103 protein-coding genes, 1 tRNA gene and 1 pseudogene (2 of these 105 cut by a window edge) are annotated in these 113,348 nt (G+C 69.5%); 40 read left to right on the forward strand and 65 right to left on the reverse strand.

What is annotated here, in order from left to right:
* The 6 genes from AC1P0E_RS11155 to AC1P0E_RS11180 form a co-directional block, all read right to left on the reverse strand.
* Positions 1-25, reverse strand: the start of a protein-coding gene (locus tag AC1P0E_RS11155; protein ID WP_482742013.1) for an acyl-CoA thioesterase. The gene continues 452 nt to the left of window position 1, outside the view; the window shows 25 of its 477 coding nt (coding positions 1-25); it begins with the start codon at positions 23-25; the stop codon falls past the left edge of the window.
* A gap of 2 nt (positions 26-27) precedes the next feature.
* Positions 28-1,692, reverse strand: a complete 1,665-nt coding sequence (gene ettA / locus AC1P0E_RS11160) for an energy-dependent translational throttle protein EttA (RefSeq protein WP_482742014.1) — start codon at positions 1,690-1,692, stop codon at positions 28-30.
* Between the two features lie 147 nt (positions 1,693-1,839).
* Positions 1,840-3,282 carry a Cys-Gln thioester bond-forming surface protein gene (locus AC1P0E_RS11165; RefSeq protein ID WP_482742015.1) on the reverse strand — a complete coding sequence of 481 codons (1,443 nt, stop codon included), beginning with the start codon at positions 3,280-3,282 and terminating at the stop codon, positions 1,840-1,842.
* Positions 3,283-3,439: 157 nt separating this feature from the next.
* Positions 3,440-3,901, reverse strand: coding sequence for a single-stranded DNA-binding protein (locus tag AC1P0E_RS11170; RefSeq protein ID WP_482742016.1), 462 nt, complete (start codon positions 3,899-3,901; stop codon positions 3,440-3,442).
* A gap of 66 nt (positions 3,902-3,967) precedes the next feature.
* Positions 3,968-5,809: a GTPase gene (locus tag AC1P0E_RS11175; RefSeq protein ID WP_482742017.1), complete on the reverse strand. Its 1,842-nt coding sequence runs from the start codon at positions 5,807-5,809 to the stop codon at positions 3,968-3,970.
* Positions 5,810-5,816: 7 nt separating this feature from the next.
* Positions 5,817-7,427: a dynamin family protein gene (locus AC1P0E_RS11180; RefSeq protein ID WP_482742018.1), complete on the reverse strand. Its 1,611-nt coding sequence runs from the start codon at positions 7,425-7,427 to the stop codon at positions 5,817-5,819.
* A 329-nt stretch (positions 7,428-7,756) separates the two neighbouring features.
* Between AC1P0E_RS11180 and AC1P0E_RS11185 the strand changes: the two genes are divergently transcribed.
* Positions 7,757-7,829 (forward strand) — tRNA-Arg (locus AC1P0E_RS11185).
* Between the two features lie 192 nt (positions 7,830-8,021).
* Here AC1P0E_RS11185 and AC1P0E_RS11190 read toward each other — a convergent pair.
* The 14 genes from AC1P0E_RS11190 to AC1P0E_RS11255 form a co-directional block, all read right to left on the reverse strand.
* Entirely contained in the window at positions 8,022-9,410 is a 1,389-nt protein-coding gene (locus tag AC1P0E_RS11190; RefSeq protein ID WP_482742019.1) for a tyrosine-type recombinase/integrase, read from the reverse strand.
* Positions 9,410-9,580: a helix-turn-helix transcriptional regulator gene (locus tag AC1P0E_RS11195; RefSeq protein WP_482745723.1), complete on the reverse strand. Its 171-nt coding sequence runs from the start codon at positions 9,578-9,580 to the stop codon at positions 9,410-9,412. The genes AC1P0E_RS11190 and AC1P0E_RS11195 overlap by 1 nt, the downstream gene beginning before the upstream one ends.
* Positions 9,581-9,606: 26 nt before the next feature.
* Positions 9,607-11,460 carry an ATP-binding protein gene (locus AC1P0E_RS11200; protein ID WP_482742020.1) on the reverse strand — a complete coding sequence of 618 codons (1,854 nt, stop codon included), beginning with the start codon at positions 11,458-11,460 and terminating at the stop codon, positions 9,607-9,609.
* On the reverse strand, positions 11,457-12,293 hold the full coding sequence (locus AC1P0E_RS11205; RefSeq protein WP_482742021.1) for a bifunctional DNA primase/polymerase: 837 nt from the start codon (positions 12,291-12,293) through the stop codon (positions 11,457-11,459). The genes AC1P0E_RS11200 and AC1P0E_RS11205 overlap by 4 nt, the downstream gene beginning before the upstream one ends.
* Positions 12,294-12,381: 88 nt before the next feature.
* The gene (locus AC1P0E_RS11210) at positions 12,382-12,906 is read right to left on the reverse strand and encodes a hypothetical protein (RefSeq protein WP_482742022.1); all 525 of its coding nucleotides are present in this window, start codon (positions 12,904-12,906) and stop codon (positions 12,382-12,384) included.
* A gap of 19 nt (positions 12,907-12,925) precedes the next feature.
* A complete protein-coding gene (locus tag AC1P0E_RS11215) occupies positions 12,926-13,057 on the reverse strand; it encodes a hypothetical protein (protein ID WP_482742023.1) in 132 nt (43 codons plus the stop codon).
* Between the two features lie 3 nt (positions 13,058-13,060).
* On the reverse strand, positions 13,061-13,669 hold the full coding sequence (locus tag AC1P0E_RS11220; protein ID WP_482742024.1) for a hypothetical protein: 609 nt from the start codon (positions 13,667-13,669) through the stop codon (positions 13,061-13,063).
* 12 nt (positions 13,670-13,681) lie between these two features.
* On the reverse strand, positions 13,682-13,870 hold the full coding sequence (locus AC1P0E_RS11225) for a hypothetical protein (protein WP_482742025.1): 189 nt from the start codon (positions 13,868-13,870) through the stop codon (positions 13,682-13,684).
* A gap of 38 nt (positions 13,871-13,908) precedes the next feature.
* Positions 13,909-14,160: a hypothetical protein gene (locus AC1P0E_RS11230; RefSeq protein WP_482742026.1), complete on the reverse strand. Its 252-nt coding sequence runs from the start codon at positions 14,158-14,160 to the stop codon at positions 13,909-13,911.
* A 142-nt stretch (positions 14,161-14,302) separates the two neighbouring features.
* Complete coding sequence (locus AC1P0E_RS11235; protein ID WP_482742027.1) at positions 14,303-16,543, reverse strand: cell division protein FtsK; 2,241 nt, start codon at positions 16,541-16,543, stop codon at positions 14,303-14,305.
* 93 nt (positions 16,544-16,636) lie between these two features.
* Positions 16,637-17,023: an RRQRL motif-containing zinc-binding protein gene (locus AC1P0E_RS11240; RefSeq protein ID WP_482742028.1), complete on the reverse strand. Its 387-nt coding sequence runs from the start codon at positions 17,021-17,023 to the stop codon at positions 16,637-16,639.
* The gene (locus AC1P0E_RS11245; RefSeq protein ID WP_482742029.1) at positions 17,023-18,117 is read right to left on the reverse strand and encodes a DUF2637 domain-containing protein; all 1,095 of its coding nucleotides are present in this window, start codon (positions 18,115-18,117) and stop codon (positions 17,023-17,025) included. Before AC1P0E_RS11245 ends, AC1P0E_RS11240 begins: the two co-directional genes overlap by 1 nt.
* Positions 18,114-18,659: a WhiB family transcriptional regulator gene (locus AC1P0E_RS11250; protein WP_482742030.1), complete on the reverse strand. Its 546-nt coding sequence runs from the start codon at positions 18,657-18,659 to the stop codon at positions 18,114-18,116. The genes AC1P0E_RS11245 and AC1P0E_RS11250 overlap by 4 nt, the downstream gene beginning before the upstream one ends.
* Positions 18,656-18,913 carry a hypothetical protein gene (locus tag AC1P0E_RS11255; protein WP_482742031.1) on the reverse strand — a complete coding sequence of 86 codons (258 nt, stop codon included), beginning with the start codon at positions 18,911-18,913 and terminating at the stop codon, positions 18,656-18,658. Before AC1P0E_RS11255 ends, AC1P0E_RS11250 begins: the two co-directional genes overlap by 4 nt.
* A gap of 162 nt (positions 18,914-19,075) precedes the next feature.
* Here AC1P0E_RS11255 and AC1P0E_RS11260 point away from each other — a divergent pair, with 162 nt between their 5' ends.
* The 3 genes from AC1P0E_RS11260 to AC1P0E_RS11270 all read left to right on the forward strand — a co-directional run bounded on the left by AC1P0E_RS11260 (position 19,076) and on the right by AC1P0E_RS11270 (position 21,571).
* Positions 19,076-19,438, forward strand: a complete 363-nt coding sequence (locus AC1P0E_RS11260; RefSeq protein WP_482742032.1) for a GntR family transcriptional regulator — start codon at positions 19,076-19,078, stop codon at positions 19,436-19,438.
* A gap of 259 nt (positions 19,439-19,697) precedes the next feature.
* A complete protein-coding gene (locus tag AC1P0E_RS11265) occupies positions 19,698-20,990 on the forward strand; it encodes an NsdA family TPR-like regulatory protein (protein ID WP_482742033.1) in 1,293 nt (430 codons plus the stop codon).
* Between the two features lie 11 nt (positions 20,991-21,001).
* Positions 21,002-21,571, forward strand: a complete 570-nt coding sequence (locus AC1P0E_RS11270) for a GNAT family N-acetyltransferase (protein ID WP_482742034.1) — start codon at positions 21,002-21,004, stop codon at positions 21,569-21,571.
* A gap of 585 nt (positions 21,572-22,156) precedes the next feature.
* On the opposite strand, the gene AC1P0E_RS11275 is transcribed toward AC1P0E_RS11270, so the two are convergent.
* Entirely contained in the window at positions 22,157-22,744 is a 588-nt protein-coding gene (locus tag AC1P0E_RS11275; RefSeq protein WP_482742035.1) for a hypothetical protein, read from the reverse strand.
* Between the two features lie 4 nt (positions 22,745-22,748).
* Complete coding sequence (locus AC1P0E_RS11280; protein ID WP_482742036.1) at positions 22,749-23,357, reverse strand: hypothetical protein; 609 nt, start codon at positions 23,355-23,357, stop codon at positions 22,749-22,751.
* A gap of 618 nt (positions 23,358-23,975) precedes the next feature.
* Here AC1P0E_RS11280 and AC1P0E_RS11285 point away from each other — a divergent pair.
* Positions 23,976-24,422: a hypothetical protein gene (locus AC1P0E_RS11285; RefSeq protein ID WP_482742037.1), complete on the forward strand. Its 447-nt coding sequence runs from the start codon at positions 23,976-23,978 to the stop codon at positions 24,420-24,422.
* 735 nt (positions 24,423-25,157) lie between these two features.
* On the opposite strand, the gene AC1P0E_RS11290 is transcribed toward AC1P0E_RS11285, so the two are convergent.
* The 5 genes from AC1P0E_RS11290 to AC1P0E_RS11310 form a co-directional block, all read right to left on the reverse strand.
* Positions 25,158-25,424, reverse strand: coding sequence for a hypothetical protein (locus tag AC1P0E_RS11290; protein ID WP_482742038.1), 267 nt, complete (start codon positions 25,422-25,424; stop codon positions 25,158-25,160).
* Positions 25,425-25,655: 231 nt separating this feature from the next.
* Complete coding sequence (locus tag AC1P0E_RS11295) at positions 25,656-26,354, reverse strand: hypothetical protein (RefSeq protein ID WP_482742039.1); 699 nt, start codon at positions 26,352-26,354, stop codon at positions 25,656-25,658.
* A gap of 765 nt (positions 26,355-27,119) precedes the next feature.
* Positions 27,120-27,533: a DUF6281 family protein gene (locus tag AC1P0E_RS11300; RefSeq protein WP_482742040.1), complete on the reverse strand. Its 414-nt coding sequence runs from the start codon at positions 27,531-27,533 to the stop codon at positions 27,120-27,122.
* A 70-nt stretch (positions 27,534-27,603) separates the two neighbouring features.
* The gene (locus AC1P0E_RS11305) at positions 27,604-27,843 is read right to left on the reverse strand and encodes a hypothetical protein (RefSeq protein ID WP_482742041.1); all 240 of its coding nucleotides are present in this window, start codon (positions 27,841-27,843) and stop codon (positions 27,604-27,606) included.
* A gap of 54 nt (positions 27,844-27,897) precedes the next feature.
* Positions 27,898-29,112 (reverse strand): MFS transporter, encoded by a 1,215-nt coding sequence (locus tag AC1P0E_RS11310; RefSeq protein WP_482742042.1) that lies wholly within the window; start codon positions 29,110-29,112, stop codon positions 27,898-27,900.
* 124 nt (positions 29,113-29,236) lie between these two features.
* Here AC1P0E_RS11310 and AC1P0E_RS11315 point away from each other — a divergent pair, with 124 nt between their 5' ends.
* Positions 29,237-29,578 carry an ArsR/SmtB family transcription factor gene (locus tag AC1P0E_RS11315; RefSeq protein ID WP_482742043.1) on the forward strand — a complete coding sequence of 114 codons (342 nt, stop codon included), beginning with the start codon at positions 29,237-29,239 and terminating at the stop codon, positions 29,576-29,578.
* 64 nt (positions 29,579-29,642) lie between these two features.
* On the opposite strand, the gene asnB is transcribed toward AC1P0E_RS11315, so the two are convergent.
* From asnB to AC1P0E_RS11330, 3 genes are all read right to left on the reverse strand, one after another.
* The gene (asnB, locus tag AC1P0E_RS11320) at positions 29,643-31,493 is read right to left on the reverse strand and encodes an asparagine synthase (glutamine-hydrolyzing) (protein WP_482742044.1); all 1,851 of its coding nucleotides are present in this window, start codon (positions 31,491-31,493) and stop codon (positions 29,643-29,645) included.
* 102 nt (positions 31,494-31,595) lie between these two features.
* Entirely contained in the window at positions 31,596-32,651 is a 1,056-nt protein-coding gene (locus AC1P0E_RS11325; protein WP_482742045.1) for a Gfo/Idh/MocA family protein, read from the reverse strand.
* Between the two features lie 2 nt (positions 32,652-32,653).
* A complete protein-coding gene (locus tag AC1P0E_RS11330) occupies positions 32,654-33,157 on the reverse strand; it encodes a GNAT family N-acetyltransferase (protein WP_482742046.1) in 504 nt (167 codons plus the stop codon).
* Positions 33,158-33,376: 219 nt separating this feature from the next.
* Here AC1P0E_RS11330 and hemA point away from each other — a divergent pair, with 219 nt between their 5' ends.
* The gene (hemA, locus tag AC1P0E_RS11335; RefSeq protein ID WP_482742047.1) at positions 33,377-34,606 is read left to right on the forward strand and encodes a 5-aminolevulinate synthase; all 1,230 of its coding nucleotides are present in this window, start codon (positions 33,377-33,379) and stop codon (positions 34,604-34,606) included.
* Between the two features lie 105 nt (positions 34,607-34,711).
* Positions 34,712-35,698 (forward strand): hydroxyacid dehydrogenase, encoded by a 987-nt coding sequence (locus AC1P0E_RS11340; protein WP_482742048.1) that lies wholly within the window; start codon positions 34,712-34,714, stop codon positions 35,696-35,698.
* A 72-nt stretch (positions 35,699-35,770) separates the two neighbouring features.
* Here the strand turns inward: AC1P0E_RS11340 and AC1P0E_RS11345 are convergent, their stop codons facing one another.
* Complete coding sequence (locus tag AC1P0E_RS11345) at positions 35,771-36,736, reverse strand: LysR family transcriptional regulator (protein WP_482742049.1); 966 nt, start codon at positions 36,734-36,736, stop codon at positions 35,771-35,773.
* Positions 36,733-37,722 (reverse strand): ScbA/BarX family gamma-butyrolactone biosynthesis protein, encoded by a 990-nt coding sequence (locus AC1P0E_RS11350; protein WP_482742050.1) that lies wholly within the window; start codon positions 37,720-37,722, stop codon positions 36,733-36,735. Before AC1P0E_RS11350 ends, AC1P0E_RS11345 begins: the two co-directional genes overlap by 4 nt.
* Positions 37,723-37,835: 113 nt before the next feature.
* On the opposite strand from AC1P0E_RS11350, the gene AC1P0E_RS11355 reads away from it, so the two are divergent.
* Together AC1P0E_RS11355 and AC1P0E_RS11360 are read left to right on the forward strand one after the other, a co-directional pair.
* Positions 37,836-38,465, forward strand: coding sequence for a ScbR family autoregulator-binding transcription factor (locus AC1P0E_RS11355; RefSeq protein WP_482742051.1), 630 nt, complete (start codon positions 37,836-37,838; stop codon positions 38,463-38,465).
* Complete coding sequence (locus AC1P0E_RS11360; RefSeq protein ID WP_482742052.1) at positions 38,462-39,430, forward strand: NAD-dependent epimerase/dehydratase family protein; 969 nt, start codon at positions 38,462-38,464, stop codon at positions 39,428-39,430. Before AC1P0E_RS11355 ends, AC1P0E_RS11360 begins: the two co-directional genes overlap by 4 nt.
* A 142-nt stretch (positions 39,431-39,572) precedes the next feature.
* Here the strand turns inward: AC1P0E_RS11360 and AC1P0E_RS11365 are convergent, their stop codons facing one another.
* The 4 genes from AC1P0E_RS11365 to AC1P0E_RS11380 form a co-directional block, all read right to left on the reverse strand.
* The gene (locus tag AC1P0E_RS11365; protein WP_482742053.1) at positions 39,573-39,734 is read right to left on the reverse strand and encodes a hypothetical protein; all 162 of its coding nucleotides are present in this window, start codon (positions 39,732-39,734) and stop codon (positions 39,573-39,575) included.
* Between the two features lie 152 nt (positions 39,735-39,886).
* Positions 39,887-40,354, reverse strand: a complete 468-nt coding sequence (locus tag AC1P0E_RS11370) for an anthrone oxygenase family protein (RefSeq protein WP_482742054.1) — start codon at positions 40,352-40,354, stop codon at positions 39,887-39,889.
* A 25-nt stretch (positions 40,355-40,379) separates the two neighbouring features.
* Positions 40,380-41,297: an ABC transporter permease gene (locus tag AC1P0E_RS11375; protein WP_482742055.1), complete on the reverse strand. Its 918-nt coding sequence runs from the start codon at positions 41,295-41,297 to the stop codon at positions 40,380-40,382.
* On the reverse strand, positions 41,294-43,945 hold the full coding sequence (locus tag AC1P0E_RS11380; RefSeq protein WP_482742056.1) for an alpha/beta fold hydrolase: 2,652 nt from the start codon (positions 43,943-43,945) through the stop codon (positions 41,294-41,296). The genes AC1P0E_RS11375 and AC1P0E_RS11380 overlap by 4 nt, the downstream gene beginning before the upstream one ends.
* 120 nt (positions 43,946-44,065) lie before the next feature.
* Here AC1P0E_RS11380 and AC1P0E_RS11385 point away from each other — a divergent pair, with 120 nt between their 5' ends.
* From AC1P0E_RS11385 to AC1P0E_RS11400, 4 genes are all read left to right on the forward strand, one after another.
* The gene (locus tag AC1P0E_RS11385; RefSeq protein WP_482742057.1) at positions 44,066-44,488 is read left to right on the forward strand and encodes a GNAT family N-acetyltransferase; all 423 of its coding nucleotides are present in this window, start codon (positions 44,066-44,068) and stop codon (positions 44,486-44,488) included.
* Entirely contained in the window at positions 44,473-45,714 is a 1,242-nt protein-coding gene (locus AC1P0E_RS11390) for a threonine synthase (RefSeq protein WP_482742058.1), read from the forward strand. Before AC1P0E_RS11385 ends, AC1P0E_RS11390 begins: the two co-directional genes overlap by 16 nt.
* 131 nt (positions 45,715-45,845) lie before the next feature.
* Entirely contained in the window at positions 45,846-47,024 is a 1,179-nt protein-coding gene (locus AC1P0E_RS11395) for a S8 family peptidase (RefSeq protein WP_482742059.1), read from the forward strand.
* Positions 47,025-47,190: 166 nt separating this feature from the next.
* The gene (locus AC1P0E_RS11400) at positions 47,191-47,964 is read left to right on the forward strand and encodes a hypothetical protein (RefSeq protein ID WP_482742060.1); all 774 of its coding nucleotides are present in this window, start codon (positions 47,191-47,193) and stop codon (positions 47,962-47,964) included.
* Between the two features lie 40 nt (positions 47,965-48,004).
* Here AC1P0E_RS11400 and AC1P0E_RS11405 read toward each other — a convergent pair whose 3' ends face one another.
* The 7 genes from AC1P0E_RS11405 to iolC all read right to left on the reverse strand — a co-directional run bounded on the left by AC1P0E_RS11405 (position 48,005) and on the right by iolC (position 55,443).
* Positions 48,005-48,610, reverse strand: a complete 606-nt coding sequence (locus AC1P0E_RS11405) for a DUF4291 domain-containing protein (protein ID WP_482742061.1) — start codon at positions 48,608-48,610, stop codon at positions 48,005-48,007.
* Positions 48,610-49,098 (reverse strand): GNAT family N-acetyltransferase, encoded by a 489-nt coding sequence (locus AC1P0E_RS11410; protein WP_482742062.1) that lies wholly within the window; start codon positions 49,096-49,098, stop codon positions 48,610-48,612. Before AC1P0E_RS11410 ends, AC1P0E_RS11405 begins: the two co-directional genes overlap by 1 nt.
* Before the next feature lie 134 nt (positions 49,099-49,232).
* Positions 49,233-50,732 carry a CoA-acylating methylmalonate-semialdehyde dehydrogenase gene (locus AC1P0E_RS11415; protein ID WP_482742063.1) on the reverse strand — a complete coding sequence of 500 codons (1,500 nt, stop codon included), beginning with the start codon at positions 50,730-50,732 and terminating at the stop codon, positions 49,233-49,235.
* 31 nt (positions 50,733-50,763) lie between these two features.
* Positions 50,764-52,644 carry a 3D-(3,5/4)-trihydroxycyclohexane-1,2-dione acylhydrolase (decyclizing) gene (gene iolD / locus AC1P0E_RS11420; protein WP_482742064.1) on the reverse strand — a complete coding sequence of 627 codons (1,881 nt, stop codon included), beginning with the start codon at positions 52,642-52,644 and terminating at the stop codon, positions 50,764-50,766.
* Positions 52,641-53,522 carry a 5-deoxy-glucuronate isomerase gene (iolB, locus tag AC1P0E_RS11425; protein ID WP_482742065.1) on the reverse strand — a complete coding sequence of 294 codons (882 nt, stop codon included), beginning with the start codon at positions 53,520-53,522 and terminating at the stop codon, positions 52,641-52,643. Before iolB ends, iolD begins: the two co-directional genes overlap by 4 nt.
* Positions 53,523-53,560: 38 nt before the next feature.
* The gene (locus tag AC1P0E_RS11430; RefSeq protein ID WP_482745724.1) at positions 53,561-54,427 is read right to left on the reverse strand and encodes a Cgl0159 family (beta/alpha)8-fold protein; all 867 of its coding nucleotides are present in this window, start codon (positions 54,425-54,427) and stop codon (positions 53,561-53,563) included.
* Between the two features lie 14 nt (positions 54,428-54,441).
* Positions 54,442-55,443, reverse strand: a complete 1,002-nt coding sequence (iolC, locus tag AC1P0E_RS11435; protein ID WP_482742066.1) for a 5-dehydro-2-deoxygluconokinase — start codon at positions 55,441-55,443, stop codon at positions 54,442-54,444.
* 139 nt (positions 55,444-55,582) lie between these two features.
* Between iolC and AC1P0E_RS11440 the strand changes: the two genes are divergently transcribed.
* From AC1P0E_RS11440 to AC1P0E_RS11460, 5 genes are all read left to right on the forward strand, one after another.
* Positions 55,583-56,494, forward strand: coding sequence for a sugar phosphate isomerase/epimerase family protein (locus tag AC1P0E_RS11440; RefSeq protein WP_482742067.1), 912 nt, complete (start codon positions 55,583-55,585; stop codon positions 56,492-56,494).
* A gap of 234 nt (positions 56,495-56,728) precedes the next feature.
* Positions 56,729-56,926: a helix-turn-helix transcriptional regulator gene (locus AC1P0E_RS11445; protein ID WP_355259687.1), complete on the forward strand. Its 198-nt coding sequence runs from the start codon at positions 56,729-56,731 to the stop codon at positions 56,924-56,926.
* A gap of 311 nt (positions 56,927-57,237) precedes the next feature.
* Positions 57,238-57,456 carry a hypothetical protein gene (locus AC1P0E_RS11450; protein WP_482742068.1) on the forward strand — a complete coding sequence of 73 codons (219 nt, stop codon included), beginning with the start codon at positions 57,238-57,240 and terminating at the stop codon, positions 57,454-57,456.
* Between the two features lie 244 nt (positions 57,457-57,700).
* Entirely contained in the window at positions 57,701-58,015 is a 315-nt protein-coding gene (locus AC1P0E_RS11455; protein ID WP_482742069.1) for a heavy-metal-associated domain-containing protein, read from the forward strand.
* Between the two features lie 94 nt (positions 58,016-58,109).
* Complete coding sequence (locus tag AC1P0E_RS11460; RefSeq protein WP_482742070.1) at positions 58,110-60,428, forward strand: heavy metal translocating P-type ATPase; 2,319 nt, start codon at positions 58,110-58,112, stop codon at positions 60,426-60,428.
* 332 nt (positions 60,429-60,760) lie between these two features.
* Here the strand turns inward: AC1P0E_RS11460 and AC1P0E_RS11465 are convergent, their stop codons facing one another.
* The 5 genes from AC1P0E_RS11465 to AC1P0E_RS11485 form a co-directional block, all read right to left on the reverse strand.
* Positions 60,761-62,050: a citrate synthase gene (locus AC1P0E_RS11465; RefSeq protein ID WP_482742071.1), complete on the reverse strand. Its 1,290-nt coding sequence runs from the start codon at positions 62,048-62,050 to the stop codon at positions 60,761-60,763.
* A gap of 196 nt (positions 62,051-62,246) precedes the next feature.
* Positions 62,247-64,520, reverse strand: coding sequence for an SF1B family DNA helicase RecD2 (gene recD2, locus AC1P0E_RS11470; RefSeq protein WP_482742072.1), 2,274 nt, complete (start codon positions 64,518-64,520; stop codon positions 62,247-62,249).
* A gap of 259 nt (positions 64,521-64,779) precedes the next feature.
* The gene (locus AC1P0E_RS11475) at positions 64,780-65,610 is read right to left on the reverse strand and encodes a sugar phosphate isomerase/epimerase family protein (RefSeq protein ID WP_482742073.1); all 831 of its coding nucleotides are present in this window, start codon (positions 65,608-65,610) and stop codon (positions 64,780-64,782) included.
* Complete coding sequence (locus AC1P0E_RS11480; RefSeq protein WP_482742074.1) at positions 65,607-66,767, reverse strand: dihydrodipicolinate synthase family protein; 1,161 nt, start codon at positions 66,765-66,767, stop codon at positions 65,607-65,609. The genes AC1P0E_RS11475 and AC1P0E_RS11480 overlap by 4 nt, the downstream gene beginning before the upstream one ends.
* Positions 66,764-67,921 (reverse strand): Gfo/Idh/MocA family protein, encoded by a 1,158-nt coding sequence (locus AC1P0E_RS11485; RefSeq protein WP_482742075.1) that lies wholly within the window; start codon positions 67,919-67,921, stop codon positions 66,764-66,766. Before AC1P0E_RS11485 ends, AC1P0E_RS11480 begins: the two co-directional genes overlap by 4 nt.
* Before the next feature lie 95 nt (positions 67,922-68,016).
* On the opposite strand from AC1P0E_RS11485, the gene AC1P0E_RS11490 reads away from it, so the two are divergent.
* On the forward strand, positions 68,017-69,102 hold the full coding sequence (locus AC1P0E_RS11490) for a LacI family DNA-binding transcriptional regulator (RefSeq protein WP_482742076.1): 1,086 nt from the start codon (positions 68,017-68,019) through the stop codon (positions 69,100-69,102).
* A gap of 214 nt (positions 69,103-69,316) precedes the next feature.
* Here the strand turns inward: AC1P0E_RS11490 and AC1P0E_RS11495 are convergent, their stop codons facing one another.
* Positions 69,317-70,156: a substrate-binding domain-containing protein gene (locus AC1P0E_RS11495; RefSeq protein WP_482742077.1), complete on the reverse strand. Its 840-nt coding sequence runs from the start codon at positions 70,154-70,156 to the stop codon at positions 69,317-69,319.
* A 34-nt stretch (positions 70,157-70,190) separates the two neighbouring features.
* Between AC1P0E_RS11495 and AC1P0E_RS11500 the strand changes: the two are divergent.
* The 4 genes and pseudogenes from AC1P0E_RS11500 to AC1P0E_RS11515 all read left to right on the forward strand — a co-directional run.
* A pseudogene (locus tag AC1P0E_RS11500) lies at positions 70,191-70,365 on the forward strand (N-acetyltransferase); the annotation flags it as partial.
* A gap of 16 nt (positions 70,366-70,381) precedes the next feature.
* Entirely contained in the window at positions 70,382-71,164 is a 783-nt protein-coding gene (locus AC1P0E_RS11505; protein WP_482742078.1) for a sugar phosphate isomerase/epimerase family protein, read from the forward strand.
* Positions 71,165-71,558: 394 nt separating this feature from the next.
* Complete coding sequence (locus AC1P0E_RS11510; protein WP_482742079.1) at positions 71,559-73,391, forward strand: glycoside hydrolase family 3 protein; 1,833 nt, start codon at positions 71,559-71,561, stop codon at positions 73,389-73,391.
* Between the two features lie 133 nt (positions 73,392-73,524).
* Positions 73,525-74,157, forward strand: coding sequence for a hypothetical protein (locus AC1P0E_RS11515; protein ID WP_482742080.1), 633 nt, complete (start codon positions 73,525-73,527; stop codon positions 74,155-74,157).
* 28 nt (positions 74,158-74,185) lie between these two features.
* On the opposite strand, the gene AC1P0E_RS11520 is transcribed toward AC1P0E_RS11515, so the two are convergent.
* From AC1P0E_RS11520 to AC1P0E_RS11535, 4 genes are all read right to left on the reverse strand, one after another.
* Positions 74,186-75,610: a S28 family serine protease gene (locus tag AC1P0E_RS11520; RefSeq protein WP_482742081.1), complete on the reverse strand. Its 1,425-nt coding sequence runs from the start codon at positions 75,608-75,610 to the stop codon at positions 74,186-74,188.
* 65 nt (positions 75,611-75,675) lie between these two features.
* On the reverse strand, positions 75,676-76,038 hold the full coding sequence (locus AC1P0E_RS11525; RefSeq protein WP_482742082.1) for a hypothetical protein: 363 nt from the start codon (positions 76,036-76,038) through the stop codon (positions 75,676-75,678).
* 157 nt (positions 76,039-76,195) lie between these two features.
* Positions 76,196-79,921, reverse strand: a complete 3,726-nt coding sequence (locus AC1P0E_RS11530; RefSeq protein WP_482742083.1) for an ABC transporter ATP-binding protein — start codon at positions 79,919-79,921, stop codon at positions 76,196-76,198.
* Between the two features lie 209 nt (positions 79,922-80,130).
* A complete protein-coding gene (locus AC1P0E_RS11535) occupies positions 80,131-81,048 on the reverse strand; it encodes a serine hydrolase (protein ID WP_482742084.1) in 918 nt (305 codons plus the stop codon).
* 327 nt (positions 81,049-81,375) lie between these two features.
* On the opposite strand from AC1P0E_RS11535, the gene AC1P0E_RS11540 reads away from it, so the two are divergent.
* A complete protein-coding gene (locus tag AC1P0E_RS11540) occupies positions 81,376-81,741 on the forward strand; it encodes a hypothetical protein (protein ID WP_482742085.1) in 366 nt (121 codons plus the stop codon).
* 206 nt (positions 81,742-81,947) lie between these two features.
* On the opposite strand, the gene AC1P0E_RS11545 is transcribed toward AC1P0E_RS11540, so the two are convergent.
* The 3 genes from AC1P0E_RS11545 to AC1P0E_RS11555 form a co-directional block, all read right to left on the reverse strand.
* The gene (locus AC1P0E_RS11545) at positions 81,948-83,630 is read right to left on the reverse strand and encodes a thiamine pyrophosphate-binding protein (RefSeq protein ID WP_482742086.1); all 1,683 of its coding nucleotides are present in this window, start codon (positions 83,628-83,630) and stop codon (positions 81,948-81,950) included.
* A gap of 114 nt (positions 83,631-83,744) precedes the next feature.
* Entirely contained in the window at positions 83,745-84,725 is a 981-nt protein-coding gene (gene speB, locus AC1P0E_RS11550) for an agmatinase (protein WP_482742087.1), read from the reverse strand.
* A gap of 42 nt (positions 84,726-84,767) precedes the next feature.
* Positions 84,768-86,276, reverse strand: coding sequence for a sodium:solute symporter family protein (locus AC1P0E_RS11555; RefSeq protein WP_482742088.1), 1,509 nt, complete (start codon positions 86,274-86,276; stop codon positions 84,768-84,770).
* Between the two features lie 171 nt (positions 86,277-86,447).
* On the opposite strand from AC1P0E_RS11555, the gene AC1P0E_RS11560 reads away from it, so the two are divergent.
* The 3 genes from AC1P0E_RS11560 to tesB all read left to right on the forward strand — a co-directional run bounded on the left by AC1P0E_RS11560 (position 86,448) and on the right by tesB (position 90,256).
* Positions 86,448-88,094 carry a PucR family transcriptional regulator ligand-binding domain-containing protein gene (locus AC1P0E_RS11560; protein WP_482742089.1) on the forward strand — a complete coding sequence of 549 codons (1,647 nt, stop codon included), beginning with the start codon at positions 86,448-86,450 and terminating at the stop codon, positions 88,092-88,094.
* A gap of 107 nt (positions 88,095-88,201) precedes the next feature.
* Positions 88,202-89,359 carry an acyl-CoA dehydrogenase family protein gene (locus AC1P0E_RS11565; RefSeq protein ID WP_482742090.1) on the forward strand — a complete coding sequence of 386 codons (1,158 nt, stop codon included), beginning with the start codon at positions 88,202-88,204 and terminating at the stop codon, positions 89,357-89,359.
* 24 nt (positions 89,360-89,383) lie between these two features.
* The gene (gene tesB, locus AC1P0E_RS11570; protein ID WP_482742091.1) at positions 89,384-90,256 is read left to right on the forward strand and encodes an acyl-CoA thioesterase II; all 873 of its coding nucleotides are present in this window, start codon (positions 89,384-89,386) and stop codon (positions 90,254-90,256) included.
* 51 nt (positions 90,257-90,307) lie between these two features.
* Here the strand turns inward: tesB and AC1P0E_RS11575 are convergent, their stop codons facing one another.
* The 5 genes from AC1P0E_RS11575 to AC1P0E_RS11595 all read right to left on the reverse strand — a co-directional run bounded on the left by AC1P0E_RS11575 (position 90,308) and on the right by AC1P0E_RS11595 (position 93,730).
* Positions 90,308-90,730: a PIN domain-containing protein gene (locus AC1P0E_RS11575; RefSeq protein WP_482742092.1), complete on the reverse strand. Its 423-nt coding sequence runs from the start codon at positions 90,728-90,730 to the stop codon at positions 90,308-90,310.
* The gene (locus tag AC1P0E_RS11580) at positions 90,727-90,936 is read right to left on the reverse strand and encodes a type II toxin-antitoxin system VapB family antitoxin (RefSeq protein WP_482742093.1); all 210 of its coding nucleotides are present in this window, start codon (positions 90,934-90,936) and stop codon (positions 90,727-90,729) included. Before AC1P0E_RS11580 ends, AC1P0E_RS11575 begins: the two co-directional genes overlap by 4 nt.
* A 50-nt stretch (positions 90,937-90,986) precedes the next feature.
* Positions 90,987-91,775, reverse strand: coding sequence for a phosphatase (locus tag AC1P0E_RS11585; protein WP_482742094.1), 789 nt, complete (start codon positions 91,773-91,775; stop codon positions 90,987-90,989).
* 100 nt (positions 91,776-91,875) lie between these two features.
* The gene (locus AC1P0E_RS11590; RefSeq protein ID WP_482742095.1) at positions 91,876-92,493 is read right to left on the reverse strand and encodes an SACE_7040 family transcriptional regulator; all 618 of its coding nucleotides are present in this window, start codon (positions 92,491-92,493) and stop codon (positions 91,876-91,878) included.
* A 22-nt stretch (positions 92,494-92,515) separates the two neighbouring features.
* On the reverse strand, positions 92,516-93,730 hold the full coding sequence (locus AC1P0E_RS11595) for a DUF418 domain-containing protein (protein WP_482742096.1): 1,215 nt from the start codon (positions 93,728-93,730) through the stop codon (positions 92,516-92,518).
* 170 nt (positions 93,731-93,900) lie between these two features.
* Between AC1P0E_RS11595 and AC1P0E_RS11600 the strand changes: the two genes are divergently transcribed.
* Genes AC1P0E_RS11600 through AC1P0E_RS11615 form a run of 4 tightly spaced genes read left to right on the forward strand, consistent with a single transcriptional unit; the run spans position 93,901 to position 99,833 of the window.
* Complete coding sequence (locus AC1P0E_RS11600; RefSeq protein WP_482742097.1) at positions 93,901-95,517, forward strand: carboxyl transferase domain-containing protein; 1,617 nt, start codon at positions 93,901-93,903, stop codon at positions 95,515-95,517.
* 13 nt (positions 95,518-95,530) lie between these two features.
* A complete protein-coding gene (locus tag AC1P0E_RS11605) occupies positions 95,531-97,729 on the forward strand; it encodes an acetyl/propionyl/methylcrotonyl-CoA carboxylase subunit alpha (protein ID WP_482745725.1) in 2,199 nt (732 codons plus the stop codon).
* Positions 97,726-98,670: a hydroxymethylglutaryl-CoA lyase gene (locus tag AC1P0E_RS11610; protein WP_482742098.1), complete on the forward strand. Its 945-nt coding sequence runs from the start codon at positions 97,726-97,728 to the stop codon at positions 98,668-98,670. Before AC1P0E_RS11605 ends, AC1P0E_RS11610 begins: the two co-directional genes overlap by 4 nt.
* 2 nt (positions 98,671-98,672) lie before the next feature.
* On the forward strand, positions 98,673-99,833 hold the full coding sequence (locus AC1P0E_RS11615) for an acyl-CoA dehydrogenase family protein (protein ID WP_482742099.1): 1,161 nt from the start codon (positions 98,673-98,675) through the stop codon (positions 99,831-99,833).
* Between the two features lie 68 nt (positions 99,834-99,901).
* Here the strand turns inward: AC1P0E_RS11615 and AC1P0E_RS11620 are convergent, their stop codons facing one another.
* From AC1P0E_RS11620 to AC1P0E_RS11630, 3 genes are all read right to left on the reverse strand, one after another.
* Entirely contained in the window at positions 99,902-101,290 is a 1,389-nt protein-coding gene (locus AC1P0E_RS11620) for a vanadium-dependent haloperoxidase (RefSeq protein WP_482742100.1), read from the reverse strand.
* A gap of 199 nt (positions 101,291-101,489) precedes the next feature.
* Positions 101,490-102,173, reverse strand: coding sequence for a response regulator (locus tag AC1P0E_RS11625; protein WP_482742101.1), 684 nt, complete (start codon positions 102,171-102,173; stop codon positions 101,490-101,492).
* A gap of 43 nt (positions 102,174-102,216) precedes the next feature.
* Positions 102,217-103,437, reverse strand: a complete 1,221-nt coding sequence (locus AC1P0E_RS11630) for a sensor histidine kinase (protein WP_482742102.1) — start codon at positions 103,435-103,437, stop codon at positions 102,217-102,219.
* Positions 103,438-103,651: 214 nt separating this feature from the next.
* Here AC1P0E_RS11630 and AC1P0E_RS11635 point away from each other — a divergent pair, with 214 nt between their 5' ends.
* The 6 genes from AC1P0E_RS11635 (at position 103,652) to AC1P0E_RS11660 (ending at position 110,790) form a co-directional block, all read left to right on the forward strand.
* Positions 103,652-104,674 carry an ABC transporter substrate-binding protein gene (locus AC1P0E_RS11635; protein ID WP_482742103.1) on the forward strand — a complete coding sequence of 341 codons (1,023 nt, stop codon included), beginning with the start codon at positions 103,652-103,654 and terminating at the stop codon, positions 104,672-104,674.
* Between the two features lie 2 nt (positions 104,675-104,676).
* Positions 104,677-105,552, forward strand: a complete 876-nt coding sequence (locus tag AC1P0E_RS11640; protein WP_482742104.1) for a siderophore-interacting protein — start codon at positions 104,677-104,679, stop codon at positions 105,550-105,552.
* A gap of 163 nt (positions 105,553-105,715) precedes the next feature.
* Positions 105,716-107,170, forward strand: a complete 1,455-nt coding sequence (locus AC1P0E_RS11645) for a pyridoxal phosphate-dependent decarboxylase family protein (protein WP_482742105.1) — start codon at positions 105,716-105,718, stop codon at positions 107,168-107,170.
* Positions 107,154-108,437: a lysine N(6)-hydroxylase/L-ornithine N(5)-oxygenase family protein gene (locus AC1P0E_RS11650; RefSeq protein WP_482742106.1), complete on the forward strand. Its 1,284-nt coding sequence runs from the start codon at positions 107,154-107,156 to the stop codon at positions 108,435-108,437. The genes AC1P0E_RS11645 and AC1P0E_RS11650 overlap by 17 nt, the downstream gene beginning before the upstream one ends.
* Positions 108,434-108,982, forward strand: coding sequence for a GNAT family N-acetyltransferase (locus tag AC1P0E_RS11655; RefSeq protein ID WP_482742107.1), 549 nt, complete (start codon positions 108,434-108,436; stop codon positions 108,980-108,982). Before AC1P0E_RS11650 ends, AC1P0E_RS11655 begins: the two co-directional genes overlap by 4 nt.
* Positions 108,983-109,008: 26 nt before the next feature.
* Entirely contained in the window at positions 109,009-110,790 is a 1,782-nt protein-coding gene (locus tag AC1P0E_RS11660) for an IucA/IucC family protein (RefSeq protein ID WP_482745726.1), read from the forward strand.
* Between the two features lie 73 nt (positions 110,791-110,863).
* On the opposite strand, the gene AC1P0E_RS11665 is transcribed toward AC1P0E_RS11660, so the two are convergent.
* Positions 110,864-112,471 (reverse strand): beta-N-acetylhexosaminidase, encoded by a 1,608-nt coding sequence (locus tag AC1P0E_RS11665; RefSeq protein WP_482742108.1) that lies wholly within the window; start codon positions 112,469-112,471, stop codon positions 110,864-110,866.
* A 228-nt stretch (positions 112,472-112,699) separates the two neighbouring features.
* On the opposite strand from AC1P0E_RS11665, the gene AC1P0E_RS11670 reads away from it, so the two are divergent.
* Both AC1P0E_RS11670 and glmS read left to right on the forward strand, forming a co-directional pair.
* On the forward strand, positions 112,700-112,981 hold the full coding sequence (locus tag AC1P0E_RS11670) for a hypothetical protein (protein WP_482742109.1): 282 nt from the start codon (positions 112,700-112,702) through the stop codon (positions 112,979-112,981).
* Positions 112,982-113,015: 34 nt separating this feature from the next.
* Positions 113,016-113,348, forward strand: partial view of a glutamine--fructose-6-phosphate transaminase (isomerizing) gene (gene glmS, locus AC1P0E_RS11675; protein WP_482742110.1) — the 5' end (the start) only. The gene runs 1,485 nt beyond the window's last position; the window shows 333 of its 1,818 coding nt (coding positions 1-333); its start codon is at positions 113,016-113,018; its stop codon lies beyond the right edge, outside the window.

Below are 113,348 nucleotides of genomic sequence, written 5' to 3' on the forward strand. Positions count from 1 at the left end.
GGCAGCGGTAAATGTGACGCGACAAGATCAGCCCCGCGTCAGCTTCTTGTACGTCGCACGGTGCGGGCGCGTCGCGTCCGCACCCAGACGCTCGACCTTGTTCTTCTCGTACGACTCGAAGTTGCCCTCGAACCAGTACCACTTCGACTCGCCCTCGTACGCGAGGATGTGCGTCGCGACCCGGTCCAGGAACCAACGGTCGTGAGAGATGACCACGGCCGCGCCCGGGAACTCGAGAAGCGCGTTCTCCAGCGACGACAGGGTCTCGACGTCCAGGTCGTTCGTCGGCTCGTCGAGGAGCAGCAGGTTGCCGCCCTCCTTGAGCGTCAGCGCCAGGTTGAGGCGGTTGCGCTCACCGCCGGACAGGACGCCGGCAGCCTTCTGCTGGTCCGGCCCCTTGAAGCCGAAGGCGGAGACGTACGCCCGCGAAGGCATCTCGACCTGGCCCACGTTGATGTAGTCCAGCTCGTCCGACACGACCGCCCAGAGCGACTTCTTGGGGTCGATGTTGGAGCGGTTCTGGTCGACGTACGAGATCTTGACGGTGTCGCCGACCTTGATCGCACCGGAGTCCGGGGTCTCGAGGCCCTGGATCATCTTGAACAGCGTGGTCTTACCGGCACCGTTCGGGCCGATGATGCCCACGATGCCGTTGCGCGGCAGAGTGAACGAGAGGTCGTCGATCAGGACCTTCTCGCCGAAGGCCTTGGACAGGTTGTTGACCTCGACCACGATCGAGCCGAGACGCGGGCCCGGCGGAATCTGGATCTCCTCGAAGTCCAGCTTCCGCATCTTGTCCGCCTCGGCGGCCATTTCCTCGTACCGGGCGAGACGCGCCTTCGACTTGGTCTGGCGGCCCTTGGCGTTGGAGCGCACCCATTCGAGCTCTTCCTTGAGCCGCTTCTGGCGCTTCTCGTCCTTGCGGCCCTCGACCTTGAGGCGGGCCTGCTTCTTCTCCAGGTACGTGGAGTAGTTGCCCTCGTACGGGTGCGCGCGGCCGCGGTCGAGCTCGAGGATCCACTCGGCGACGTTGTTCAGGAAGTACCGGTCGTGGGTCACGGCGACAACGGCGCCGGAGTACTTCGACAGGTGCTGCTCCAGCCAGTTCACCGACTCGGCGTCGAGGTGGTTGGTGGGCTCGTCGAGGAGCAGCAGGTCGGGCGCCTCGATCAGCAGCTTGCAGAGCGCGACACGGCGCTTCTCGCCACCGGAAAGGTTTGTGACGGGCCAGTCGCCGGGCGGGCAGCCCAGCGCGTCCATGGCCTGCTCCAGCTGGGCGTCGAGGTCCCAGGCGTTGGCGTGGTCCAGGTCCTCCTGGAGCTTGCCCATCTCGTCCAGCAGCGCGTCGGAGTAGTCGGTCGCCATGAGCTCGGCGACCTCGTTGAAGCGCTTGAGCTTGACCATGATCTCGGCCGCGCCGTCCTGGACGTTCTCCAGAACGGTCTTGGACTCGTCGAGCTTCGGCTCCTGCATGAGGATGCCGACGCTGAACCCGGGCGAGATGTACGCCTCACCGTTGGACGGCTGCTCAAGGCCGGCCATGATCTTCAGAACGGTGGACTTACCGGCACCGTTCGGGCCGACCACACCGATCTTCGCGCCGGGCAGGAAGTTCAGGGTGACGTCATCAAGAATCACCTTGTCGCCGTGCGCCTTGCGCGTCTTGCGCATGGTGTAGATGAACTCAGCCAAGAGAAACCGTCCGGCAATCGATGTGTGGGCAGATACACCCCATCTTGCCTGACGTCCACCCCGCGATGGAAACGGGTATGGCAACGGCCCCGGTGCTGCGAGCGCGCCGGGGCCGTGTGATCGCCCGACGGCGGGGCGTGGCCGTTTCTACTCCTCGTCGGAGGCGGGCTTCTTCGTGCGTACGAAGAGGACGGCGGCGATGCCGAGTACGACGAAGGCGATCGCGACGCCGAGGATCATCGGCGTGGCGTCGGAGCTGCCGGTCTCGGCGAGGTCCAGGCCGTCGGTGGCGGTGGGGGCATCACCGGCCGTGGCGGGGCTGGGCTGGTTCTGGGGCTGGTCCATGGTGCCGGTTCCGGCGGTGCCCGCGCCGGTGCCCGTGGCGCCGGAGGTCTTGCAGTCGAGGACGCCCTTGAAGTTCTTCTTCAGGCCGCCGGGGCCCTCGATCGTGAAGTCGTACGCCTGGTCCTCCTGGACCGGGACGGTCACGGTCCGCGACTGGCCGGCCGCGACGGTGTGCTTGAAGTCCATGAGCGCGAAGCTGAATGGCTCGTCGCCCTTGTTGGTGGCCGTGATGTCCACACCACCCTTTGCGCAGTTCTTCTTGGCGGAGAGCGCCGGAATGGCACCCTTCTTGGCCCATGTGGCGCCGGCATCGGCGGAGACGGTGGACTCGCTGGAGCCGGCCAGGATCTGGGTCTGGCTCTGCGTGACCCCGGCGAAGGCCCGGCCGACCGGCACCGACGTGGTGGCCTGCACGGTCAGCGCGGACGAGCCGTCGGCCGCGTCCTCGGAGACGTCGAAGAACAGCTCGCTGCCGTTCACGGCGGCGGTGACGGGCTTGCCGTCCTTGCCGACGACCTTGACGCCGCTGGCGGCGGCGTCGGCGGGCGGGACCACGGTGACGCGGTCCGCGTTGGTGCGGACGGTGACCGGGCCGAGCTTCTCGCCGGCCTTGCCGGAGACCGCGTTCGGCTCCAGCGTCAGAGACGCCCTGGGCTCGGCGGCGTCGCGCGCGTTCTTCTCGAGGAAGTCGGCGAGCTTCTCGGCCTCGGGGTCGAGCGCGTCGACCGTGACCTGGTCGGAGTACCGCCAGATCGCGACCTGGGTGCCCGCCGCGGCCGTCTGCTCGGTGAGCGAGTCCACCCCGGCCTGCTTGGCCAGCGCGCTCAGGTCGTCGACCTGCGGGTACGAGTGCTCCAGGATCCAGCGGATCTTGCCTGCGTCACGGTTCGCGGCGAGCGACGTCTGGTCCCAGGAGGTCTCCAGGTACTTCGCCTGCTCCTGCGTCGGGCGGTGGACGTCGATGCAGTACGTCTTGAGGGTGCCGCCACCGTCGACGCTCATCTCGAACAGGCCGGCAGGGATCTGCTGCTCACCGCCGTCCGTGCGCAGGACGGCCTTGTCGTAGGTCTTCAGTCCGTCGAGCGTGGCGGCCGCGCCGCCCTGGTGCTGCGGCGCCTCCTCCGCGGCGGCGGGCCCCGCGGCGGCCAGCGCCCCCGCGGTGAGGAGACCCGAAACCACGGCCGTGGCGGCGAGACGGACGGCGCCCCGCCCACGTACAGAGAACGCAGAGAAAGCAGAAAACACAGAATTCCCTTCGGGCGAGGCCCTTTCGCTCGGTGCGACTGTGGGGGAGCGCCTCGCCGGCAGACTCAAGTGCCCCGTGAGTATCCGGAAATCCTAGAGAGGCGCGGAACGACAGCCCCCTGTCATACCGTCAGATAGCCATTCCGAATCGGAATCGTTATCGCTCATCGCCGCTTCGAGCCGGTGCTGTCGACAAATCACCGTGCGAATCAGCCGAGTTGTGCCCTTCCGTCACCGAACGCCGTGTCAGCGCCGGATCGCCCTTCACCACGCGCCTGAAGGCGGATGTGCCACGCGTCATGTCGTGCCCGACCGCCAGCGCCTCGATGTCCGCCGAGAACCTGCGCTGCCCGTCCTTCTCCTCGTCGCGGATTCTCAACCGGCCGTGCACGAGCAGTGGTTCGCCGATGGAGACCGAGCCGGCCACATTGCTCGCGAGGGACCGCCGCGCCCACACGGTGTAGAAACTGGAGTGCCCGTCCGCCCAGCTCTCCTGCTGCCGGTCCCAGTACCGCGCCGTCACCGCGAGACGGAACCTCGCCACACCGCCCGTCGCCGTATCGCGGTAGTCCACTCCCGTAGCGGCATTGCCCACCAGCGTCACCCAGGTGTCACTCATCACGACTCCCCTCCTCGACTGGTCCCATGCTGGACCGGACGCGGCGGGCCCGCCGGAGCCTGTGGACTAGCGGCCGGTTGTGGACAAACCCGTCACCGCCACGTACTGCTCCCGCACCTCCCAGTACCGCATCAGCTCCGCCGACACCGGGTCCAGCACCCGCGCCCGGCCGCACCCGGCCGCCGCCTCCCGCAGCCGCCGCTCGGCGTCCTGCCCGTACCGCCGCGCCGGCCCCTTGGCCGCGACCGAGCACGCCCACTCCACCAGCGGGCCGCCGACGATCCCCGCGAGCATCACCAGTACCGGCGGCAGCAGCTGCGGCTCCAGTACGCCCACGATCTGGCCCACCAGCCACAGCCCGCCGAAGATCTGGAGCAGCGTCATCGAGGCTTGGGTCAGCACCGCCGCCGGCCACCACGCGGGCCTCGGCGGCCTGCCGCGGGGCACTCCGGCCCGTACCGCCAGTACGTCCAGCTCCTGCGGCAGCCCGGCCGCGCCGCGCACCGCCGACTCCCGTACCGCCTGCGCCCAGGGGGCGGGCAGCCCGGCGGCGGCCTCGTCGGCGACCGTACGCACGGCCTGCTCCACGCGCTGGCGGGCGGTGATCTCCTCCTCCTCGCCCTCGGCCGGGGTCTGCCCGGAAAGCGGGTCGATCCCGGACCCCAGCGCGCGGTGCGCCTCGTACCAGCGCCACAGCCTCAGCCAGGGCGTACCGCACGACTTCCCCGCGTTCCGGCGCCATTCGCGTTCCGCCGCCTCGCCCACGGCCGCAGCGCCCACCGCGGCCGCCAGCCGGTCGGTGAAGTCGGCCCGGGCCCGCTCGCCGAGCTCCGGCGGCCGCCGCCCGTCAGCCACGTAGACGGGACGCAGCCGGGCCGCGGCGGCGTCCACGTCGGCGGACAGCCGGCGTGCGGCGGCTCCGCGCTCCTGCACGAACTGGCCGAGCATCTCGCGAAGCTCGACGACGCCCTCGCCCGTCAGCGCGGACAGGGACAGGACCGTGGCGCCCGGTTCGCCGTGCTCGCCGAGCGCCATGCCGTCCTCGTCGAGCAGCCTGCGCAGATCGTCGAGGACCAGGTCGGCGGCGTCGCCGGGCAGCCGGTCCACCTGGTTGAGCACCACGAAGGTGATCTCCGCGTGTCCGGCGAGCGGCCGCAGATAGCGCTCGTGCAGTACGGCGTCGGCGTACTTCTCCGGATCGACGACCCAGATCACCGCGTCGACGAGCGTGAGGACCCGGTCCACCTGGTCCCGGTGGGCGGTAGCGGCCGAGTCGTGGTCGGGCAGGTCGACGAGTACGAGCCCGTTCAGCGCCTCGTCGCGGAATCCGGGCGGCGCCGGCCTGCGGCGCAGCCGCCCGGGGATGCCGAGCCGGTCCAGCAGCCCGGCGGCGCCGTCGGTCCAGCTGCAGGCGATCGGCGCGGACGTGGTCGGCCTGCGCAGTCCCGTGTCGGAGATCTGGACGCCCGCGAGCGCGTTGAAGAGCGTCGATTTGCCGCTGCCGGAGGCGCCCGCGACGGCGACGACGGTGTGCCGCGCGGAGAGCCGCTGGCGGGCGGCGGCCTCGTCGAGCACGCGGCCGGCCTCGGCCAGCGTGGTGCCGTCGAGGCGGGTACGGGAGAGGCCGACCAGCTCGCGCAGCGCGTCGAGGCGTCCACGCAGCCTGCCGCCGTAGGCGCCGCTGGGGAACAGGCCGTCGTACGCGTCGTCGTACTCCTCGTCGGCCTCCCGCGGCCCGTCCGACGGCGACCGCACGGACCGCAGGGCCCGAGCCGCCTGCTCGCCCCGCGCCACCGCACGCTCGGCGCCGCGCCGGGCGATCAGCCCGTCGTCCCACCGCCCCTCGGCCGTACCCTCGGCACCATTCGCACCATCCACGCCGTCCGTGTCGCCAGTCACAGCAGTCACGTTGCGATCACTTCTCCTTCTGCAGCACGGAGAGCGCGGCGATCAGCGCTGCCTGCGGCTCCGGGGTCACTCCGAGGGCGTCGAGCGGCGCGAGCCGCCGGTCCCTTTCGGTATTCAGTACGCGGTCGATGTACGTCGTGAGCAGGTCCCCGCCCTTGTCGCGCAGCCGGGTCGCGGCGACGGCGCCGATCCGCTCGGCGAGCCGTTCCCCGGCGGTGCGCGCGCGGCGGCCGCCCAGCAGCGCGGCGGCGAGCAGGGCGGCGACGGTCTCCGCGTCGGGCGCGGGCGGCCGTTCCAGGTCCCGCACCTCTTCCTCGGCGAGTTCCTCGAGCACCCGGCGCCAGCGTCGCGCGGCCATGCCGATCCGCTCGCCCGCCTCCCGGTCGGGCAGGCCGAACGCCACCGCGCCGGCGGCGGGCTCCTGCCGCCATGCCTCGTGGACGTGTTCGTCGGCGGCGGCGACGGCGCACTGGAGCAGGGTTGTGAGGCCCCCGACGAGGGAGTCCAGAAGCTCACCCGCCGAACTGTCCAGCGGATACCCGCGCCAGCGCGTGAGGGCGTCACCGGACAGGACCGCGCCGCGCTGAAGCCGGCGGCGTACCCGCGTGCCCTCTTTCTCGTACGCCTCCTCCACGTCCGATGTCAGCCGTACGGACGCGGCGTACTGCGCGGCGACAGCCCCGGCGAGCTCCGGCATCCGGGCGTTGAGCGACTCGATGACACCGGTCGCGGTACGGCCCACGGCCTGCTGACGGGCCGCCGGGTCGTGCACCCGGTGCGCCAGCCAGGCGCGCAGCGGCTCCACGGCGGTGGAGGGCAGCAGTCCGGTGCCGCCGCCCGCGGATTCGGGCAGCTCGGGGATGGTGAACCGGGGTACGTCGCCGAGCCCGGCCTTGGTGAGCAGCGCGGCGTACTGCTGCGAGACCTCGCCGATGACCTGGTGGGGGACCCGGTCGAGGACGGTGACGAGGGTGGCGTCGTACTCCTTCGCGGTACGCAGGAGGTGCCAGGGCACGGCATCGGCGTACCGGGAAGCGGTGGTCACCATCACCCACACATCGGCGGCGCAGATGAGTTCGGCGGCGAGTACCCGGTTCCTGGCGACGAGCGAATCGATGTCAGGGGCGTCGAGGAGGGCGAGTCCGCGCGGCAGCGTCCCCACGGTCTCGACCCGCAGCGTGTCGCCGCCGTCGGCGCCCTTTTCCGGCCCCAGCGGTACTTCCGCCCCCTCGTCCTCGCCCTCCTGCCGCGGCAGCCATACGCGGGTGAGCTGCGGCAGTACGCGCAGGTTCGCGAACCAGTGGTGATCGTCCGGGTGGCACACGAGCACCGGCGTGCGTGTCGTGGGCCGGAGCACGCCGGCCTCGCTGACCCGCCTGCCCACAAGGGAGTTGACGAGGGTGGACTTGCCGGACCCGGTGGAGCCGCCGATGACGGCGAGCAGCGGTGCTTCGGGCTGTTTCAGCCGGGGCAGCAGATAGTCGTCGAGCTGCGCCAGCAACTCGATCCGTGCCTGCCGCGCGCGCGGGGCCCCCGGTAGGGGGAGCGGGAGGCGCACAGAGGCGACACGGTCGCGCAGGGCGGAGAGTGCGTCGATCAGCTGAGGCCGTGCGTCCAAGGTCACCACATGCGAAGAATGCCCAATTTTGGAGTCTTTTAGAAGCCTAAAGGCCTCTCTGCGCGCATCTGAGCGCCGATTGGCGGTGAGGGACGCACGGTACGAGTGGGGCGCAGGCATAACGAGTGCACAACACCCGGGGCGCGAGACGCCAAAAGCGATGCGCGATTCGCACTCGCCTGCGATTATCAAGTTCGCTTCACTGAACCTACACATCGTGCCACGCAGGTGAAGCAACCGGCCCCAGGCGATCGGAGCCCTATCCTTGTCCCCGGCAAGGTCCAGGACCCCTCCCGGTCAGGGACCCAGGCCACCGAGGCCATGATCCGGCCCCCGTAGCTCAGTGGATAGAGCAGGCGCCTTCTAAGCGCTTGGCCGCAGGTTCGAGTCCTGCCGGGGGCGCTTCACCCGTTCGGCCTTCAGCCCTCCCTCCGGGAGGGCTTTTTTGCAGGTCAGGCGCCTCACAGAGGTGCTGAGCAGAGGGCCGGACCACCTCCTGAGTTCAGGATGCGCGATCCGGCCGTGTCCGGCTGTCACCGGGTTTCTGCGGGTGGCCACGGAGAATGCACGGTGACGTTCTCCGTGGCCACTGGATCAGCCTTCGCGGTGCAGCTCCTCAAGGTCAGGCGTGGCCTCGATGCGCTTCTGGTGGTCCTTGAGCTGCCCAGAGATGCAGCGGGCGTACGTGGCGAGCAGCACGGGCACGCTGTTGCCCGCCCACTCTGCGACCTGTGCCGGCGGGACCCCGTTGTTGAGCCACGTGGTCAGGCAGGTGTGCCGCAGGTCGTAGACCCGCCTACCGAGCGGCGATGCGCACTCATCCGCGGTGAGGACCCTCTTACGAGCCGTGCCCCACGCCCGGCGGAAGACAGAGCCTGCCAGCATGCCGCCCTTCTCCCCTGGGAACAGCAGATCGCCGGGCTTCAGCTTCTCGTCCTTGATGTGCTCACGCAGGAGTCGGGTCAAGGCAGGGCGGCAGGGCACATTGCGGGTGTCGCCTGCGGCCCGCCCTTTGAGTCCACGCTCCTCGTGAACCTCCCCTGTGTCGGTCCACTGCTTTCCTACCTCGGGTTGGGCCGTATGGAACAGCAGCTCACCCCACTGGTCGTCGTCCTCCTCGTCCGGCAGCACCGCGTCGCGAACGTGCATCGCCACAGCCTCCTCCGGGCGCGGACCGGCGTAATAAATCGTGGCGAGGAATGCGTGCAGCCGCCGCCCGCCGCGGGTGCGGCGGCGGACCCACCCGAGCAAGGCCGCGGCTTGCGTGGGGTTGATCAGGCTGCGCTTGTCCACCGCAGAAGAGGTCTTCGGGGCCGTCCCTCTCCCCTTCGGCAAGGGATTCGACCTCAGGACCTTGTGCTTTACCGCGTACTCCATCGCAACGTTCATGATCCGGCGGTGGCGCTTGATGCACGACGCTGCTGCGGGCTTGCCATCCAGCTTGGTGGCCAGGGCGTTCAGGACCTCTTCGACCTTCTCCGGATCCTCCCAGGCCGCCATTGTGAGGGTGTTGCGCTCGACCCACCGAAGAATCGCGGCCACTTCAGGGGGCGCGTCGTTGCGCCGCTTCGTGTTGAAGGCCCATTCACGCAGGGCCGTGCGTACGTCGATGGGCTTGAACCCAGTCGGCTCCGTACGCAGCAGCGCGATGGTCGCCGTCATGAACGCCTTGGCTACGTTCTTTCGGTTGTTCCCAGACGTTTGTAACCACTTGGCGTCGACGAACTGAATCGCGAATTCGTACCAGTTCGTCGCGCTAGCCCCGGACGTGTGTGAGACCGGCCGCCCCGTGGCGAGGCTGAAGGCCTCACCCCGGCGGGTGGCGCTGACCAGCTCCGAGCGGAAGGCGTCCGCCAACGCCCGGGTGGCAAAGGGCGCCCGCTTCTCCTGTCCGTCGAGCGTCCAGCGAACCGTGTGCGTCGTTCCTCTGGCGCCCTTGTACGTCGCTGTCTTCCAGACCTTGACGTTGTATGTGCTGTCCATTAGCCCCGGTCCTCCCGGTCATCAAGCCAGTTGTTCAAGTCGCCACGGCGGATGCGGAGGTCACCGTTCGGGAGCTTGATGCAGCGCGGTGCACGCCCCTTCTGACGCCAGTCGTAGAAGGTCGACCTGGAGATCTGGAGCTCTTCGCAGAGCTCGGGCAGGGTGAGCATCGCCCGTGTCCCGATGGTGGAAGTCGTCACTGGACAGGCCTCTCAATCGGGTCGCAGCAGGGGTGAGTTGTTTCACCCGCTGTGACGAGTGCGGGGTCGATGGGCGTGTGGCAGCCGTCGCAAAGGACGGCGGATGTAGAGATGTGCTGCAACGCAGCACCCGGAGCGCCCGCAGCACCCGACAGGTCGAGCTCGCCCTGTTCAAGCGGGGCTGGGGATGCGGGCGCTGTCGCGTTCACAGCACCCGGTTCAGCACCCGCAGCACCCGAGAGCGGGCGCTCGCGGGTGCTGGTGGGCGCTGTCCGGGTGCTGTGCGCTTCCGCAGCACCCCGGCGTTCGTGCTGGTCAGGGGTAGTCCCGGGCGCTGTGGGCGCTACGGGTGCTGGAATGCAGCTTGTCTCCACTGACGTCAGCCGGTAGAGACGCGAGCGGTTGCCGGTGGGCTCACGCTGCGTGTCGTCGACGTCAATGCCGATGGCCCGCAGGGCGGGGGCAAGACGCTTGAGTTGGCCACCCGCGCGGGTGGCGTCCTTGGGCCACTTCTTCGGCAGCTTCTCGGGGGTGACGACCTTGCCAAGAATGTCGGCGGCCGTCATGGAGACCCCGGCAGGGCCAGCGGCCCGTACGAGGTCGACAACGGCGCGGGCGAAAGGCTCGCCTTCGAGGACGTCGGCGACCGCGTCGGCGGCGGTGGCCCGATAGCTGCCCTGGGTGTCCCACCCGGTGACGTGGTCGACGGCCGCGAGTACCCGGGCGAAGTCGGCCATGCGCGGCCGGGCGGTGAGCTGGACGTCGGGCAGGGCCCGCAGGACCCGTGACAGAAGGTCGAACAGCGAGGCCAGGATGCTGGGGTGAGCGTCGCGATAGGCGCGATCCAGCTCGGCTTCCTCACGCCGGTTCCGGTCGGGGATGGTGTGCAGCTCGATGGTCAGGAGACGTTCGGCGAGGTCGCCCGCGAGGGCCCCGGCGTCGATGGTGGTCATGGCCAGCACCCGCCGGAATTCGAGGACGACGACGTCGTCGTCGGTGTAGAGGGCACGGTCGACAATGCCGTCACCCGTGACCGCGCGGCACAGGGCGTCAGAGAACCAGTCCGGGATGTACGAGACGTTGTCGATACACAGCGCCCACGAGTTGAAGGCCTGCGTCGCCCACGACTTCACATCCCGGGGCGCGGTGCGCTTCGGCGCGCCGGACGGGTCGACGATCCCGATGACCATCGCCGCACCCTTCGACTTTCCGGTGCCCTGTTCCCCGCGGAAGGTGAGGATTGGGTGCGGCAGGTCCGGGATGAACGACGCCACCAGCCATGCAACAAGCAGGTGAAAGCCTTCCTCGCTGGTGTTCATCAGGTCACGGAGCTTGGCCAGGCCGTCACCCTCGCGGACTGGCATGGGCAGGATCTTCATCGCCCCAGAGCGGCGGAAGAGAACCGGGGAGCGGGGGCTCCTCTCCCAGCCGTCCGGGCTGATGAGGACGCAGCGACCGTCAGCGCTGGCGAGGTCGACAACGATGTGCTCCCCGTGGCGGGCGGTCCGCAGCTGCGGAGTGCAGGGGTCGGCGACGGCCGCGATGCCTTCCAGGACGGTCAGCGCGTCCGCGAGTGCGGACTGTGAGGGCACATTGCCGCCGGTTGCCTCGGTGTAGAGGCGGGCGAGCTGGGAGCGCAGGCCGGCCTTTCCGCGCAATGGCAGGGCGATGTTCGGGCCGCCCTGAGTCACGGCGTAGGGGCGACCGTCGTCGGACATGAAGACGTCGAACCGTTCCCGGGCGAGGGCAACAAGCTGGGAGGCCTGCGAGGGCCCCTTGCCCCGCTCGGACGCCTCGGAGTCGACGCCGTTCTTGGCCAGGAGTTCCTTGGCTGTGGTCTCGCTGCTCATCGCCCGCCCCGGATCTTGCGCTCGGCGGATGCCACGGTGGCGCGGGCTTCGCGCTCGGGCAGCCCAACGCCGACGGCCGCGTCGACGAGGGCGGCGGCGATTCCGACGGCCGTTTCGCTGCCGCTTTCGTAGGCGCGCAAGGCGGCCCAGTACAGACGGTTGTTTCGCTCGCCCTCAGGCGCGTCCAGCACGGTTTTCACGAGACCGACGGCGCGGCGGCCGGGCGCTTGTGCGGGAAGCCGGACCGGCACTGGTGTGGGCTTGTGCGTGAGGACGTCGGCGAGCCAGCCGGGCAGGGCGGCCGGGAGAGTGTCGTGGACGGTCTCGTACGGGCGGCCGTCGACCGTGCTGCCGGCGGCTACGACGTATCCGCCGACCGCGCGAGTGTCGACCTTCCAACCGATCTTGCCGCCGGTGTTCCGCAGCTCGAATCCAGCAGGAGCAGCGAAGTACAGGTGCGTCCCACCGCTGCGGGTCCGCACGGTGAACGTGTCTCCCGGATAAGGCTGTTCGTGGCGTTCGCAGAACGCGGCGAACACGTCAGCGCCGTCGGCAATGCCGGGCAGCGCCCAGTCCGCCGGCGGCAGGTCACTCGGCTCCTTGGGAGTGTCGAGGTCGACGACAACCAGGCCAGAAGGACCGGTGGCCAGACCAACATTGAACGAGCCGGACCGCCAGCATCGGGTGATGCGCTCGGCTTCGATGGTGGCGCGGTCCTGCCAGGCCCGCACGGCCGGGCGCTTGCTGCCCGGAGTGAGGGGGAAGACGTGCCAGCCACGGGCGGCAGCATCAAGCGCTGCCCTGAGCTGTCCGTCGGGGGTGCGGTGAGGCATTCTGAAGCTCTCCTGATTCAGTGATTGGGACGGGAGAACCGTGGGCGGGTGCCGTTCCTTGGCCGGAGACACCCGCCCACGGGCGTCGCTACTGGTTCCGCTGCCAGATGGCGTATTCCTGTCGGACGTATCCGCGCGGGTCGCGGATACTGTCCGGGTGATCCGGCGTGTACGGGCCGCCCGTTCCGCTGGAGGCGAGCCCCGCGTCACTGTCGACGTCCATCAGGCGCCGGGCCGCCTCGGTTGCAACTTCCGCCGCGTCGGACAGGTCGTTGAGCCCGCGGCCGTCGGCCTCAGTCAGCGCGATACGGTCCAGGACGGCGGCCTTGCGGAGCCAGAACTCCCTGACGTCCTGCGGGCCGATCGGCCACAGCGCCTCGCGTGCGCGCTCCGCGGTCCACCCGATTTCGCTGATGATGCTGGGGGCCGCCGCGTATGCGGCTTCGGGTGTGGGCCACGGCTGCGGGCGGTGTTCGGCGGTGATGTACAGGCGGGTCTTGGTGCCGTCGAACGTCTTGCTCTTCCGTACGGCGCCTGTGGTGAATGCCCTGGACAGGGCTTCGGTTACGGCGGGGATGTCGGGTTCGGTACAGATGACGCGGATCTCGAACATTGCTCTCCTTCGCGGTTCTCTACTCGCAGGTGCAGTCGGGGTTCGCGCTGGAGCCATCGGCGCCGCACTCGCAGCAGTGCGCGTACGGGTACGGCTCGCTGTCGTCGCTGGGAGCGCACAGCTCGCAGTCGATGAAGTCGTCGTCGTCCATGGCTCAGTACTCCTTGGTGATCTCGCTGGTGGGCAGTTCAGGCAGTCCGGCGCGGGTGAGCGCGGCGGGGTCGAAGCCGGGCAGTCCGGCGCGGGCGGTGAGCGCGGCGGCGAGGGCTTCCGCGTAGTGGGCGCCCTCGCGGGCGACCTGGATCTGCGCCCCGGCCCGGAGCGCTTCGACGCGTTCGATGTGGCCGTGTTCCTCGCGCCGCTCGGTGGTGTGCCGCTCGTGCGCGAGGGTGTTGCGGCGGTCGGAGCGCCAGTAGCGGGCTGCGAGCCCGTAGGCGACCGTGGTCGCCAGCGCCCACAGCAGCAGCGGCAGCGAGAGCCCGTCGGCGTATCCGGCGACCCCAGCCAGGGCGAGCCCGCCGGAGGCGGCGAATGCGGTCCCGGCGATGACGCTGTCTCCGGCGCGTCCGGCGGAGGCCAAAGCGCCGGCCGTCGCAGCACCGATAGCGAGCACGGTCATCAAGGCAGCGTTGCCGACGCTGTGTTCGGCGCCGTTGGCGTTCCAGATGCGGGCGAGGACGAGGACGGTGGAGGTAGCGATCGCCGGTGCCGCTTTGGGGGCGACGATGGCGAGCCAGTGGCGGGCGATGAGCTGTTCGTTCACGGCCGTTCTCCTCTACAGGTCGGGCAGCGCGTCGACGAAGGCAGCGGTGAGCTCGTTCATCGGTCCGGAGGCCCCGGTGGAGGCGAGGTAAAAGCCGAACATCACGGCGATGAAGGCGGAGCCGTAGCCGAGCGTCTTGGAGCGCAGCAGAAAGAACAGGACCAGACCGAACAGGGCGACGAGGGAGACGGTGATGGCCACGATGGGCCTCCTTACGGGCAGTTGGTGCCGGGCGGTGGTCAGCGGGTGCCTGCGCGGTGAATGCGGGCGGCCGCGTTGAACAGGTGGCGGCCGATGCGTATGCGCTTGCCATGGCCCTTGCAGCGGCGGCACTGCTTACCTCGCTTGGCCCGGCCCTTGCGGTCGGTCTTGATGGCGTGGCCCCAGCCGCGGCACTTGCGGCAGTTGCCGAACGGCGAGGCGGCACACACGGCGGCGTAACTGAGCGTGAAGAACAGGGCTAGCAAGCTAGCGAGCACGATCGGGGTCATGGAGTGCCTCCCAGGGCCGATTTCGGGGCGAGCTTGGGAGAGGGCCGCTAGCTACTAGCGGCCTGATCAGGTGCTATATGGGTCGCTAGCGGGGCTGCTAGCGCTAGCGGGTCACGGTGCTAGCGCTAGCGACGCCTCGCGGTCAGCTCGCGTCGCGCCTACGGTCACGCTCTGCGATGGCTGCGGTGATGTGGGCTCGCTCGATGCCGCGCCGGTTGATGGTCTTGCCGTCGGTGCGCCGGCCAATCTGTGCGGCCTTGACTCCGTAGGGCTTGAGCGCGTTGGAAAGCTGGGAGGCGTCCCACTCCCCCTTGTCGTCCTTCCACGTCTCGTACCGCTCCGGGCGCAACTGCGCGAGGCGGTCGATGACGGTCTCGGACCAGACCTTGGCCTCTTCCGCCGGAACGACGGCGAGGATGTCGTCAAGGAGGGTGTCCGCCACTTCCCGGCGCTCCGGTGCCTGCCCCGCCGCAACACCGGTCAGGGTGCCTGCGTCGATGCGAGTCTTGCGGGCGCGTTCGCAGATCCGGTCCGCTTCGGGACCGTCGATGTAGTACGTGCGCACGATCTGCGGGTCGTCGGCGGCACCGACCAGGTAGCCGATGCCCTTGTCGGACTTGGTGAACGAGGTTGCGCGGATGCCGTTCTTGTACGTCGACGTACCGAGGATCATGTCGTTCTCCATCTGGCCCATGACTCGCAGGCAGAACCGGGTGCCGACGTTCGCGCTGATGGCGGGCGGAAGGCTCTCCTTGTCCGGACGCTGGGTAGCGAGCAGAAGAATCACTCCCAGCGCACGGCCGCGCTTGATGATGGCCGTGCACAGGGCGCCGGCCTCCTTGCCGTACTTCTCGTGGGAGAACAATTCCTGGCATTCGTCGATCGCCAGCACCAAGGGGTGTAGTCCCAACGAGCGGTTGGCCGCGAGCTCCGGGGTGACCTTGTTCTCCGGGCACTTGTCCTTGGGCAGCGAGCTGATGACTTTCGCCCGGCGCTCAAGGTCCTTGTAGACGTAACGGATCGAATCCAGCGCGGCCGCGCAGGTCTCGTCATCGGGACCGGACCCGTAGTCCGCGGCGACCTTCTTCAGTCCTTCCAGGTCACCGGTGCCCTTGAGCTCCCAGACCAGCAGTTCCGTGAGCACGTCCAGGGCCGCGGCCAGCAACGGGGTGCGCAGGGAGAACGTCTTCCCCATACCGGGCATGGCGCCGATGAGGACGTTGTCGTACATCAGCGTCAGGTCGATTTTGCGGCCTCGCTGGTCAGTGCCGAACGGCAGCGGCTTGAACAGTGAGGCGCTGCCGCCCTTGGACAGCGGCCACTTCGGGGGCTTGACCTTGTTCAGAGCCTTGTCGCCGACCCACAGCATCATCCGCCCGGCGTGCTCGTCCGCGACCGGCTCCGGCCACACACAGCCCAGCGGGCGCCTCAGCCCAGAAGCGAGCCGGTCACGGCGATCCAGGATGTCGGAGACGGTCACGCCGTACGGCAGGTCGATGTCCGCGCGCCAGCCGGGGCCGTCGCGGGTGATCGGGGCGGGGAACTTGATGCCCTCCCCGCCCTTGCCCAGCGCCTTATTGATCTCGGCGTGGCCCAGCGCCCCAAGTGCGCGCTCCACAATCTGCGAGGTCAGTCGCTCGACTTCGGTAGTGACCACCGCGCGGCTGATGAGGGGTTTGTCCGACGGAGCGCCGGCGAATCCAAACGCAGCGGTCAGCGCGGCGAAGGCGACGACGAGAATCCACGTCGGAGCCAGCACGTACAGGGCGAACGCAGCGACCGGCCCGACCACGCACGCGAGGGTGAACAGGATGCCGCGCATCCGCACCCGCGCATCGCGCTGCCGCGACAGCTTCAGGTACTGCTCCGTGTTCTCCCGCCGCGCCTCCGCACGCCGCAGCGGCTCGCCTTCCGCGTCAGCGACCCAGCGCAGCGCTCCTGCGACAAACTTCGCGGCCCCCACCGGGGACTGCACGGCCAGACGGCCCGCGTAGTAGGGCAGACGCACCGCGTGGAAGGCGAAGGAGTGCCCGGCATAACCGCCCAACCAGCCCAGCGCGTCAAGGAATTCCGGCTTGGACCGCGCCCACGCCGGGATCACCGCGCGGCGGGTCCCGCTCCGCACGCGGGACATCAGCCCCGGACCGGAGGGAGCCGGACCGTCGACCATCGCGGTCGGCTCCCCATCCGGCTCGGACCGCTCGGATTCGGGTGCGGTGCCGGCCGCCTCGCTTGCGACGAAGTGGGGGACGACATCGGAGGTCGCGGCCGACTCGGTACGGGCCGACCGTGCCTTGTCGAGGTCGACCACGTCGGCCCCGGAGGTAGCGCTCATGTCGGCTTCGAGGCGGTTGAACAGTTCGTTTTCGTCGTCGTGATTCACTGACGATTCCTTCCGTACATCCGGTTGGAAGGGGTCCGGACGGCGCTTTGGTAGGCCGACCGTCCGGACCCCGCTTGGCGAAAGCTGTGCAGGTCAGTCGGCGCGCTGTTCTTCCAGGTAGGCGCAGGTCACGCACATGCCGAGCGAGGCCGGAATGCAGTAACCGGCATCGGTTCGGCACTGGGGACAGGTGCGACGGGCGGACATCGCCTTGGCGAGCGCGGCCCGCTTACCCGGCGTCATCGGGCGGACCGGCTTGGCCGCGTCGATACGGTAGAGGAACGCGACCAGAACCCCGCCGCGACGGCGGCGGCAACCGCGCATCACCTGCGCGGCGATCTCCTGGCCACCAGGACGTAAGCCCTGTGCCCGCAGTTGACGGCGGGTGGCGTAGCCGTCCGGGGCGAAGCGCCACGGAAACGTTGGGATCCCGTGCATTGCTCCGGACGGGTCGTAGCACTTGCCGAACGCGGCCGACATCAGGACTCGCTCCCGGCCGGTACGAGATGCAGCTCGGGCCGCTCGCCCCCGGGTTGCGGGGCGGTGCCCGCGAGCTGTTCCTTCGCCTCGCGGATGCGGTGGCGGCACCATGTCTCGCCGCGCCCGGACTCTTCCGCGAGCTCGCTCCACTTAGCCTCACGGCCCGCGCGCAGCCGTTCAAGGGCCCACTCGCGCGCGTCGTCCTTCTCCTGGGGAACGCTCGCACGTGCGGTCTGCGCGGCCTGCACGCGAGCCGCCGCAACCTGCTTGCGGCGCGGCTTGGACTCCCGTTTCGCGGGCACGTTCGCGGCCGGGGGGTTGTTGGGTGCAGCCTGCTGCTTTACCAGGCTCACCCGCCCGACAGCGGGCTCACTCGCGGGCAGCGCCGGGGCCTCATCAGGGGTGGGCGCGGGCTCAACTTCGGGCGCGACGGCGGGGGTGAGTTCCCCGAGCTTGAGCAGCACGCGCGTGCGGCGCGGGGTCTTCGAGCGCCACCGCCGCCCGTGCGTCTGCCGCAGGTCCGCACGCGCGAGTTGCCGCTCGCGCTCGCGCTCCAGCGCCTCGCCGTACGAGGTGATCTCCCACAGCGTCATCCGGCGCCACAGCGCGAAGGTGGAAGGGAAGGCGAGCAGCCACCGCGAGCGGCGGATCTTCTCCATCCGCCGCCCGGTGACCGCACCGATCCGTACCGCATACACATGTGCGGCGATCTCGGAGAGGACCACCCACAGCAGCGGCATCGTGCCGTGCGCGAGCTTCGCAGAGAGCGAGTGCCCAGCCGCGACGTTCAGCCAGCACGTCACCAGCGTCAGCGCCCACGGCACGAACCGAACCCAAGCAAGCGGCATGTTCATCCGGATCAGCAGAAGGTTCGCCGCGGTGAACACCGGGATCGCGACGTCGATGCCGATCGGCAGCATCCACGGAGTCCCGAAGTCCCAGCGCGCGGCCGCAGCCGATACAGCGTCGAAAGACGACGCGAGACCTAGCACCCCAACCCCGGCAGCCGTCACCGCGACCGCGCCCAACAGGACCCGCTCCGCCTTCGCGAGGGCTGGCACCTCGTTGCTCACACTCGTTGCCGTCCCGGTCATGCCGCCGCCTCCTTCGTAGATCCGGTGGTGCGCAGACGACGGTCCGCGGAGGTGTTCGCGTGCCGACAGGCGTCGCACGCCCGCTCGCCGTTGCGGCGGTGCTTCTGGTAGCCGCGGCGGGTGCCGCACTTGACCGGCCTCCGCTTTGACCCGGCGGGCGCGGGAGCCGCAACAGCTACGGCCTCAGCCGGGGCGGCCGGGGCGGTTCGCTGGTAGATCGCGTATCGCTGCTCGGGGCTCTTGCCGCCCCGGATACCGAAACGCATGCTGTGCCCGGCGTCGCCCTCACTGGCGAGTGCGTCAGCGAGACAGGCCGCCACGACCGGGCACTGCGCGCAGATCTCGCGCGCCAGCGCAGCCGACCGGCGGTCGCCCCGCTCCGGGAAGAACAGCTCCGGCTCAATCCCCTTGCACAGCGCGGCCTTCAAGCCCGGATCCGGCGCAGGGTCGAAACCCAGCGTCACCCCGGCGGCCGCGCCGCCCGGCAGATGTGCGGACCGCGTTCCGGCGATCACGGGCAAGCTCTTGGCGGTGCGCGTCATCGCTTGCCCCGCTTCCGGTCGTCACGGCCACGCAGCAGGGCTGCGGCGAGCCGAGCGGCAGCTGCCGCCAATTCGTCCGACTCCCCCGCCTCGCGCAGCTCCGTCAGTACCTCGCGCGCCACTGCGAGCCGTACGCGCCTGTCCGGGCGGGCTTCGCTAGGCGATCCGGTGAATAACTCCAGCTCGATGCCGAGCGACAGCTCAGCGAAGTCATGGGCCGACATGGCCTCATGACCGGCAACGAACGCTTTCATCGCCACTCCAGTTCGTGATTGGGACTGGATCTCTGATGCAGCGGCCGCCGATCCCCTGGCCGGAGACGACCGCGTATGAACTAGCTTGAGCTTGTTCAAGCTAGAGCGCAAGCCTCTTGAGGCATCTCGTTCTAGTTCGAGCTGCCGGATACGCTCAGAGGCATGAGCATCGATCCGGATGACCCCCGCCTGCCGTCCGTGCAAATCGCTGACGCGATCCGCCAAGACATCGCTGACGACCTGCTGAAGCCGGGCAAGAAGCTGCCCACGCACAAGCAGCTGGCGGAGCGATTCGGGGTCGCGACTCAGACCGTTCAGAACGGGCTCCGCATCCTTCGCGACGAGGGCCTCATCAGGTCCGAAGGCGTAAGAGGAAATTTCGTCACTGACGACGCACAGCCACCGCGTACGAGACCGCCCGGCGAGCAAGACAAGCCGAGCGACTTCGAAGCCATTCGTGCGGAAGTTGAGCAGCTCAAGGAGCGCGTCGCAGCGCTCGAAGCTCAAGCCCAACGAGGCCGGTAAGGCCAGTGCGGGCGGCAACTTCCCTGGTGCCAGTGGTTCCTGAGTCATCGTCGGTTCCTCCTGACGACGACTCTCAAATAGGCCACCATGACCACACGAGGGCCAGACATGGACCGCTGGCGGACATGCGGCGGACCGGAACCGGACCCCGTAAGGACGCAGCTCCGTCATCGATCGACACTGAGGGCATGTAGGGCACGCGACACAGGGAGGCGCCGTGGCCGGCACCGCGAGTAGGAGCAGCCGGGAACCACGAACCGTGCTGGAGCACCTGCTCTGGCAAGAGGACCGCACCTACGAGGAGATCGCCACGGAGTTCGACCGCCGGGCACGGCAGTTGAACGAGGACGCGACGCTCAGCACGCGGCATCTGCGGCGCCTCGCGAGCGGCGAGCGCAGCAACACCACCCCTGTCACCCGCCGTGTCTTGCAGGCAATGTTCGGCAAACCGCTGAACGAGTTACTCCGCCCCTGGGAAGCAACAGCCTCTTCGGTGGAGCGGACGCCCTCGGGCCTGGTGGTCGCGACCGGCCAGCCCGACCTCGACAAGGAGCTGATCAGCTTGGCAGCGCGACGGGCAAAGGCCTTCGCCCTCACGGCGAACCAGGGGAACCTCACGAGCGAAGTGATGGAACAGATCCACGACGACGTACGCCAGCTCGCGACGGACTACCCGCAGCGCCCTCTCTCCGAGCTCTTGGGCGACCTGGTGCAGACCCAAGAGACCCTGTACACCCTGCTGGAAAATCGCCAGCGCCCCGAGCAAGCCAGGCAGCTCTACTTCCTGACCGGCGTGACCAGCGGCCTCCTCGCGAAGGCCAGCCACGACCTCGCCGACCCGCATGCCGCACTCACCCAGGCTCGCACCGCCTACCTCTGCGCGGAGAACGCCGACCACAATGGCCTGCGCGCCTGGATCCGCGGCCTTCAATCCCTCATCTCGTACTGGGCCGGACGCCTTCACGAATCCGTGAAGTACGCCCAGGACGGCGCCCAGTTCGCCACGCTTGGCCACAGCACGACGGCGGTCTGGCTCCCGGTGAGCGAGGCACGCGCGTGGGCCGCCCTCGGAAACGCCGATCAGACTCACGCGGCGATCCGGCGAGCTGAAGACGCGTGGGAGACCGTCCGCCCCGACGAAGTCGACGGGCTCGGCGGCATGTGCACCTTCGGCCGCTCCCGCCAGATCTACTACGCAGCCGACGCCCTCGCCTGGCTTCCCTCCGAAGCCGGGGCCGCACAGGGCTACGCCGCGCGAGCGGTAGAGGCGTACGCCGACACGAGCGACCCGGAATGGTCCTTCGGTGACGAGGCCGGCAGCCGCACCGACCTCGCGATCGCCCGCATTAATCTCGGCGACCTCGAAGGTGCCGACGAAGCGGTGAGCCCGATCCTCGAACTGGCCCCGGAGAATCGCATCAACGGCATCGTCAACAGCGCCATGCGAGTCCACAAGGCGCTCAGCCAGTCCTCGCTCTCCGTCCCCGGCAGCGAGCTGCAAGAGCGGATCGAAATGTTCACCCGCACCCCGCTCAAGTCCCTCCCCCGATGAAGGAGTTCTCCATGACGGCCCACCTCCGCATCGAGGGCGACGTCGTCGCCCTGCGCGACTTCACACTCGACGACGTCGACGACGCCCTGAAGGTCGTCGGCGACAACCGGGTGACGGACTGGCTCTCCTTCGACAGCCGCGATCGCGATTCGACCCACGCCATGCTCGAAGGCGCCCTCAAGCGTGCCCAACTGGAACCGCGCACTGAGTACTACCTCGCCATCGTCGCCCCACCCAGTGACCACGTGATCGGCTTCTGCCGCATCGGCCTGAGCGGAGTAAAGGCCGGCAAGCTGGGCTACGCAGTCGCAGCCTCCGAATGGGGAAAGGGCTACGCCACAGACGCAGCCCGCACGATGATCGCCTTCGGCTTCCGCGAGCTGGGCCTCCACCGCATCAGCGCAGCAATCGGCCCCGACAACGTCAGCTCCATCAAGCTTGTCGAACGGCTGGGCTTCACTAGAGAGGGCACCCTGCGCGATCACGTGCACACTAATGGCGCGTGGCGGGACAGCATCCTCTTCTCCTTGCTCGAACAGGAGCAGGCTGAAGCGAAGGCTGTGGGTGGAGCCACTGCATAGCAGCACGTACACGAGTGGGCGCTCTCCCGAACGAGGGGCGCCCACAGTCATGTACAGGCTGCGGTACCTACAGCGGCGCTGCGCGCTGAGTCACGCGGACAGAGTTTCCCTACTTCATAAATCAGCGTATGCGGATGCGTTTTGTGGCTGACAATTTTGTTGATCCGCTTAACTTAGGTTCCTGAAACAGCGAACCGGCAGACAGGTAAATGGGGTTCCTCCTGCATCTGGAACCGTTGAGCCTCTCCAGAGCCCCTGGTCCGACTTCTGCCGTTGGGCCGGACGCGCCTGGACACGTGTAGATCGCCTGAGGCAAACACCACATCTAGGTCTAGCGTGGAGGCATGCCGAACGAACACGGTGAGTACACCGAAGAGGAAACGCGACGGTACCAGGCGGAGGAGTGCTCTGGGTGCCACAAGCCAAAGAGCGTGGAGTGGGTCACCTCGAACCCCGGCAAGGAACCCCCGCTGTACGTCCCCGGACTGGAGACGTGCCGGAACCCGGAGTGTCCACGGAGTTTCGACTACCAGGCCGGCTAACCGGGGCGAGAGCCTGGTACCCAAGCCAGACAGCGACGTACTGCTACACGGAGGGAGACGACAAGCTGAGTTCCGGGAAGTAGCCGTTCAACCTGCCGACCTGGTCGACGAGAGCCCTGCGGGAAACCCGCTTACCCCGCACCTCTTCACCGTTGGTCAGCCGTACGACAACTGTCACGGAATCCCAACCGGGGATAGGCGAGATGGAGTCAAAGTCGTAGGGGATCTCCCACCGCAACCCACCAAAGGCCGGAAGCTCCATGTCCGGAGCCTTGGAGGCACGAGCAGTCTTGACGCGGGGAACAGTGATCTCTTGGTAGACCGGAACGAGCCGCTTCAGCCAAGGCTTGCGTATCAGCTTCTTGAGCGGATGACGTAGCGGCATCCAGCTCACGACGTGAACACTCTCGACCTTGGCCGACGTGGGGCTGAGGTTCTTGACGTGCAGCCGGAAACCAAAAATGACCTTACCTTTCTTGGCGTCTTCGACATCTCCTAGCAGCCCCCACATGACGTTGGCTTGAACTTGCGGCCTTACGCGCCTATACGTCATGGCAGCAATGCTCATGTTCAAGGCCGTGGCAACTGCCGCAGCGATGGCGATACCTCGGGCCCACCAGTCAGCAGCCATAGTGTCAGTCTTCCTCTGAAGTTGTCAGCGTCGGGAAGCCCATCGGCTTCTCGGAAAACAGCTTCCCGACCTCATCGGCGTACAGTCGCAAACGTTCACGGTGATACCACTCGCCACGTAGCTTCTCGCCGTTGGTGAGCGAGATTTGGAAGGTCAGGTATTTCCAGGGGGTACCGGGGATAGTCACCCAGTCGTCCAAGACGTCCCAGTGCAGCCCCCCGAACGCGGGAAGCTCCTTTTCCCGTTCCACCATCATCCCCTTACCGTTCTCCAGAGGGATGGGTACTTCATGGACAAGGTCGACGAATTTGGAGCTGTCGGTCCGGAAAGCGTCCCACCGTGTGGGCTCGCCCTCGGGGTGTCGGGTGATCAACTGAAGTCCCCTGATCTTGGCCGGAGTTGGGCTCAGGTTCCGCAACTGGAGCTCAAAGCCGAAGCGTCCGTTGCCCTCCATCGCCTTCCGCGTCGAGTCCGGACCTATCAGGGTCCACGCCACCTTGAGGCGTACACGCAGCCTCACCCTGCGGTACGTCAGGGCTGAGACGAGCATGTTGGCCCCCGTGAAGAGGGCACTGACTGACGCGACGATGATCGCGATGACACCCGTTGACATGGCCCAATGATGCCCAGCAGCAACCGCGTTGGATCCCGACTTGAGGAACATCAGCGGTTGAGCAAGCCCGGCCGCCTTGCGAACGCTCCTGGACGGCCATGTGCAGAGGTGGTGAGCGAGCCCTACAGGGTGAGTAATAGCCCCGCGCAGCCCTCCGGCAGGCTAGGGGAGGGGGCCCGCCTCTGCCGGCACACCGGACATAGCTTGCAAAGCTCCGGACAGACGCTTCCTAGACCTGCAAGAGCCCTGGTCAGTGCTCGCCGGCCCGACCGTCGTACCCCCAGGCCGGTACAACTTTCTCTACTTCATCAAGGCGTCTCGCTCCGCTCGCCGCGCGCTCCCCGGCTCCCGCCTGGGCCGACGCTCATGCCTTCGGCCCGCTCCGGCCCCGGCTACGCCGGTCGCGCGGCTAGGGCGGACACCATGGGTAGGACCCCGAGTCTGGGGCCGGTCGGCTCCACGGGGAGTCAGGGAAACGGTCCGGCATCAGCGCAGGTGGAAGACTCACAGGGGCGGGATAGCCTCGGAGGCTGATCTCAGCATCCGCAGGTAGGGCGGTTGATGCGTCTGGACATCAACGGAAGCGGGTATAGGCCGCCCAAATCGGATCGGGGGGCCATGGCTGACAGCAGCGACGTTTTGCTTGAGCTCTGGAAAGATCAGCGTGACCAGATGCGGCAGCTTGAGAACCAGCGCGCGACGCTCACCAACATCGTGATCCTGGTGGTAGCAGCGGGGCTGGGGTTCACCACTCAGAGGGGGCCAGGGCCGTCGATGCTCGCGGTCACACTGCCCATGACGTTGCTCGGGTCATATGGAGCATTGGCATGCATGAAGTACCGGGAACGACAAGCTCTCCACGACACACAAGCTTTGAGTCTTCGGAAGAGACTAAGCGACCTGCATCCGAGTCTCGCCATCGACTCAGAGTGGGCTGACACCTACCGAAGGCAGCAGGCCCGTTTCCCCAAACTGTTCAGATTGCGCCTCTACGCGTTGTGGGTGGCGCTTCACCTCGGCATCGTTCTGCTCGGAGCGGCGTTGTCCGTGTGGTCGCTCCTGTGACGAGTCTGATGAGTGCCCGTCGCGCGTCCGATGTGCCGGGGAGCCAAGGGGCACAGCGATCGTGCTCCTTCTCGTACGGTCAGGGGCTCGCTAAACCTCGGCTTACCAACGGTCAAGCGGCCCGGTGGTATCTGACACCAACGTCTGACACCAACAACCCCGGACGAACACGGATCGGTGCGGACCCTGAAGATGAATAGTTGGCCTCACCATCGGCGAGCGCCTGCATCAAGGGTCCGTAATGGCTAAGGGTGTTCCCTGCTCATGCCTGCCTAGAGTGCGTGTGTCGTCCAGGGGCGCAGTTGCCAGCCTCGTGCTCAAGGACGGCAGTAAGGCAACGACTCAGAGTTCGATGGTCACTGCTCAGAGTGCCGCCGTGAACGTATATCAAGGCACCCGGCTCTGGCTGCGCCCGCGCTCCTGCCTTCGGCCCGCTCGGCGCTGCCGCCGCCGACGCGTGCCCGCAGTGGATAGGCCCGTTGGGCATGAGGCGAGAACCAAGCCCGCGGCTTCAAGACATGCCTCCGGCGGGGGCGCTCAGACTCCGGGATGGTAGGGGCTCCGTTCGCGAGTGCCGGCCGGAGCGTGGTGAGCGTCGTGATGGCTCCCATCCCGACCAGACCACCTTCGCCCCAGGCAAAGCCGAGCAGTCGCGGTTCACGGTGTGTGGGGCGAAGGCGGACGGGATGGGAGCTGGGGTGAGTGTGGGTGGGGGTGTGGTGCCATTGCCCTGCTTCAGCGCTCTACTCGCCTTTCGCTTCCCCAGTAGAAAATAAGCGTCTTCCGGCGGGCCTTCTTGAGCTGCATCAGAAGGGCAGCGTAAGTCGCGTCCGAAGTCTGCCACTGATCGTCGTCCCACTCGGGAATCATGTAGGGCTCTAGGGCGGCCAAAGCGCTCCGCATCTCTTGAACGGCTTGACGGTAGTATTCGAATCCCTTAACGGGAAGTTCACGGAGGTAAGCGCGAGCCTCGTCACTGTCCCCGATTTCGACCAGATTCACGGTCCTTGGATACCTGGCGGCCAACTGGGCTACCCGCACAGCGGAAATCGCACGGTCGAACGCGTCGCGCCGCGACGTCTGCCACCCGAAGCGAGTGGCAGCAAGTGGCGCAAACAGGGCCCCGACCAGTACGCCAGAAAGGGCTAGCACAGGGGCCAACCACGATGTCATCTGCATACTTCATCCCCTTATAGGACCCTCGTCGTACGAGGGAGGCTGAGCCCCCTCAGTTCAAACGATCTTCCGGAAGCGCGTCCAGCTAGAGCCCGGACCCCAATGAAAGCCGTCACCTGTGTTCCAGGAACTCATAGCCCAAAGATGAGTGATTTCCTTTGGCAGTTGGGGCGTAACCGTTGGGAGGGGTCCATTAGATCTCACCAATGGGTCGAGCGCTTCAAATGGCGCCGTGGTGAATCCTGGAAGCAGCAGGAATAGATGCCGCTCATCTGCACCCGAACGCTGCAACTTGCCAAGATTGTCAGCCTGGTTAGGTTGAGTAAGCCAGTCGCCAACCCAATGAGCGAATGCATCACCCGTATCAGGAACCCAGCCGCCAGACCTATCGAGCGGCAAACTAATTGTGCAATAGATACTTCCCGGGAATTCAGTACTTACAGACTGGTATGCGGAGACGACCCCAAACCGCACGGCCTGCTCCACAAGATCGTCAGTGGGGCCGTGCACCTCGCTGAGTTGAGGTATGCCCATCGCCTCAAGACGGGCAAGTAGCCTAGGGAGTTCGGAGCGTATGCGCTTCGCTCGGGCCGTCGGCGCAAGGGCCACCATCCATCCGCCAGCGAGGTCTTTCCGAATCCACCTGTCACCACCGTTGATGAGCTTCCACAGTTCCAGCGACACCGCGTCCGCAGCTGCCGTCACCTCCACGGCCGCGAATTTGCGCCCTTCGCGCACAAGATCGAAGTCGTGCATACCTGGACGGCTACCGTCGTCGTGGAGACGTACCTCCACATCGGGCAGTGCCTGTTGCAGACATGCGCGGACCCACTGCTCTTCACCACGGAGTCGTTGCATACAAGGACTATGCCGACGACACGTCACCGCCGCGAGCGGTTTCGACGTAGGAGACAGGGCGAGGGGCCTTCTGTCGACTGATCCGCCTAGAGCTATGGGTTAGAAGGCCGGCGGAAGTGCTGAAGTGTTTAGAGGGGTGGCGGCGACAGGTGGCCGAACGCCGTGGTCGCACCCCTAGCGTGTGGCCCCCAGCGGCCGCGCCCGACAGCCGGCCGTGGGCCATGTGTGGGCCACGATGCTCCGTCTCAGTTTCCGTCTCATTCATCTCCGTCCGTCGGTGTTCATGGCCGTCCGCGCTGCGGATTTTCCGGTGCCCGTGAACGGCCCTGAACGTAGGCGGACGTCTACGAATATGGCTGTGACCAGCACCAACAGACTTGGAAAGCGTGTTGGGGATCGATGCTCACCAGCGGTGCGGAACCCCGCGTTCCGGTGGATGAGCGGTGACGGAGACTGCACGAGGCAACTCTTGAGCTCCTAAGCAGCAGGTCAGGGCCGTGATCATATAGAACAGAATCACTCTCTTCTAAGCGCTTGGCCGCAGGTTCGAGTCCTGCCGGGGGCGCCACCGCCCAGCCCTCCCTCGCGGAGGGCTTTTTTGCTGGTCAGGTGCTTACGGAGCTGGTCGAAAAGCTCGGCTTCCCTCCGCCGGGCGGAGGTGGATCAGGAGCCGTCGATCAGTTTCTCGACCTCAGCGGGAAGACCCTTGCCGGAGTCGACGGCGAAGAGGACGGCCTCACCAGGCGTGTCTCCCACCGCGATGGCGATGTCGGTGTCGAGCCCCTCGACCGCATAGGCGGCCGACTCGGTCGAGGGCTCCTCGCCCTCGTTCTGGCCGCCCGTGTCGTCGCAGGGCGCGGAACTGACGGTGCCGAGCTTTTCCCCGGTCTCGAAGTGGACGTTGGCGACATCCCCGTAGGCGCGACCCTCGTACGTCACCCGGTAGGCGCAGGACGCCGAGTCACCGCCACCGCCTCCGCTCGACGAAGTACAGCCGACGGTCGACGCCACTGCGGCGACGGCCACCAGGAGCATGCACGCAGATCCGCCTCGGCCGACCGGGAAAGCGGCGCTCATGGGTTCGTCCCTTCTCTCTCGGCATGTCTCCGGCTCAGCAGATGTTGGAGTGGGAGCCGGGATCACGCGATCACGCGATCACGACCAGGAGCGAGCCCAGCACGAACACGGGCAGCCCGAGGAGCAGAAGCCGGCCCGCGGCCCTCAGTTCGCTACGGGGGTCGAAGTCGACGCCGGCCACGCCGATTTTCGCCCGGCGGGGGCTGACGACACCCGTCGAAGGCGTGTCGACGTACGCCGAACCAAGAAACCACGCCGGCAGTCCTCCCGCGCCCCGGCCCCGGGTGACCGCCCCCTCGGGGGCGGTCACCCGGGGCCGGGTGGTCGGGGCCGGGTGGTCGGGGCCGGGTGGTCGGTTGGACGGTCAGTCCATGGTGCAGGCGGCCGACGTGGGCACGGGGCTTGCCGGGGCCGCAGCGCGGTCGGCCTTCCTCGTGGCGGCACGTACGGCGGTGAGCTGGAGCAGCAGCGCCGCTGCCGCGAAGCCCGCGGCCCACAGGGGCAGTACAGAACCGCTCCAGCCGAAGGCGAAGGCCGCGCCGCCCAGCCCGGAGCCGATGGCGCTGCCGAGGTAGAGCGCCGACTCGTTGAGGGCAACGGCGACGGGGCCGCCGCGTTCGCCGCGGGCGGCGAGGAGGTCGTTCTGCTGCGGCACCTGGAGCGCCCAGCCGACCGCGCCCCACACCGCGATGGGCAGGAGTGCCAGGAGCGGGGTGACAGAGGCGGTGAGGCGAAAGGCGAGCAGGGCGACGACCAGGATGACCAGGATGCCGACGACCAGGGTGGCGGGGCGGCGGACCCGGTCGACGAGCGAGCCGATCAGGATGCTGCCGAGGACACCGCCGATGCCCCATGCCCACAGGTACGGGGTGATGTTGTCGACGCCTCCCATGGCACCGGTGGCCATGACGGGGACGAAGTACGTGTAGAGGCCGAGGCTGGCGACGGCCGCGAGGAGCGAGACCCCGACGACCGAGGCGACCCGGGGGTCGGTCACCACCTGGGCCCGCTGGCGCAGGCTCACCGTCTCGGTGGTCGGAAGTTGCGGGAGCCGTAGCAGGAGCCCCAGGAGGGAGGCGAGGCCGATTCCCGTCACCAGCCACAGGGTGGCGCGCCAGCTGGTGTGCTGCGCGATGTAGACGCCGGCGGGCACACCCAATACGGTGCCCGAGCTCATTCCGCCCATGATCACGGCCAGGGCCCGGCCGCGGCGCTCCCGGTCCACGAGTGACGCGGCGGCGGCTGCCGCGAGCGCGAGGTAGAGGCCGGCGCCCACGCCGGCGAAAGCGCGGGTGATCAGCAGCACGGGCAGTGAAGTCGCGAGCGCAGAGCCCGCGTTGGCAATCGAGAAGACCGCCAGCGAGGCCAGCAGTCCGGTACGTACGCGGGAAGCGGAGAGCAGAGTGGCGAAGATCGGGGAGGCGATGGCGTACGCCAGCGTGAAGGCGGTGACCATCTGACCGGTGGATGAGACGGACGCGTCGAAGTCGGCTGCGATGGAGGGCAGCAGACCCGCGGTGACGTAGGCGTCCAGGCCGAGCGCGAAGGCTCCCAGGCCCAACAGGTAGACGAGTTTCACTGATTCCTCATTGTTCGAAGATTCCGGTACATGCGTACATGATGGAGGCCGACTGCCACGAAGCAAGCAGGACCGGAAAGATTCAGCCACCCGGCCCGGGGAGCGGTTGTGCGATTCTTGAGAAGTGCGCCACTACTTCCACCCGGAGATCGAAGACGTCTGCCTGCCCGACGTCCTGTTCGCACTGAGCGATGCCACCCGCCTGGGCATCGCGGTCGCACTCGCGGACGGCGAGGAGCGCACCGCCGGCGAACTCGGTGGCAGCATCGCCAAGTCGACGATGACCCACCACCTGAAGATCCTTCGCGAGGCCGGCACGCTGCGGGTCCGCTCCGAGGGCACCCGCTGCTACAACTCCTTGCGCCTGGAGGAGTTGCAGACCCGCTTCCCCGGCCTGCTCGACCAGCTCCTCGGCTTCGCCGTCACCTGCGGCTACACCTCGGCCGACTCCCGTCCCCGCCGCTGACCGGGCGGAGAGCGGGGGCCGGTCGGTCAGCGGCGGCCGGTCGGTCAGCGGCGGCGGCCGGTCCTCAGAGGTCCAGCTCGACCTCGTAGGCGGAGAGCCATGAGTTGAGCCCCAGCGCCATCTCCAGACCCGAGCGGTCGTACTGTGCGCTCATCTCGCCGACCGGCCTGTCCAGCAGGGCCTTGGTGGCGCCGTTGTCGAGCAGCGGGAGTACCGGGGACGAGGAGTCGGCGAGCACCTCGGACAGCGAGGCCCGCAGGCCGAGCTCGTACGCCGGGTCCTGGGTGGTCGGGTAGGGGCTCTTCACCCGCTGAACGATGGACTCCGGCAGCAGGTCCTTGGTGGCGGCTCGCAGCAGGCTCTTCTCCCGCCCGTCGAACGACTTCATCTCCCAGGGGGTGTTGAAGACGTACTCGACGAGCCGGTGGTCGCAGAACGGTACGCGGACCTCGAGCCCGACCGCCATGCTCATCCGGTCCTTGCGGTCCAGGAGCGTCTGCACGAACCGGGTGAGGTTGACGTAACTCATCTGCCGCATACGGCGGTTGACTGCGTCCTCGCCGGGCAGCACCGGCGACTCGGAGATCGCCTGGGCGTAGCTGTCCCGCAGGAAGCCCGGCATGTCCAGCTTCTGGATGAGACCGGGGTCGAAGAGCGACTTGCCGTCGAAGTACTTGCCAGTCGCCGAGGTGAGCCAGGGAAACGTCTCCGCTCCGAGGGCCTCGCTGTCGAAGAACCAGCGGTAGCCGCCGAACACCTCGTCGGCCGATTCGCCCGACAGCGCGACTGTGGAGCGCTCGCGCACGGACTGGAACAGGCGGTAGAGCGAGGGCCACATGTCGCCCCAGTAGGCGGGCGGCAGGTCGAGGGCGCCGAGAACCTTGGCTCGAAGCGCGGGATCCGCCAGTTCCCTGCTGTTCATGATGATCTCGGTGTGGTCCGCCCCGACGTGCTTCACCAGATCGCGTACGAAAGGGGTGTCCGAGGATCCGCGCACCGGGTCGACGACAAATTCCGTCCCGTGCTCCTCGAAGTCGACGGAGAACGAGCGCACCGGCCCTTCTCCCCGGTCGGCGAGCGTGCGCGAGGCCAGCGCGGTGATCACGGACGAGTCCAGGCCACCCGAGAGCAGGGAGCACAGCGGTACGTCCGAGATCGTTTGACGCTCCACGATGTCCTCGAGGAGCCCACGGACGGTTTCAATGGTCGTGTCCAGGTCGTCGGTGTGCTCGCGCGCCTCCAGTGCCCAGTAAGTGCGCTTGGTCAGCCCCGACTGCTGGACTCGCACCAACTGGCCGGGCCGCACCTCGTACATGCCGGCGAAGACACCCTGCTCCGGCGTCTTCACCATTTCCAGGATCTCGCGCAGGCCGTCCGAGCCGACCCTGCGCGGCACCGCCGGATGGCCGAGAATCGCCTTCGGCTCGGACCCGAACACCACTCCGTCCGGAGTGGGGTAGTAGTAGAGCGGCTTGACTCCCATCCGGTCGCGGACCAGCAGCAGCGTTTGGCTGCGGAGGTCCCACAGGGCGAAGGCGAACATGCCGTTGAGGCGGTCGACGACACCCTCGCCCCATTCGAGGTAGCCCCGCACCACTACTTCGGTGTCGCTGCGGGTCCGGAAGGAGTGGCCCCGGGATATCAGCTCCGCGCGCAGCTCCTTGAAGTTGTAGACCTCGCCGCTGTACGTCAGGCAGGCGAGCTCGCGGCCGTTGTCCTCCGCGACCATGGGCTGCCTGCCGCCGTCCAGGTCGATGATCGACAGCCGGCGGTGGCCGAGGGCGGCGTGCTTGTCGGTCCACATGCCCTCGGCGTCCGGACCGCGGCAGGCCATGGTCCGCGTGATCGCCTCAAGGGTGTGCTGTTCCAGGCGTACGTCGCGGGCGAAGTTCACCCAGCCGGCAATTCCACACATGATGTCTCCTCGTAAAGCGGCAGCGCCGATCGCGTTGTCGCCCTTGAATACGGGTGTCAGGAAAAAGAGGGAGGTACCTCGGCCGATCTCAAAAACGGCGTTCTAGCCCAGGCGTTCCAAGTCGGCCTCTTGGAGAACTGTGCGACCGAGAGGGAAGTACGTGACAGGTGCGGTGGACCGCACCTGCTCGTCCATCGAGTTCAGCAGCCGTTGCAGGGCGAGCGCGTCGGCCAGCCCCGGAAAGGGCGACTTCGGCTGTTGTCCCCGCAGCACGAAGTCCGTTACGTCGGAGGCCATACGGCTCAGCTTGACGATGGTCTCCGAACCCTCGGGGACGGGCTGCCCCCGGGTGTCCAGCTCGTGGATCACCTCGTCGCCGGCGGAGGTCCGGCGCCACACACGCAGCCGGTCCGCATCCCAGGCCGGGGTGTCGTAGACCGTGCTGGCGTAGAGCAGTTCTCCCTCGGGGCCGCGAAAGACAAAGTCGATCTCGCGCTTGCGCGTGATGTTCACGAAGCTGCTGTAACCGGTGACCCTGCCGTCACCGAGCCGCGCCGACAGGGCCACACTGTCCAGCACGTCCTCTCCCGAGACGGAGAAGTCCGACCTGGTTCCCAGGACGGATTCCAGCGCGAGTTCACTTCCCCCACCCGCGATCCACTGGACCAGATCCAGCGGGTGGATCACCTCGCTCTGCACCCCGCTGGTGGGACGGTGATCGTTGATGCGGTCCTTTCCCCAGGTGAAGTGGGCCCGGACCAGACCCAGCCCGTTCTGCCGGACATAGGACCGCAGAAGCCGAGTGACTTCGGAGTACCGCTCCACCATGTCCATACAGAACCCAGAGATTCCCCGAAGCCCGGATTCGATGTCCGACAGGTCCTCCCCGGGCAGCGCCAAGGGTTTTTCCGCCACCACGAAACCCTGGTAGCCGGCCAGCGCCGAGAGCACTTCGGTGTGCGCCATGTCCGGCACCGTCACCACGACCGCATCCGGACGGAAATCTTCGAGCGCCTGTGCCGGAGATGCGAAGTAGGGAAGGGTGACGCCCTTCGGACTGCGGCCCACGTAGGCGAATTCAGTGGGAACTCCGGTGCGTGAAAACGCGTTGAGGAATCTCGTGCCCGCATAGCCGAGGCCAACGATCAGGATCTTCATTTTCAGACACCTCCAAGGGGCAGCGAAAAGAGTTCCTCGCCGGACGGGCGGAACCCCAGCTTTCGGTAGAGGGGCCCGCCGACCGCTGTCGTCTGGAGGGCCACCACGTCGGCGCCGGCGTCGCGCAGCCAGTCGAGTACGTAATCCATGACGCGCACCCCGAGGCCCTGTTGCCGCAAGGAGGGGTCGACTACCACGGTCTGCACCCAGCCCGACCTGCCGCTGGGGCAGTGCACGGTAGGGGCACGCTGGTCCACGACTGCGATGGCGCACGCCGACAGCGCGCCCGGTTCGCCGATCACCGCAACATGGACCCGGTTGCTGTTCTCCGCCAGGACACGGCCGAGCCATGCGCGGTAGTCACGCTTCCAGGCTTCGTCCTCCTCCGGACTGCGGGCCGCGTAGACCGCATTCCCCGCGCTGAGCAACTGAGTGCGCAGGCGGACGAGCTCTGCGATGTCTTCAAAGGCCGCGGATCGCGGCTTCAAGTGGTCCTGGGAACTCATACCGAGGGACTCTAGGAGGCCGACAACGGAAAGAGAAATGGGATGCATGCATCATCTATGCAGTTGCGGAATAACCGATCGAGGGACCTCTGCAACCTCGCATTATGCAACATTCCCATGGGGGTTCCAGGTTCAACATTTCCCTCAGGAGGCCAAATCCCTCTAGCTTCACAACGGCACGGCAAACGAACGTCACCGAATGTGTTCACTGGAGATTTCATGTTCAGTTACGTAGATTTCTTCTCGTCCCAAATCGAAGCCCTCAAGCGGCAGGGCGAGTACCGCACCTTCGTGGAGATCGAGCGGCGTGCGGGCTCGTTCCCTGCCGCACTGAGGTTCGGCCCCGGGGACGGCAGGAGGATCAGCGTCTGGTGCAGCAACGACTACCTCGGGATGGGGCAACACCCCCTCGTGCTGGCTGCGATGAAGAGGGCGGTGGATGAGGCAGGGGCCGGCAGTGGCGGCTCCCGCAACATCTCGGGCAACAATCACTACCACGTGGAACTGGAACGCGAACTCGCCGACCTGCACGGCAAGGAGTCGGCACTGATCTTCCCTTCCGGCTACGCGGCGAACGACGCCGCGCTCACCGTGCTCGGCAGCCGGCTGCCGGGATGTGTCGTGTTCTCCGACGCGCTCAACCACGCTTCGATGATCGCGGGGATCCGGCACAGCGGAGCCGAGAAGCACGTCTTCCGGCACAACGACGTCGACCACCTCGAAGAGCTGCTGGCCGGCACGGACCCCGCGCTGCCGAAGGTCATCGCTCTGGAGAGCATCTATTCCATGGAGAGCGACATAGCTCCGATGGAGCGGGTGGCGGAACTCGCCGAGCAGTACGGCGCGTTCACCTACCTGGACGAGGTCCACGCCGTCGGCATGTACGGTCCCCGTGGCGCGGGGAAGGCCGCCGAGCTGGGCATCGAAGACCGGTTCGACGTCGTTCAGGGGACGCTGGCGAAGGCCTTCGGCACCGCGGGCGGATACGTGGCGGGCCCCGCCCCCGTGGTGGACGCCATCCGAAGTTTCGCCGCTGCCTTCATCTTCACCACGTCGCTGCCGCCCGCTGTCGCGGCCGGTGCACTGGCGGCAGTACGCCACCTCAAGCGCTCGGAGCGTGAGCGCACACAGCTGGGCCACAAGGCGGCTCTGCTCCAGGGCCTGCTGCGGGAAAGCGGCATCCCGGTCGTGTCCGAGGCGGCCCATATCGTGCCCGTACTGGTCGGGGACGCCATGAAGTGCCAGAACGTGGCGAGGCGACTCCTGGACCAGCACGGCTGCTACGTACAGCCGATCAACTCACCCAGTGTGCCGGTGGGTTCGGAACGTCTGCGGGTAACGCCCACGCCCCACCACAGCGACGACGAGATCGTGGCCTTCGCCCGCGCACTCGATGCCATCTGGGAGTCCGAGGCCCTTCCCAGGACGCTGGCCCCCGCCACCGCGTGACCCTGCTCCTCCCTGACCAGTCCGTGTCCATGGCACCGGCGTGCCCGGACCGAGCACCACTTCATGCGCCCAGAATTCGTGCCTCCATGAAAGGAACACACCCTCGTGCGCAAGCCTGTCGTCGTCGTGGCCGACCCCTTGCCCCCCGACACACTGCGAGACCTCCGGAACTGCGAGGTCAGACCCTGTGACGGCCGCGATCCCGCCGCTCTGCACGCCGCCCTCCACGACGCCGACGCCCTGCTCGTCCGCAGTGGTACGCAGGTGGACGCGGATGCCCTTGCCGCAGCCCCCCGGTTGCGCGTCGTCGCCCGGGCCGGTGTCGGCCTGGACAATGTGGATGTGGAAGCGGCCACCCTGCGAGGTGTGCTGGTCGCCAACGCCCCCCTCTCCAACGTGCTCAGCGTGGCCGAGCTGACCATAGGGCTCATCGTCTCCCTGATGCGGAACGTGGGCCCCGCTGGTTCGGCGTTGCGTGCCGGCCGGTGGGAGCGGGCCCGCCATCAGGGAACCGAGCTGGCCGGCTGCACGGTGGGGATCGTCGGGCTCGGGCACGTCGGCACCCTGGTCGCCCAGCGACTGGCCCCCTTCGGGGTCGAGATCATCGCGTACGACCCCTATGTCTCCCCTGCCCAGGCGGAAGCCGTGGGGGCAAGGTTGACGGAACTCGACGAGCTGATGGTGCGCAGTGACGTCGTCACGGTCCATCTGCCGAAGACTCCATCGACTACGGGACTCATCGGCGAGGTCGAGCTCCGGCTGGCCAAGCCGTCGATGCTGCTCGTCAATACGGCGCGCGGCGGCATCGTCGACGAGACAGCGCTGGCCGTCGTCCTCAAGGAGGAACGACTCGCCGGGGCGGCGCTGGACGTCTTCGCGATCGAGCCTGCGGTGGGGAACCCTCTGCTGGCGTTCGAGAACGTCCTGGCCACCCCGCATCTGGGCGCCGGCACCCGGGAGGCGCAGGAGCGGGCCGGCCGGGAGGCGGTGACCGCGGTGCTGTGCGCGCTGGCGGGCGAACTGCCGGCACACACGGTGAACGCCGCGGCGGTGGACCGCAGTCGCCATGCGTCCTTGCCTCACCCCGCCTGACGCGACGTGCTCATGGGGGTGGTCACCGTATGGGAGATCACCCAGGATCACCCCCATGAGCTGTGTCCGGCTTCAGCCGCGCGGCGGCCCGGTGGGTCGCGGGTCTCCCACGAAGCGCTGGCGGCCGTCGGACGCCAGGACCACCTGAACGATTTGGATGAACCGGTTCGCCAGCGGATGGCTGCCCTGTACGGGCTGGGCCAGGGAGACGGCGATACGCGGCCCGCCCCGCAACAAGACGAAACTGACGGAGGGGTGAAGTGTGCGCTTCAGTGCCAGATCCGGCACCACGCTCACCCCTTTCCCCGCCGCTGTCGACTCGATGCACTCGTCGTAGTTGAGACACCGCAGGACTATCCGGGGGCGGCGGCCGGGTCCCCAGTCGTGTTCCCCGACCGGCCCGGCCGCCTCGTTGACGACGAGGGGATGGTCGGCGAGCTCGGACCAGTCCATCTGGCCGCGCGCTGCCAGCGGGTGGTGGTTGGGCACTGCCGCGACGTACTGCTCGCTGGCCACCTGCGTCGCCTTCAGCCCGCCTCGTTGCGGCCGCCCGCGCAGAATCGCCACGTCCAGGGCCGACTGAGAGACCCCGGCGCCGACGTCGTCCCTGCGCCTGAGTTCGACCCGGACCCGGGTCTCCTCCTCGAACCGGCTGATGGCGTCGTGCACCCATGCGCCGGGAAGGAGCCAGGAGAACCCGAGGCGCAGGGCCGAGACCGCGCCGTCGGAGCGCAACGCCTTTTCGAAGAGGGGCAGCAGGACCTGGAGTTCGTCACGGAGTTTTTCGCCGGCCGGAGTCAGGGACACCTGACGAGTGGTGCGCTGGAACAGCCTCACCCCCATGCGCTCTTCGAGACGCCGTACGGATCTGGTGAGCGCCGGCTGGTTGCTCGATATCCGGATCGCCGCGTCCGTGAAGCTCAACGCGTCCGCGACGGCGAGAAAGGCATTCAGGTGACGCAGGCTGACATCCGCCAACCGCGCCGGGGAGGAGTACAGGACCGGTGATTCGCCGGTTTCCACGGATTGGTGCGTCATGACGAACTGCCGACCCGGGGCGCCTCCCCCTCCCGCTCTGCTTCCGCCCCCGACGACGTACCGGTGAGCTCGGCGGTGAACGCGACCAGGCCGCCCTGCACGGCTTCGACCCGCAGCCGCGGGCGTCCGGCAGCATCCGGGGGCAGTGGGCGGGAGAGCAGCGCGCAGAGCGCATCGAGCTCTACGTAACGGGTGAATTCACACTCCAGGGAAGCAATCTCACCACCGGCGCCGCCCCCTTGGCGAAGCGTCCCGTACATCGCCTGGTGTGCGGCCTCCAGCAGGAGCAGCCCCGGCACGTGGTCCACTGGGTGATCGAAGAAGACCGGATGGTCGGTGACCACCCTCAGCCACTGCGCGGCGCCGCAGTTGCCGGGGGCCAGGACGACGTCCCTCCCCAGAGTGCGGTTGACGGATTCCGCGCGTACCGGGGCAGGCACGGGCACCGCCTGGGACAGCGCCAGAGGAATGTCCCCGTACCGGCCCCGAAGACGTTGGTAGACCCCCACGGACATTACGGCGAACCGGGTCTCGGCCGATGCAATCCTGACCCCGCCCCGAGTGACGGCCATCCACATCGACAGCGCGGCGGGCCGGCGGCCGCGGTAGGAGATGTCGAAGCACTTCACGTGCAGTTCGACCTCCCGCCCGAGGTCGGCACCGGTGAATGCCGGATGGTCGACCTGGTAGGAGAATCGTTCCCAGATGAGCTGATGCCCGATCGGCACCTCGTAGGCGGCGTGGCACAGCAGGGGGAAGGTCTGACGGATCGTCTCGCAGAGCAGCAGCGGGTCGAAAGCCCCGCCCGCCCGGTAGAAAGAGTGCTCGTCCGGCCACTCGGCGGCTATTCGGAAACTGTCGGGTCCAGCCCTGCGCCAGCTCCTGAGGTAGACCTCCGAAGCGTTCGTCTTGTGTACGTAGTGCTGCGGCACTGGGCTGCCGACGGCATCAAGGACGTGGTTGCTGACAGCTTCGCATGCGGACACGAGGACCGCCCCCCTCTGTGTGAGCTCACATCACCGCAGTAGTTGAGTGATGCACATACCAGCAATAACATAGAGACCGATCTGTTTCTTGTCGAGAGAGCTTGGTGATCTTAATGGTGACTCGGAGCACACAGGAGCGTGCCGTCCGAACCCGAAGTGTGCTGATCCGAGCCGCAGCCGAGGTCTTCGACGAATCCGGCTACTCCGGCGCAGGGATCACCAAGATCCTTGCCCGCGCGGGCCTGACGCACGGCGCCATGTACTTCCACTTCAAGTCGAAGGAAGATCTCGCTCGCGCCGTCATGCTTGAGCAGGCGGCCGATCTGCAACTGCCCGACAAACCACGGGGACTCCAGCAGTTGGTGGACCTGACTCTGATGCTGGCCGCAGAGATGCAGTACAACAGCATGCTTCGCGCGGGAGTGAGACTCGCTGTGGACCCGGGTGGCCCAGCACGCCACGACGACTCGATCTACATCTGGTGGGCCGAGCTGTTCCACAAGGAACTCCTGGCAGCCCGCGAGGCGGGCGAACTCCGCCCGGGGGTGGACGAGATGGACTTCGCCCTGACGCTGGTGGGCGCATACACCGGGACTCAGCTCATGTCCGAGCTCGCCTCGGGGCGCGAGGACCTCGCGCAGCGCATCACAGCCCTGTGGCGCTATCTCCTGCCCGCCATAGCCAACCCGGAGGTGCCCGCAGTGCTCACCATCGATGGCCTGCCCGTCGGGCGGGGACTGTGAGTACTGTGCGTGTGGTGCTCACCGGCGGCACGGGGTTCGTAGGCAGCAAGACGGCTGCCGAGTTCTTGCGGTGCGGCGGGGTGAGCCTGCGAGTCGTCGGCCGCACCCGGCCCCACTGTGCCGACAGCCCGCACGTGGAATGGGTATCGGCGGATTTCAGTGAGCCCGGTTCACTGCGCGGCGTGTGCCACGGCGCGGATGTCCTCGTCCATCTCGCTTCACTCGTCTCCGGTACTGAGGAGAGGTGCCGGGAGGTCAATACCGACGGTACGGAAGCCCTTATGGCGCAAGCGGCTGCCGCCGGGACCAGGCGTATCGTGCACCTTTCCACCTCGGCGGTGTACGGCAAAGGCCCTCACGCGGGCCAGGACGTCGAAGATCTCGTTCCTGCCCCGGTCTCCGTGGCCAGTGCCACCCGCCTGGCAGGTGAGCAGCACACGCTCCGGGCCGGCGGAGTGGTCCTGCGCGCCGGCCTGGTGCTCGGGGTCGGCGACCGTTGGGTCGTACCGGCGTTGGCCCAACTGCGGGAGCGGGTTCCGGTCCGTTGGGACGGGGGCAACGCGAAACTGTCGGCCGTGGACGTGTCCGACCTGGCCCGGCTGATCCGTGCGACCGCACTGCGGCCGGCCCTGACAGGGCCGGCCGTCGTCCACGCCAACCATCCCCGCCCCGTGCGGATCGGAGACCTCATGACGAGCCTTGCCGAGCATGGAATTCTTCCGCCCTGGCCCGAGGAGGAACTGCCCTGGGAGCAGTGCGTGGTACGACTCGCGGCCAGTCAGGGCACAGTGAGCGAAAGGCAGTTCCACCTGCTCGCCCAGAACCACTGGTACCGGAGCGACGATGTCTGGCAGCGTGCAGGGTGCGCCCCGGGCCCTGGCCCTCTGGCTCGGCTGGCGGACGCCGCCGACTGGTACCGGTCGTTGCTCGGAAGGAAGTTCCCCCGGGATACGGAGGGGAAGTGACGGGCGAGGTTCCCCGGGCCGAGTCTTGATCCGTTACGCGGCCGTCCAAGCGAGACGGGCGTCAGCTCCGTGGCCGGTGGGTGGCATCGGCAGTGCCCCGCCGCGGGCTTGTCGCGGCGGGGCACTGCCTTCCCGTGGAGGGTCAGCGGTTGAACGCGGAGCCGAGGGCGGCTCCGGGGGCGGTGGCGCCCAGGGTGCCGGCGCCGAAGTTGAAGGAGCCGGTGGTGGTGATGCCCGTCGCGGTGCCGGGGAGGAGCCAGACGGGGCCCTCGCGGCGCAACGCTGGGAGTGCTTTGGCGGGCACGCTTGCTCCTTCGGTGCGGGGTGGGGCTGCGGAGGAGCAGACGGCTCCGTACACACCTCACCAGACACTCGGGCTCTGCAAATGGTTGCCCTGCGGTTGACTCCTCGCAACTGACCGTTTCCGTCGGGGCTGTTCCCAGGGCAGGTGGCGCCCTATGCCAGCGCTGCGCCGACCACCAGGGCGAACCCCGCCGTGACCAGCAGCGTGCGGACCAGGTGCAGCCGGTTCCACCGGGCCTCGAACGCCTCCCGGACCTCCCGGTCGGTCCCGCCGGTCTGCTCGGAGGCGGCGAGTGCGTTGTTCAGCGGGATGTTCCCGGCGACGGTGACCAAGTGGTTGAGGACCACGCAGACGAGCCCGGCTGCCAGCAGTACCCACTGCGTCCCCGAACGGTCGTCGCCGGGAACGGCGAGCGCGGCGACCGGGAAGACCACCGAGGCGAGCATGACCGACACGAACACGCCGCGCGGTACGTCCTCGTTGATACGCCGCATCGCCGCCACGAACTGCTCGTCCGTCAGCCGCCCCAGGGCGGGCATGATCCCGGTCAGGAAGATCAGCATGAAGCCGGCGTAGAGGCCGGTGGCGACGATGGCTGGGGCGATCAGGAGAGTGGCCATGACGCACATCATGGCCGACCCCCCGTCAGGACACGATGTCTTTGCGGCTGAACCCGCGGAAGGCGAGGGCGAAGAGCACCAGTGCGTACGTCACCGACACCGCCGCCCCCTTGAGCATTCCGCCCCACTCCAGCTGCGGCTGGAGCGCGTCGGCCCAGGCGAACTGCCAGTGCGCGGGCAAGAAGTCACGCCAGGAGCCGAGGGCTGTCACCGCGTCCAGCACATTGCCCACGATCGTCAGGCCGACCGCGCCGCCGACCGCGCCCAGCGGGGCGTCGGTCTTCGTCGACAGCCAGAACGCGAGCGCCGCGGTGACCAGCTGGGAGACGAAGATGAAGGCCACGACGAGCGCGAGGCGCGGTATGGCGTCGCCGGCCGGCAGTGAACCGCCCGTCGGCAGCTCCAGTGGACCCCAGCCGTACGCGATCGAACCGGTGATCAGCGCCACGGCCGGCAGCAGCACCATCGCGGCGAGGCTGAAGGCCAGCGCCACCGCCAGCTTGCTCCACAGCAGCCGGGCGCGTGGCACCGGCGCCGCCAGCAGATAGCGCAGCGATGACCAGTTGGCCTCGGAGGCCACCGTGTCGCCGCAGAACAGCGCGACCGGCACCACCAGCAGGAAGCCAGCGGAGACGAACAGGCAGGTCGCGGCGAAGTTGGCGCCGGACGCGGTGGCGGTGTCCATCAGGGTCACCCGGCCGCCGTCCCGGCTGGGCGTGCCGCCGATCGCGAACGCGGCGATCAGGATGAACGGCAGCGCGCCCAGCACCACGGCCATGACCATCGTGCGACGCCTGCGCCACTGCCGCATCGCCTCGACGCGCAGGGGAAGGGTGTGCCCGGCCCGGTAGCCCGGAGCCGATTGAGTGGCCGGTGCGGTGGCCGGTTCCGGAGTCGGTTCCGTAGCCGGTTCAGGGACCGGTGCGGTGGCGTTGGTGCTCATGCGGCGGGGCCTCCGATCAGGGTGAGGAACGCGTCCTCCAGGCGACGGTTCGGCCCGACACCCGTCAACGGGACGTCGAGGCGGACCAGTTCCCCGATCAGTGCGCTCGGCGACGCCCCGTCCAGCCGTACGAGCAGGCCTTCGTCGGTGCGTACGGCGGACCCGATGCCCGGCAGCGCGCCCACCTTCTCGGCCAGCACCTCGGTCACCTCGTCCTCCGTCGTCACGAGCAGCGTGTCCGTGCCGCCGGTGATCTCCGCGACGGGCCCGGCCTGCATGAGCTGCCCCCGGTCCATCACGACGAGGTGCGTGCAGGACTGCTCGACCTCCGACAGGAGGTGGCTGGAGACGATGACGGTGCGTCCCGCCGCCGCGTACCGGATCATCACGTCCCGCATCTCGCGGATCTGGGGCGGGTCGAGGCCGTTCGTCGGCTCGTCGAGGATGAGCAGGTCCGGCATGCCGAGCATGGCCTGGGCGATGGCGAGTCGCTGCCGCATGCCCTGTGAGTACGTCCGTACGGCGCGCTCCAGCGCGTCGCCGAGCCCCGCGATCTCCAGTGCCTCCTCCATCCGGGAGTCCTCGGCGGGCCGGCCGGTGGCCTGCCAGTACAGCTCCAGGTTGGCGCGCCCCGTCAGGTGCGGCAGGAAGCCGGCGCCCTCGACGAACGAACCGACGCGCGACAGGACGGGCGACCCCGGCCTGATGGCGTGCCCGAAGACCCGGATCTCGCCGCTGTCGGGCGTGATGAGGCCCATGAGCATGCGCAGGGTGGTGGTCTTGCCCGCGCCGTTCGGGCCGAGGAGTCCAAGGACCTGGCCCTTCTCGACGCGGAAGGAAAGGTCCCGTACGGCGTACCGGTCGGCGGACTTCGCGTACTTCTTCGTCAGGTCCGTGATCCGCAGCGGCACCTCGGCGAGCGCCGGGTCGGGCGCGGGCGCCGCTGTCCGCCGCCGGGCGGTGAGCAGCAGCGCCACGGCCAGCGCGGCTCCGATCGCGGGCAGCCCCCAGACCCACCAGGGCAGCGGAGCCGCCTGGGTCCGCACGCCGGACGCGGTGGGTACGGTGAGCGCTCCGTCCCCTTCGAGAGAGACGGCGTACGCCGCCGGGCCGGCCGGGGACGCGTACCCGAGGTCGGTGGCGGCGAGCACGACGCGCAGCCGGTGCCCCGCCCTGACCTCGTGGTCGATCGCCGGGAGCCGCAGCTCGACGCGGGCGCCGTCCTTCGCACCGGCCCCGCTCACGCGGACGGGCGAGACGAGCTGGGAGGGCAGCACCTGCCGGCTGCCGTCCGCGCTCACGTCGTACACCTTGCCGAACAGGACGGCGTCGTCGCGGTCCGACTTCACCTTGACCTTCACGGTCGGCGTGCCGGTGACGCGCAGGTCGGAGGCGAGCGGGGCGGTCTCGAAGCGCGCGTTCTGGCCGGGGAAGTCGAGGGAGAGTCCGACGCCGAGCCCGGACAGCTGGGACAGTCCCCCGACGCCCGGCACGGCGGAGATGGCCGGCGGGTTCGCCCCGGCCGGGTTGGTGAAGTGCTGCTCGCGCTTGCCGGTCGCCAGCTTCAGCTCGCGCTGCCCGGCTTCGAGGCCGGGGTAACGGTCGCCGGTGGCGCCCCTCAGCCGGGCCGCGCCGTCCGTGGAATCGACACCCCCGGTACGAGTGACGCGGAAGGCAGGCCCGGTGTCCGTGCCCTTGTCGCCCTTCAGGTAGCGGTCGAACCAGTCGGCGATCCGGCCCTCCACACGGGTCGCCTCCCGGTCCCCGCCGTCGTGCCCGCCCGCGATCCAGTCCACGGCTACGGGCGCGCCGTTGCCCTCGATGGCCTTCGCGATCGAGTCGGCGTGGTCGAGCGGGAAGAGCGAGTCGCTTTGTCCCTGCACGATGAGCGCGGGCACCTTGATGCGGTCGCCGACGGCGGACGGGCTGTGTGAGGCCAGCAGGTCACGGGCGGCGGCGTCCGGTTTTCCGGCGACCGCGACCCGTTCGTACATCTCGCACAGCCGCTTCTCGAACCTGTCGCAACCGCCACCCGTGTTGATGAAGATCCCGGCCCAGAGCTTCTTGAAGACCCCGTCGGGGAAGAGCGCGTCGGCCAGATTCCAGTAGGTGATCTGCGGTGCGACGGCGTCGACCCGCTTGTCGTGGCCGGCGGCGAGGAGCGAGATCGCGCCGCCGTACGACGAACCGCTGACGCCGACGCGCGGATCGCCCTTCGCGTCGAGCCGCACCTCGGGGCGCTCCGCGAGCCAGTCGATCAGCCGCGACACATCCTTGACCTCGCCGTCCGGATCGTTCAGCCCGATCTTCCCGGTGGACTTCCCGAAGCCGCGCGCGGACCAGGCCAGCACGGCGTACCCGTCCCGGGCCAGCTGCTCGGCCTGCGCCTGTACGTCGCGCTTGCTGCCGCCGAAGCCGTGGCCGAGGAGGACGGCGGGCCGTTTCCCCGGCCCGCCGTCCGTCGTGGACGCCGTGAAGAACGAGGTGTCGATTCTCACCCCGTCCATGCTCATGATCCGTTCCTCGCGGTGCACGGCGGGCGCGTCGCTGTCGGAGGCGACGGCCGTCCATGTGCCGCCCCCGACGAGGACGGCACAGGCGGCGGCCGCACCGACGAGCGCCCGGCTGCGGGGAATGCGTAGCTTCATACCTGAACCCTAGGTCCCGGGTATGACAGCCGAAGCTGCCCCCGGATGGAAGTCTCTGGAGTACTCAAGGAGTACGGTGCCGCCGCCCCGTACCGCAGTGGGAGTAGAGAGGGGAGCCCCATGGATGTCCGACCGGTCGTCCGACGAGCGACGACAGTGACCGAGCTGACAGCCGCCGAGCATCTCTACGACGGCCCGGCGCGCCCGGAATGGGCCGAGCGTTTCCTGGCCGCGCCCGGCCATCTGATGCTCATCGCGTACGTCGACGAAAAGCCCGCCGGAATGGTCTCGGGCATCGAGATGGCCCACCCGGACAAGGGCACCGAGATGTGCCTGTACGAACTGTCCGTCGACGAGCCGTACCGGCGGCGGGGCATCGGCCGCGTCCTGACGCAGGCGCTGGCGGAGGTCGCGAAGGAGCGCGGCTGCTACGACATGTGGGTGGGGGTGGAGCGCGACAACGACGCGGCGCTGGCGACGTACCGCTCGGCGCAGGCCGAGGACGACGGCGATTTCGCGATGCTGACATGGACCTTCGAGTGAACGTGAGCGCCGCCGGCCGTTCGCTGGCCACAGGTCAGCGCTCGCTCGGCGATCCCCTGGTCCGTTACCCGCTGTGGCCGCCGCTCACCGCCGGCTGCCCGGCCACCAGCACCCCCGCCATGGCGTACCCCGTCGAGGTGGACTACGCGTACGGCGACGTACCGGACACCCTCTTCGCCCCGGCTCCGGACAGGGGCGGCATCGACCGCTGGGCCCCCCTCCTGCCGCCACTGCACGCCCCCGGCCTGGGGGAGGGCCGTACGCCGCTCGTCGAACTCGCCGACGGCGTCTGGATCAAGGACGAGTCCCGCAATCCGACCTGGAGCCACAAGGACCGGCTGAACCGCTGCACGGTGAGCGCGGCAATGGGATCGGGCGCGCAGGGCATCGTGGTGGCCTCCTCCGGCAACCACGGCGCGTCGGCCGCCGCGTACGCCGCCCGCGCCGGTCTGCGGTGCGTGGTGCTGGCGTCGGCGGACGCTCCGCCCGCCGTCCAGTCGTTCCTCGACGCGTACGGCGCGGTCGTCCTGCCCGTGCCCGTGCACGAGCGGTGGCCCCTGATGCGGCAGATCGCCGACCGCCTCGGCTACCACCCGGTCAGCAACCTCACGGCCGCCGCGCACACCGGCCACGCCTTCGGCCCGGAGGGCTACAAGACCGTCGCGTACGAGATCCACGCCGAACTCGGCGTCCCGGCAGCGGTGTTCGTTCCGACCGGATACGGCGAACTGCTCTTCGGCGTGTGGAAGGGTTTCGCGGAGCTGGTCCGCCTGGGACTGGCCGCCCGTACGCCCCGGATGTACGCCTGCGAGCCGGCGGCCGGCGCCCCGCTGGCGGCCGCGCTCGACCGTGGCATCCCGGCGGCAGCGGTCCCGGTGGGCCGCACTTCGGCGTACGCGATCGACTGCCCGGTGGGCGGTTACCGGGGCGTGATCGCGGTACGGGAGAGCGGCGGCCGGGCGTTGCGCGTGACGGACGCGGAGATGGCGGCGGCGCGGGCGGAACTGGCGACCGGTGGGCTGTGGACGGAGGTTTCGGCGGCGGCGGGCCTGGCGGGAATGCGCCAACTGCCGCCGTCGTCCGACGAGGGGGCGGTGGTCTGCCTCTCGACGTCCAGTGGCTTCAAGGACATGAGCGTAGGCACGAAGCAGCTCAAACCCCTCTCTCCGCCCGACTGGGCGACGGCGGCAGAGCGCCTGCGGGCCGCAGGCATCTCTTTGGCTTGATCCCGCCCGTAACCGGACCTTGTGCACTTGTGTGCCGCACGAGACCCTGTGCTGCGCATCCGCAGCACACCGCACCACACCACCCGCAATTGCCCGCGATCCGGTCAACGAAAGGTCAGGTGCACGACACAATGAGATCCACTTTCCGCCGCGCAGGGGCCCTGATACCCGTCATAGCCCTCGCAGCCGGTCTCCAGCTCGCAGGCCCTCCCACAGCACAGAGCGCGCCCGCCGGTGACCTCCGTCTCGCCCCGTCCTCAACGGCGGTCGAAAACAACTGGATTGTCGTCCTGAAGGACGGCACGACGCGCGCGGCCGACCTGGGCGTCACGCCGAAGCACGTCTACCGCAGCGCCCTCAAGGGCTTCTCCGCCACGATGACCAAGGCGCGGGCGGCGAAGCTGGCCTCCGACCCGAAGGTCGCGTACGTCGAACAGGACTCCCGGGTCCGGCTCAACGAGACCCAGACCAACGCCACCTGGGGCATCGACCGGGTGGACCAGCGCAACCTCCCGCTCTCCACGACGTACACCTACAACACCACGGCCTCGAACGTCTCGGCGTACATCATCGACACCGGAATCCGCACCTCCCACAGCGAGTTCGGCGGCCGCGCCACGGTCGGCACGGACACGGTGGGCGGCGGCCAGAACGGCCAGGACTGCCAGGGCCACGGCACGCACGTTGCCGGAACGGTCGGCGGCAAGACGTACGGCGTCGCGAAGGCCGTCAAGCTGGTGGCGGTGCGCGTGCTGGACTGCGCCGGCTCCGGTACGAACGCGGGCGTCATCGCCGGCGTCGACTGGGTGACGGCGAACGCGCAGAAGCCGGCCGTGGCCAACATGAGCCTGGGCGGCGGTGCGAACACCTCGCTCGACAACGCGGTGAAGAAGTCCATCGCGTCCGGCATCAGCTACGCCATCGCCGCGGGCAACGGCAACTTCCTCGGCTGGCCCGCCAACGCCTGCAACTACTCCCCCGCCCGCGTCCCGGAAGCCATCACCGTCGGCGCGACCGACAGCAGCGACCGCCGGGCGTCGTTCTCCAACTACGGTACGTGCCTGGACCTGTTCGCGCCGGGCGTGAACGTCACCTCGGCCTGGAAGGACAACGACACCGCCACGAAAACCATCTCCGGTACGTCGATGGCCGCACCCCACACCGCCGGCGTAGCCGCCCTCTACGTCTCGGCCAACCCCACCGCGACCCCGGCCCAGGTCCGCGACGCCCTGGTCAACAACGCGACCCCCAACAAGGTCCAGGACCCGCGCACAGGCTCCCCCAACAGGCTCCTGCACTCCCTCTTCTAGCCGCGTGACCGACTCCCCCGGGCGCGGCCGGCGTCGCCGTGCCCGGGGGAGGACCACGTGAGTGCGGACGCCGAGTCCGCGCGCGCTATCCTCACGCGCAATCTGTCATGCCCGTGACCGGGGGGTTTGCGGTCGGTCGCGGGCGGCCCGAACCATATGGGGATTCATGCGCGCAGCATCCATAGGTGCCGTTCTCACCGGCGCCTTGGTACTTTCCGGCTCCGCTCTCACCGCCGCCGCTCCGGTGGCGCACGCGGCGGAGACCGGTGTGGAGATCAAGAAGGTCTCCGTGAACGGCGGCAAGGCCGTCGTCTTCGGCACCTCGCGGACGGAGTCGTTCACCATCTCGGTGACGGCCTCCGACGATTCGGGGATCAGCAACAGCCGCCACCGGTTCCTCGGCATCGACCGCGAAGTGGGGGACGACTACTGGACGTTCCACGGCACCCCGACGTGCACCGCTGTCAGTGCGACCACCTCGACGTGCAAGCTCACCGTCCGGCTCGAAAGTGACATCGACCTGCCGCGAAACACTCTCGCGGGGCGGTGGGACGTGAACGTCCAGCTCACCGCCAAGGACGGCGACTACTACGGGGAGACCTACGGCACCCACCCGGTGCAGCGGCGCTCCACGCTCAGCGCCAACGCCTCGCCGGAGCCGGTCACCAAGGGCAAGACGATCACGGTGACGGGCAAGCTGGCCCGCGCCAACTGGGACAGGTACATCTACGCGGGCTACACCAACCAGTCGGTGCGGCTCCAGTTCCGCCCGAAGGGCAGCAACACGTACAAGACCGTCAAGACCGTGACGAGCAACAGCACGGGCAACCTGAAGACCACCGTCACTGCCGCCTCCGACGGCTACTGGCGCGGGAACTTCGCGGGCACGTCGACCACTCCGGCGGTCGTGGCCGCGGGTGACTACGTCGACGTACGCTGACGCCTCAGCCAGTAACGCGCCCCCTGGGCGGCGCCGGTGGTTACACCGCGCCGCCCAGCGGAGCCAGCAGATCCACCCCCGCCGGGTAGACCCGCTCCTGCGGCAGCAGCCGCTCGGCTGCGTCCGTATCGCCCGCCTTCACCAGGGCGTGGATCTCGTGGGCGAGCGGCGTTACGTCGGTGATCGACACCGTCCACTCGTCCGCGTACCGCCCCGCCGCCTCCCCCGCCAGGCCCAGCTGGAGCGAGCGGTACGGGAGCGGATTCAGCCGTACGTCGCGCTCGGGGTCCCACTGCACACGGGCCGGCGCCTGCCTCAACCGGCGTTTCCAGTCGGCCTGGTCAGAATGCAGACCGGGAGAGTAGTGGGACAGGCAGGCGTTGCGCAGGGCCCAGTCGAAGCCGTCGCGGGTGATCTCGACAGCGAGGACGGTCTCCTGGTCCAGCTTCGTGCCCCAGCCGCAGCGATACATCATCCACAGGAACGACGGCTTGATCCACGTCATACGGTCCCGCTTCCAGGCGGCGGGGAAGCGACCGTCGCGGGCGGCCGGGAGGCCGATGGAAGGGGCGTACGCCTGATAGACGGTGATGGTTGTGTCGGTGTGCAGCGCGCGTACCTCCCGCGCCTCGATCGTCTCGCTCATCACAGGGCCAGGTGCATGATGTGCAGGCCTACATAGCCCTGGGTGGGGTGGTTGAACCCTTCGGGAAGCGTCCCGATCACCTCGAAGCCGATCGACTCGTACAGCTCCACCGCGTGGACGTTGGACTCCACGACCGCGTTGAACTGCATCGCCCGGAAGCCCGCCTCCCGCGCCCACGCCACGCTGTACTCACACAGCGCCCGCCCCACGCCCCGCCCCGAGTGCTCGGGGTCGACCATGTAGGTGGCGCTCGCGATGTGCGAGCCGTTGCCCATGTGGTTACGGTTCATCTTCGCCGTGCCGAGGACCGTACCGGCGTCGTCGACCGCGACGACCGTCCGGTTCGGAGCGGCCAGGTACCACCACTCGCCGGCCTCGTCCTTGCCGAGGTGGAGCGGGTAGGTGAGCGTCTCGCCCGCGGCGACGATCTCGTGGAAGAACGGCCAGATGGCGGGCCAGTCCTCGAGGGTGGCTTCCCTGATCAACATCCGGCCAGGATGCCGCTCCAAAGCGCGGGCCGCCAACACTTTTCGGCGGATCAGGCGGTACGGCCCGAGGCGGTGGGCGCCGAAAGGCCCGTACGGAAGGAAGCTCCGTACGGGCCCAGAAGGCATCCGGTGGATCAGTGGTTGCGGGGGAAGCCCAGGTCGACGCCTGCCGGGGCGTCCGCCGGGTCCGGCCAGCGGGTCGTGGTGACCTTGCCGCGGGTGTAGAAGTGGATGCCGTCGTTGCCGTAGATGTGGTGGTCGCCGAAGAGCGAGTCCTTCCAGCCACCGAAGGAGTGGTAGCCGACCGGCACCGGAATCGGCACGTTGACGCCGACCATGCCGGCCTCGATCTCCAGCTGGAAGCGCCGCGCCGCGCCGCCGTCGCGGGTGAAGATCGCGGTGCCGTTGCCGAAGGGCGACGCGTTCATGAGGGCCACGCCCTCGTCGTACGTGTCGACACGCAGGACGCAGAGGACCGGGCCGAAGATCTCGTCGCGGTAGGCGTCGGAGTCGGTGGAGACCTCGTCGAGGAGCGACAGGCCGATCCAGTGGCCCTTCTCGAAGCCTTCGACCGTGTGGCCCGTGCCGTCCAGGACGACCTTCGCTCCCTGCGCGGCCGCGCCCGTGACGTACGAGGCGACCTTGTCGCGGTGGGCGGCGGTGATCAGCGGGCCCATCTCGGACGCCGGGTCGTTGCCGGGGCCGATCTTGATCTTCTCGGCACGCTCGCGGATCTTGTCGACCAGCTCGTCGCCGATCGCGCCCACCGCCACCACCGCGGAGATCGCCATGCAGCGCTCACCCGCCGAGCCGTACGCCGCCGAGACCGCCGCGTCGGCGGCCGAGTCCAGGTCGGCGTCCGGCAGCACCAGCATGTGGTTCTTCGCGCCGCCGAGTGCCTGGACGCGCTTGCCGTTGGCGGTGGCGGTCTGGTGGATGTAGCGGGCGATCGGGGTCGAGCCGACGAAGGAGACCGCCGCCACGTCCGGGTGGTTGAGGAGGCCGTCGACCGCGACCTTGTCGCCGTGCAGGACGTTCAGTACGCCGTCGGGCAGCCCGGCCTCCGACGCCAGCTCCGCCAGCCTGACCGAGGGGGACGGGTCCTTCTCGCTCGGCTTCAGTACGAACGTGTTGCCGCACGCGATGGCCAGCGGGAACATCCACATCGGCACCATGGCCGGGAAGTTGAACGGCGTGATGCCGGCCACCACACCGATCGACTGGCGGATCGAGGAGACGTCCACACGGTTCGACACCTGCGTGGACAGCTCGCCCTTGAGCTGCGTCGTGATGCCGCACGCCAGCTCGACGATCTCCAGACCGCGCGCGACCTCGCCCAGCGCGTCCGAGTGGACCTTGCCGTGCTCGGCGGTGATCAGCGCCGCGATCTCGTCGCGGTGGGCGTCCAGCAGCGCGCGGTAGCGGAAGAGGATCGTGGTGCGCGCCGCGAGGGAGGAGGTGCCCCACGTCGCGTACGCGGCCTTCGCCGAGGCGACGGCGGCGTCGACCTCCTCGACCGAGGCGAGCGCGACCTGCGTGGTCACTTCACCGGTGGCCGGGTCGGTGACCGGGCCCCAGTTGCCCGACGCGCCCTCGACGGTCTTGCCGCCGATGAAGTGGTTGACGGTCTTCATCCCAGAACTCCTTGTATTGCAGTGGGGTCGGTCAGAGATGGCGGCGTCGCGCAGCGGCTTGACGGTCGTACTCCTCCCGGGCCTTGACCGTCGACGGGCGGGTCGCGGTCTCGGCCACGGGAACATCCCACCACGCCTGGGCGGCGGGCGCGCCCGACACAGTGTCGGGCGTTCGCGTCTCGACGTAGACACATGTGGGGCGGTCGGACCGGCGCGCCTCCGCAAGGGCTTCCCGCAGGTCATGCACGGTCTTGGCGCGGATGACGTGCATCCCGAGGGACGCGGCGTTGGCCGCCAGATCGACCGGGAGCGGCGCGCCGGTGTACGTGCCGTCGGGCGCCCGGAAGCGGTACGCCGTACCGAAGCGCTCGGCGCCCACGGACTCGGAGAGGCTGCCGATGGAGGCGTAACCGTGGTTCTGGAGGACGACGACCTTGATGGGGAGGCGCTCCTGCACGGCGGTGACGATTTCGGTGGGATTCATCAGGTACGTACCGTCGCCGACCAGCGCCCACACCGGCCGGCCGGGGGCGGCGAGCTGCACGCCGATGGCGGCGGGGATCTCGTAGCCCATGCAGGAGTAGCCGTATTCGACGTGGTACTGGTCGCGGGCGCGGGTCCGCCACAGTTTGTGCAGGTCGCCGGGGAGGGAGCCGGCCGCGTTGATGAGGATGTCGTCGTGGGTGACGAGACTGTCGAGTACGCCGAGGACCTGGACCTGGGTCGGCCGGTCCTCCCCGTCGGGCACGGCGTACGCCTCGGTGACGCGGTACTCCCAGCGCGCCTTGGCCTCGCGGTACTCGGTGACGTAGGCGTCGGGGACGCGGTGGCCGGCGAGAGCGTGCTGGAAGGACTGGAGCGCTGCGCGCGCGTCGCCGACCACCTGCTGGGCGCCCATCTTGTGGGCGTCGAAGCCGGTGATGTTGAGGTTGACGAAGCGGACGTCCGGGTTCTGGAAGAGGGTGGCGGAAGCGGTGGTGAAGTCGGAGTAGCGGGTGCCTACGCCGATGACCAGGTCGGCGGTACGGGCCAGCTCGTCGGCAGTGGCGGTGCCCGTGTGGCCGATGCCACCGACGTCCGCCGGGTGGTCGTACGGGAGCGAGCCCTTGCCCGCCTGGGTGGAGGCGACGGGCGTCCCGGTCGCCTCGGCGAAGTTCTCCAGGGCCGGTTCGGCGCCGCTGTGGTGGACGCCGCCGCCCGCGACCAGCAGGGGGCGGCGGGCGGCGCGGAAGGCCTCCACCGCCGCGGCGAGTTCATGCGAGTCCGGCTCGGGCGCCCGTACCTGCCAGACGCGCTCGGCGAAGAACTCCTCCGGCCAGTCGTACGCCTCGGCCTGCACGTCCTGCGGCAGCGCGAGCGTTACCGCGCCGGTCTGCGCCGGGTCGGCGAGGACCCGCATGGCGGCGAGCGCCGCCGGGATCAGGGCCTCGGGGCGGGCGACCCGGTCGAAGTACCGGGACACCGGACGCAGGCAGTCGTTGACGGACACGTCACCGGCGTACGGGACTTCGAGCTGCTGGAGGACGGGGTCGGCGGGCCGGGTCGCGAAGGTGTCGCCGGGGAGGAGGAGGACCGGGAGGTGGTTGATGGTCGCCAGGGCGGCGCCGGTGACGAGGTTGGTGGCGCCGGGGCCGATGGAGGTGGTGACCGCGTGCGCGGAGAGGCGGTTGGACTGGCGGGCGTAGCCGACGGCGGCGTGCACCATGGCCTGCTCGTTGCGGCCCTGGTAGTACGGCATGTCGTCCGAGCCGGGTTCGAGGAGCGCCTGGCCGATGCCGGCGACATTGCCGTGGCCGAAGATGCCCCAGGTGCCGGCGATCAGACGGTGGCGGGTACCGCCGCCACGCTCGGTGTACTGGCGGGCGAGGAAGGCGACCAGCGCCTGGGCGGTGGTCAGTCGGCGGGTGATCACTGCGCCTGCTCCTCGGGTCCGTACAACGGCAGTCGGGGGTCGACGGGCTGGGAAGGCCAGGTGTCGCGGACCCAGCCGTGGTCGGGATGGTCGCGGATCAGCCACTCCCGCTCCTCCCCCGGGCCCGCCATCACATTGAGGTAGTAGAGGGTGTGGCCGGGCGCGGCGATGGACGGGCCGTGCCAGCCGTCGGGGATGAGAACGGCGTCGCCGGTGCGGACTTCGGCGAGGACGTCCGTACCTCCGGGGCGGGACGGCGAGACCCGGTGATACCCGAGACCATGGTCCCCCTCGGTCTCGAAGTAGTAGATCTCTTCGAGCTCGGACTCGACGCCCGGGTGGTGCTCGTCGTGTTTGTGGGGCGGGTACGACGACCAGTTGCCGCCGGGGGTCAGGACTTCGACCGCGATGAGCCGGTCGCACTCGAAGCTGCCCGCCGCCGCGAAGTTGTTGACCTGGCGCGAGCAGTTGCCGGTGCCGCGCAGTTCGACGGGTACCTCCGGCGCGGGGCCGTAGCGGGCGGGGAGTCGTCGCTCGCACCTCGCTCCTGCCAGGGCGAAGCGGCCTCCCGCACCGGAGGCGATCTGGGCGTGGGCATCGCGGGGTACGTACGCGAAGTCCGTGACCGAGCCGAACACGCTTGGCCTGCCCCGCAGTTCGAAGCTCCCGCCTTCCACGTGCACCGTACAGCCACCACTCAGTGGCAGCACGATCCACTCGCTGTCCCCGGCCGCGAGCGTGTGCGAGCCGCCGGGCGGCAGCTCCAGCACGCGCAGGCCCGAATAGCTCCAGCCGGCCCGTTTGGGGTCGATGTCCAGGGCGTACGGCCCCTGCGCGGCGGCTCCCGCCCGGAGTACGTGCGTGTCGTTGTCCCTCATACCTGCCATCCCTACCCGTCACCCTTCGGCCTTGCTCGTTACAGCAGCCCCACGGCCGTGTCGACCGCCCGTGCCACGTCCCCGTCGGCCGGATAGAGCAGCGACCGGCCGACGACCAGCCCCTGGACCGTCGGCAGCCGGAGCGCCTTGCGCCATTTCTCGTACGCACCGTCCTGGTCGGCGCCGACCTCGCCCCCCAGCAGCACGGCGGGCAGCGTCGAGGTCTCCATGACCCGTGCCATGTCGTCGGGGCTGTCCGTCACGGGGACCTTCAGCCAGGTGTACGCCGAGGTCCCGGCGAGGCCGGAGGCGATGGCGATGGAGCGGGTGACGGCCCCGGCGCTCAGGTCGTTGTGGACTTTCCCGTCCACCCGGCGGGAGATGAACGGTTCGACGAAGACCGGCAGCCGGCGTTCGGCCATGGCGTCGATGGTGCGGGCGGTGGCGTGGAGGGTGTCCAGTGATCCGGCGTCGTCGTAGTCGATGCGCAGGAGCAGCTTGCCCGCGTCGAAGCCCCGGCGCTCCAGGTCCTGGGCGCGGGGGCCCGTGAAGCGGTCGTCGAGTTCGAACGCGGCGCCGGCGAGGCCGCCGCGGTTCATGGAGCCGATGACGACCTTGTGGTCGAGGGCGCCGAGGAGGAGCAGGTCGTCGAGGATGTCGGCGGCGGCCAGCACGCCGTCGACACCGGGGCGGGAGAGGGCGAGGCAGAGCCGCTCCAGCAGGTCGGGCCGGGCGGCCATGGCGAGTTCGTGTTCGCCGACGCCGAGGGCGCCTCGGGCGGGATGGTCGGCAGCGATGATCATGAGCCGCCCGCTCGCTCCCATCAGGGGTCTGCGGGGGCGGCGGGCGGCGGCCTCGGCGATCGCTTCGGGGTGGTGGGTCCGTACCCGTACGAGATCGGAGATGCGCAGGCCGGTGGTCACGACGTCGGCTCCTGCGCGGGGACCCGGCCGCCCGCGAGGACGTGTTCGACCTCCGCCGGGTGGGGCATGGCGGACGAGCAGGCGAGGCGGGAGGCGACGATGGCGCCGGCGGCGTTGGCGTACCGCATGACGTGCTCCAGGTCCCGGCCCGCCAGCAGGCCGTGGCAGAGCGCCCCGCCGAAGGCGTCGCCCGCGCCGAGTCCGTTGAGTACCTCGACCGGTACGGGCGGGCATTCGGCCGTCGTACCGTCGCGGTGCATCGCCAGCACACCCTTGGGTCCCTGTTTGACGACGGCGAGTTCGACGCCGGCGGCGAGGAGGGCGCGGGCGGCGGTGTGCGGCTCGCGCTCCCCGGTGGCGACTTCGCACTCGTCGAGGTTGCCGACGGCGACGGTGGCGTGGCGAAGGGCTTCGGCGTAGTACGAGCGGGCCTCGCGGGGATCACTCCGGGCTGTGTTGTTCCAGAACATCGGTCGCCAGTCGAGGTCGAAGACCGTCACACCACCCGCGCTTCGCGCCTCCAGCGCCGCGAGCGTCGCCGAGCGGCTCGGCTCCTCGCACAGGCCGGTGCCCGTCATCCAGAAGATCCGCGCCGAACGGATCTCGTCCAGGTCCAGCTCCTCGGCCCGCAGTTCCAGGTCCGGCGCCTTCGGCTGCCGGTAGAAGTAGAGCGGGAAGTCGTCCGGCGGGAAGATCTCGCAGAACGTCACCGGGGTCGGCAGGTCCGCGACCCCCGTCACCCAGCGGTCGTCGACGCCGAACTCCCGCAGTTGCTGATGGAGATAGTCGCCGAAGGGGTCGGTCCCGGTGCGGGTGATGACGGCCGTGCGCCGGCCCAGCCGGGCCGCCGCGACCGCCACGTTCGCGGCCGAGCCGCCGAGGAACTTGCCGAACGTGTCGACCTGCGCCAGCGCGACCCCGGCTTGCAGCGGATACAGATCCACCCCGATCCGGCCCATCGTGATCAGGTCGTACGGCTCGTACGAGTTGGCCAGCATGCGCGTCCCTCCGGTCCGGCGACTGTGTCCGGCGACTGCACCCAGGTCTAGTGGGCACCTCCGCGCCATGTCAACACTTTGTCCTTACATTCGGACGAACCCTTGACACCTTTCCAGGGCGGCCGGAAGGCTGGCGCCCATGACCTCTCCCGCACCCGCGCCGACCCGTATCCGGGTCGGTTCCGCACCCGACTCCTGGGGAGTCTGGTTCCCCGAAGACCCGCTCCAAGTGCCCTGGGAACGCTTCCTCGACGAGGTCGCCGAGGCCGGCTACCCCTGGATCGAGCTCGGCCCGTACGGCTACCTTCCGACCGATCCCGCCCGCCTCACCGACGAGACGCGCCGCCGGGGCCTGTCCGTTTCGGCCGGCACGGTCTTCACCGGGCTGCACCGCGGGCCGGAGGTCTGGGACGCCACCTGGCAACACGTCGCGGGCGTCGCCGAGCTGACCAGGGCCATGGGCGCGGAGCACCTGGTCGTCATCCCGTCGTTCTGGCGGGACGACAGGACCGGCGAGGTGCTGGAGGAGCGCACGCTGACGCCCGGTCAGTGGCGGACGCTCGCCCGGCAGACCGAGCGGCTCGGGCGCGAGGTGCGTGAGCGGTACGGGCTGAAGATCGTCGTCCACCCGCACGCGGACACCCACATCGACAGCGAGGAGAACGTCACCCGCTTCCTGGACGCGACCGACTCCGCCCTGGTGTCGCTGTGCCTGGACACCGGCCACTACGCGTACTGCGGCGGGGACAGCGTCAAGCTCATCGAGACGTACGGAGAGCGGATCGGTTACCTCCACCTGAAGCAGGTGGACCCGGAGATCCTCGCCGAAGTCGTCGCGAACGAGGTGCCGTTCGGGCCCGCCGTCGGGCGGGGCGTGATGTGCGAGCCGCCCGCCGGGGTGCCGGCGCTGGAGCCCGTACTGGCGGCGGCGGGGCGGCTGGACGTCGACCTGTTCGCGATCGTCGAGCAGGACATGTACCCGTGCCCGCCGGACAAGCCCCTGCCCATCGCGCGGCGCACGCGCCGCTTCCTGCGCTCCTGCGGCGCGTAGTAGGCGGCCCACAACACGTCCTGGAACATGCATCACACGCGCCACAATCATTGAACTCCTGTCACACATGTCTCCGTTACGCGGGGCTTCCGTCACAGGCGTACGACAGACCCTCTCCGATCGTCACTCTGCGTCGTTCACCGGGCACAGGCTGAGTGATCGCCAGCGTTCGCGCCCCAGCCCCCCCGACGGCCCCCCGGCCGCCGCTGAGGCGCACGCAGGGAGGTGCCACAGATGACTGACCGCAGACTCTGGTCGTACAAGGAGATCGCCGCGCACATCCGGGTCCAGCCGGACACCGTGCGTTCGTACCGCAAGCACGGGCTGCTTCCCGCACCCGACCACGTGGAGAGCGGCAAGCCCTACTGGTACGCGGACACGATTCGTACCTGGGTGTCACGCCGTCCGGGCAACAGAGGCCGTAAGGAATGAGAGCCGGGCGGTGTCGGCCTCCAGCGCTTCGAGGCCGGCACCGCAACCGGCCCACCCGCCGCTAAATGCCCTTTTCGCTTCGCCTGTGCATTGATGCACCCAAGATGGAGATATCTCATGTCATCTCATTGCTGATATGCCGCGGCGGCCATTTACGGGGCTATTTCATGTGGGCAAAACTGCACGTCAGGTGGATTTTGTGGTGCCGAAGTGTGCACCAGAAGGAGACCCGGGAGTAAGTTGCCGGGCGCCCTTCGGGCGTGATTGCATCCGCTTCGGCAACCCCATTGCATTTACAGAAAGGGCGAGTAATGCGCGAGAACTTCACCCCCGAGGTCGAGACCAGCGAGCTTTCCGACAGCGCGCTGGACAACATCTCCGGCGGCATGGCCAGCGCCGGCGCCGACGTCTCGGGCCACGCCGCCTCCGTCAGCGTCGGCGACGTCGCCGGGGCCGCCCAGTCCGTCGCGGACAGCCTTCCCCTTTCGCACGTCACCGGCCTCGTCTCGGTGCAGACCAACTGCCTCTGACAGCCACGCAGGGAGCATTACTCGACCCACCGGTACAGGTGAATACCAGTAGGTCCGCCTGAACCCCGGAGCTTTCAGCTCCGGGGTTCAGGCGTTTGTGGCGGGTTCCACCCGGACACACCGTGGAGAGGTAGTGGATTCATACCCCCTAGGGGTATAGTCTGGACTGCGTCAGGAAGTCACGGCATCCCCGTGGCCTCCTGGGGCACCACGACTGCGTAAGCCTTCGAGAGGGAGAACCGACATGACCGCCGAGACCGAGACGAAGACCGAAGCCGCCGCGACCGGCTCCTGCTGCTCGCCGTCCGGCTCCTGCCACGACACCTCGGCCGAGGTCCAGGTGGGCGCTGTGACCACGGTCTACCAGGTGAGCGGGATGACCTGCGGCCACTGCGAGGGCGCCATCTCCGGCGAGGTCTCGGAGATCCCCGGTGTCACCTCGGTGAAGGCGGTCGCCTCCACCGGCCAGGTGACGGTCGTCTCCGACGCACCGCTGGACGTGGAGGCCGTACGCGCCGCAATCGACGAGGCCGGCTACGAGCTCGTGGGCCGGCTCTGACCCGGACCGCCGGAACGACCTTGTTCGACCGGGCCGTACCGGACCAGTTCATACTGGCTCCCGTACGGCCCGGTCCGTTTTCTGGAGCAAGAACATGACCAGCACAGCGCAAGAGGCGCCGACACCGGCGCCGACGCCGACCGTGGACACGTCCCAGGTCGAGCTCTCCATCGGCGGCATGACCTGCGCCTCCTGCGCCGCCCGCATCGAGAAGAAGCTCAACCGGATGGACGGCGTCTACGCCACCGTCAACTACGCGACGGCGAAAGCCAAGGTCAGTCACGTCGACGGGGTGGGCGTCGCGGACCTCATCGCCACCGTCGAGAAAACCGGCTACACCGCCGAGGAGCCCCCGCCGCCCGCCGTCTCCCCGGCGCACGAGACCCCGGCCGAGCGCCACGAGGACGACCACCGGCCCGCCTCGCTGCGGCAGCGCCTCCTGGTCTCGCTCACCCTCTCCGTCCCGGTCGTCGTGCTCGCGATGATTCCCTCGCTCCAGTTCGACAACTGGCAGTGGCTGTCGCTGACCCTCGCCGCGCCGGTCGTCGTCTGGGGCGGGCTGCCGTTCCACCGCGCCACCTGGACCAACCTCCGGCACGGCGCCGCCACCATGGACACCCTCGTCTCGGTCGGCACGCTCGCCGCGTTCGGCTGGTCGCTGTGGGCCCTGTTCTTCGGGCACGCCGGCATGCCCGGCATGCGCCACGGCTTCGAGCTCACCGCGTCGCAGCGCACCGACGGCGCTTCGACGATCTACCTCGAAGTCGCCGCCGGAGTCGTCACCTTCATCCTCCTCGGCCGCTACCTGGAGGCGAAGGCCAAGCGGAAGGCCGGATCGGCGCTGCGCGCGCTGATGGAGCTCGGCTCGAAGGACGTGACGGTGCTGCGAGGCGGTGCGGAGGTACGCGTCCCCCTCGACGGCCTCGCCGTGGGGGACCACTTCGTCGTACGCCCCGGCGAGAAGATCGCCACCGACGGCACGGTCACCGAGGGCGCCTCGGCCGTCGACGCGTCCATGCTGACCGGCGAATCCGTGCCCGTGGACGTGGCCACCGGGGACACGGTCACCGGCGCCACCGTGAACACCTCGGGCCGGATCGTCGTCGAGGCGACCAGGATCGGCGCCGACACCCAGCTCGCCCGAATGGCCCGGCTGGTCGAGGACGCCCAGAACGGCAAGGCGCAGGTCCAGCGCCTGGCCGACCGCGTCTCCGCCGTCTTCGTGCCTGTCGTACTGCTCATCGCACTCGGCACGCTCGTCACCTGGCTGCTCCTCACGGACGATGCGACCGCCTCCTTCACCGCCGCCGTGGCGGTGCTGATCATTGCCTGCCCGTGTGCGCTCGGCCTGGCCACGCCCACCGCGCTCATGGTCGGCACGGGGCGCGGCGCCCAGCTCGGCATCCTGATCAAGGGGCCCGAGGTGCTGGAGTCGACCCGGCGCGTGGACACCGTCGTACTCGACAAGACCGGGACGGTCACGACGGGGCGGATGGAGCTCCAGGACGTCGTCGCGGCGCCCGGCATCGACGAGGCCCTGCTGCTGCGCCTGGCCGGCGCGCTGGAGCACGCCTCCGAGCACCCGGTCGCGCGGGCCGTGGCGGCAGGCGCGGCCGAGCGGACCGGGCCCCTTCCCGCCGTGGAGAAGTTCGAGAACGTCGCGGGGCTCGGCGTACGCGGCCTGGTCGAGGGGCACGAGGTGCTCGTCGGGCGTGCGGCTCTGCTCGCCGAAGCGGGCGTGAAGCTGCCGCCCGAGCTGGCCGAAGCCAAGGACGCGGCGGAGGCTCAGGGGCGTACCGCGATGGCGGTGGCCTGGGACGGGTCGGCGCGCGGCGTCCTGTCCGTCGCGGACGCGGTGAAGGAGACCAGCGCGGAGGCGGTGACGCGGCTGCGCGAGCTGGGCCTCACCCCGGTCCTGCTGACCGGCGACAACCGGGCGGTCGCCGAGTCGGTGGCGCGTGCTGTCGGGATCGATTCCGGTGATGTGTACGCCGAGGTCCTGCCGCAGGACAAGGTCGATGTCGTGAAGCGGCTGCAGGCCGAGGGCCGCACCGTGGCGATGGTCGGTGACGGCGTGAACGATGCGGCGGCCCTCGCCACGGCGGATCTCGGCCTCGCGATGGGTACGGGAACGGACGCCGCGATCGAGGCGGGCGATCTGACGCTGGTACGTGGAGATCTGAGGGTGGCGGCGGATGCGATCCGGCTGTCCCGCAGGACGCTGGACACGATCAAGGGCAACCTTTTCTGGGCCTTCGGCTACAACGTCGCTGCCTTGCCACTGGCGGCCGCCGGGCTGCTCAACCCCATGATCGCCGGGTTCGCGATGGCGTTTTCCTCGGTGTTCGTAGTGACAAACAGCCTCCGGCTGCGTACCTTCACAGGACGCACACAAAGTGACGCACGTCACTGAGATTTGAGGGTAACCATTTGGCCGGCTCGCGAGTCTAAGTGGGCGATGCCAAGAACGTCTTGGGGGACGTTCGCGGATATGTCTTGGGGGACATTCCGGGCAAGCGTTGGCCGGGACACGTGCACCGGGGAGCTTTGAGCGGCCCTCCCGTACGTACGCGTCCCGGCAGACCGCGTGTGGAGCTTCCGCACCCGACAGACGCCCGGCCGGATCCCGTGGGGGGAATCCGCTCCGGGGAAAGGGAAGCGCCCCGCATCGTCGACCCGTGGGGGGATCGGCGGCGGGGCGCTTTCCGCTTTTCAGCGGGTGACGCGGTGGGGCGAGAGGTTACGTCAGCGGCCCTCGACCGGCACGAAGTCGCGCAGGACCTCGCCCGTGTAGATCTGGCGCGGGCGGCCGATGCGGGAACCCGGCTCCTTGATCATCTCGTGCCACTGGGCGATCCAGCCCGGGAGACGGCCCAGCGCGAAGAGCACCGTGAACATCTCGGTCGGGAAGCCCATGGCTCGGTAGATCAGGCCGGTGTAGAAGTCGACGTTCGGGTAGAGCTTGCGCTCCACGAAGTAGTCGTCGGCCAGCGCGTGTTCTTCGAGCTTGAGCGCGATGTCGAGCAGCTCGTCGTCCTTGCCCAGGGCGGAGAGAACGTCGTGCGCCGCGGCCTTGATGATCTTCGCCCGGGGGTCGAAGTTCTTGTAGACGCGGTGCCCGAAGCCCATGAGCTTCACGCCGTCTTCCTTGTTCTTCACCTTGCGGATGAAGTTGTCGACGTCGCCGCCGTCGGCCTGGATGCCTTCCAGCATCTCGAGCACCGACTGGTTGGCGCCACCGTGCAGCGGGCCCCACAGGGCGCTGATACCGGCGGAGATCGAGGCGAACATGTTCGCCTGCGAGGAGCCGACCAGACGCACGGTGGAGGTCGAGCAGTTCTGCTCGTGGTCCGCGTGCAGGATCAGCAGCTTCTCGAGCGCCGCGACCACGACCGGGTCCGGCACGTACTCCTGCGCGGGGACCGAGAAGGTCATGCGCAGGAAGTTCTCGACGTACCCGAGGTCGTTGCTCGGGTAGACGAAGGGGTGGCCGATCGACTTCTTGTACGCGTACGCCGCGATGGTCGGAAGCTTGGCGAGGAGGCGGATCGTCGAAAGGTGACGCTGCTTCTCGTCGAACGGGTTGTGGCTGTCCTGGTAGAACGTCGACAGCGCGCTGACCACGGACGACAGCATGGCCATCGGGTGCGCGTCACGCGGGAAGCCGTCGAAGAACCGCTTCACGTCCTCGTGCAGCAGCGTGTGCTGGGTGATCTCGTTCCTGAAGGCCGCCAGCTCGTCGACCTTGGGGAGCTCACCGTTGATCAGCAGGTACGCCACCTCGACGAAGGTGGAGCTCTCGGCCAGCTGCTCGATGGGGTATCCGCGGTAGCGCAGAATGCCCTGCTCGCCGTCGAGGTAGGTGATCGCGGATTTATAGGCGGCCGTGTTGCCGTATCCGCTGTCGAGAGTCACCAGACCGGTCTGGGCCCGGAGCTTCCCGATGTCGAAGCCCTTGTCGCCGACGGTGCTGTCGATCACCGGGTAGGTGTACTCGTCATCGCCGTACCGCAGTACTACAGAGTTGTCGCTCACGTCATCCCTCACCGACGTAGTGCCTCTTCTTCGAGGTGCCCTGACTGTCTCTACCATCCCCCATTTGGCTCAGCAGAGTGCACTCGGGGTCGGCCATTAGGCCCATTCGCGGCACTCAGTGCCGCCAACCTGCTCATCCTGCCCCCTTACCCCCGGTTCTGGAAGTCGAGGGAGACGTTTGCCGTAAACAGTCCCCCTATGGGGCGGTTTGCGCTGGGGAATGACTCCTCACCATCCGCCCCGCGAGCCGGTGATCGAGCGCCGTACAGCGCCGACCTGCGGAAACCGTACGAACGGCCTGACCGATCGCCTTGCGGGAGCCGACGAGCACGACCAGCTTCTTGGCCCTGGTGACCGCCGTGTAGAGCAGATTGCGCTGGAGCATCATCCACGCCCCGGTGGTGACCGGAATCACCACCGCCGGATACTCGCTGCCCTGCGAGCGGTGGATCGTCACGGCGTACGCGTGCGCCAGCTCGTCCAGCTCGTCGAAGTCGTACGGAACCTCCTCGTCCTCGTCGGTCAGCACCGTCAGGCGCTGGTCGTCCAGGCTGAGCGAGGTGACCACGCCCACGGTGCCGTTGAAGACACCGTTCTGACCCTTCTCGTAATTGTTGCGAATCTGGGTCACCTTGTCTCCGACGCGGAACACCCTGCCGCCGAATCTCTTCTCCGGCAGGTCCGGCCTGGCGGGCGTGATCGCCTGCTGGAGCAGCCCGTTGAGCGCGCCCGCGCCGGCCGGGCCGCGGTGCATCGGGGCCAGCACCTGGATGTCGCGCCTCGGGTTGAGGCCGAACTTGGCGGGGATGCGGCGGGCGGCCACGTCGACCGTGACCCGTCCGGCGTCCTCGGTTTCGTCCTCGACGAAGAGGAAGAAGTCGGAGAGGCCCTGAGTGATGGGCTGGACACCGGAGTTGATGCGGTGCGCGTTCGTCACCACACCCGACTGCTGGGCCTGGCGGAAGATCCGGGTGAGGCGGACGGAGGGGACCGGGCCCCCGTCGGCAAGGAGGTCGCGCAGCACCTCCCCCGCGCCCACCGACGGCAGCTGGTCCACATCCCCCACGAGGAGCAGGTGCGCGCCCGGCGCCACCGCCTTCACCAGCTTGTTGGCGAGCAGCAGGTCGAGCATGGACGCCTCGTCGACGACGACCAGGTCGGCATCGAGCGGCCGGTCCTTGTCGTACGCCGCGTCACCTCCCGGCTTCAGCTCCAGGAGCCGGTGCACGGTGGACGCCTCGGCGCCGGTGAGCTCGGCCAGGCGCTTGGCCGCGCGGCCGGTGGGGGCTGCGAGCACCACCTTGGCCTTCTTGGCGCGGGCCAGCTCCACGATGGAGCGGACCGTGAAGGACTTGCCGCAGCCGGGCCCGCCGGTCAGTACGGCGACCTTCTCGGTCAGCGCCAGCTTGACCGCCGCCTGCTGCTCGGGCGCCAGCTCGGCGCCGGTACGCCCGGCGAGCCACGCCAGCGCCTTGTCCCAGGCCACGTCCCGGAAGCCGGGCATCCGGTCCTCCGGGGCGCGCAGGAGCCGCTGGGTCTGCGCGGCCAGGGACACCTCGGCCCGGTGGAAGGGGACGAGATAGACGGCGGTGACAAGATCGCCTTCGCCACCCTCCTGGGGCGGCACCTTTTCCCGTACGACGCCCTCGTCCGCCGCCAGTTCGGCCAGACAGTCGATGACCAGGCCGGTGTCCACCTGAAGCAGCTTCACGGCGTCGCTGATCAGCCGCTCCTCAGGCAGGTAGCAGTGGCCCTGGTCGGTGGACTGCGACAGCGCGTACTGGAGGCCGGCCTTCACGCGCTCCGGGCTGTCGTGCGGGATGCCGACGGACTGGGCGATCTTGTCGGCGGTGAGGAAGCCGATGCCCCAGACGTCGGCGGCCAGGCGGTAGGGCTCGTTCTTCACGACGGAGATCGAGGCGTCACCGTACTTCTTGTAGATGCGCACTGCGATGGACGTCGAGACTCCGACCCCCTGGAGGAAGATCATGACCTCCTTGATGGCCTTCTGCTCCTCCCAGGCCGCCGCGATCATCTTCGTCCGCTTGGGGCCGAGACCCGGCACCTCGATCAGTCGCTTCGGCGCGGTCTCGATCACGTCCAGGGTGTCGACGCCGAAGTGCGTGGTGATCCGGTCCGCCATGACCGGCCCGATGCCCTTGATCAGGCCGGAGCCGAGGTAGCGGCGGATGCCCTGGATCGTGGCGGGCAGCACGGTGGTGTAGTTGTCCACGGTGAACTGCCTGCCGAACTGGGGGTGCGAGCCCCAGCGCCCCTCCATCCGCAGCGACTCGCCGGGCTGCGCGCCGAGCAGGGACCCCACGACGGTGAGGAGATCGCCGCCGCGCCCGGTGTCGACGCGGGCGACCGTGTAGCCGTTCTCCTCGTTGGCGTAGGTGATCCGCTCCAGGACGCCTTCGACCACCGCCGGGGCCGCTGCTGGAACACCTGTGGGACTGGGACTGGGCATGACCCGACGCTACCGCCAGGGTCCGACAGCGCGGCACGCCTGTGGACAAAACCAAGGAGGCCCGGTCCGTCGACCGGGCCCCTCAGATCCCCCTCCGTACAGGCCTCCCTGAAATCCCCCCGGATCCCCTCCCAGAAGCCCTGATGCCAAGTAGGACCCGCGGGGTGGTGAAACGGTTGCACGGAGAAATGGATTTATTTGACGAGGACACAAGATGCCCGCGGATGATCACAGCCGCAGCGTTTGCGCCGCGTTTCGGTCATGAACGGAGCACGTGGGTGACATACCGGTCTGCCACCTCTGCCAGTACTTCCGTGCCGTCCCGGGACCAGAGGGCCTCGTTGAAGATCTCCACCTCGATCGGGCCCGTGTAGCCCGTCGCGTCGACCAGTTCGCGGAAGCGGCGGAAGTCGACCGCGCCGTCGCCCAGCTGGCCCCGGCCCAGCAGTACGCCGGCGGGCAGCGGCGTGATCCAGTCGGCCAGTTGGAAGGCGGCGATGCGGTCGCCCGCGCGGGCGATGGCGTCGGCGATGCGGTCGTCCCACCACAGGTGGTACGTGTCGACGACCACGCCCAGTTGGCCGGAAGGGAAGCGTTCCGCCAGGTCGAGGGCCTGGTCCAGGGTCGACACCACGCAGCGGTCCGAGGCGAACATCGGGTGCAGCGGTTCGATGGCCAGGCGTACGTTCCGTTCTGCCGCGTACGGCGCCAGCTCGGCCAGTGCGTCCGCGATGCGCTCGCGCGCCCCGTGCAGGTCGCGGCTGCCGGGCGGAAGGCCGCCCGAGACCAGGACCAGGGTGGTGGTGCCCAGGGTGGCGGCCTCGTCGATGGCTCGGCGGTTGTCGGCCAGGGCGGCGGTGCGGTCGGCGGCGCCGACGCCGGTGAGGAAGCCGCCCCGGCACAGGCTGGTGATGGTCAGCCCCGCGTCCCTCATCAGGCGTGCGGCGCGCTCGACGCCGTACTCCTGGACCGGTGCGCGCCACAGTCCCACGCCGGGGACGCCCGCCGTCGCGCAGCCCTCGGCCAGGGCGGGGAGCGACCACTGTTTGATCGTCTCCTGGTTGAGAGACAGCCTGGACAGATCGTTCACTGGTCCACTCCGTGGAGGGTGAGGAAGGTCTTCATACGGGCTTCGGCAAGGAGTGGGTCCGGGAACAGGCCCAGGCCGTCGGCCAGTTCGTACGCCCGGGAAAGGTGCGGCAGCGAGCGCGCGGAGTGCAGGCCGCCGACCATCGTGAAGTGCGACTGGTGGCCCGCGAGCCAGGCGAGGAGGACAACGCCCGTCTTGTAGAAGCGGGTGGGCGGTTCGAAGAGATGGCGGGACAGCTCGACCGTGGGGCCGAGGAGTGCGCGGAAGGTCTTCGCGTCGCCCGTGTCGAGGGTACGGACCGCTTCCGCCGCCAGCGGTCCCAGCGGGTCGAAGATGCCGAGCAGGGCGTGGCTGAAGCCGTGGTCGTCGCCCGCGATCAGTTCCGGGTAGTTGAAGTCGTCGCCCGTGTAGCAGCGCACGCCGTTCGGCAGGCGGCGGCGCAGGTCGATCTCGCGCTGGGCGTCGAGGAGGGAGACCTTGATGCCGTCGACCTTGTCCGGGTGGGCCGCGATCACCTCCAGGAAGGTTTCCGTGGCCTCGTCCAGGTCCGTACTGCCCCAGTAGCCGTCGAGCGCCGGGTCGAACATCGGCCCCAGCCAGTGCAGGATCACCGGCTCGCTCGCCTGGCGCAGGAGGTGGCCGTACGTCGCCAGGTAGTCCTCGGGGCCGCGTGCGGCCTCCGCCAGTGCGCGGGATGCCATGAGGATGGCGCGGGCGCCTGTCGACTCGACGAGGGCGAGCTGTTCCTCGTACGCGGTGGTGACGGCCGTCAACGTCGCTTCGCCCGGCGGGAGTTGGTCTGTGCCTGCGCCGCACGCGATCTCGCCGCCGACCGCCTTCGCCTCGGTGGCCGAGCGCAGGATCAGTTCGCGGGCCCCTGCCCAGTCGAGGCCCATGCCGCGCTGCGCCGTGTCCATCGCCTCCGCCACGCCCAGGCCGTGCGACCACAGGTGGCGGCGGAAGGCGAGCGTGGCGTCCCAGTCGACGGCGGCGGGAGCGTCGGGTGACACGTCGGCGTACGGGTCGGCCACGACGTGCGCCGCCGAGTAGACCGTGCGCGAGGTGAGGGGGGCGCCGTGGGGTGCGAGCGCGAGGGGTTCTGTGCGGGGTTCGTAGGTGCGGAGTCCGTTCGCGCCGTGCGGGAGGTTGATCGTCACAGTGACAGCTCCGGTACGTCGTGACGGCGGCCCTCCGCCGATGACTTGAGGCCCAGCTCCGCGAGCTGTACGCCGCGCGCCCCGGCGAGGAGGTCCCAGGTGTACGGCTCGTCCAGCGCGACGTGGCGCAGGAACAGTTCCCATTGGGCCTTGAAGCCGTTGTCGTACGTCTCGTTGTCGGGGACTTCCTGCCACTGGTCGCGGAAGGAGTGCGTGACCGGAAGGTCCGGGTTCCAGACCGGCTTGGGGGTCGTACTGCGGTGCTGCACGCGGCAGTTGCGCAGGCCGGCGACCGCCGAGCCGTGCGTTCCGTCCACCTGGAACTCGACGAGTTCGTCGCGGTTGACGCGGACCGTCCAGGAGGAGTTGATCTGGGCCACCGCGCCGCCCTCCAGCTGGAAGATGCCGTACGCCGCGTCGTCGGCGGTGGCGGCGTACGGCTTGCCCTGCTCGTCCCACCGCTGCGGGATGTGCGTCGTGACGTGCGCCTGGACGGTCGTGACGCGGCCGAACAGCTCGTGCAGTACGTACTCCCAGTGCGGGAACATGTCGACGACGATGCCGCCGCCGTCCTCCGCGCGGTAGTTCCAGGAGGGGCGCTGGGCGTCCTGCCAGTCGCCTTCGAAGACCCAGTAACCGAACTCCCCGCGGACGGAGAGGATCTCGCCGAAGAAGCCGCCGTCGATCAGGCGCTTCAGCTTGAGCAGGCCCGGGAGGAAGATCTTGTCCTGTACGACGCCGTGCTTGATGCCGGCGTCGCGCGCGAGGCGGGCCAGGCCGAGGGCGGCGTCGAGGCCGGTGGCCGAGGGCTTCTCCGTATAGATGTGCTTGCCGGCGGTGATGGCCTTGCGGATGGCGTCCTCGCGGGCGGAGGTGACCTGCGCGTCGAAGTAGATGTCGATCGTCTCGTCGGCGAGGACGGCGTCGAGGTCCGTGGACCAGTGGGTGAGGTGGTGGCGGTCCGCGATCTCCTTGAGCGCGTGTTCGCGGCGGCCCACCAGGACGGGCTCCGGCCACAGGACCGTGCCGTCGCCGAGGCCGAGGTCGAGGCCGCCCTGTTCGCGAATGGCGAGGATCGAGCGGACGAGGTGCTGGCGGTGGCCCATCCGGCCCGTGACGCCGTTCATGGCGATGCGCACTGTCTTGCGTGTCACGAAAGTTCCCTCCGTACGGCCATAGCAAGCGCTTTCTATGCGCTATGAAGCTAGCCTGCGGACAGTTGCTCGTACAAGACCCGGAGGACGACCAGATGACAGTGACCTTGGCGGACGTGGCGGCCCGCGCCCAGGTGTCGCCGGCCACCGTCTCCCGTGTGCTCAACGGCAACTACCCGGTCGCCGCTGCCACGCGGGAGCGGGTGTTGCGGGCGGTCGACGCTCTTGATTACGTGCTGAACGGGCCGGCGAGTGCGCTTGCCGCGGCGACGTCGGATCTTGTGGGCATTCTGGTGAACGACATCGCCGATCCGTTCTTCGGGATCATGGCGGGGGCGGCTCAGTCGCAGATCGGTGCGGCGGAGGGGGCGGGCGCGGGGCGGGCCGGTGGTGAGAAGCTCGCGATCGTCTGCAATACGGGGGGCTCGCCCGAGCGGGAGCTCACGTATCTGACGTTGCTGCAGCGGCAGCGGGCGGCCGCGGTGATTCTGACCGGGGGCGCGATCGAGGACCCCGGGCACTCGGCGGCGGTCGCGGCGAAGCTCGCGAAGCTGGCGGACGGGGGTGCGCGGGTGGTGCTGTGCGGGCGGCCGCTGCTGCCGTTGGCTTTGCCGGGGGGCGAGGAGGCGGTGGTGGCCGCGCTGGCCTTCGACAACCGGGGCGGGGCTCGGCGGCTCACCGAGCATCTGCTGGGGCTGGGGCACCGGACGATCGGGTACGTCGCCGGGCCGGTGGAGCGTACGACTACCCGGCACCGGCTGGAGGGGCATCAGGAGGCGATGGAGGCGGCCGGGCTCGGTGGCACGGTGGGCCCGCTGACGGTGCACGGTCCGTACGACCGGCGGTCGGGGTACGACGCGACGCTGGAGCTTCTGCGGCGGGAGCCGGAGCTGACGGCGGTGGTCGCGGCGAACGACACGGTGGCGCTGGGGGCGTGTGCGGCGTTGCGGGAGCGGGGGCGGAGCATTCCGGACGACGTGTCGGTGGCGGGCTTCGACGACCTGCCGTTCTCGGCGGACGCGATGCCGGCGCTGACGACCGTACGGCTGCCGCTGTACGAGGCGGGGGCGCGGGCGGGGCGGCTCGCTGTGGGGCGCGAGGCGGCGCCGCCGGGGGGTATCGCTTCGGTGCCGGCGGAGCTGGTTGTGCGGGGGTCTACGGCTGCGGCGCGGCGGGGGTGAGCGTGGTGGCGGTGCGGGCGGGGGCGGGCCGCTCCGGGGGCGGCCTTCGGGACTGCATGATTTAGGCGCGGAGCAGCGTTTCTTGTACGAGGCCCTCGTCCTGCCCACAAATCACGCTTTACGTCCCGAACACCGCCCCCTGCGCGACCCGCCCCCTCGCGCCGGTGGGTCGTTCCGGTCCCCCGCGCGCCGGTAGGTCCTGCCAATCCCCCGGTCAGTGGCCCGTCAGTACCTCCGTCAGCTGCGTGAAGAGGCGGGCGTGGGCTGTGCTGCTGGCCGGGAGTTCCGGGTTCCAGGGGAGGACGTGGGCGTTGGGCGTGCGGGTCGGGTCGACGGGGGTCGCGTTGGCGCGGGTGTCCGCCAGGATGATCTGCGGGGCGAGCGGCGTGACTTCGGGCCAGGTGACGGTGGACCAGTTCGCTCCGCCCCCGGCGGGCGGCTCGACCAGGCGTACTCCCAGGGCGGCCAGGGCGCGCAGGTCCGGCCAGGAGTGGGGGCGGGCCAGGTGGACCCGGTCGTCGCCTGCCGGGGAGAGGGCCAGGACCCGGGGCGCGTCGGGCGTCGCGGCGGTACGGAGTCGCTCGCGCGCGGCGTCCAGGGCGACCGGGGGTTCCGCGCCGCCGAGCGAGGCCGCCAGCGCGGCGAAGCGGCCGCGGATCGTGTCGAGCGGACGGTCCTGACCGATGTCCAGGACGACGACAGGTATCTGCTCCTCCAGGTGCTTGGCGGCGTCCGGCTCGATTCCGTACACCTGGCCGTTGTTGTAGCTGACAGCCACGACGAGGTCCGCTCCGGAGGAGAGCAGACGGCCGGGGTCGAGGGAGGCACCCGCGCCGAAGTAGGTGACTTCGCTCAGGGGGAGCCGACCGGACTTGGCGGGGTCCGGGGCGTCACCGTCGTGGTGCGAGCCGAAGATGCCCAGCGGAAGTAAGCCGTGGTCCCAGAGGGTGGCTCCGGCCTGGATGTAGGCGACGATCCTGGTCGGCCAGTCGGGGGCCGACGCCACCTGCCCGCGGTCGTCGCTGAACTGCCATATCGCTTCTGCTGCTGTCATGGGCGAGTCCTGCCCCGGCGGGAGCTTCCGTACGCTGGTCCGTCCGGTGATCGATTTCGCTTATGAGGCGGGCTATCGGGAAGTCGTGCTGTGGACGAATGATGCGCCGGCGCGCGGAATTATCGGCGCGCCGGGTTCACGCTCGTGCCGAGAAGCCGCATCGCTCCTACGGAGCGGACCTGGTCGGCCAGGACTGGCGGCTTCCGCTTAGGAAGGAGCATCAACGTGAAGTACGCCTTTTCCACCCTCGGGGTGCCGGGCATGCCGGTGAACGATGTCGTACGGCTGGCGAACACGGCCGGTTACGACGGCGTGGAACTGCGCGCACACCCCGAGGAGCCGGTCCATCCGGGCATCGGGGTGGAGGAACGGGCGGACGTCGTCGAGTCGTTCGACCGGGCGGGCGTCCGCATTCTGGCCGTGGCAGGGTACGCGCGGGTGGCTGCGCCCGGTGAGGACGAGCCCGTGCGCGAGGAGATTCGTGGCCTGCTGGCGCTGGCGCGCGACCTGGGCGCGCCGTACGTCCGCGTCTTCCCCGGCGGCGGGGAGGAGCAGAGCCAGGAGGAGGCGGACGCGACGGCGGCCCGCCGCTTGGGGCTGGCGGCCGAGACGGCGGCCGACATGGGGGTGCGCATTTTGCTGGAGACGCACGACTCGCACAGGACGGGCGTGGCCGCCTCGCGCGTCCTGGGGCCGGTGGGGCACAAGAACGTGGGTGCGCTGTGGGATGTCATGCACACCTGGCTGGGCGGCGAGACGCCGGCGGCAGCACATGCCGTACTGGCCCCGCACCTCGGATACACCCAGGTCAAGGACATCGCGTCGGCCGACGACACGACCCCGCTGGCGCTGGGGGCGGGAGTGCTGCCGCTGGGCGAGTGCGTCGGGCTGCTCGACGACGACGCGTGGGTGTGCTGGGAGTACGAGAAGCGCTGGTATCCGCAGGCGGCGGACCTGCCGGGCATGCTGGCGGCGGGGCGGGAGTATCTGGAACGGCTGAGGCGCTAGTGGCGCCTCGCGGGCGGCCGGTGGTGCGCTCTTGTTGCCCTGACCGCCACTCCCGGCTCATCCGTACCAATTCCGCGAATTCTCCGCATCCGGGGGAACCTGCCGGCAAGCGGCTCCGTCCAACCGGCGTACTGCCGGTGAGTCTCCGCAGAGCGGTGTCGGCACTCGCTGCTGGCTGCGATCGCTGACTCCCCTCTCCAGCCGCCTGCGGCCGGCAGCACAGCCGCCACTGGTGCGCCCCCCTCCGAATGCGCCAGTGGCGGCTCCCCTTTGCGGGGGGTCCTGGCCCCTATGTGCTGCCGCACCCTTGACCTGGCAGTTAGTTTCCGGATATCCGTGACTCCTTGGAAGTTTCCTTCAACTCCCTTGTCGAGTACGGCCGGAAGGAGCTCACGTGCCCCACCACCGCACGTCCAGACGCACCCTGCTCACCGCGACCGCCGCCGCAGTGGCAGCGACCGCCATCAGCACGACGCCCGCCCTGGGCGCGTCCAACGCGTCCGTCACCGCCTCCACCCGCGACCGCCTGAGGCGCCTCATCTCCCGGATGAGCCTGGAGGAGAAGGTCGGCCAGCTCTTCGTGATGCGGGCCTACGGGCACTCCGCGACCGAGCCCGACCAGGTCGACATCGATCTGAATCTCAAGGAGATGGGGGTCAGGACCGCCGCCGAACTCGTCGCGAAGTACCACGTCGGCGGCATCATCTACTTCGCCTGGGCGCACAACACCCGCAATCCGCGCCAGATCGCCGATCTGTCGAACGGGATTCAGCGGGCCGGCCTCGCGCAGGACACGCCCGTACCCCTGCTGATTTCCACCGACCAGGAGCACGGCATCGTCGCCCGCGTCGGCAAGCCCGCGACCCTCGTGCCGGGTGCGATGGCGCTCGGGGCCGGCGGGTCGCGGTCCGACGCGCAGAAGGCGGCGCAGATCGCCGGGGCCGAGCTCGCCGCCATGGGCATCGTGCAGAACTACGCGCCGGTCGCGGACGTCAACGTCAACCCGGCGAACCCCGTCATCGGCGTACGGTCCTTCGGGGCCGATCCGCAGGCTGTCGCGGGGATGGTCGCCGCGCAGGTGAAGGGGTATCAGGGCGCCGGGATCGCCGCCACCTCCAAGCACTTCCCGGGGCACGGCGACACCAAGGACGACAGTCACTACTCGCTGCCGACGATCCATCACACCGCCGAGCAGTGGGAGGAGCTGGACGCCCCGCCGTTCCGTGCCGCCATCGCTGCCGGCATCGACTCGATCATGACCGCGCATATCGTCGTACCGGCACTCGATCCGGCCAAGGACCCGGCGACGCTCTCCAAGCCGATCCTGACCGGTGTTCTGCGCGAGCGCCTCGGTTACGACGGGGTCGTGGTGACCGACTCCCTCGCCATGGCCGGCGTACGCCAGAAGTACGGCGACGACCGGGTGCCCGTCCTCGCGCTTCTCGCCGGGTGCGACCAGCTGCTGAACCCGCCGGACCTGCCCGTCGCCTGGAACGCCGTCCTCAAGGCGGTCAAGGGCGGGGAATTGAGCATGGCGCGGGTCGAGGAATCGATCCTGCGGATTCTGCTGCTCAAGGCCAAGCTCGGGCTGTTCCGCGACCCCTATGTCTCGCACAAGGGTGTCGACCGGGCGGTGGGGGTGCGTTCGCACCTCGCGGCGGCCGACCGGATCGCCGAGGGGACGACCACGCTGCTCGCCAACGACGGCGGGCTGCTGCCGCTCAGCCGTCGTACGCACCGCGATGTGCTGGTGGTCGGGGCCGATCCCGCGTCCCCCACCGCGACCACCGGGCCGCCCACCACCGTCATCGCCGGAGCCCTGAGGGAACTCGGCTTCACCGCCACGGCCCTGTCCACCGGGATCACCCCGACGCAGGCGAAGATCAAGGAGGCCGTTGCCGCGGCCGAGGGCAAGGACGTGGTGGTCGTGGGGACGTACAACGTCTCGGCGACGAGTCCGCAGCGCACGCTCGTGCGCGAGCTGGCCGCGACCGGGGTGCCCGTCGTCACCCTCGCCATCCGCAACCCGTACGACATCGCCCAGCTCGGCGGGACCGGATTCGCGGCGAGTGTCGCCGCGTACTCCTGGACCGATGTCGAACTGCGCGCCGCCGTACGCGTCGTCGCCGGACTCAAGGCGCCGACGGGGAGGCTGCCCGTGCCGGTGCAGCGTGCGGACGATCCGGCGAAGGTGCTGTATCCGGTCGGGTACGGGCTGACGTACTAGCTCAGGCATCGGGCGTACGCGCCCGTACGCCGGGCCACCCGCGCACCACCTCCAAGTGGCGCAAAGCTCCCCGCACGCCTGGCGTGCGCCCGCTCCGGCGGGTCACGCTGGGTGGGCGTACCGGGGGGTCTTCATGCGTCGCACGGATCGGTCCAGGGCAGTGGCGTGCGCGGTGCTGCTGCTCGTCGTGCTGGTTGCTTCGGCACTGACCGGCTGCCAGAAGTCATCCGGACAGGATGACGTGTCCGGCAGCAGACTCACCGGCACGGTCACACCCCCGGGTTACGGCGCCACCTTCCTCGGCATCGGCGAATGCAGCTCGCGCGGGCGCGACTTCCGCGAGGTGCCCTGCGCGAGCGAGAAGGCCGCCGCCCGGGTGCTCACCCGGCACGAGGGTCCGGCGGGCGACGGGCCCGCGTGTCCGCTCCGTACGGACTTCGTGCTGCACATCTCGGAGAGCCGGCCCGCGTCCGACGAGGACGGCGACGGGGCCGTGCCGCGCGGGTTCGCGTGCATGCGCAATCTGGAGGAGCCGCATCCCGGCGATCCTGGGAAGGGTGGCGGGCGGCGGACGGTCGTCGGGGACTGCGTCTACACCGCGCGCAAGGGGCAGGTGAGGGAGACGCCGTGCGACGGGTCGGGCGAGACGGCCGCGCAGTTCGAGGTGGTGGCCGCCGTTCAGCGACGGGCGCAGTGTCCGCCGGCGACGGCGTTGTACGTCCAGCTGGGCGGGGAGAAGCCGGTGGGCTGCGCCCGCCGGGTGTGAATCCACCACGGCGGGCGCGCCTGCGGTACTACGGGCGGAGAGTCTGCCTCTGTTCCGCGTCCCGCTTGTCGAGCTTCGCGTCGTACGACGCCAGCGGCTTGGCCTTCGCCGGGTCCGCCTGGACGGCGGCCGGAGCCACGCCCGCCCATTCGAGGATCTCGGCCGTCGCCTTCGCCTTCTGCTCGGGCGCGAGGCCGGCGACGTTGGCGCCGTGGTTCGCGCCGGGCGCGGTGTAGACGTACGAGTCGCGCGCGCCCTTGCCGAGGCGGAACGGTTCGGCGCTCCACGGGTCGTTCTGCCCGTTCACGAACAGCATCCGCGTCGCGTTGTGCCGCACCCAGCTGTCCACGTCCCGCATCGTCCTCGGGTTGAACTTCATCGGGATGTCGCGCGGCACGTAGACGCGCGGCTGGAAGAAGTCCGGGCCGTACTTCATGAGGCCTTCGAGGTGCGGGTACTTGATCTGCGGCGCGCCCAGCTGGGTGCCCGCCTGGTAGTAGTACGGCGTGTACGTCGCCAGGCTCTCGTCGCTGTAGGCGGAGAAGCCGGAGATCGCGTCGACGTAGTCGTAGATGACCTGGTCGGAGGAGTCCGCGGCGGGCACGTCCGCGCAGTCGCTCGCCCTGCTGTACTGCCAGAAGGCCCACACGAAGTCGAGGACCGTGGACTCGTACGCCTTGTCCAGGCTGCCGACGGTGTCGAAGGTGGCGTTGTTGGCGTCCGCCCATTCCTTCACCTTGGCGCTCAGCGGGCCGCGCCGCTCAAGCGCCTCGCGCTGTACCGCGTTGAGCGCGTCGCGGCACTCCTTGGTTCCGACGCCCCGGAAGAAGCGGTCGTACGCCGCGTCCTCCTTGTTCACCACGTCGTTGGGGGCGACGTACGCGACGACACCGTCCATGTCACGCGGGTAGAAGCGCTCGTAGTACGTCGCGGTCATGCCGCCCTTGGAGCCGCCCGTGGAGATCCACTTCTTGGAGTAGATCTTCTTGAGCTCCGTGAAGATGCGGTGCTGGTCGCTCGCGGCCTGCTTGATGTCGAGCTTCGACCAGTCGGCGGGCGCCGGCCGGGACGGAGTGAAGAAGCGGTACTCCATCGACACCTGGTTGCCGTCGACGATCTGCGTCGGTTCACTGCGACGCGGGGTCGTCGAGACGTTGTAGCCGCTGGTGAAGAAGACCGTCGGGCGGTTCGTGTCCTTGTGCAGCAAGGTGATCCGCTGCTTGAAGGTGCCCTTGGACGGCTGCCGGTGGTCGACCGGCTGGGTGTAGTTCAGTACGAAGTAGCGATAGCCGGTGTACGGCTTCTCCTCGACCAGGCTCATGCCCGGTATCGCGAGTATGCGCTCCTTGATGTCCGGCTCGGCGGTGGTGACCGCCCCGGCCGGTGCGCTGCCGAGTCCCACGGTGCCTATGAGCACCGCGAACGACAGCAGCAAGCTGCGCGCCTTGCGCATTCGCCCTCCCCTGTAGTCACAGACGACGGGGCGAACCTAGCGGGGCAACTCCCCTACCACCAGCCTCAGCAAAGAATCCAGCCGGTGGATGCCTTCCGGGCACCGACCGAACCGTGCGCGCGCACACAGCGATTGAGGGCGTAGACCGTCACCGGTCCGGCGCGGTGGGTGAATCGGCCGCTGTCCCTGGCGGTGCGGCTGCCGCGCGCCTGGATGGTGACCGACATGGTCTGCCGTACGCCGACGCGCTTGGAGACGGTGACGGCGCAGGCGTAGCGGCGGCTCTTGTAGATGCGCAGTTCGCCGGTCGGGAAAGTGACCGTCCGCACTTTGCGGCCGGAACAGGCGCCGATGGCCTCGGCGCTCTCGGTGCCGGGGCCCGCGAGGGTCAGGCCCGTCGCCGCGACCACCACTGCAAGTCCGTACATCAGATGTTTTTTCATCGCCCCACTCGCCGCACCCGCCCCACCGAACACCCGTGTCCCCTTCCCTCACATGAGCGAGCGTACGTGCGTACGGACGCTCGGAGGGTAGGGCCTGGTTGCGGACATTTGGCGAAGGTTCGCGGCAGCCGGGCCGGGCTCCTCAGACGGCCGCCGGCTCGTCCTCGCCCACGAAGGTGCGCCACAGGCGGGCGTACGTGCCGTCCAGGGCCAGCAGTTCGTCGTGCGTGCCGTCCTCCACGACCCGGCCGTGGTCCATGACGACCACCCGGTCCGCGCGCGCCGCCGTCGTCAGGCGGTGCGCGACGACCAGCGTGGTGCGGCGGCCGGTGAGGCGGTCTGTGGCCTGGTTGACCTGGGCCTCGGTGGCGAGGTCCAGGGCGGCGGTCGCCTCGTCGAGGAGCAGGATGTCGGGGTCGACGAGTTCGGCGCGGGCGAGCGCGATGAGCTGGCGCTGGCCGGCGGAGAGGTTGCGTCCGCGTTCGGCGACCTCGTGCAGGTAGCCGCCGTCGAGGGTGGCGATCATGTCGTGCGCGCCGACCGCGCGGGCCGCCGCCTCGACCTCGGCGTCGGTCGCGTCGCGGCGCCCGTAGGCGATGGCGTCCCGGACCGTGCCGGTGAAGAGGTACGCCTCCTGCGGTACGACACCGAGGCGGTGCCGGTACGCCGTGATGTCCAGCTCGCGCAGGTCGGTGCCGTCGGCCGTGATCCGCCCCGAGGTCGGGTCGTAGAAGCGGGCGACGAGCTTGACGACGGTGGACTTGCCGGCTCCGGTCTCACCGACGAAGGCGACGGTCTGGCCGGCCGGGATGCGCAGATCGATCCCGCTGAGGGCTTCCTCCTCATCACCGTACTTGAAGCGCACGTCCTCGAAGGCGATCTCGCCACGCAGCGACGGGACTTCCCGCGGCCGCTCGGCGGCGGCGGTCGAGGTGGGTTCCCGCAGGAGCTCCTGGATGCGCCGCAGGGAGACGGTGGCCTGCTGGTATCCGTCGAAGACCTGGGAGAGCTGCTGTACGGGCGCGAAGAACAGGTCGATGTAGAGGAGGTACGCGACGAGCGCACCGGCGGTGAGTGTGCCCGCCTCCACCCGCCCGGCGCCCACGATCAGCACCGCGGCGGCCGCGACGGACGACAGCAGCTGGACGAACGGGAAGTAGATGGAGATCAGCCACTGCCCGCGCACGCGCGCCTGCCGGTAGCTGTCGCTGCGCTCCGCGAACCGCTCGGCGCCCATGCGCTCGCGACGGAACGCCTGGACGATGCGGAGTCCGGACACGGACTCCTGGAGGTCGGCGTTGACGACACCGACCCGGTCGCGCGCCAGCTCGTACGCCTTGACGCTCGACTTGCGGAAGAAGTACGTGCCGATGATCAGCACCGGCAGTGTCGCGAAGACGACGAGGGCCAGCTGCACGTCGATGACCAGGAGCGCGACCATGATGCCGAAGAAGGTGACGACGGAGACGAAGGCGGTGACGAGGCCGGTCTGGAGGAACGTCGACAGGGCGTCCACGTCCGTCGTCATACGGGTCATGATGCGGCCGGTCAGCTCGCGCTCGTAGTAGTCGAGGCCGAGGCGCTGGAGCTGGGCGAAGATCTTGAGTCGCAGTGAGTAGAGCACGCGCTCGCCGGTCCGGCCGGTCATCCGCATCTCGCCGGTCTGCGCGACCCACTGCACGACGACGGACGCCAGCGCGAGCCCGGCCGCCGCCCAGACCGCGCCGAGCGCGAGCTGGGTCACGCCCTCGTCGATGCCGTGCCGGATCATGATCGGCAGGAGCAGTCCCATGCCGGCGTCCACGGCGACCAGCGCCAGGCTGACCAGCAACGGGAGGCCGAAGCCGCGCAGCAGGCGGCGCAGGCCGTACGACTCCTCGGGCTGGACGGCGCGGGCCTCGTCGACGGCGGGCACGTCGGTCGCCGGCGGGAGCGCGTCGACCTGGGCGAGGAGTTCCGGGGTGGCGGGCATGCCGGGGGCGTGGTCGGTGGCCTTGTCGGGCGCGGACTCGTCCCGTACCCACAGGTCGGGTGTGATGCCGCGCTCGGCGTCGAACTCGGCGTCCAGTTCGTCCTGCACGGTCCGGTCGTCGGCCGGCTGCGGCGCCTTGGTGAGGATGTGACCGGGCGATACGCCGCCGAGCTCGTCGGGGTCGGTGAGGAGCCTGCGGTAGAGGGCGGAGCGCTCCTGGAGCTCCTCGTGCGTACCGATGTCGGAGAGGCGGCCGCCGTCGATCACGGCGATGCGGTCGGCGAGGTTGAGGGTGGAGCGGCGGTGGGCGATGAGCAGCGTCGTACGCCCGGCCATGACGGACTTCAGCGCCTCGTGGATCTCGTGCTCGACGCGGGCGTCCACCGCGGACGTGGCGTCGTCGAGGAGGAGCAGGCGGGGGTCGGTGAGGATGGCGCGGGCGAGGGCGATGCGCTGACGCTGGCCGCCGGAGAGGGTGAGGCCGTGTTCGCCGACGGTGGTGTCGTAGCCGTTCGGCAGCTCGGAGATGAAGCCGTCGGCCTGGGCGGCGCGGGCGGCGGTCTCTATCTGGTCCTGGGTGGCATCGGGCAGGCCGTACGCGATATTGGCGCGGACGGTGTCGGAGAACAGGAAGCTGTCCTCCGGCACGAGCCCGATGGCGGCCCGGAGCGAGTCGAGCGTGAGCTCGCGGACGTCGTGCCCGCCGACGAGTACGGCGCCGCGCGAGACGTCGTAGAAGCGCGGGAGGAGGAGCGAGACGGTGGACTTGCCGCTGCCGGAGGAGCCGACGACGGCGACGGTCTCGCCGGCCCGGATGCCGAGGGAGAAGCCGTCGAGCACGGGCCGCTCGTCGGCGTAACCGAACGACACGTCGTCGAACTCGACGGTGGCTTCGGCGTCCGCCGGGAGCTCCTTGCTCCCGTCCTCGATGGACGGCTCGGTGTCGATCAGCTCCAGTACGCGCTCGACACCGGCCCGCGCCTGCTGGCCGACGGTGAGCACAAGGGCGAGCATGCGGACCGGGCCGACGAGCTGGGCGAGGTAGGTGGAGAAGGCCACGAACGTACCGAGCGTGATCTCGCCGCGCGTCGCGAGCCAGCCGCCGAGCGCGAGCATGGCGACCTGGCCGAGGGCGGGCACGGCCTGGAGGGCCGGGGTGTACCGGGAATTCAGCCGGACGGTCCGCATCCGCCCCGCGAAGAGCCGCCGGCCGACCTCACGCAGCTTGCCGGTCTCCTGGTCCTCCTGCCCGAAGCCCTTCACGACGCGTACGCCGGAGACGGCCCCGTCGACGACGCCCGCGACGGCGGCGGCCTGGCCCTGGGCGTACCAGGTGGCCGGGAAGAGCCGGGTGCGGCTGCGCTTGGCGATGAACCAGAGGGCGGGGGCGACGGCGAGGGCGACGAGGGTGAGCAGCGGCGAGAGCCACGCCATGATCACGAGGGAGATGAGGAACAGCAGGACGTTCCCGATGGTCATCGGGAGCATGAAGAGGAGGCCCTGGATGAGCTGGAGGTCGCTGGTGGCACGGCCGACGACCTGACCGGTGGAAAGCTCGTCCTGGCGGCGTCCGTCGAGGCGGGTGATGGTCCCGTACATCTCGGTGCGCAGGTCGTGCTGGACGTCGAGAGCGAGGCGGCCGCCGTAGTAGCGGCGGATGTAGGTGAGGGCGTACACGAGGACGGCCGCGACGATGAGCAGCCCGGTCCACACGGCGAGGGACCCGGACCCCTCACCGATGACGTCGTCGATGACGACCTTGGTGATCAGCGGCACGAGCGCCATGACGGCCATGCCGCCGAGCGAGGATCCGAGCGCGAGCACGACATTGCGCCGGTACCTCCAGGCATAGCCCGCCAGCCGCCGTGCCCACCCTTGATCTGCCGCCGACGCCACTGATGCCTCCCGATCGTCCTGTACTGCCGGAAGTCACCAACGCGGTGAGGTGCGGATTTCATCCCGCCGGGGCGAAGACGGGTCTCTGGTCCTAGGACCGGGTCACTCGTTCGGTGGGCTTCCCACCTTTCCCGCCGGGCGCTGGAACTCGACGGCGACACGTCTGCCGTCGAGTTCCGCGCACATACCGATGCCCCTGACCGGCCCGCTCAGGACTTCGGCACCGCCGGGATCGCCTCGCGGGGCGTCTGGGTCGGGGTGTACAGGGTCGAGGCGGAGGCCGTCGGGTTGAGAGCCTTGTGGATCGCCCGGGAGACGGCCTGGATGGTGTTCACACCGTCGTTCATGGTCGGGTTGTCGTGGGTGAGCACGGTGATCGCGTAGTCGTGGCGGCCGCCGGTGAACGCGCCGATGGAGTGCACCCGCCAGCCGTGCGTGGAGCGGGGCAGCCAGCCGTTCTTCACCTGGATCTTGGCGGTGGACGGGGCTCCGGCCGGAGTGCCCCAGCGCTGGGAGGAGATGACCTTGCCCATCAGGCCGAGGGTGTACGCCCGCGAATTGTCACTCAGGACGGTGTTCTTCGCGGTGAGCAGCGCGAGGAGCTTCTGCTCGTCGCGCGCGGTGATCTGCGTCAGCCCCCAGTAGCCGCCGGTGCCGGGGACGGTCTGCGTCATCCCGGCCGCCCGCAGGAACCCCTTGATCTTCGTCATGCCGAGCTGCCGCCACAGTGTGGTGGTGGCGTTGTTGTCCGACTTGGTGATCATGTCGGTGGCGAGCTTGGTTTCACGCGACGTCAGGTAGCGGTTGGTCTTCTTGGCGTCCCACAGCAGCGCGGCGAGGACCGTCACCTTGACCACGCTCGCGGAGTCGTACTTCTGCGTGGCGCGCAGGGTGCAGGTGGTCTTGGTGGTGCGGTCGTGCAGCGAGATCGCCGTCGTGGACTTCCGCCCCTTGAGCGCCGTGGTGATGTCCTTGACCAGCTTGGCCGCGAGCCCGACCTTGCCCGACGTACAGGCCACGGTCGGCACGGTGGCGGCAGCGGCGGGCGCGGCGGCGACGACGGGCACGAGGACCGCCCCGGCCAGGGCAGCGGCTATCGCGGCGCGCGTTATTCGGGTGTGCGTCATGGTGTGGTTTCCCGTCCCCTCGTAACTTCTGCTTCAGATGACCCCTGAGGGGCGGAAAGGTTGTACGGAAGGTGCGGCTGCGCCGCGCAGCAGTACGGATCGGGCCGGATCAGACCCCGGACGCGGGGCCGTCGCAGGCGGGCGCGGGAAGGCGCGCACCTCGGCTCTCCGCGATCCGGTGAACATCGCGCAGCGCCGACGTCGACGCCGTGCACAGTGAGCCAGAGGGCGCGCCGCCGCGCCCGCTTCCCTCGAGGCCGGAACGGAAGTTCCGCGCCGGACCGGCGAGGGTAGTGATGTCGGTCCATGAAGGAACGGGGAGGGCACATGGCAACCGGTAAGCCGAGTGACGCCCAGCTTTGCGGTCAGCTCTACGCGGCGCTCGCCGCACTGCAGAAGCTCAGCACGGCGGGCAACAACCACTCATTGAGCCGGCCGGGCGCGAGGGCGCAGGCGGCGGACAAGCCGCACCGGCACATGTATGAGCATGTGCAGAAGATGGGCCAGTACTTCCTGGACGCGCGGGCACGAGGCCGGGGTGAGCCCGCCGCCGCGATACTCAGGTCCATACCCGACCTGTTGCCTGCCAAGGTGCTCCCCGACGGTCTCACTCCCGTGCAGCGCGAGGAGTTCTGCGAGGGGTACCAGGCGCAGTCCGGCTCTCTCCGGAAAGCACACCCGACCCTGGGGTGAGTGAGCACCGCGCCCGGCACCGGGCAGTCAATGAACGGCGGTCAGTCGCCGGTTCCGAGAACCGACGGGCTCAGTACCGCTTCCGCGCCGATGATGTACGCCGTGTCGTTCTCACGGTCGTGTTCGATGCGCGTCATGGCCTCATATCGTACTGACGTCGCGGTGCACTGGGCGGGCGGCGGGCGCGTGCCCACGCACCCCTCCCGTCACAGGTGTGTCGGGGCGAACATCCGCAGCAGGGCCGGGAGTACGACCACCGAAGGGCCGGGAGCCGAAAGCGCCTTGGTCAGGTCTTCGGCCAGGGTTTCCGGAGTGGTCCGGAGTGCCGGTACGCCGAAGGACTCCGCCAGGGCGATGAAGTCCGGGCGGGCGAGTTCCGTGCCGGTGGCTTCGTCGAAGGCGTCGGTCATGTACTCGCGGAGGATGCCGTAGCCGCCGTCGTCCACGATCAGCCAGGTCACCGGGAGGTTGTGCTGGCGGGCGGTGGCGAGTTCCGCGATCGAGTACATCGCGCCGCCGTCGCCGGAGACCGCCAGTACGGGACGGGTACGGTCCGCCGCCGCCGCGCCCAGCGCCGCCGGGAAGCCGTAGCCGAGGCCGCCCGCGCCCTGCGCCGAGTGCATGGTGTTGGGGTGGCGGGGGTCGAACGCCGACCAGGCCCAGTACGCCAGGATCGTCATGTCCCAGAAGCTGGGGGATGTGGCCGGGAGCGCATCGCGGATGGATGCCAGCAGCTGCTGCTCCAGGTCGAGGTCCTGGGACGCGATGCGTTCCCGTACCTTCGCCAGGACATCGCTCACGCGCTCGCGCGCTCCCTCGTCCTCGCGGTCCTCCGCCGTCTCCAACAGCGCCGAGAGCGCCAAGCGGGCGTCCGCGTGGATGCCGAGTGCCGGGTGGTTGGACTCCAGTTTGCCGAGGTCGGCATCGATCTGGACGACGCGGCCTCGGGGCGCGAACGTGCCGTAGTTCGACGAGAGTTCACCCAGGCCGCTGCCCACGACCAGGAGGACGTCGGCGTCCTCCAGGAAGTCCGTCGTGTGACGGTCCTCCAGCCAGGACTGGAGCGAGAGGGGGTGCTCCCACGGGAACGCGCCCTTGCCGCCGAAGGTCGTGACGACCGGTGCGTTCAGCTTCTCCGCGAGCGCGAGCAGCTTGCCGGAGGCGTCGGAGCGTACGACACCGCCACCCGCGATGATCGCCGGGCGGGCGGCCGTCGACAGCAAGTGGGCTGCCACAGCCGTCAGTTCGGGGCGCGGGGGCAGTTCGTGCGGGGTCGCGTCCATCGCCGTGACGGGCGGGAGGGTCGTCTCCGCGAGGAGTACGTCCTGGGGGATCTCGATCCACACCGGGCCGTGCGGGGCCGTCAGGGCCGACTCCCAGGCCTCGGCGATCGCCGACGGGATCTGGGACGCCGTACGGACCGTGTGGACCGACTTCACGATGTCGCGGAACGACGCCTTCTGGTCCCGCAGTTCGTGCAGGTAGCCGTGCCGTCCGCCGCCGATGCCGGCCGACGGGACCTGGCTGCTGATCGCCAGGACGGGGGCCGACGCCGCCGCCGCCTCCTGGAGCGCGGCGAGGGAGGTGAGGGCCCCGGGGCCGGTGGAGAGGAGCAGCGGGGCGGCCTCTCCGGTGATCCGGCCGTACGCGTCGGCGGCGAAGCCCGCGTTGTTCTCGACGCGCAGGCCGACGTACGAGAGGGAGGACCGTCGCAGGGCGTCGAACATGCCGAGCGCGTGCTGGCCCGGGAGGCCGAAGACGGTGGTCGCGCCGAGGCCGGTCAGGGTCTCGACTACGAGGTCGCCGCCGTTGCGGCCGGGGGGCGGGTTCAGTGCCGCCTCGGTCTGCGCGGCGGTGGGCCGCAGGACCAGGTCGTGGTCGTGGGTCATGCGTACATCCATCCCTTCCGTCGTGCCGGGCCTCGTTCCGGCCGCGCGCCGCGACCGGCCCGCCGCGCGCCCGTATGCGCGGCGGGCGGGCCGGTGCCGGCTCCAGCCGTGAGGTTACTTCGCGCCCTGGGCGCGGTTGGCGGCGATCTGGCGGGACATGATCGTCGTCAGCTCGTACGCCGTGTGGGAGGCGGCGACGGAGGTGATCTCCGCGTGGTCGTACGCCGGCGCGACCTCGACGACGTCGGCCGAGACGAGGTTGCAGGAGGACAGGCCGCGCAGGATCTCCAGGAGCTCGCGTGAGGTCATGCCGCCCGCCTCGGGGGTGCCGGTGCCGGGCGCGTGGGCCGGGTCGAGGCAGTCGATGTCGATGGAGATGTACAGCGGGCGGTCGCCGATGCGCTGGCGGAGCTGGTCGGCGACCTCGTCGGCGCCGCGCCGGTAGACGTCGGACGACGTGACGATGCCGAAGCCCATCTTCTCGTCGTCGGTCAGGTCCTGCTTGCCGTAGAGGGGGCCGCGGATACCGACGTGGGAGAGCGCCTCGGTGTCGAGGATGCCCTCCTCGACGGCCCGGCGGAACGGCGTGCCGTGGGTGTACTCCGCGCCGAAGTACGTGTCCCACGTGTCCAGGTGCGCGTCGAAGTGCAGCAGCGCGACCGGGCCGTGCTTCTTCGCCACGGAACGCAGGAGGGGCAGCGCGATGGTGTGGTCGCCGCCGAGCGTCATCATGCGGGCGCCGGAGCCGATGAGGTCGTCGGCCGCGGCCTCGATCGTCTCGACGGCCTCGTTGATGTTGAACGGGTTGGCGGCGATGTCACCGGCGTCCGCGACCTGCGCGAGCGCGAAGGGCGACGCGTCCTGCGCCGGGTTGTACGGGCGCAGGAGGCGCGACGCCTCGCGGATCGCGTTGCCGCCGAAGCGGGCGCCGGGGCGGTAGGAGACCCCGGAGTCGAAGGGCACACCGACGATTGCGACATCGGCGGTGCCGACCTCGTCGAGTCGGGGCAGCCGCGCGAACGTCGCCGGGCCCGCGTACCTCGGGATGCGGGAGGAGTCGACGGGGCCGCGGAACTGCTGCTCGCTGCTGCTCATGTGAAATGCCTTCTTTCGTACGCTTCGTTGCGTTATCTGATCTTAGCCCGGTGTGGGGACGGACTGGGACTCGGGCTCGGGCTCGGGCTCCGACCCGGGCTCGGGCTCGGACTCGGCGCCCCTGCCCGCCAGCCGCTCGCGCCACGCGACCAGGACGGCGGCGTCGGTCGGGCGAGTGGCGAGACTGACGACGACGTACGCCGCGAGCGACAGCAAGAGGCCGTAGTAGACGGGCTGATTGGCGAGGATTCCGTACCACCACATCAGGCCGACGACCGCGAGTCCGCCGACGGTGACGGACGCCAGGGCGCCGTGCACCGTGCCGCGCTTCCACAGCAGACCGCCGAGGATCGGCACCAACAGGCCGCCGACCAGCAGGTTGTAGGCGACAGTGAGTGCCTCGACGACGTTGTTCAGGACGATGGCGATACAGACGACCGCGACGCCCATGATCAGGATGAAGATGCGGTTGCCCCGCACCTCGTCGTGGGCTTCGTCACCCTTCTCCGCCTTCGACACGACGCCTCGCAGCCGCGACCAGATGTCGTTGTTGGCGACGGTCGCGCAGGCGATCAGCGCGCCGGACGAGGTCGACATCACGGCTGCCAGCGCCGCCGCGAGGACCAGGCCGCGTACACCCATGGGCAGTTCGTCGCGGACGATCGTCGCGAAGGCGTCGTCGGCGTGGGCGAGGTCCGGGTAGAGGACCTTGGCCGCCGTGCCGATGACGGCGCCGGCGAGGGCGTAGACCAGGCAGTACGTACCGGCGACCGTGCCGCCGTAGCGGGCGACCTTGTCGCTGCGGGCCGTGAAGACGCGCTGCCAGATGTCCTGACCGATGAGCATGCCGAACGTATAGATCAGGACGTACGTGAAGATCGTCTCGCCGCCGATGCCGAGCGGGTCGAAGTACTCGGTGGGCAGCTGCGCCTTCATCTCGCTGAAGCCGCCTGCCTTGACGACCGCGATCGGCAGGAGCAGGAGCAGGACGCCGATCGTCTTGACGACGAACTGCACCATGTCCGTCAGCGTGATCGACCACATGCCGCCGAGCGTCGAGTACGCGACGACGATGGTGCCGCCGAGGATGATCGACAGGCCGCGGTCCATGTTGAAGATGACGTCGAAGATCGTGGCGTACGCGATGGTCGACGTGACGGCGAGCATGAGCGTGTACGCCCACATGACGACGCCCGAGATGATGCCGGCGCGGCCGCCGCCGTAGCGGAGGTCGAGCATCTCGGAGACGGTGTAGACCTTCAGGCGGGCGATGCGCGCGGAGAAGAAGATGCTGAGGGCGAGGAGTCCGAGGCCGATGGTGAAGACCATCCAGGCGCCGGAGAGGCCGTACTGGTAGCCGAGGCCGACGCCGCCGATGGTGGAGGCGCCGCCGAGGACGATGGCGGCCATCGTGCCGGAGTACATGCCGGGGCCGAGGCGGCGGCCGGCCACCAGGAACTCGCTCTTGGACTTGGCGCGGCGCATGCCCCACCAGCCCATGGCGAGCATTCCGGCCAGGTATATGACGATCACCGCGTAGTCGACGGCCATGGGCCATCCTCCTTCGAGCACCTCAGTGGCGTGTCGTGCAGGGATGTGTGGGGAGAGCGGCGGCTCTTGTGCGGGGACATCCGCCCGTACCCGCGGCCGCCGGTTCGCTCGACATTAGGTGGCTGGAAGGCGACGCTGAAGTGTACGTTTCATCCACTTCCCCGATCCCAGATGGATGGACCATCCATGACGGAGCCCGCGGCCTCCTCTTCTGCCCCCTCGGCCCCTCCCACCCCGCCGATTTCGCTGGCGGCGCTGCTGGCGCGGGAGGAGCTCGGGTTGCGTCTGATCGCGGGGCCCGAGGGCACGGATCTGCACTGGGTGCACACGTCGGAGATGGGCGACCCGTACCCGTACCTCCTCGGGGGCGAGCTTCTTCTGACGGCGGGGGTCCAGCTCACGGACCCCGACCACTACGTCTCCCGGGTGGTGGAGGCGGGCGCGGCGGCGCTCGGCTTCGGTGTCGCGCCGGTGTACGACACCGTGCCGTCCGCCCTCGTGGACGCCTGCGAGCGCCATGGTCTGCCCCTGGTGGAAGTGCCGCCGCCGACCACGTTCACGGCGATCGCCCGTGCGGTGTGGCGGCTGATGGCGGAGGCCCGCCACCGCGAGCTGCGCCGCGTCACGCAGGCGCAGCAGGGGCTGGCCACGGCGGCGGCCCGCCCGGACCCCGTTCCCGCGGTGCTGCGGCAGCTGACGGCGCGGCTCGACGGGGGCGGGGCGTGGGCGGTGCTGCTGTCGGCGGAAGGCGCGCCGCTGGCCACGGCGGGGCGTACGCCGTCGCCGGAAACGCATGCGGCCCTGACCCGGCTCGCGCGGGTGGTCAACCCGCCGCCGGAGCCGCCCGCGACCGAGAGCGGCCCGGGCGACGCGAGCACGCCGGGCGCCGCCGCCAGGGCCGCCCCCGCGTCCGGGACCGCCCCGTCCGGCTCGACCGCGCAGGCCGCGCCCAGGACCGCGCCCGCCGGCCCCCCTGCCTCCGCTCCCCGGACCGCGCCCGCCTCCGCCACCGACACCGCCGGGGGCAGCCATCTCGCCGCCTACGCGCTCGCGGGCGGGCAGCGGCTCGCGCTCGGAGTGGCCTCGGACCGGCGGGAGGCCGGCGACCACACCATCGCGGGCGTCGCCGTCGTACTGCTGTCGCTGCTCACCACGCCGCATCAGGGCGCCGCCGAGTCCTCCCGCGCCGCCGCGCTGGTGCGGCTGCTGCTCGGGGCGGACGCGGGCGAGGTGGCGCCGCTGCTCGGCGCGGGCGAGTGGACCGTGGTGCACGCCCGGCCCACCGGCGCCTCCGAGCGCGATCCGCTGGCCGCCGCGGCGCTCGGCGCGGCCCTCGGCAGTGCGCTGGTGGACGCGACGGACGAGAGAGGCGGCGTACGGGTCCTGGTGAGCGACGGCCGTGACATCGAGCCGCAGGCCGGGTGGACCCTCGGCGTCAGCTCCCCCGTGCCCGCACCCGACCTGCCGGCCGCCGACATCCGCGCAGCACAGGCCGTACGCCGCGCCGAGGCCACCCGCAGCCCCCTCGTGCGCGACCGGGGCGAGGCGGGCGAGGGAATCGCCTCGCTGGTCGGGCCCGACGAGGCCCGCGCCCACGCCCGCCTGCAGCTGGCGCCGATCGCCGACTCCCCGGCCCTCACCTCCACCCTGCGCACCTGGCTCTCGCTGCACGGCAGCTGGGACCGTACGGCCGTCGCGCTCGACGTCCACCGCAACACGGTCCGCCAGCGCATCGCCCGCTGCGCGACCCTGCTCGACGCCGACCTGGACGACGCGGACGTACGGATGGATCTGTGGTTCGCGCTGCGGTGGCTGTGACGCGTACGACCGCCCCGGAGCCTGGACAGCGTTGGTGACCAACCGGTAACTTCGACTGAGCAAGCGCTTAGAACAGCATCGCCAATGGAGCATGAAGGGGGCGTCCCGTGCGCCGTAGCGTTTTTGACGAGGACCACGAGGCGTTCCGGAAGACCATCCGGGCCTTCATCGAGGCCGAGGTCGTACCCGTCTACGACGAGTGGTTCGCCGCCGGCCAGGCACCGCGCGACTTCTACTACAAGCTCGGCGAGCTGGGCGTCTTCGGTATCCGGGTCCCGGAGGAGTACGGCGGCGCGGGCATCGAGTCGCACAAGTACGAAGCCGTGATGTACGAGGAGACCTCCCGCGCGGGCGTCAACTTCGGCGGCTCCGGTGTGCACGTGCTGCTGGGCCTGCCCTACATCGAGATGCTCGCCACCGACGAGCAGAAGCAGCGCTACCTGCCGAAGTTCGTCTCCGGCGAGGAGATGTGGGCGCTGGCGATGACCGAGCCGGGCACCGGCTCCGACGTCGCGGGCATGAAGACCACCGCCAAGCTCTCCGAGGACGGCACGCACTACGTCCTCAACGGCGCCAAGACCTTCATCACCGGCGGTGTGCACGCCGACCGCGTCATCGTGTGCGCCCGTACCTCCGCCCCGCGCGAGGACGACCGCCGCTTCGGCATCTCCTTGTTCGCGGTGGACACCAAGTCCGAGGGCTACTCGGTGGGCCGCAAGCTGGACAAGCTCGGCCTGAAGACCTCCGACACCGCCGAGCTGGCGTTCGTCGACGTGAAGGTGCCGGTCGAGGACCTGCTCGGCGAGGAGAACAAGGGCTTCGGCTACCTCGGCAAGAACCTGGCCTCCGAGCGCTGGGGCATCGCCTTCGGCGCGTACGCGCAGGCCAAGGCCGCCATCCGGTTCGCCAAGCAGTACGTGCAGGAGCGCACGGTCTTCGGCAAGCCGGTGGCCGCCTTCCAGAACACCAAGTTCGAGCTGGCCGCCTGCCAGGCCGAGGTGGACGCCGCCGAGGCCGTCGTCGACCGCGCCCTGGAAGCCCTGGACGCGGGCGAGCTGACGCCGGCCGAGGCCGCGTCCGCGAAGCTGTTCACCACCGAGGTCGCGCACCGCGTCATCGACAAGTGCCTCCAGCTGCACGGCGGTTACGGGTTCATGAACGAGTACCCGATCGCCCGCCTGTACGCGGACAACCGCGTCAACCGCATCTACGGCGGCACCAGCGAGGTCATGAAGATGATCATCGCCAAGGACATGGGCCTGTAAGACCCACCCTGTAGAACTGGCCCCATGAACAAGGCACTCGATGCACTCCTCGATCTGCTCGACCTGGAGCAGATCGAGGAGGACATCTTCCGAGGCGTGAGCCGCTCGGCGATCGTTCCCCGCGTCTTCGGGGGCCAGGTCGCGGCCCAGGCCCTCGTCGCCGCGGGCCGCACCGTCCCCGGTGATCGCCTCGCCCACTCCCTGCACGCGTACTTCCTGCGCGCGGGCGACCCGGGCGCGCCGATCGTCTACACCGTCGACCGCATCCGCGACGGCCGCTCCTTCACCACGCGCCGCGTCGTCGCCGTCCAGCACGGCCAGCCGATCTTCCACCTCTCGGCGTCCTTCCAGACGTACGAGGAGGGCATGGAGCACCAGGCGGACATGCCGCCGGCGCCGGACCCCGAGACGCTCCCGACGGCCGCCCAGATGCTGCCGAAGTACGCGGACCACTTCCTCGACCCGGGCGTCGTCGACCGCATGCTCGAAGCCCGTGCGGCGGTCGATCTGCGGTACGTCGACGCCCCTCCGTACGGCAGCGTCGGCGAACGGCGCGAGCCCCGCTCGCAGGTCTGGTTCCGTACGAACGGCAAGCTCGCCGACGACCCGCTTCTGCACGTCTGCCTCGCCACATACGTCTCCGACATGACACTGCTCGACTCGGTGCTGCTTGCCCACGGGCGCGGCGGCTGGGCGACCGGCGATGTGGTCGGCGCGTCGCTGGACCACGCGATGTGGTTCCACCGGCCCTTCCGGGCGGACGAATGGCTGCTGTACGACCAGGAGTCGCCGTCCGCGTCGGGCGGACGCGGCCTGGGCCAGGCCAGGATCTACACGCAGGACGGCCGGCTGGCGATCTCCGTCATCCAGGAGGGCGTGGTCCGGGTACCTCGCTGACCCGCCGACCCGCCGACTCGCCGACTCGCCGACCGCTGACGAGGTCCGCCGTCAGAGTGTGCCCGGAGGCGCCGCCCACCTCGTGGGCTGCCCAGTAGCCCTGGCGACGGTCTCAAAGTCCGCGTCGTAGTGCAGCACGGTCAGTCCGGCCAGCTCAGCGGTGGCGGCTACGAGCAGATCGACCGGACCGGCGCTGCGATGTTCGCCCCGCTCCGTCAGCAGCCGCTGCACGGCACGCGCGCGTCGGTATACGTCGTCGGGCACATGCGTCCAGTTGAAGAGCTCGGTGAGCAACTCCTCCTTGGCCAGCCGGTCCGCCAGCGACCGGGACGAGAAGAGCATCTCCAGCTCGGTGATCTCACACAGGCCGATCACGCCCTCGGCCAGGTGCCCACTCCAGTCCTCCCGGACCTGCTTGTTGGTCAGGATGCGGGCGGCGGCGGACGTGTCGATGAGGTGGGTGACAGGGCTCATCGACGGTAATTGTCCTTGTCGAGCAGGATGTCGAAATCGCCACGCTCACCCATGGCGGCGAGCTCTTCCAACGCGTTCAGGCGCCGACGGCGCTTGGCCACCTCGAGGAGAGCAGCGTTGACGGTGTCCTTCTTCGTCGTAGTGCCCAGTATCGACGCGGCCTCGCTGAGGGCGTCGTCGTCGACTTCTACATAAAGGTTCGACATCGCATATCCTCCCTAGGTCCCTCGCATATGGAGCATATATCGTCGAGCCCTCAGGCGCCGTCCGCCAGGCCCGCCGCGTCCAGCAGGTACTCCGTCATCGGGTCGTAGAAGCGCGGGTCGGTGACGTGGTCGTCGAGCGGGACCGTGACCTGGAGCGTGCCTTCCGCCTCCGCGATGAAGAGTGCCGGGTCGTTCGAGTCGGCGTACCCGACCGCGTCGATCCCGCGCTGTCCCGCGCAGCCCGCCCACCCGTGGTCGGCCACGACCAGGTCGGGCAGCGGCCGTCCCTCGTGCTCCATGCCGTTGAGGATCGCCGTCATCGGCTCGGGCGAGTGCGTGTGCCAGAGCGTCGCGCCGCGCTCCAGCATCGCGACGTCCGCGAACTGGAACACCATGCCCTCGTCGGCGGTGAGCCCGCCGGGGATCCGTACGATCTCGCAGCCCGCGCGGCGCAGCGCGTCCGCGGTCCGGCGGTGTACGTCGAGCAGCCCGCCCGGGTGTCCGGTCGCGAACAGCACGCGCTCCTTGCCCGCGGCGGCCTTGCGCAGCCGTGCCGCCATCCGCTCCAGCGCGTCGACCGTCAGTTCGGGGTCGATGGTGTCCTGGCCCATGCGGTGCTCGGGGTCGTCGCTGACGCCGCAGCGCTCGGCCATGACGGCGAGGACGTCCTGCTCGTCGGTCCAGCGGTCTCCGAGTTCGAGACCGAGCCAGTAGTGGCGGTCGCCGTTCGCGAGCTTTCGGTAGTGGGAGAGGTTGTTGTCGCGGGGGGTGGCGACGTCACCGGCGATGCGGGTGCGGGCGAGGTGGTCGACAAGGGCGGCGCGGCTGGGTATCGGCATGAGCCCATTGTGCCGTCCGCCTGCGACCCTCGTCCGGCAAAGCCGTCCCCGTGCCGCGAGGGGAAGCTCCGCAGGAGCCCCGCAGGAGCCCCGCCGAGCCTCAGGCGGCGACCCGAGGCGCCAGCGCCCCGAACGCACCATGTGCCAGCCTTCGCAGCAGCCCTTCCATCGCCGCCCGCCCCGGCAGCCCGTTGCCGTACGAACCGAGGTGCGGCGTGGAGTTCAGCAGCCCGAACACCGCGTGCACGGCGGACCGCGCCTCCGCCTCCGGTACGTCGGGATTCAGCTCCCGTACGACGGTGACCCAGAGTTCGACGTACTGCCGCTGAAGCTGGCGCACGCGCTTTCGGTCGCTCTCCCGGAGCCGGTCCAGCTCACGGTCGTGCAGGGTGATCAGCGGCCGGTCGTCGAGCGCGAAGTCGATGTGGCCGTCGATGAGGGAGCCCAGGACGGCCTGCGGGCTGTCGGCCGCCTCCGCGGCGGCGCGCTGGCGCCCGCCGTCCAGCAGCCGCTCGCTGATGCCGACGAGCAGCTCGGCGAGCATGGCGTCCTTGCCCGGGAAGTGGCGGTAGAGGCCGGGGCCGCTGATGCCGACGGCGGCGCCTATCTCGTCGACGCCCACGCCGTGGAAGCCGCGCTCGGCAAAGAGGCGTGCGGCCTCCTTGAGGATCTGCTCGCGGCGGGTCGGGGCCGCGACGCGGGCGGTGTTGGTGCTCATGAGGCCATTCTAAACCGTTCGGTTAGCGGTCGTTAACCTGACGGGGGCGCTCGCGGAAATGCGTGAACCACCGCAGCACCCACTCGACGGGCCCGAGCCGGTGGCGCCGCATCAGCCAACCGCTGAGGGCGAGCTGGGCGGCGTACACAACAAGCGCGACGCACACCGGAACGGCTATACCCGCGCGCCCGTACAGCCCGAGACCGTACCCGGTGAAGATCAGCGCCATGACCAGCGACTGCGTGAGGTAGTTGGTCAGGGCCATCCGCCCGGCGGGCGCGAGAACTCCGGCCACCCGCGCCCCGCCCGGCGTACCGAACCAGAGCAGCAACCCGGCGACGTACGCGGCGGTGAGCGCCGGGGCGACGACGACGCCCGTCATCGTGGCGAGTATTTCCCAGCGGACGGAGAGCGGGCCCGCCGCGCCGGAGGCCGAGAAGGCGGCGCCCGGCACGCCCACGCAGAGGCCGGCCCAGACGATACGCCGCAGGCTTGCCCTGTCGGCCCGCGTGAGCCACTGCCGCTTGCCGGCCGCGAGCCCCAGCAGGAACGCGGCGACGACGAAGCCGCTCATGATCACCAGCGCTACGGCGGCGAGCGGCAGCTGGCCCAGGTTCGCGCCGACGACATCAAGGAATCCGCCCCGGTAGGCGGCGGCGAGTTCGGCGGCCTCGGCCGCGACGGCCCTTTCGGTGTCCGCGTCGGGACCGGCCAGCGTCGCGAGCGCGCCGAACAGCAGCAGAAGCGTGCCGAAGACGCCCCACACCCAGAGGGCGGCCCGGTACGCCCCTTCGGGGGTGGCCCGGCGGGCGGCGAAGAGGATCAGGCCGAGCAGGGCATACGTCGTCAGGATGTCGCCGACGTAGAGGAACACCACGTGCAGTGCCCCGAGGACGAACAGCCCCAGCAGGCGCCGCGTCGTGCGCGGCCCGAAGCGGGCACCGGCGCGCTCGGCCGAGGCCGCCTGGAGCGTGAAGCTGTAGCCGAAGAGGAACGAGAAGAGCAGATAGAACTTGCTCTGCGCGAGGAAATCGATCAGCCACAGGGCCACGGCGTCAGGGGCGGCGGACGGGCGGCCGCCCAACAGGCCGTGGGAACCGGCCATCGTCAGGCTGTTGACGAGCAGGATGCCGAGGAGCGCGAACCCGCGGAGGGCGTCCACCTCCAGAATGCGCTGTCGCGCCTGCGGCCGCCCTGCCTCCGCGTCCGGTATCGCCGTGTCTCGCTGTGTCGTCACAAGTCCCGCCCCCGTGTGTAAGTCAGGTCAGATCCTGACATCCCTTGATCTTGATCGCGTCATACCGAAGGACGAATCCACAGCCCTGGACAGGGTGGTTAGCGGTCGTTAACCTGAAAGGGCGTTAACGCTCATTAACATCACATCGACCGGGCAAGGGGGCTCAGGAGATGCGGCAGGCACCGGTGCTGACCAGCACCGCCGATCCGGCAGCCGAGGCGTGGCGGGCCAATGAAGCGGCCCACGAGGAGCTCGTGGAGGGGCTGCGCGGGCGGCTCGCCGCGGCGCGGCTCGGCGGCGGTGAGAAGGCCCGCGCCCGGCACACCGCGCGCGGCAAGCTGCTCCCCCGCGACCGCGTGGACACACTCCTGGACCCCGGATCGCCCTTCCTGGAGCTGGCTCCGCTGGCGGCCGAGGGGATGTACGGCGGTGCGGCGCCGGCCGCCGGTGTGATCGCCGGGATCGGGCGGGTGAGCGGCCGCGAGGTGGTGATCGTCGCCAATGACGCCACGGTCAAGGGCGGCACGTACTACCCGATGACCGTCAAGAAGCACCTCCGCGCCCAGGAGGTCGCCCTCGAAAACCGCCTGCCCTGCCTGTACCTGGTGGACTCCGGCGGCGCCTTCCTCCCCATGCAGGACGAGGTCTTCCCGGACCGCGAGCACTTCGGGCGGATCTTCTACAACCAGGCCCGCATGTCCGGGGCGGGCATTCCGCAGATCGCTGCGGTGCTCGGCTCCTGCACGGCGGGCGGGGCGTACGTACCGGCGATGAGCGACGAGGCCGTGATCGTGCGGAACCAGGGCACGATCTTCCTGGGCGGGCCGCCGCTGGTGAAGGCCGCCACGGGCGAGGTCGTCACGGCGGAGGAGCTGGGCGGCGGCGAGGTCCACTCCCGCACGTCGGGCGTCACCGACCACCTGGCGGAGGACGACGCCCACGCCCTGCGCATCGTCCGGAACATCGTCGCGACGCTTCCCGAGCGCGGCCCTTTGCCGTGGTCGGTCGAGCCCGTCGAGGAGCCGAAGGTCGACCCTGCCGGGCTGTACGGCGCGGTGCCGGTGGACTCCCGTACGCCCTATGACGTGCGTGAGGTCATCGCTCGTACGGTCGACGGCTCACGCTTCCAGGAGTTCAAGGCGGAGTTCGGTCAGACGCTGATCACCGGCTTCGCGCGGATCCACGGGCATCCGGTCGGCATCGTCGCCAACAACGGCATCCTGTTCTCCGAATCCGCCCAGAAGGGCGCGCACTTCATCGAGCTGTGCGACCAGCGCGGCATCCCCCTCCTCTTCCTCCAGAACATCTCGGGCTTCATGGTCGGCAGGGACTACGAGGCGGGCGGCATCGCCAAGCACGGCGCGAAGATGGTGACGGCGGTGGCGTGCACGCGCGTCCCGAAGCTGACGGTCGTCGTCGGCGGGTCGTACGGCGCGGGCAACTACTCGATGTGCGGCCGGGCGTACTCACCCCGCTTCCTGTGGATGTGGCCCAACGCGAAGATCTCGGTGATGGGCGGCGAGCAGGCCGCTTCGGTCCTCGCGACGGTCAAGCGGGACCAGTTGGAGGCGCGGGGCGAGGAGTGGCCGGCCGCTGAGGAAGAGGCCTTCAAGTCCCCGATCCGCGACCAGTACGAGGCCCAGGGCAATGCCTACTACGCGACGGCGCGGCTGTGGGACGACGGGGTGATCGACCCGCTGGAGACCCGGCAGGTGGTGGGCCTGGCCCTGACGGCCTGCGCCAACGCGCCGCTGCCCGAGCCCGCCTTCGGCATCTTCCGGATGTGAGAGACAAATGACGATGTTCGACACAGTGCTCGTCGCCAACCGCGGCGAGATCGCGGTCCGCGTCATCCGCACGCTGCGGGAGCTGGGCGTGCGCTCGGTGGCCGTGTTCAGCGACGCGGACGCGGATGCCCGTCATGTACGGGAGGCGGACACGGCGGTCCGTATCGGCCCGGCGGCCGCGTCGGCCTCCTACCTGCGCACGGACCGGCTGCTGGAGGCGGCGGCCCGTACCGGCGCGCAGGCCGTCCACCCGGGCTACGGCTTCCTCGCCGAGAACGCCGGGTTCGCGCAGGCGTGCGCGGACGCGGGCCTCGCCTTCATCGGCCCTCCCGCCTCCGCCATCGCCCTCATGGGCGACAAGATCCGGGCGAAGGAGACGGTACGGGCGGCGGGCGTGCCGGTCGTTCCCGGCTCGTCCGGCAGCGGGCTGACCGATGCCGAACTGGCCGCGGCGGCGCGGGAGATCGGCATGCCGGTCCTGCTGAAGCCGTCGGCCGGCGGTGGCGGCAAGGGCATGCGCCTCACGCGGGTCGAGTCGGCGCTGGCCGACGAGATCGCGGCGGCGCGGCGCGAGGCGCGGGCGTCGTTCGGCGACGACACACTGCTGGTGGAGCGGTGGATCGACCGCCCCCGGCACATCGAGATCCAGGTCCTGGCGGACGCCCACGGAAACGTGGTCCACCTCGGCGAGCGCGAATGCTCCCTGCAACGCCGCCACCAGAAGATCATCGAAGAGGCCCCGTCGGTACTCCTCGACGAGGCGACCCGCGCGGCGATGGGCGAGGCGGCGGTCCAGGCGGCACGCTCGTGCGGCTACCGGGGTGCGGGCACGGTGGAGTTCATCGTCCCGGGGAACGACCCGTCGTCGTACTTCTTCATGGAGATGAACACCCGCCTCCAGGTGGAGCACCCGGTGACGGAGCTGATCACCGGCCTGGATCTGGTGGAGTGGCAGTTGCGGGTGGCGGCCGGCGAGGAACTCCCCTTCACGCAGAAGGACGTCACCCTCACCGGACACGCGGTGGAGGCCCGCATCTGCGCGGAGGACCCTTCCCGCGGCTTCCTCCCCTCCGGCGGTACGATCCTCGCCCTGCACGAGCCGCAGGGCGACGGCGTACGCACGGACTCCGGGCTCACCGAGGGCACGGAGGTCGGCAGCCTCTACGACCCGATGCTCTCCAAGGTCATCGCGTACGCCCCGGACCGCGCCACGGCCCTGCGCCGGCTGCGCGCCGCCCTCGCGGACACGGTCACCCTGGGCGTACCGACGAACGCGGGCTTCCTGCGCCGCCTGCTGGCCCACCCGGACGTGGTCTCGGGGGCGCTGGACACGGGTCTGGTCGAACGCGACGCGGACGGCCTGATCCCGGACGGAATCCCGCCCGAGGTGTACGCGACGGCGGCGCTGCTGCGGGCCGGGGGGACGGCTCCGGTCCTCCGGGGCGCTGGGCAGGTCCCGGCCGGCGCCGGCAGCACACCGCATTGGACGGACCCCTTCTCCGCCCGCACGGGCTGGCGCCTGGGCGGCACGCCCGCCTGGACGGTGCACCACGTGCGAGTCCCGGGCCACGACCCGGTGGTGATCCGCCTGCGCAGCACGGCGGCGGGCCTGGAGCTCCAGCTCCCCGACCCGCACCCGACAGCCCCGGACCTGGCAACCGCCATCCCCCTGGAACCGGTGACGCCGAACGGCGCGCAGCTGCCGCCCCGGGGGCCCGGGGACCTGCCCCCTCTCGCGGCGGAGCCGCAGGTGTCACAGCCGGGCAGCGGCGGGGTGGGGGAAGAGAAGCTGTCCACCCGCGCGCGCCTCGTCAGCGCCGACGCCGACACCGTCACCGTCGAACTCGCCGGCGTCACGCACACCTTCAGCCACGCGACCAGCCCGGAGGGCACCTGGCTGGGCCGGGACGGGGACGCCTGGCACGTCCAGGTCCACGACCCCGTCGAGGCCGGCCTGACCGGCGCCGCCCGCTCGGGCGTCGACACCCTCGCCGCGCCCATGCCCGGCACCGTCACCGTCGTCAAGGTGGCCGTCGGGGAGCAGGTCGACGCCGGGCAGAGCCTGCTCGTCGTCGAGGCGATGAAGATGGAGCACGTCATCTCCGCCCCGCACGCCGGCACCGTCACCGAGCTCGACGTGACGCCGGGCTCCACCGTCGCCATGGACCAGGTCCTGGCCGTCGTCACGCCCCAGCCGCAGGAGGAGTCATGACCGAGGGGCTGCCCATGCGCCTGCCGGCGACGGGCCTTCCGGCTCACGTACGCATCCACGAAGTCGGCGCCCGCGACGGCCTCCAGAACGAGAAGACCGTCGTACCGACCGAGGTGAAGGCGGAGTTCATCCACCGGCTCGCCGACGCCGGTCTGAGCACCGTCGAGGCGACCAGCTTCGTGCACCCCAAGTGGGTGCCCCAGCTGGCCGATGCCGAGGACCTGTTCCCGCTCCTGCACGACTTGCGGGGGACCGCCGAGCTCCCCGTCCTCGTACCGAACGCCCGCGGCCTCGACCGCGCCCTCGCCCTCGGCGCGCGCCGCATCGCCGTGTTCGGGAGCGCCACCGAGACCTTCGCGAGCCGCAACCTCAACCGGACCGTCGACGAGTCGCTCGCCATGTTCGAGCCGGTCGTCGCCCGCGCCAAGCAGGACGGCATCCACGTACGCGGCTACCTCTCCATGTGCTTCGGCGACCCCTGGGAAGGCGCGGTCCCGGTCCCCCAAGTCGTCAGGGTCGCCAAGGCGCTCCTCGACCTCGGCTGCGACGAGCTGAGCCTCGGCGACACGATCGGCGTGGCCACCCCCGGCCACGTACAGAGCCTGCTCGCCCACCTCAACGAGGCCGGGGTCCCGACCCCCGCTATCGGCGTGCACTTCCACGACACGTACGGCCAGGCCCTCGCCAACACGCTCGCCGCGCTCCAGCACGGCGTCACCACCGTGGACGCCTCGGCGGGCGGCCTCGGCGGCTGCCCGTACGCGAAGAGCGCCACCGGAAATCTCGCCACCGAAGACCTCGTGTGGATGCTCGACGGCCTCGGAATCGAAACCGGGGTCGACCTCGGCCGTCTCACCGCCACCAGCGCGTGGATGGCCGACCGGCTGGGCCGCCCCAGCCCCTCCCGCACCGTGCGTGCCCTGTCCCACAAGGAGTCGTAGCCATGCCCCTCGACCACCGCCTCTCCCCCGAACACGAAGAACTCCGCCGCACGGTCGAGGAGTTCGCCCACGACGTCGTCGCCCCGAAGATCGGCGACCTCTACGAGCGCCACGAGTTCCCGTACGAGATCGTCCGCGAGATGGGCCGCATGGGCCTCTTCGGCCTGCCCTTCCCCGAGGAGTACGGCGGCATGGGCGGCGACTACCTCGCGCTCGGCATCGCCCTCGAAGAACTGGCCCGCGTCGACTCATCGGTGGCCATCACCCTCGAAGCGGGCGTCTCGCTCGGCGCGATGCCCGTCTTCCGCTTCGGCACGGAAGAGCAGAAGCGCGAATGGCTGCCGCGCCTGTGCTCGGGCGAACTGCTGGGCGCGTTCGGCCTGACCGAACCGGACTGCGGCTCGGACGCCGGCGGCACGAAGACCACCGCACGCCGCGAAGGCGACGAGTGGGTCATCAACGGCTCCAAGTGCTTCATCACCAACTCCGGTACGGACATCACCGGCCTGGTCACCGTCACCGCCGTGACGGGCCGCAAGCCCGACGGGAAGCCGGAGATCTCCGCGATCATCGTCCCGTCCGGCACCCCCGGCTTCACCGTCGCCGCCCCGTACTCCAAGGTCGGCTGGAACGCCTCGGACACCCGCGAGCTGTCCTTCTCCGACGTACGTGTCCCGCTCGCCAACCTCCTCGGCGAAGAGGGCCGGGGTTACGCCCAGTTCCTGCGCATCCTCGACGAGGGCCGCGTCGCGATCTCGGCACTCGCGACGGGCCTGGCCCAGGGCTGCGTCGACGAATCCGTGGCGTACGCGAAGGAGCGTCACACCTTCGGCCGCCCGATCGGCTCCAACCAGGCGATCCAGTTCAAGATCGCCGACATGGAGATGCGTGCCCACATGGCGCGCATCGGCTGGCGCGACGCCGCGTCACGCCTGGTCCAGGGCGAGCCGTTCAAGAAGGAGGCGGCGCTCGCGAAGCTGTACTCCTCCACGGTCGCGGTCGACAACGCCCGCGAGGCCACCCAGATCCACGGCGGCTACGGCTTCATGAACGAGTACCCGGTGGCCCGCATGTGGCGCGACTCCAAGATCCTTGAGATCGGGGAGGGCACGAGCGAGGTCCAGCGCATGCTGATCGCCCGCGAACTGGGCCTCACCGGCTGACGCCCGACCGGCCCCCGCACCACAAGGCCCCGCACCACAAGGCCACACGGTGCGGGGCCGGGAGCCCGTCAGATCGCCTGGAGCTTGTTCGTGAAGACGTGGTTGCCGACGTCGCGGCCGAGCTGCAAACCGTCGGTGGCGTCCCAGCGGTAGTGCACGCCCAGGTAGAGGCGGCTCATGGCGTTCTCCTCCTCGGCGTGTCGGAAGCCGGTGAACCTTCGAGAGCGCACGGGTGACTTGGTGTCGTCTGTCCTGCCCTCGAACGCGATCGCGTCGGTCTTGAAGTACGCCCGCATGATCGTGCCCCACGCCCCGGCGAACGTGGCGTGCCCCGAGGCCCAGGCGGGGAAGCACGGCGTCGCGCCGAGAGGCTGCCAGGCCGCGTCACCAAGGCCCTCGCGGATGGCCGAGACCGGCCGCCACAAGTCGATCTCCGTACGGTACTTCACGTCCCACTCCGCGATCGCGGCGTCCGCGAGGGCCAGCGAGAGAAGCGCGAACAGCCGGGCGTTCTCATAGGTGTCCAGCTTCCGCAGCGCGGCGACGACGCGCGTGTGGTCGATCAGCTGCCCCGGCGGCTTGTACGTCCGGTCGGCGTCGTTCGCCCAGAACCACGCGGCGGCGGTCTTGTCGGCGTCACGGTCGGCGGTCGAAGCGGTGGCCGAACCCACCCGGCGGACCTCCTCGACCTGCCTGCGGTACTCCTCACTGGCGAGGAGGCCTTCGTACGTACCGAAGCGCTCCGGCGTCGGTGGCCGGAAATGCGCGCCGGCCGGGATGGCGAAGGGCTCCACCAGCCCCCAGTAGGGGTCGACCGCGTCGCTCTCCTGCGAGCAGCCCGCACCGCCGGTCGGACGCCAGGCGCCGGGTTTTCCGTCGACGCTGTACGCGTCCTCGTTGGCCGACCCGTCGAGCAGTCGGTGGTCCCAGACCCGCTTGGCCGTGGGCTCCGCGACCAGCGGCTTGATGATGTCGAAGGCGGTCCAGTCGTTGCCGAACCGGTCCTTGAAGCGCTGGTTGACGAACAGGCTCTCGTTCGGGAAGAGCCGCACGAGAATGTCGCGGGCCGTGAACCCGATCACGCGTTCCTGCTCGTCCGGGCCCTGCTGGAAGGGCGCCCCGGAGTACTTGGGCGCTTCCAGGTACGGCCGGTAACTCATCTTGTACCAGGTGTTGTAGTACGCACTGACGGCGTCGAACATCGCCACGTTGGTCATGGCTGCCGCACGCGCGAGCGGCCCCGGTCCGACACCGGTCTGCTTCCTGAACAGGTCCAGCAGGACGCCGTTCCAGTAGTGGACGGGGTCGCCCACGAAGGCGGCCGCCCGGGCGGACGCGGGCCTGGGCGCCGCGCCGGCGTGGCGGGCGGTGGCCGGCAGCGCGGTGAGCGCACCGGTCGCGGCCAGCAGGCCAAGGGCGCGCCTGCGGCTGAGTAAGGGTCTCGCGTACGGCTCCATGGGTCGTCCCCCTCGTCTCGGCATGGATGCGCCGGCGCGGGGCCCCCGTGTGTCCCGTCCCCGTGCCGGCACTGCGAGAGCCTAGGGCGGGCGCGGGGGCGGGCGCGTCGCACGCAGGGTTGATGTCCTTGTGGACTACGGCGGTACACGAACAGCCGGCCGGGGCCTCGGGGCACCGTCAGCCCGGCCTGGGGCGCCGTCAGCCCGGGTCCGGCGCGCCGGGTACGACAAGGCCGGTCTCGTAGGCGAGCACCACGGCCTGCGCGCGGCTGGACAGGCCGAGCTTCGTCATCGTCCGGTTGAGATGGGTCTTGACCGTCGACTCGCTGATGACGAGCTTGCCGGCGATCTCCGGGTTCGACAGACCGGTGGCGACGAAGCGCAGCACTTCCAGCTCGCGCGAGGTGAGCACGGACAGGGGGTCCGGACGCGCCGGCTCGGCGGCCCGGACCAGCGGGGAGTGCAGGTACGACTCGATCAGGCGGCGCGTGACGGTGGGTGCGAACAGCAGGTCACCGGTGGCGACCACGCCGATGGCAGTCAGCAGCCGCTCGGGTCCGGCGGCCTTGAGCAGGAATCCGCTGGCTCCGGCCCGTAGGGCGGCGTACACGTACTCGTCCAGGTCGAAGGTGGTCAGCACCATGATCTTGGGCGGAGGGTCCCCGGCCTCCGCGAGGATGCGCTCGGTGGCGGTGATGCCGCTCATGCCCGGCATGCGGATGTCCATGAGGATCACTTCCGGGCGCAGCAGCGACGCCAGCCGTACGGCCTCCTCGCCGTCAGCCGCCTCGCCGGCCACCTCGATCCCCGGAGCCGCCCTGAGCAGCGCCGCGAGGCCCGCCCGGATGAGGTCCTGGTCGTCGACAACGAGCACCGTGGTCACAGCGGTCGGTTCCCCCTTCACCGAGCCGGCGTTCCCCGGCCCGTCAACCTCCTTTCTGCACACCGGGTGCGCGCCGCGCGGGCAGTACGAGTCCGACCTCGAACCCTCCCTCGCGCCGCGGCCCCGCGGACAGACTCCCGCCGTAGAGCTTGGCGCGCTCCCGCATGCCGATCAAGCCATGGCCGTGCCCGGCGCCGAATCCGGCAGGATCCGTACCGCCGCGGATGCCGTCGTCGGTGACGGTGATGCGTACCTCGTCCGGCCGGTAGTCGGCCTCGACGTCCACGCGCCGGGCCGTGGGGGCGTGCTTGAGCACGTTGGTGAGCGCCTCCTGGACTATCCGGTACGCGCACAGTTCGGCTCCCGGTGCCAGCGGACGTGCCTGCCCCGTGACCCGCAGCCGCACCGGGACGCCCGCGTCCCGTACCCGCCGGGTCAGTTCGTCCAGCCGGCCGAGGCCGGGAGCGGGCGCGAACCCGTCGCCGGTATCGCCCTCCACCTCCGGGTCCGCGCGGAGCAGCGACAGCGTGCGGCGCATCTCGTGCAGCGCCTCGCGCGTCGTCTCGCCCACCGTGCGCAGGGCGTTCTCCGCCGTGGCCGGGTCGGAGGTGACGACGTACTGGGCCAGCCCCGCCTGGACGGAGATGACGGACAGGTGGTGGGCGACGACGTCGTGGAGCTCCCGGGCGATGCGTACGCGCTCGTCGGTGACGGCCCGTCGCGCCCGCTCCTCCTGTTCCCGCTCCAGCTGGGCGGCGAGGACGGCCAGTTGCGCGTTGCGTTCGGCGAGATGCCGGGCCGCGGTACCGAACCAGCAGATTCCTGCGGGAATCACCACACTCTGGGCGATCACCGTCGGCATGGAACTGCCCTCGCGGGCCCAGCCGCCGTACCACCAGGTCAGGCTGACGAGGAAGGCGCAGGCGGCCGTCGTGCGCGGCGTACGCAAGGAAGCGACGGTGTAGAGGGCCATCAGCGAGCCGAACGAGTTCACGACCGGCCAGTAGCCGAGGTGGATGTAGAGGGCCCACAGGGCGGACAGCACGGCCATTACGGCGACGGGTGACCGCCTGCGCACCACCAGCGGAAGGTTGACCAGCCAGATGAGGGCGACGCCGGTCCGGTCCATCTCCCGCCACCCCGGGGGCGGATGCTCGTGACCGAGCAGCAGACTGACGCCCACGTACGACAGCGTGAGAATCGCGTCCACGACGAGCGGGGGAATCCGGCGACGCGACCCGGCCCGCCAGGCCTTCGAGAGCATCGGCGCAGCGTAGCGCCAACACCCGGGCACAAAGGGTGACTTACGCGCGCCCGCTGCGATCCGTGCGCGCCGGGACGTCTCTTCAGGGCCTGGGCGGGCGGTCGCACCCCGGGCAATTCCCGAGGCCGGCCCCTGGACAACGTGTGAGGTTAGGCTAACCTACCCTCGGACTTGTCCCGTGGTGGACCCCGCACGTATGAAAGCAGACACCGTCATGCCTCACGCCCGAGCTTCCCACCTTTCCCGTCGCAACCTGCTGGCCGTCGGCGGTGCCCTCGGCATCGGCGCCGCGCTGACCGCCTGCGGCGAGACCTCCGCGAAAAGCGAGGACAAGGCCGCGGGGAAGTCGGGGCCGTGGTCCTTCAAGGACGACCGCGGCAAGACGGTGAAGAGCCCCGCCACTCCCAAGAACATCGTCGCGTTCACCGGCGTCGCCGCCGCGCTCCACGACTTCGGCGTTGAGGTCAAGGGCGTGTTCGGCCCGACCAAGACCGCCGACGGCAAGGCCGACGTCCAGGCCGGTGACCTCGACATCAGCAAGGTCAAGATCATCGGAAACGTCTACGACGAGTTCAATGTCGAGGCCTACGTCGCCCTGAACCCCGACCTGCTGGTCACGGCCATGTGGGAGAAGGACAAGCTCTGGTACGTCCCCGAGGCGTCCACCGCGAAGATCCTCAAGGTCGCTCCGAGCGTCGCCCTGTGGGCCGCGGAGACCACCATCCCCAAGGCGATCCAGCGCCACGCCGACCTCGCCGAGTCGCTCGGCGCCGACGTCACGGCCAAGAAGACCACCGACGCCAAGGCCCGCTTCGAGAAGGCCGCCGAGCGCCTGCGCCAGGCCGCCAAGGCCAACCCGAAGGTCAAGGTCATGATCGGCTCCGCGAGCCCGGACCTCTTCTACGTCTCCCTCGCGAAGATGTCCGCGGACACGCTCTACTTCCAGGAGCTGGGCGTGAAGTTCGTCGAGCCGAAGGTGGACGCGGCCGGCTTCTTCGAGAGCCTGAGCTGGGAGAACGTCGACAAGTACAAGGCCGACATCATCATGATGGACAACCGGACCGGCGTCCTGCAGCCGTCCGCCCTCAAGGACAAGCCCACCTGGACCCGCCTGCCCGCCGTCAAGGCCGGCCAGGTCGTACCGCGCACCACGGAGCCGATCTACTCCTACGACAAGTGCGCGCCGATCCTCGAGGACCTCGCCGAGGCCATCGAGAAGGCCAAGAAGGTCGCCTGACGATGACAGGGACTGAGGTCGCCGCCGCCGTCACCATCGTCCCGTTCCGCTTCTTCGGCCTGACGGTCGTACGGACGCGACGGCTCAGCACCTCCCTGCTCAGGGTCACGTTCGGAGGCGAGGACCTGCGGGCCTTCGCCTCCGGGGGCCGCGACCAGAGCCTCTCGCTCTTCCTGCCGCACCCCGGCCAGCCGGAGCCGGTGCTTCCGCCGGAGACCGAGCCGGACTGGTTCGGGGCGTACCGCGCGCTGCCCGACGACGTACGCGCGGTCATGCGCTCGTACACCCTGCGCGAGCAGCGCCGCGCCGCCGACGGAGCACAGGCCGACGAGGTCGACATCGACTTCGCGCTCCACGGCGACGGCGGACCCGCCTGCCGCTGGGCGGCGAAGGCGCGTCCGGGCGACCGTGTCGTGGTCCTCGGCCCCGCGATCGAGGACAACACCGCCGTGCGCTTCCGCCCTCCCGAGGACACCGACTGGGTCCTGATGTGGGCGGACGAGACGGCTCTGCCGGCCGCCGCGGCCGCCCTGGAGTGGCTGCCGGCCGGGACGAAGGCCAAGGTCTGGATCGAGGTCCAGCACGCCGACGACCGCTTGGAGCTGACCACGGCGGCCGCCGCCGACATCACCTGGCTGGTACGGGACGAAAACGCGCCCGCCGCGGTTGACGCCGTACGCGCCGTGCCCGACGCCGAGTTGCCCGAAGGTACGCCGTACACCTGGATCGCGGGTGAGTCCTCGGCCGTACGGGCGCTGCGCCGCCATCTCGTCCGGGAGCGCGAGTTCGACCGCAAGCGTGTGACGTTCGTAGGCTATTGGCGTCGCGGGCTGAGCGAGGAGCAGCTCCGCGAGCGGGCGGAAGAGGAAGAGGCGTAGGCGACAAGCCTCGTACGCTTCACTGCAACAGCTGAGTCCCCTGGGGGGCGAGGGTCGTTGCGAGGTCAAGTTAGGTTAGGCTAACCTTACTTACACATCGCGCCCTCGCCCCCCTCTCCTGTCCTGAGGACGCGTTGAATTCCCGTACCCGGGAGGACAGTTCATGCGCTCACACCTGCTCAATGACACGACCGCCGAGCGGTATCGCCGGACCGCCATCGCCGCGGTCGAGCGGGTGGCGGACAAACTCGCCGCGACCGACCGGCCGTTCACCGGCATCACTCCGGAGCAGCTCGCCCCCGAGTTCGACGCGATAGACCTCGACCGGCCGCTCGGTGACATCACCTCCGCCCTGGACGAGCTCGAATCCGTCTACCTCCGCGACGCGGTCTACTTCCACCACCCGCGCTACCTCGCGCACCTCAACTGCCCGGTCGTCATCCCGGCCGTCGCCGCCGAGGCCGTGCTCTCCGCCGTGAACTCCTCCCTCGACACGTGGGACCAGAGCGCGGGCGCCACCCTCATCGAGCGCCGCCTGGTCGACTGGACGGCGAGCCGCATCGGCTTCGGTACGAACGCCGAGACCAACGCCGACGGCGTCTTCACGAGCGGCGGCTCCCAGTCCAACCTCCAGGCCCTGCTCCTCGCCCGCGAGGAGGCCAAGAGCGACGACTCGGCCAAGCTGCGCGTCTTCGCCTCCGAGTGCGGCCACTTCAGCGTCCAGAAGTCCGCGAAACTCCTCGGCCTCTCCCCCGAGGCCGTCGTCGCGATCCCCTGCGACGGCGACAAGCGCATGCAGACCGTGGCCCTCGCCCGCGAGCTGGCCCGCTGCGCGAGCGAGGGCCTCGTCCCGATGGCCGTCGTCGCCACCGCCGGCACCACCGACTTCGGCTCCATCGACCCGCTCCCCGAGATAGCCGAGCTGTGCGAGCTGTACGGCGCCTGGATGCATGTCGACGCGGCGTACGGCTGCGGGCTGCTGGCCTCCCGCAGCCGCCGCCACCTCCTCGACGGCATCGAGCACGCCGACTCGGTCACCGTCGACTACCACAAGTCCTTCTTCCAGCCCGTGAGTTCGAGCGCGCTGCTGGTCCGCGACGGCGCCACCCTGCGCCACGCGACGTACCACGCCGACTACCTCAACCCGCGCCGGATGGCCGAGGAGCGCATACCCAACCAGGTCGACAAGTCCCTCCAGACCACCCGCCGCTTCGACGCCCTCAAGCTGTGGATGACCCTGCGCACCATGGGCGCGGACGGTGTCGGCGAGCTCTTCGACGAGGTGTGCGACCTGGCCGCCGACGGCTGGCAGCTGCTCGCCGGCGACCCGCGCTACGACGTCGTCGTCCAGCCCACCCTCTCCACCCTCGTCTTCCGCTACATCCCGGCCGACGTCACCAGCCCCGCGGTGATCGACCGCGCCAACCTCTACGCCCGCAAGGCGCTGTTCGCCTCCGGCGACGCCGTCGTGGCCGGGACGAAGGTCGGCGGCAAGCACTACCTGAAGTTCACCCTTCTCAACCCCGAGACGACGCTGACCGACATCGCGGCCGTACTCGACCTCATCGCCGGCCACGCCGAGCAGTACCTGGGAGAGTCCCTTGTCCACGCCTCTTGAGCCTCATGCGCCTCTTGATTTCATCGGTATCGGACTCGGTCCGTTCAACCTCGGCCTCGCCTGCCTGAGCGAGCCGATCGACGAGCTCAAAGGTCTCTTCCTGGAGACCAAGCCGAACTTCGAGTGGCACGCCGGTATGTTCCTCGAAGGCGCCCACCTCCAGACGCCGTTCATGTCGGACCTGGTCACGATGGCCGACCCGACCTCGCCGTACTCCTTCCTCCAGTACCTGAAGGAGTCCGGACGGCTGTACTCCTTCTACATCCGCGAGAACTTCTATCCGCTGCGGACCGAGTACAACGACTACTGCCGCTGGGCCGCCGCGAAGCTGAGCAACATCCGCTTCAACCAGACGGTCGCCTCGGTCGAGTACGACGCCGGGTCCGAGCTGTACGTCGTCCGCACCCAGGACACCACCTACCGCGCCCGCCACGTGGTCCTGGGCACCGGCACCCCGCCGTACATCCCGGACGCCTGCCAGGACCTCGGCGGCGACTTCATCCACAACTCGCGCTACGTGAGCGGCAAAGAAGCGCTCCAGGCCAAGAAGTCCATCACCCTGGTCGGCAGCGGCCAGAGCGCGGCGGAGATCTTTTACGACCTCCTCTCCGAGATCGACGTGCACGGCTACCGGCTCAACTGGGTCACCCGCTCGCCGCGCTTCTTCCCGCTGGAGTACACCAAGCTCACGCTGGAGATGACCTCCCCGGAGTACGTCGACTACTTCCACGCGCTCCCGGAGGCGACCCGCTACCGCCTGGAGTCGGAGCAGAAGAACCTCTTCAAGGGCATCGACTCCGAGCTGATCAACGCCATCTTCGACCTGCTCTACCAGAAGAGCCTCAAGGGCCCGGTCCCCACCCGTCTCCTCACCAACTCCTCCCTCAACACCGCGAGCTACGACGCCGAGACCGCGACGTACAGCCTCGGACTGCGCCAGGAGGAGCAGGGCAAGGACTTCGAGCTGAGCACCGAGGGCCTCGTCCTCGCGACCGGCTACCGCTACCGCCCGCCCGCGTTCCTGGAGGGCGTACGGGACCGGATCCGCTGGGACGGTCAGGGCCGTTACGACGTGGCCCGCAACTACAGCATCGACACGACGGGACGCGGCATCTTCCTCCAGAACGCCGCCGTCCACACCCACAGCATCACCTCACCCGACCTGGGCATGAGCGCGTACCGCAACGCCTTCATCATCGGTGAGCTGCTGGGCTCCGAGTACTACCCGGTCGAGAAGGCCATCGCTTTCCAGGAGTTCGCCATATGAGCACCACCAGCAACAGCGCATTCACCATCCGCCCCCTCGACCCGTTCGCGGACGCGGAACTCCTGCACGGCTGGGTCACCCACCCCAAAGCCGCCTTCTGGATGATGCAGGACGCGTCGCTGCCGGACGTCGAGCGCGAGTACATGGCGATATCCGCGGCCGAGCACCACGACGCCTACATCGGTCTGTACGAGGGCGAGCCCGCCTTCCTCATGGAGCGGTACGACCCGGCCCACGTCGAGCTGGTCGGCCTGTACGACGCGCAGCCCGGCGACGTCGGCATGCACTTCCTGGTCGCGCCGACCGACAAGCCCGTGCATGGCTTCACGCGCTCCGTGATCACCGCGGTGATGGAGACCCTGTTCGACGACCCGGCCACCCGCCGCGTCGTCGTCGAGCCCGACGTACGCAACGCCGCCGTCCACCGCCTCAACGAGGCCGTCGGCTTCGAGATCGTCGAGAAGATCGCCAAGCCGGAGAAGGACGCGTATCTGAGCGTCTGCACGCGCGAAAGCTTCAACGCCGCTGTGGGAGCCGCCCTGTGAACCCCGCCGACGTGACCCCCGCCGCCGTGACCCCCGCCGACGCCGTCTCCCACCTCACCCCCGAGCACTGGGCCCACGCGAGCCGCCTGCTCGTCCGCAAGGCCCTCGCCGAGTTCTCCCACGAGCGCCTGCTCACCCCCGAGCCCCTCGGCAACGACCGGTATTCCATTCGCAGCGACGACGGCAAGACCGAGTACCGCTTCGCCGCCCGCCGCCACGAGCTGGACCACTGGCAGGTCTTCGCCGAGTCCATCACCCGCCACCGCGACGGCGCCGAGATCCCCGTCGACGCGCTCGAATTCTTCATCGAGCTGCGCGAGGCGCTCGGCCTGAGCGCGGAGGTCCTCCCCGTCTACCTGGAGGAGATCAGCTCCACCCTCTCCGGTACGGCGTACAAGCTCACCAAGACGCCCATCACGGCCGCCGCCCTCACCCGCGCCGGTTTCCAGGCCATCGAGACCGGGATGACCGAGGGCCACCCCTGCTTCGTCGCCAACAACGGCCGGCTCGGCTTCGGCATCAACGAGTACCGCGCGTACGCCCCCGAGACCGCCGCCCCCGTCCAGCTGATCTGGCTGGCCGCCCGCCGCGACCACGCCACCTTCACGGCCGGCGCCGGGCTCGACTACGAGAGCTTCGTACGCGAGGAACTGGGCGACGCGACCATCGACCGGTTCGCGGCGACGCTGGCCGGCCTCGGCCTCGACATGGCCGGCTACTACCTCATCCCCGTCCACCCCTGGCAGTGGTGGAACAAGCTGTCCGTCACCTTCTCCGCCGAGGTCGCCCAGCAGCGCCTCGTCTGCCTCGGCGCGGGCGACGACACGTACCTCGCCCAGCAGTCGATCCGTACCTTCTTCAACACCAGCGACCCGGCCAAGCACTACGTCAAAACAGCCTTGTCCGTCATCAACATGGGCTTCATGCGCGGACTTTCGGCCGCCTACATGGAGGCCACGCCCGCCATCAACGACTGGCTGGCCGGCCTGATCGCGAACGACGAGACCCTCCAGGGAACCGGCCTGACGATCATCCGCGAGCGCGCGGCCATCGGCTACCACCACCGCCAGTACGAGGCCGCCACCGCCAAGGGCTCCCCGTACCTGAAAATGCTCGCCGCACTCTGGCGCGAGAGCCCCGTCCCCGCCCTCGCGCCGGGCGAGCGCCTCGCCACCATGGCGTCGCTGCTGCACACCGACCACGACGGCGCGTCCTTCGCGGGTGCCCTGATCGCCGAGTCGGGTCTCGATCCGGCCAACTGGCTGCGGCGCTACCTCCACGCGTACCTCACGCCGCTGCTGCACAGCTTCTACGCCTACGACCTGGTCTACATGCCGCACGGCGAGAACGTCATCCTCGCCATCGAGGACGGCGTCGTCACCCGCGCCGTCTTCAAGGACATCGCGGAAGAGATCTGCGTGATGGACCCGGACGCCGTACTGCCGCCCGCCGTCGAGCGCGTGCGCGCCGAGGTGCCGGAGGACATGAAGCTGCTGTCGATCTTCACCGACGTCTTCGACTGCTTCTTCCGCTTCCTCGGCGCCACGCTCGTCACCGACGGCGTACTCGACGAGGACACCTTCTGGCAGGCGGTCGCGGACTGCGTGGCCGACTACCAGGAGGCCCACCCTCACCTCGCGGACAAGTTCAAGCAGTACGACATGTTCGCGCCCGAATTCGCGCTGTCCTGCCTGAACCGGCTCCAGCTGCGCGACAACAAGCAGATGGTCGACCTTCAGGACCCGGCGGGCGCGCTCCAGCTCGTCGGCACCCTCACCAACCCGATCGCGCGGTTCGCACGCGCCTGACCGGGACGAATGACGGGCGGGCGCCCGTGTCCAAGGCCCTCACGGACGCCCGCCGCACCATCCGACGATCCGGTTACTCCGCAGGCCAGGGCACCTGCGGTGAGCGGTAGTAGTCGATGCCGAGTGCGGACATCCGCGGCCCCTGGGCCGCCAGCCGCATCTTGTACGTGTCCCAGTCGTGCGTGGCAGCCGGCGACCAGCCCAGCTCGGCGATGCCCGGCAGCCTCGGGAACGCCATGTACTCGACCTGGTCATTGGTCCACAGCGTCTCGGACCACATCGGCGCCTCGACTCCCAGGACGGACTCGGCGGGCGCGCCCGGCAGGTACGTCCCCGGGTTCCAGTCGTACGAGCGCTCCACCTCGACGTAGCCCGCCCAGGCGAGCCCCAGCGGGGTGCTCTTGTCGTACTTCATGTCGAGGTACGCGCGGTCCGCCGGCGACAGCACCAGCTTCGTGCCGTTCTTCGCGGCATTGGCGACCTGCGCCTTCTCCGCGGCCGAGGTCCTGTCGAGCCCCCAGTACTGCGCGACCGCGCCCTTGACCGGGTTGCCGCCCGTCAGCTGGTGCCAGCCCATCACCGTCTTGCCGTACTTGCCGACGATGGCCTGCGCCTTGTCCATGAAGGCGACGTAGTCCGCGTGCGGCGTGGAATGCGCCTCGTCGCCGCCGATGTGGATGTACTTGCCGGGCGTCATCGCGGCGATCTCCCGCACCACGTCGTCCACGAACCGGTACGTGATGTCCTTCGCCACGCACAGCGAGCTGAAGCCCACGTTCGTGCCCGTGTAGAGGGGCGGCGCGACGCCGTCGCAGTTCAGTTCGGCGTACGAGGCGAGGGCCGCGTTGGTGTGGCCGGGCAGGTCGATCTCGGGGACGACCTCCAGGTGGCGGGAGGCGGCGTACCGCAGGATCTCCTTGTAGTCGGCCTTCGTGTAGTAGCCGCCGGGGCCGCCGCCGACCTGTGTCGAGCCGCCGTACGTCGTCAGGCGCGGCCAGGAGTCGATGGCGATGCGCCAGCCCTGGTCGTCGGAGAGGTGCAGGTGCAGCTTGTTGACCTTGTAGAGCGCCATCTGGTCGATGTACGTCTTGACCTTGTCGACGCTGAAGAAGTGCCGCGACACGTCGAGCATCGCGCCCCGGTAGCCGTAGCGCGGCGCGTCCTTGATGGTGCCGCCCGCGACCGTCCAGGGCCCCTGCTGCCGCGCGTCCTTCTCCACCGAGGCGGGCAGCAGCTGACGGAGCGTCTGCACCCCGTGGAAGAGCCCGGCGGGCTTGCGGGCGGTGATGGTCACCCCGTGGCGGCCGGAGTCCAGGCGGTAGCCCTCGTCGCCCAGCGAGGCGTCCTTGGAGCCGAGCCGCAGGCGGATGCCGTCCTTGGCGTCCCGTTCGGTGACGGGCAGTGCGAAGCCGGTGGACGGGCGCAGTATGTCCGCGAGGTACGAGCCGATCCGCCGGGCCTCGCGCGAGTCGTCGTCGACCCGGATGCGCGTGCGGCCCGTGAGGGCATAAGAAGGCCCGCTCTCGGAGACGGAGGCGGGCGCCGGAATCACTTGGCCCAATGGTCTTGCTTCCACGGCGGGCCGGGCGGCGGCCGGGCCGGCCGCGACGCTCGTCGCTCCGGCGGCGACGACGAGCAGCAGCGGGGCGAACAGGCGTGGAATTCTTCTGCGTTGACTCACGGGCGGTCCCTTCGGCGGGCTTCGCAACAGTGGCGTGGTGCAGGCGAACGGTCACCATGGGTATCGCGCGCCCCGCTTCAGGGTCAAGGGTTTAGACCACTTCCCCGCCCGTGTCTTCCCCGAGCCAAACGCACCCGTGAGCCGTCAATTTCCTCCTGTGACCGAAATCCTGCCCGATTACGGGCAGATTTCTTGCGTACGACCCCGGCTCGCCCGCAGTATCTACGGGTGCTCGAACGCCGCACGTCGTCCCCGTACGACGACCTCATCGACCACCTGGTCCGCAGCACCGCGCTCCCGCGCGGTGAGGCCGCCCGGGTGGTGCTCGACGTGCTGGCGTACTTCGACGAGACGGCCGAGGATTTTGTGCGCCGCCGACACCGTGAGCTGCAGTCCGGCGGCCTGGTGAACGCGGAGATCTTCGAACGGATCGCGGCCGAGATGCCACACCGCGCCGTGGCGCCACCGGAGCTCTCGCTCCGACAGCTGCGCCGCATCGTCTACGGCTGAGCACCTACACAACGACTCGAGGGATACAGACTGTATGTGCGGAATCGTCGGTTACATCGGCAAGCGTGACGTCGCCCCGCTGCTGCTCGAAGGCCTCCAGCGCCTGGAGTACCGCGGCTACGACTCGGCGGGCATCGTCATCACGAGCCCCAAGGCGAGCGGCCTGAAGATGGTCAAGGCGAAGGGCCGCGTCCGCGACCTGGAGGCCAAGGTCCCCAAGCGCTTCGCCGGCACCACCGGCATCGCGCACACCCGCTGGGCCACCCACGGCGCCCCGAGCGACGAGAACGCCCACCCGCACCTCGATGCCGAGGGCAAGGTCGCCGTCGTACACAACGGCATCATCGACAACGCCACCGAGCTGCGC

This window comes from Streptomyces sp. TRD_SC_5, from assembly GCF_056836825.1.

What these genes read in the sequence shown, in the direction of transcription:
- AC1P0E_RS11170 (WP_482742016.1), bottom strand. Translation starts at nt 3,901, where the DNA reads ATGAGTGACACCTGGGTGACGCTGGTGGGCAATGCCGCTACGGGAGTG.
- AC1P0E_RS11190 (WP_482742019.1), bottom strand. Translation starts at nt 9,410, where the DNA reads ATGGACAGCACATACAACGTCAAGGTCTGGAAGACAGCGACGTACAAG.
- AC1P0E_RS11195 (WP_482745723.1), bottom strand. Translation starts at nt 9,580, where the DNA reads ATGCTCACCCTGCCCGAGCTCTGCGAAGAGCTCCAGATCTCCAGGTCG.
- AC1P0E_RS11200 (WP_482742020.1), bottom strand. Translation starts at nt 11,460, where the DNA reads ATGAGCAGCGAGACCACAGCCAAGGAACTCCTGGCCAAGAACGGCGTC.
- AC1P0E_RS11205 (WP_482742021.1), bottom strand. Translation starts at nt 12,293, where the DNA reads ATGCCTCACCGCACCCCCGACGGACAGCTCAGGGCAGCGCTTGATGCT.
- AC1P0E_RS11210 (WP_482742022.1), bottom strand. Translation starts at nt 12,906, where the DNA reads ATGTTCGAGATCCGCGTCATCTGTACCGAACCCGACATCCCCGCCGTA.
- AC1P0E_RS11215 (WP_482742023.1), bottom strand. Translation starts at nt 13,057, where the DNA reads ATGGACGACGACGACTTCATCGACTGCGAGCTGTGCGCTCCCAGCGAC.
- AC1P0E_RS11230 (WP_482742026.1), bottom strand. Translation starts at nt 14,160, where the DNA reads ATGACCCCGATCGTGCTCGCTAGCTTGCTAGCCCTGTTCTTCACGCTC.
- AC1P0E_RS11240 (WP_482742028.1), bottom strand. Translation starts at nt 17,023, where the DNA reads ATGTCGGCCGCGTTCGGCAAGTGCTACGACCCGTCCGGAGCAATGCAC.
- AC1P0E_RS11245 (WP_482742029.1), bottom strand. Translation starts at nt 18,117, where the DNA reads ATGACCGGGACGGCAACGAGTGTGAGCAACGAGGTGCCAGCCCTCGCG.
- AC1P0E_RS11250 (WP_482742030.1), bottom strand. Translation starts at nt 18,659, where the DNA reads ATGACGCGCACCGCCAAGAGCTTGCCCGTGATCGCCGGAACGCGGTCC.
- AC1P0E_RS11255 (WP_482742031.1), bottom strand. Translation starts at nt 18,913, where the DNA reads ATGAAAGCGTTCGTTGCCGGTCATGAGGCCATGTCGGCCCATGACTTC.
- AC1P0E_RS11260 (WP_482742032.1), top strand. Translation starts at nt 19,076, where the DNA reads ATGAGCATCGATCCGGATGACCCCCGCCTGCCGTCCGTGCAAATCGCT.
- AC1P0E_RS11270 (WP_482742034.1), top strand. Translation starts at nt 21,002, where the DNA reads ATGACGGCCCACCTCCGCATCGAGGGCGACGTCGTCGCCCTGCGCGAC.
- AC1P0E_RS11275 (WP_482742035.1), bottom strand. Translation starts at nt 22,744, where the DNA reads ATGGCTGCTGACTGGTGGGCCCGAGGTATCGCCATCGCTGCGGCAGTT.
- AC1P0E_RS11280 (WP_482742036.1), bottom strand. Translation starts at nt 23,357, where the DNA reads ATGTCAACGGGTGTCATCGCGATCATCGTCGCGTCAGTCAGTGCCCTC.
- AC1P0E_RS11285 (WP_482742037.1), top strand. Translation starts at nt 23,976, where the DNA reads ATGGCTGACAGCAGCGACGTTTTGCTTGAGCTCTGGAAAGATCAGCGT.
- AC1P0E_RS11295 (WP_482742039.1), bottom strand. Translation starts at nt 26,354, where the DNA reads ATGCACGACTTCGATCTTGTGCGCGAAGGGCGCAAATTCGCGGCCGTG.
- AC1P0E_RS11300 (WP_482742040.1), bottom strand. Translation starts at nt 27,533, where the DNA reads ATGAGCGCCGCTTTCCCGGTCGGCCGAGGCGGATCTGCGTGCATGCTC.
- asnB (WP_482742044.1), bottom strand. Translation starts at nt 31,493, where the DNA reads ATGTGTGGAATTGCCGGCTGGGTGAACTTCGCCCGCGACGTACGCCTG.
- AC1P0E_RS11325 (WP_482742045.1), bottom strand. Translation starts at nt 32,651, where the DNA reads ATGAAGATCCTGATCGTTGGCCTCGGCTATGCGGGCACGAGATTCCTC.
- AC1P0E_RS11330 (WP_482742046.1), bottom strand. Translation starts at nt 33,157, where the DNA reads ATGAGTTCCCAGGACCACTTGAAGCCGCGATCCGCGGCCTTTGAAGAC.
- hemA (WP_482742047.1), top strand. Translation starts at nt 33,377, where the DNA reads ATGTTCAGTTACGTAGATTTCTTCTCGTCCCAAATCGAAGCCCTCAAG.
- AC1P0E_RS11345 (WP_482742049.1), bottom strand. Translation starts at nt 36,736, where the DNA reads ATGACGCACCAATCCGTGGAAACCGGCGAATCACCGGTCCTGTACTCC.
- AC1P0E_RS11355 (WP_482742051.1), top strand. Translation starts at nt 37,836, where the DNA reads ATGGTGACTCGGAGCACACAGGAGCGTGCCGTCCGAACCCGAAGTGTG.
- AC1P0E_RS11370 (WP_482742054.1), bottom strand. Translation starts at nt 40,354, where the DNA reads ATGGCCACTCTCCTGATCGCCCCAGCCATCGTCGCCACCGGCCTCTAC.
- AC1P0E_RS11375 (WP_482742055.1), bottom strand. Translation starts at nt 41,297, where the DNA reads ATGAGCACCAACGCCACCGCACCGGTCCCTGAACCGGCTACGGAACCG.
- AC1P0E_RS11380 (WP_482742056.1), bottom strand. Translation starts at nt 43,945, where the DNA reads ATGAAGCTACGCATTCCCCGCAGCCGGGCGCTCGTCGGTGCGGCCGCC.
- AC1P0E_RS11385 (WP_482742057.1), top strand. Translation starts at nt 44,066, where the DNA reads ATGGATGTCCGACCGGTCGTCCGACGAGCGACGACAGTGACCGAGCTG.
- AC1P0E_RS11390 (WP_482742058.1), top strand. Translation starts at nt 44,473, where the DNA reads ATGGACCTTCGAGTGAACGTGAGCGCCGCCGGCCGTTCGCTGGCCACA.
- AC1P0E_RS11395 (WP_482742059.1), top strand. Translation starts at nt 45,846, where the DNA reads ATGAGATCCACTTTCCGCCGCGCAGGGGCCCTGATACCCGTCATAGCC.
- AC1P0E_RS11400 (WP_482742060.1), top strand. Translation starts at nt 47,191, where the DNA reads ATGCGCGCAGCATCCATAGGTGCCGTTCTCACCGGCGCCTTGGTACTT.
- AC1P0E_RS11405 (WP_482742061.1), bottom strand. Translation starts at nt 48,610, where the DNA reads ATGAGCGAGACGATCGAGGCGCGGGAGGTACGCGCGCTGCACACCGAC.
- AC1P0E_RS11410 (WP_482742062.1), bottom strand. Translation starts at nt 49,098, where the DNA reads ATGTTGATCAGGGAAGCCACCCTCGAGGACTGGCCCGCCATCTGGCCG.
- AC1P0E_RS11415 (WP_482742063.1), bottom strand. Translation starts at nt 50,732, where the DNA reads ATGAAGACCGTCAACCACTTCATCGGCGGCAAGACCGTCGAGGGCGCG.
- iolB (WP_482742065.1), bottom strand. Translation starts at nt 53,522, where the DNA reads ATGAGGGACAACGACACGCACGTACTCCGGGCGGGAGCCGCCGCGCAG.
- iolC (WP_482742066.1), bottom strand. Translation starts at nt 55,443, where the DNA reads ATGCTGGCCAACTCGTACGAGCCGTACGACCTGATCACGATGGGCCGG.
- AC1P0E_RS11440 (WP_482742067.1), top strand. Translation starts at nt 55,583, where the DNA reads ATGACCTCTCCCGCACCCGCGCCGACCCGTATCCGGGTCGGTTCCGCA.
- AC1P0E_RS11445 (WP_355259687.1), top strand. Translation starts at nt 56,729, where the DNA reads ATGACTGACCGCAGACTCTGGTCGTACAAGGAGATCGCCGCGCACATC.
- AC1P0E_RS11450 (WP_482742068.1), top strand. Translation starts at nt 57,238, where the DNA reads ATGCGCGAGAACTTCACCCCCGAGGTCGAGACCAGCGAGCTTTCCGAC.
- AC1P0E_RS11455 (WP_482742069.1), top strand. Translation starts at nt 57,701, where the DNA reads ATGACCGCCGAGACCGAGACGAAGACCGAAGCCGCCGCGACCGGCTCC.
- AC1P0E_RS11460 (WP_482742070.1), top strand. Translation starts at nt 58,110, where the DNA reads ATGACCAGCACAGCGCAAGAGGCGCCGACACCGGCGCCGACGCCGACC.
- recD2 (WP_482742072.1), bottom strand. Translation starts at nt 64,520, where the DNA reads ATGCCCAGTCCCAGTCCCACAGGTGTTCCAGCAGCGGCCCCGGCGGTG.
- AC1P0E_RS11490 (WP_482742076.1), top strand. Translation starts at nt 68,017, where the DNA reads ATGACAGTGACCTTGGCGGACGTGGCGGCCCGCGCCCAGGTGTCGCCG.
- AC1P0E_RS11495 (WP_482742077.1), bottom strand. Translation starts at nt 70,156, where the DNA reads ATGACAGCAGCAGAAGCGATATGGCAGTTCAGCGACGACCGCGGGCAG.
- AC1P0E_RS11515 (WP_482742080.1), top strand. Translation starts at nt 73,525, where the DNA reads ATGCGTCGCACGGATCGGTCCAGGGCAGTGGCGTGCGCGGTGCTGCTG.
- AC1P0E_RS11520 (WP_482742081.1), bottom strand. Translation starts at nt 75,610, where the DNA reads ATGCGCAAGGCGCGCAGCTTGCTGCTGTCGTTCGCGGTGCTCATAGGC.
- AC1P0E_RS11525 (WP_482742082.1), bottom strand. Translation starts at nt 76,038, where the DNA reads ATGTACGGACTTGCAGTGGTGGTCGCGGCGACGGGCCTGACCCTCGCG.
- AC1P0E_RS11535 (WP_482742084.1), bottom strand. Translation starts at nt 81,048, where the DNA reads ATGACGCACACCCGAATAACGCGCGCCGCGATAGCCGCTGCCCTGGCC.
- AC1P0E_RS11540 (WP_482742085.1), top strand. Translation starts at nt 81,376, where the DNA reads ATGGCAACCGGTAAGCCGAGTGACGCCCAGCTTTGCGGTCAGCTCTAC.
- AC1P0E_RS11545 (WP_482742086.1), bottom strand. Translation starts at nt 83,630, where the DNA reads ATGACCCACGACCACGACCTGGTCCTGCGGCCCACCGCCGCGCAGACC.
- speB (WP_482742087.1), bottom strand. Translation starts at nt 84,725, where the DNA reads ATGAGCAGCAGCGAGCAGCAGTTCCGCGGCCCCGTCGACTCCTCCCGC.
- AC1P0E_RS11555 (WP_482742088.1), bottom strand. Translation starts at nt 86,276, where the DNA reads ATGGCCGTCGACTACGCGGTGATCGTCATATACCTGGCCGGAATGCTC.
- AC1P0E_RS11560 (WP_482742089.1), top strand. Translation starts at nt 86,448, where the DNA reads ATGGATGGACCATCCATGACGGAGCCCGCGGCCTCCTCTTCTGCCCCC.
- tesB (WP_482742091.1), top strand. Translation starts at nt 89,384, where the DNA reads ATGAACAAGGCACTCGATGCACTCCTCGATCTGCTCGACCTGGAGCAG.
- AC1P0E_RS11575 (WP_482742092.1), bottom strand. Translation starts at nt 90,730, where the DNA reads ATGAGCCCTGTCACCCACCTCATCGACACGTCCGCCGCCGCCCGCATC.
- AC1P0E_RS11580 (WP_482742093.1), bottom strand. Translation starts at nt 90,936, where the DNA reads ATGTCGAACCTTTATGTAGAAGTCGACGACGACGCCCTCAGCGAGGCC.
- AC1P0E_RS11585 (WP_482742094.1), bottom strand. Translation starts at nt 91,775, where the DNA reads ATGCCGATACCCAGCCGCGCCGCCCTTGTCGACCACCTCGCCCGCACC.
- AC1P0E_RS11590 (WP_482742095.1), bottom strand. Translation starts at nt 92,493, where the DNA reads ATGAGCACCAACACCGCCCGCGTCGCGGCCCCGACCCGCCGCGAGCAG.
- AC1P0E_RS11600 (WP_482742097.1), top strand. Translation starts at nt 93,901, where the DNA reads ATGCGGCAGGCACCGGTGCTGACCAGCACCGCCGATCCGGCAGCCGAG.
- AC1P0E_RS11605 (WP_482745725.1), top strand. Translation starts at nt 95,531, where the DNA reads ATGTTCGACACAGTGCTCGTCGCCAACCGCGGCGAGATCGCGGTCCGC.
- AC1P0E_RS11610 (WP_482742098.1), top strand. Translation starts at nt 97,726, where the DNA reads ATGACCGAGGGGCTGCCCATGCGCCTGCCGGCGACGGGCCTTCCGGCT.
- AC1P0E_RS11615 (WP_482742099.1), top strand. Translation starts at nt 98,673, where the DNA reads ATGCCCCTCGACCACCGCCTCTCCCCCGAACACGAAGAACTCCGCCGC.
- AC1P0E_RS11620 (WP_482742100.1), bottom strand. Translation starts at nt 101,290, where the DNA reads ATGGAGCCGTACGCGAGACCCTTACTCAGCCGCAGGCGCGCCCTTGGC.
- AC1P0E_RS11630 (WP_482742102.1), bottom strand. Translation starts at nt 103,437, where the DNA reads ATGCTCTCGAAGGCCTGGCGGGCCGGGTCGCGTCGCCGGATTCCCCCG.
- AC1P0E_RS11635 (WP_482742103.1), top strand. Translation starts at nt 103,652, where the DNA reads ATGCCTCACGCCCGAGCTTCCCACCTTTCCCGTCGCAACCTGCTGGCC.
- AC1P0E_RS11640 (WP_482742104.1), top strand. Translation starts at nt 104,677, where the DNA reads ATGACAGGGACTGAGGTCGCCGCCGCCGTCACCATCGTCCCGTTCCGC.
- AC1P0E_RS11645 (WP_482742105.1), top strand. Translation starts at nt 105,716, where the DNA reads ATGCGCTCACACCTGCTCAATGACACGACCGCCGAGCGGTATCGCCGG.
- AC1P0E_RS11655 (WP_482742107.1), top strand. Translation starts at nt 108,434, where the DNA reads ATGAGCACCACCAGCAACAGCGCATTCACCATCCGCCCCCTCGACCCG.